The following is a 115343-nucleotide window of genomic DNA, read 5'->3' on the forward strand; positions in this document are numbered from 1 at the left end:
CAGGATTGCTTAAATTAGAAGTGAAGAATGATTTTATGGGGCAGCTTTATGATAGTGAAAAGTGGAGCCTGCTATATCATTTCTGTACTAAATAGGGAGAGCAATAAACATCTTGCATCAGAATCGACTATTAGTAGTGTAGGGGGAAATGGAATGGCAAACAAAGATTTGAATAGGGAGTTAAAAGGCCGTCATATTCAGATGATCGCTTTGGGCGGTACGATTGGTGTTGGTTTATTCATGGGTTCAGCCAGCACGATTCAATGGACAGGTCCTTCTGTAATGTTAGCTTATGCAATCTCAGGGTTATTTATATTTTTAATTATGCGTGCAATGGGGGAAATGTTGTATTTAGAACCAAGTACAGGCTCGTTTGCAACATTTGGCTATAAGTACATTCATCCATTGGCAGGGTATATGACTGCATGGAGTAACTGGTTCCAGTGGGTTATTGTCGGGATGGCTGAAATAATTGCAGTTGGGACATACATGCAGTATTGGTTCCCTGATCTTCCTGCGTGGATACCAGGTTTAATCGCAATGGTGATTCTTGGAGCAGCGAACTTAATTTCAGTTAAATCCTTTGGTGAAATTGAATTTTGGTTTGCACTGATTAAAATCATAACGATTATATTAATGATCGTTGCAGGATTTGGACTTATTTTCTTTGGCATCGGTAACGGAGGAGAAGCATTAGGGTTATCGAATCTTTGGGAACATGGTGGATGGTTTACGGGCGGTTGGAAAGGGTTCTTCTTTGCTCTTTCATTAGTCGTTGCAGCTTATCAAGGTGTAGAACTAATTGGGATTACAGCGGGTGAAGCAAAAAATCCGCAAGAAACGATAACCAAAGCGATTCAAAGTACCATTTGGCGTATCTTAATCTTCTATATCGGTGCGATTTTCATTATTGTAACCGTTTACCCTTGGGATCAATTAAGCGCGATCGGCAGCCCATTTGTTGCGACTTTTGCGAAAGTTGGTATTACAGCAGCAGCTGGAATTATTAATTTTGTCGTAATCACGGCTGCTATGTCTGGCTGCAATAGTGGTATTTACAGTGCAGGCCGTATGCTTTATACATTAGGTATGAATGGACAAGCGCCAAAATTCTTTGCGAAAGTATCTAATAGTGGTGTCCCATTATTCGGTACGTTCGGAGTGATAGTCGGGTTAGCGATTGGCGTTGTTTTGAGTTATATTGCACCAGAAAATTTATTCGTGCATGTATACAGTGCGAGTGTACTTCCTGGTATGATTCCGTGGTTTGTCATTCTGATCAGCCAAATTAAATTCAGAAAAGTAAAAAAAGCCGAGATGGACAATCATCCATTCAAAATGCCATTTGCACCTGTTACAAACTACCTGACCATCGCTTTCTTGATTATGGTGTTAATCGGCATGTGGTTTAATGATGACACACGGATGTCGCTTATGGTAGGAATAGGATTTCTAGGTATCGTTGTAATTAGTTATTTCGCTTTTGGAATAGGTAAACGTGGACAAGCTGATACTCAGACAGATACTCAGACGGAAGATAAAGTGATTAACCTATAATTCACTTTTGATTTTTCTAAGCGAAGTTTGTTTTGTTGCATTGATAAGAAAATCCAAGTAAAAAATGAGGGTTGCTGCGGCAGCCCTTTTCTAATGGATTAATTAGTCCTTAACCCAATTTGATTTTTTAGGTTATTTATCAAACAAACAGATTCGTAGCTTTATTTAGTTATGGTCTTCAGTTTTTTTCCTATTTTGATATTTGTTTTATGACAAAAGGGTACATTCCGATGTAATTGTTGCTGCATGTTTTAACTCCATCAAGCACTTTATAGAAGCAACGGGGGAACTTTTACTATAATAAGAATTAAAGATAGTGAAAGGACAAGAATTTGAAGATATTAAAGGTGGGAAATGACATGGCAAGAAAATACCGATTATATCAAATTGATTCATTTACGAAAGAAAAATTATCAGGTAATCCGGCTGGTGTAATAACAAATGCAGATGGATTATCTTCGGGTGAGATGCAGAGGATTGCAAGAGAGCTTAACAATTCGGAAACGGCATTTATCTTTAAATCAGACAATAGTGAATATGATGTACAGATTCGTTTTTTTACACCTACACATGAGGTTCCCATCTGTGGACATGCGACGATTGCGGCCCACTATGCTCGTGCAGTTGAAAATAGTATAAATACAGTTAAAGTTTATCATAAAACCGGTGCCGGCATTTTACCAGTCGATGTGATTAATGAAGATAATGATTACAAAATTATAATGACGCAGGGTAGTATTAGTTTTGAAACGGTGATTGATGGTGTAGCTTTGGAAAACATATTAACGGCTCTCAATATTAGTGAAAATGATTTATTAGAAGATTGTCCAGTACAAATCGTTTCTACCGGGCATTCCAAGGTGATGATTGGAATTAAGAGTTCGGAACTTCTTCACCAATTAAACCCTAATATGGATCTACTTACAAAAGTCAGTGGATTAATTAATTGCAATGGTTTCTATGTTTTTACGATGAATGCTCCCGACTCGGAAATTTTAATTCATGGAAGAATGTTTGCTCCTGCAATTGGTATTAACGAAGACCCTGTTACGGGTAATGCGAACGGTCCTTTAGGCGCATATTTAATACACCATGGACTTGTCAAACATGATAATTCTTTATTCAGTTTTAAAGCAGTGCAGGGCGAAGCTATAAAACGGGCGGGTATCATTGATGTTCAAGTGAAAATTTGTAATCAGGAGCCAGAGGAAGTAAGAATTGCGGGAAATGCTGTAATCGTGTTTAAGTCCGAGTTATTACTTGATTAGCCATTCAAGGTGCAGTAGCTTAAGTTCGAAGTTGTCGTTAAATGGTTCAGGTTAGCTTTACCTGAACCATTTAAATATTATTGAAGCGTGTTTAGATTTTGTGTCCTTAATAAACTTACAACTACCTCTCCAATTTGTCTGCCTAAACTTAAGCCTTCATTGTTATCTACGTTAAAATGTACGCCAGCGTACAAACGGGATTGAGCACTTTCTTCCATTACTTTTTTTATTTCGGATGACTCTCGAGGGAAAATATAACATAATATTACCTCTGCAGATCCCGCCACAGTAGCATGTGCAGAAGGATAAGCTGGAAAACGAGGGGTAATCAACACAGTAGTAAGATTTCTGTCATATTGATTTGGACGCGCAACATCCCAATGATATTTAAAAAACCAGGTTATAACAAATGTATCATTTAAAGCAGCGTTTAAATATCCTAGCACCCTGGCAACATTCGGTGATCCCAGCTTATACTTTCCAGCTAAACTGAAAAGTATGGTGTTGATTTTCTCGGTTAATTCACCTGTTCCCCAATATTGGGCGATTTGTATTTTCTGAGGAGTCAATGAATTTAATGTCTGCTCTACAATCAATAACTCAGTTTCCCAATCAATACCTTCAGGATTTTTAATTCTCCAATTAATACGTTGATGAAAAGGGTCTAGGAAAACATTATCTCTTCCCCTTGAAATAAAAAACATCGGCCAAAATCCTGCCTCTGGAGAACCTTTAGGTGGGATACTCTCCCCTGTATAAGGATACTCTGTCCATCTTCTGTAATTTATCCGCATAAAGACCACCCCTTAATAAAAGTTCTCCTTGTTCCTTATGATTAAGAGTAATTAAATATGACCATTTATTGCCCTCATATCTATTAGAGGAAAATTTCAAAAACATATATTTATTAAGACAACCAGTTATAGGTCCGTTATTTGAAGATTCTTATGGGATTTTAATTGATACTAAGACAAAAAAGGTTGATGAATAATACGTTGTTACAATTAATTTTCTTCCTTCATTAAGCTTTAAAAAGGAAGGTTGCTTTCTTATGGAGCTAACGGGGCAGAATGGTTCATAAAATCATCTTAAAAAGGATTATTAAGTTCAGGACAATTTTTTATAATTGAAGAGCCGACACCTTCAGGATATTGGTGTCGGCTATAAACTGATGCACTGGTTTACAAGATTTATTGAATTTTTGAATCAGTCGAGATACTGTTTTAATATTTCTAATCCTATTTTTAACTCATCAAATGAGTTTGTAGAAGAAAGTGCAATACGCAAGTACTGATCGGGCGTGGTCTGCCCGCTTAGAAAACGATCAGAATGAAAAACCCGAATGCCGTGCCTTTTCAAATCCGTTTCCAGCTGTAACGCATCGTTAGGCCCTTGAATAGGAAGCCAACGATAAAAACTATGAGGATGTCCAACATTCTTTCTTATAGGAAAATACTCTGAAAAAATATCATTTGCAGTTTGTGCAAGCTGTTTCTTTTGAGAAACAATTTCATGAGCCTTTCCTGATAGGATAAGCTCTGTGATAACCTCAGCATCAAAAGAAGAGGTTTTTACATTGATGTTAAAAATGGCCTGCAAAATTTTCTCGCGTAAGGCATCCCCATAGACCATATAGGCAACTCTTAATCCAGAACATATTGACTTAGAGGTGCCACAAATATAAACGCTTTGTTCCGGAAGCAAATGGAACATCGGCTGCTGGTAATCGGAGATAATACCAGCCGACAAAAATGCGTGAATATCATCCTCAATCAAAATTAAACGATGCTTACGGATGACCGCAGCTAATTCTTGCTTTCTAAAATCTGAAATCATGACTGTGGTTGGATTGTTACAAGAGGGCATCAGAAAAACGCCGTGAATATTTGTTTGGCAACACTGCTTTTCAAGTTCGTCTGCCAGCATCCCAAACTGGTCTCCGGGAATGGGTACTAACTGAATATGTAACATCTTTGCCAACTCGATAAAGTTTGAATAAGTGTATAAGTCGGTTGCAATGCGATTACCAGGCTCAAACAACGCAGTCAAAGCAATTGCCAACGCATTTTGTGCGCCGGAAACAATCGCTATATGTTCTTGGTCTACTTGAATACCGAAAGATTTCATCCAGTTTAGCCCTGCAGTCTTTTGATGTGGAATACCGGTCGGATCATTGTAATTCAGTAGCTGCTCCAAATATTTTTTATCCACAACCTTTTGGATAACCTCTGTTACAATACCATTCGTTTGCTCAAAAGAGGCTACTAAACCAAAATCAATAATGTTTGTGATTTTATCATTGGAAATGGTAATTGAACGAGCAGCGTTAGGAGCGACAAAGGTTCCACTTCCGGTGACTGCATAAATCAGCCCTTTTACCTCGCAGACTTTATAGGCACGGGTAATAGTGGTAAAGTTTAAGTCAAGAAAATCTGCCAATTCTCGTTGCGGAGGTAACTTTGTTCCAGGTGCTAAAAAACCATTTGTTATATCTTGTTCAAGTAATGATGCAAGAGATTTATAAAAAGGACGCTTTAATGCTTTCTTATCAGGTTTCCAAGACATTGGATAATTGTCAAATGAATTTACTGGCATACTGCACCTCTACTATCGTATTCCATACAATAATATCATTATTGTACGGAATTATAATGATAAAATGTATGGTTTGAAATATGTGAATCTAGAAGAGTCCATATTGCATAAAAAAGAAGTAGAACAAATAAAGCCTCCATTTCATCAAAATAGGGGCTTTTATTAATTTGAAGATAATTGTAATCCATACAATTATCTTATTTTTTGTATGGATTTTGTATGGTAAATTTAGTATCAAATCAGTAGTTCAGGATGTGGATCATATGAAAAAAAGAAAACAAATATGGATGGCATTTCGTTCGGCTTTTCCATATACAGTCCCCATTTTTGCAGGGTTTCTATTTTTGGGAATAGCTTATGGAATCTATATGAATTCATTAGGTTTCAGTGCGATTTACCCAATCTTGATGAGTCTAACAATATTTGCAGGATCAATGGAGTTTATTGCAGCCAATTTATTGCTTGTCGCATTCAATCCGATTAACGCCCTTTTTCTAACTTTAATGGTGAATGCACGACATTTGTTTTATGGCATTTCCATGCTTGATAAGTATAGAGGGACCGGGAAGAAAAAGCTGTATCTGATTTATGGGCTTTGCGATGAGTCTTTTTCCATCAATTGTACGGTTGATGTTCCGCAGAATGTAGACAAGGGCTGGTTTATGACATTTGTAACACTGCTTAATCATGTCTATTGGGTCATAGGAGCAGCGATAGGTGGCATCTTTGGATCACTTGTTAAGTTCAACACAGAAGGACTCGATTTTGTTATGACGGCTCTCTTTGTTGTCATTTTCATTGAACAATGGATGAAAGAGAAAAACCATCATAGTGCTCTCGCAGGGCTTGGGCTGTCAGCTGTCTGCCTTATTATTTTTGGTGGAAACAATTTCATCATCCCTGCTATGTTTGCAATTTTAGGGGTACTCACCTTACTTAGAAAGCCATTAGAGAAAGTTGAGGTCAAGGCCATATGACAATGGATTTAACACAGCAAATCATTACAATTGCGATGGTTGTTTTAGGCACAATGCTTACAAGGTTTCTTCCATTCATCGTTTTCCCATCCGGTAAACCCACACCGAAGTATGTTCAGTATCTCGGTAAAATACTGCCATCCGCGGTAATTGGGCTTTTGGTCATTTATTGTTTAAAGGATGTGAGCATACAATCCGGAAGTCACGGCATCCCTGAATTTATTGCGGTGGCTATAGTTGCCCTGCTTCACTTTTGGAAGAAAATGATGCTCCTTTCCATAGCAGGGGGAACGATTGTCTACATGATGTTGGTTCAATTGGTTTTTTGAAAATTATATTGGTACTGACTTGTTCCATCTCGTATTTCCATTTCTTATTTCAATGGTGGGGGAGTAAAATATTCAATCAAAGGGGCAGGTAATAGTGAAAAAGAAAATTGATGAGTATCAAATTTATGAAAAACACTATGAACAAATTCATGAGCAAGTAAAAAACGATCCGTATGCTCAGTCTTTAGGCATTCAGTTAACAAAATTCGAGGCAGGTTCTGCAGAAGCAACATTAGAAGTGCAAAGCCATATGGTAAATGCATATGGAACTGTACACGGGGCAGTTATTTATGCTTTAGCAGATCATGCTTTTTCGGTAGCCTGTAATGCATATGGAAAAACATCCTTAGGACTCTCGACAACAATCCAGTTTATTGAATCAGCTAAACCCGGAGATAAGATAGTAGCCCGTGCAACGGAAGTTAAACGAAACTATCGGACAGGATTTTATCGAATAGACGTTTTGCATGAGCAAAACCTGATAGCAACCATGGAGGCAGTGTCATATCGTAAGGATCATTATTTTATTGAACTTGATGAACAAGATTAAGTAGTCTAATAGTTATTGATCAGAGCTGTCTTTAAGGCAGCTTTTTCTTATGGCACTAAAGGGGCAGGTTAGTGGAATAAGGAATATGGTTAAATGATATCTACGGAGGAAGATATGACTTCAAATAAAAACATTCCAAATTTTCCTATAAATGGTGGTGCACTATAAAAAAAGGAGGGCAGTTCAGATTGGAATTCAAATTCGGGGATGGTGCTATTGTGCTACCCTCTTTACACATTACGATTATCGCAATAATTATTATTTTCTTTTTAGTAAGGTGGAGCAAGCAATTAGAAACACGACGATTTACGATTTTCTTTTACTTTCTGATAAGCACTTACATTACTCCAATTTTTTCTCGCAGTACAAAAGAAGGTGTCTTTCAGCTATGGATTCCGTTGGGTTTTATATTAGTTTTCTTTTACTTGTTTCGCAGTAAAAGAAACCATCCATCTAAAATGAAAGCGTGTATTTTAGGACTTTGCATAGCATTATATCAGTTAATTCTTCAATATGTTAGGTAGTTTTTGGTATTCCACTAACGGGTGCTTACTTCATTTAAGAAGGTTGCTGAGGCAGCCTTTTTCTTATGGCACTAACGGGGCAGGTTAGTTCAAGAAGAAAAAGGGAAGTTACTAATCAATGATGTTGAATCAATTAGACTTCCTCTTTACGTTATAAGGGAATAGAATATAAATAAAAAGGTGATTACAATTAAAAAGGTAAAAAGTATCCTATTTTTTCTTCTTGGATCCATATCTCTTGTGATTGGTATTGCAGGAACTGTGTTACCAGTTCTGCCGGGCGGTCCGTTTTACTTATTTGCTGCTTTTTGTTTTGCTAAAAGTTCCAAGTCGATTGAAAACTGGTTCAAAAGCACCTCATTATATGAAAAATACGTTGAAGCATTCCTGCAAAAAAAAGGTATGACTCGAAAAGAGAAAATCAGAATCAATTTAATTGCCGACTTCTTCATCGTAATTTCTGTATTTTATGTGGACATCCTATTAGTGAAAATCTTATTGGTAGTGCTCGCCCTCTACAAACATTATTATTTCATTAAAAAAATTAAGACAATTGACCGAAAAAGTAAGAAACAAAGCGCTTTTTAAGTAACGGGTCCTTACATCAAGAGAGTTGCTGCGGCAGCTCTTTTTCTATGGTGCTAAAATGGGGCAGGATAGTTGAACAATAAAAATAAAAAGCATTCTATATTGAATGCTTTTTATTTTTATCATAATTTGGTGATGTACTAGAGTGTGTTAATATCCGGTCTAATACTTTTTCAGTAAATGACATAAAGTAATTAAGTATAAGCCCCCCTAAACAAACGGTTAATAAAGTTCCAATGCCAATTGGTCCATTTAAAATCATTGCCATTATCAAGAATACGAGGTAAATGAATGTTCTCGAAAAAAATATATTTGTTCTAGTTAATTCTTGGATGATTAAAGTTAACCGGTCAACTGGAATCGGTGCAAAATTTGTGTGTAAATATGTTGCAGTTCCTAATCCTACAAGAACTAAGCCGATTCCAAAACAAACAACTTTGCTGTACCATAGTTCAGGTGTTATCAAATTGTGCAATAAAAAAAGCCACGTATCAATACTAATACCTGTTATAAATGCTGTTAACAACCCCAAAACTTCTGGTCTTTGTCTTTTTAAAAATGAATTACTACATATCAATATTAATGCTATTATTATTTCCCAACTACCCACAGTAAGCCCCACATTTATGGACAGTCCTACTAAAAGTGCATCAAAAGGGGAAGTTCCAAGGTCTGATTGTATAGTGAAAGAAATACCAAGCGTTAATATTAAAATTCCTAATACATAAAAAACATACTTCACTTTACTCGACCCCTTTATCATTATTTTTTTGTTGCAAACGCAACAAAGTTAAGTTAAATTTAATATATGCCTTTTTTATTGCATTTGCAACAAAAAACGTACTAAGGAGTTAATTATGAAGGAAATTCTTCGTGAAATAGGAATGATTGCAAGGGCATTAGATTCTATAGGTAATATAGAATTTAAAGAGCATGACCTTACAAAAGGGCAGTATTTGTACCTTGTGCGAATATGTGAAAACCCGGGAATCATTCAAGAAAAGTTAGCTGAGATGATAAAAGTAGATCGAACAACAGCAGCTCGTGCAATAAAAAAACTTGAAATTAATGGCTTTATTGAAAAGAAAAAAGATAAACATAACAAAAAAATTAAAAAACTCTCTCCAACAGAGAAAGGGAAAAATGTTTATCCTTTTATAAAAAGAGAAAATGATTATTCCAATATCGTTGCATTAGAGGGATTTTCCGAAAGAGAAGTCGAAACCATTTTCAATCTTCTTCAAAGAGTAAGAAAAAATATAGAAAAAGACTGGGAATTTGTAAAAAAGGGAAACAAGAGAAATTATTGATTATATAAAGGAGTGACATATTTAAATGACTTTAAATATAAAAAAATGTACCCTTGAAGATTCACGCAAACTTCAACTAATTAGTTATGAAACATTTAATGAGACATTTAAGCATCAGAATTCACCCGAAAATATGAATGCCTATTTGGAAAGGGCATTTAACTTAAAACAATTAGAAAATGAATTATCCAATATTTCTTCGCAATTCTATTTTGTTTATTTTAATAATGAAGTCGCTGGATATTTAAAGGTCAATACCGATGATGCTCAGTCTGAAGAAATGGGTGCTGAATCACTTGAAATCGAGAGGGTTTATATAAAGAAAAAATTTCAAAAACATGGGCTTGGTAAATATCTGCTAAATAAAGCTATTGAAATCGCGATGGACCGTAATAAAAAGAAAATCTGGTTAGGTGTATGGGAAAAAAACGAAAATGCTATTGCTTTTTATAAGAAACTGGGGTTTGTTCAAACTGGAGCCCACTCCTTTTATATGGGAGATGAAGAACAAATGGACCTTATAATGACCAAAACACTCACATAACTTTTTTTGAAGGGTGGATTATTATGTATATTCCAAAATATTATAAGGTCAAAAATGTTGATGAAATTTGGGATTTTGTTCAAAAAAACTCTTTTGGCACGATTGTCACAACAGAACAAGGGAAACCGATTGCCACTCATTTGCCTTTGGGGTTAAATAAAAAAGGTGATGATTACTATATTACTGGGCATTTGGCTTATGGAAATCCTCAGTGGAGAACATTTGAAACCTGTGAAGATGTGCTTGTAATGTTTCAGGGATCAAACGCTTACATTTCTTCTTCTTGGTATGGGCATGAAGAGGTTCCAACATGGAATTATCAAGCCGTCCATGTATATGGTAAAGCAAGCATTTTAGGGAAAGATGAATTAATAGAAGAATTAACAATAATGCTGGAAAAATATGAAGAAAATCGTGAAAATCCTGTTTTATGGGATAAACTTTCTCCTCATCTCTTAGAAAGTGAACTGAAAGGCATAGTTGGATTTAAGATTAAGGTGGGAGACATTCAGGCTGCATATAAATTAAGTCAGAACCGAACTGAAACGGATTATATTAACATCATTGATAAGCTACAAAATGAGGAATCCAAATTCGAAACAAATGGCAGAACTGATGGAAAAGAGATTGAAAAATCACATATAAGCCCAATTTTTATTTAACCCTCAGATGCAAGAATTAAAGAACGGAACGGAGCTGTCATATTGGCAACTTCTCTTCATTTATGAAAGATTGTACTTAAAGTAAGAGTGCGTTAGTTCAATTCGTTTGGGGCTGCTTATCGGCAGCTCCTTTTTTGATTGCAGCAGGTGTTGCAAGCTCTAAAGTGAATTTTTTAAATTGGCCAAACTAGTGGTATCGATTGATCCTTCAAAGTTTATTTAAAAAAAGTTGACAAAGTCCACTAATCACACTAAAGTATTAGTGGATAAAGTCCACTAAAAAGGAAGTCTACAATGAATATAAATAAAAATACCATTGCTGATATACGGCAATTCAATAGATTTTATACGAATATACTTGGTGTATTGGATAAGCATATTTTGGATACCGGATATTCTTTCACTGAGGCACGGGTAATTTTAGAAATCGGTTTGATGGAGCAGTGTATAGCAAATAATTTAGTTGATAAACTGGAAATTGATCGCAGCTATATGAGCAGAATAATTAACAAGTTAAGTAAAGATGGACTTGTTATGAAGGAAAACTCGACCTTGGATAACAGAACTAGCCTGATTCAGTTGACTCCTGAAGGGATGACACTTTTTAACCAGCTTAATGAAAAATCCGATGAACAAATAGTGAGGTTATTCCAAGGATTATCACAAAATGATATAAAAGAAATCCATGCTTCTATGATGTTCATTCAGAAGAAATTGGATAGTTTGGGGAGGATATAGGATGATACGTTTTGAAAATGATTATACAGAAGGTGCTCATAAGCGAATTCTTAAACGATTAATAGAAACCAATGAAGAACAAACACCCGGGTATGGAGTGGATGAACACTGTGAAAAAGCGAGAGCTTACATTCGAAAAGAGTGTGATGCTGCGAATGCCGATATACACTTTTTAGTAGGAGGAACACAAACGAATACAACTATCATCGCTTCAATTTTGCGGCCGCATCAAGGGGCAGTGGCTGCAATTACCGGTCATATCGCAGTACATGAAACAGGAGCTATTGAAGCCACTGGTCATAAAATACTTACTTTACCGAGTGATGATGGGAAAATTGAAGCTGAACAGGTGAAAGAATTATATGATGCTCACTGGAATGATGTTACTCATGAGCATATGGTACAGCCAGGCTTGGTTTATATTTCTAACCCTTCAGAAAATGGAACGACTTATAGTAAAGCCGAATTGGAAGCATTAAGTAAAGTTTGCCGCGAATGTGGTTTGCCATTGGTATTGGATGGCGCTAGATTAGGGTATGGTTTGGCTTCAATAGACAGCGATTTAACCTTGGCGGATATTGCAAGGCTTTGTGATGTGTTCTATATAGGAGGGACGAAAATTGGTGCAATGTTTGGTGAAGCGGTAGTCATCATGAATGATGCCCTGAAAAAGGATTTCCGATATTTCATCAAGCAAAAGGGAGGATTACTGGCTAAAGGAAGACTTTTGGGAATCCAGTTTGAAACCTTATTTGAAGATGGCTTATACTATGAAATTTCTAATCATGCCGTGGAAATGTCAATCATGATTCGAGAAGCGTTTGTTGAAAATGGATTTTCATTACGATATGATTCTACATCGAATCAGCAGTTTCCCATTTTACCGGAAGATGTAATTTTGGAATTAGGCAAAAAGTATTCATTCTCCTTCTGGGAAAAAGTCGATGCTACACACAGTGCTGTGAGATTTTGTACTAGTTGGGCTACGAAAAAAGAACATGTTGAAATGCTGGTAGAGGATATCAAAGCAACTAAAGGAGAAAAAAATGGCCTCGATAGAGTTATATTTAGAGAATAGTTATCTAAAAGAATGTTCGGCAAATATTGTTTCCATACATGATCGATTTGTTGTGTTTAATCAAACGATTTTTTATCCAGGTGGCGGTGGGCAGCCTTGTGACCGAGGGTTTATTAAACAAGGTGATGAAACCTATAAAATAGTAACAGTAAAAAAAATAGATGGTGAAATAATTCATGAACTAGAACGTCCATTACAGGAAATTAATCAAACAGTAGAGATGCAAATTGACTGGTCCTGGCGGTTTCAGAATATGAAGTACCACACATTATTGCATGTCATTTCAGGTTATTTATTTCAACATTACAATGCTTTAGCTACAAGCAGTCAAATTGAAAAAGATCATGCGAGATTAGAGCTGTCTTTTTCTCCTGAAATAATGGGTGAAATACCATTTGATTCATTAGAACAATCGATAAAGAAGATACTGGCACACCCCCATAATGTTTACGCGAAAACAATTAGCAGGACTGAAGCAGAGCAAAAAGATGGGTTCATTAAAACGGTCATTAATTTACTTCCAGCCTCTCTTAACCAAATTCGAATCGTTCAAATAAATGATATTGATGAGCAAGCATGTGGCGGAACCCATGTTAACAACACAAATGAAATTAAAGACTTTTCCATTATGAAGATTCAACAAAAAGGTCCCACGAAAAAAAGGATTAAAATTAAACTATTGGATTAAGTTCCACTATCCCTTCTTTTTATCGAAAATTTACTAATATAAACATCTTTAAGCACCGGACAGGGTATTTTCATTAACTGGTGCTCAATCTAATAATGAAGGTTATGCAAAAGTCGTGGCAGAGGTTAGCTGTTTAATTAAAATGAATTGTTTGTTAATATATAAGCTAAATGAAAAAGAGTATACAATTCGTGACGAATGAATTGTGCAATAGAAATTATTCTTAATAGAATTTGGTCTTAAACCGACGAGGGTAAAAGGAAATTGGAGCAGGTTGACGAAAGTATGGCTGGGAAATTTCTTGAGAGAAAAGGAGACATTAATAATGACAATTTCAAAAAAAACTTTAAGGACTTGCGACGAAGGACACAAATACTATAAATCCAGCGACTGTCCGACCTGCCCGGTTTGTGAGCAAGAACGCAAACCTGAAGACGGATTTCTTTCATTACTCTCGGCACCAGCCAGACGAGCATTGGAACACAATGGGGTAACCTCTTTACAACAACTAACAAAATATAGTGAAAAAGAGATATTGAAATTTCATGGTATGGGACCAGCTTCTTTACCAAAACTAAGGGCTGCTTTGGAGACAAATGGGTTATCATTCAAAAATTAAACACAAGAATGAGTAAACTTACAGGAATGCATTTGAGCATATTTCAAGTTCTTCCTCAAGTCACAGGGGCATTACGTCAATAAGGGATTAGGAACATCGATCATTCCTGAATTTTATGGACACCCTCCTTGTTAAAACTCTAAAAAGTGAGGTAATGAAAATCATGAGTTCCTATACTCCCTATTTTGAATTCAATCGAAAAAAGTGGGCATCTTTACGAAACCATACTCCTCTTCCTTTAACTGAAGAAGAATTGGATAACTTAAAAGGAATAAATGAAGAAATATCCATTCAGGAAGTGGAAGAGGTTTATTTGCCCTTGACCCGTTTAATTAATTTATATGTCGAAGCTTCTCAGCAGCTTAACACGGCTACATCTTCCTTTCTGAAAACTAATGCAAAAAAAGTACCGTATATCATTGGAATTGCAGGGAGTGTTGCTGTAGGAAAGAGTACGACAGCAAGGTTACTTCAGACATTATTATCTAGATGGGATAATCATAGAAACGTAGGTCTTGTCACTACAGATGGTTTTTTGTACTCAAATGATTTCTTAGAAGAAAAAGGACTGATGAAACGAAAAGGGTTTCCTGAAAGTTATGATACTCAAAAACTAATTAATGTTATCGGAGATGTAAAAGCAGGAAAAAATAAAGTGGAAGTTCCAATCTACTCACATTTGACGTACGATATTTTGCCAAATGAAATCCAGACCATCTGTAATCCAGATATTTTAATAGTGGAAGGTGTTAATGTTCTTCAAGTTGACAAAGAAAATCAAGTATTCGTCAGTGACCTTTTTGATTTTTCACTCTATGTTGATGCAGACGTACCCGACATTGAACGGTGGTATGTTGAAAGGTTTCTTCTACTTCAAAAGACAGCGTTCCAAAGGCCCGAATCGTACTTTCATCGTTACACTAATTTGTCTAAAGAAGATACCATTAAATTAGCGACTCAAATTTGGGAAGAAATTAATTTGAAAAATTTACATGAAAATATACTTCCGACAAAAGGACGGGCCAATCTAGTTTTAAAAAAAGGATCAGATCATAAGGTTGAAAATATACATTTGCGAAAATGATAATTTTAGTTAATAATCAAGTCGATGCTATATCAATGAATAAGGAAACAGGTATTTGTACCGTAATTATAAATTAAAGAACAAATACGGAATAACTGTGAAGAGTTACTGGAACAAGCTTCTTCTTGACATACTCTATAGTGTTAATTAAATATAGATATAGATTGTGAAGAAATGTACTTAAAGTAAAGAGTGCTTAAGTTGAAGACGGAGTTGCGACGCAGCTCTTTTTTCACGTAAAAGAACAGACATGTTACTATAGTAGAGGAGAGCCTGATTTTATATTATCTGAGGTAAGCATATCTTATTCATCAAAGGAGTTTATTCATCATGCATGTACTACAAAAAACACAAAAAATAGTTCGCTATCAAAATCAACAGGGCAATATACATTACGGTATTGTTGAGGATGAGATAATATTACAACTGTCTAGCAGTTTTGCTGAACTTGTCAACAAGGAAATAAAGTATGACGGGGTAGAGCTGAAATATAGTGACGTGAAAATTTTGGAACCTGTAAAACCTTCTAAAGTGGTTAATTTCGGCTGGACATATGCAGGTCATGCGAAGGAAACAGGGGGAGAGGCAAACCTTGTAGAACCATTTCTATTTTTAAAGCCATTATCTTCGCTTATTTCAGACAAGGAGAATATTATACTTCCTCCAAACGAGCTAACCAATCAAGTGGAGCTTGAAGGGGAAGTGGCCCTGGTCATTGGAAAGCGTGGAAAGAACATTAAAGAAGAAGATGCGCTTGATTATGTGTTTGGTTGCACGATATTTAATGATGTCACAGCAAGAGATCTTACAAAAAAAGATCCACAGTTTACTCGGGGCAAAGGATTTGATACGTTCGGACCTTTAGGGCCGTGCATCGTTACCGGGGTAGATCCTACCAATTTGCGGATTGTGACCACTTTAAACGGCCGCGTTGTCCAAGACGGTAATACCAATGAAATGTCTCTAAGCATTCCGTATTTAATCAGCTGGCTTTCGCAGGTAATGACTCTGGAGCCAGGTGACATTTTGGCCACGGGTTCACCATCTGGCAGCTGCCCGATCAAGTCGGGGGATGAGGTCGTTGTTGAAGTCGAGAATATCGGTCGGTTATGTAATGGTGTCCAGTAGGGCGTGCCTGCATTCTTAATAACCAAAAAAGAAAATAGTCATAAATAGATGAGCCGACTTATGTAAAATATACAGGGGCATCATCTCGCTTTGGTTGTTATTAAGATGACTCTCATGTGCAAAGTCTTATTAAACAATCAGGTGCATTAGCGAAGATCAAAGCTGTCTCTAAGGCAGCTTTTTCTTTATGCAACTATCGGGGCATTTTTGTGGAACAAGGATTTTCAATAAAAATTAAAAATCAAAACATCTTAAATATTTTTCACAACAGGTCTAATCTTCATCATAATAGGATATCTTATTTTTGAATGATTATTAGATAAATATCTTCCTAATGAAGAATATGGGATATGGCCATTTGGATGTTTGTTATTGTTATATTTGATTCATATAACAATTAAAGGATTAAAAAAAGATCAATAACTCTCTTCGATAATTATTTTTAGGATGCGATTCTTTAATTAGGAATCGCCTTTTTTATTGAACTAACAAGGGCAGGTTTGTTGAAGAAGAAGGTTTATTTAGAAGGACGTTGAAGTAGTAATCAAACATAATAAAAAAATATATAGAAGGGAACAAAAACTAATGAAATACGAATGGAGAAAACAAGAGAAGAATTTATATATCCCAAAACAAAAATCTGAACTTGTAACAATTCCAGAACAGAATTTTTTTATGATAAAGGGAAAAGGAAATCCAAATGAACACGACTTCGCTGAAAAGATAGGTGTTCTTTATTCATTGGCTTATGCTGTCAAAATGATGTCGAAGCAAGGATACACTCCAGATGGATATTTTGAATATACTGTATATCCATTAGAAGGAATATGGGATTTAACAGAAGAGGGAAAGAAATTAGATACATTAAATAAAGATGAATTATTATATACTATCATGATTAGACAACCAGATTTTGTAACAAAAGAAATAGTAGAGAGAGCATTTGAAAATGTAGAAAAAAAGAAACCACATCCATTTCTAAATGATGTAAAATTCGGTGCATTACAAGATGGTTTATCTGTCCAGATACTTCATGTAGGCCCGTATGATGATGAACCTCAAAGTTTTAAATTAATGAATGAATTCATAAAAAATAATAATCTTGAAAGAACTTCATTACAACATAGAGAAATATATCTTTCGGATTTTAGAAAAGTTGAACCTGCAAATTTAAAAACTGTTTTGAGATATAAGGTTAGGCCAATAGAATAGCATACTCTCTTAACTCCTAACGTGCATATTAATGTAGCAAAGATTGTGAAGGAGTGTACTTAAAGTAAAGGGTGGGCTTTGCTTCATTATCAGGAGCTGATCAGTAGCTCCTTTTCTTTTGCAACTAAAGGGGCAGGTTAGTGCAACAAGGAATTTCATTGTCAGTAGTGAATTTAATAAAGAGGTAATGTCAGATTATGATTAGAGGTGAAATTTATGAAAGTACATTTGAAATGTGTTACGAGAGAAAATTGGGAAAAGGCACTAGCACTAAAAGTTAAGAAACAGCAAAGTAACTTTGTACCACCAGTAGCCGTTTCACTTGCCAAAGTTTATATTAAACCAGACGGGGATAACATTGTTTATTTGCCCTTTGCCATATATGACAAAGAGATAATGGTCGGTTTTATCATGCATGCTTACGATGAAAATACGACGAATATGTATTGGATTAACGGATTCATAATTGATGAGAGTTATCAGGGTAAAGGATATGGTAGGGCGGCACTGTCAGAGATGGTTCATTGGATAGCAAATAGGTTTACCATTTGTAAAGAAATTCGTCTAACCGTATTTAAAGATAACGAAAATGCTCGTGAATTATATAAACGTTTTGGCTTTCTTCCCACAGGAGATGTCTATGGAGAAGAAGATGTGTGGTTTCTTCCTATAAAATAAATATGTTTCTTAAGGAACTTCCAGGTGCATTGGCATAAAATCAGTGCTGTCTTTAAGGCAGTTTTTTCTTTAGGAACTAAAGGGTCAGGTTATTTGAAGAAGACGTCTGGGAAATGAAGTATAATTTAAATAGTCAAATTAAGGAATGAGTGATGATGAAGTGGATTTGACTGAATTGATGCAAGATAAAGGATATAGTTATTTGGAAAAAATAATAGAATCCAAAGAAAATTCATTACAATTGCTTATTAATAGAAGCACGTTCAACATCGATTTACCTTTGGTGCAATTAGAATTTGAATCATATATTTGATATTCTGTTATCGATGAATGTTTTTCATATTCTATAGATAATTCTGAAATATCAAAGGGAGAGCTATTTCGGTTATATACCAAGTCAAGGTACTTGGATTATATAAAAATAGCCACGAATGAACGAGAAGATATATGTCCCTCTGAAAATTACATTCATTATCAGTTTCTCTGCTTAAATCACACGATTGATGTTATTTCTTGTGAAGAACCAAAAATAACCGTGGTAACAGGTTAAACTAATCTATGAAATCCTTTTCTTGTTGAACTAACAGGTGCATTAATTCAAGAAAATAAAAAAAAGAAGACCACAATAAGAGGTCTTCTTTATTTGTGCAAAAATCAACATTAATGTTTTAAAAAAGTTCTATAAAAAGAAAAAAATAACATAAATTGATTAATTCTGTATAGTTTAAAGTGATTTATTAATTATATAAAGTTATGTATCTAAATGAACTAACAGGTGCTTTACTTCAATAAGGGAGGTTGCTGAAGCAGCCTTTATTGATGAACCAATACACAATAAATGTGGGGTGAATTATACTTGAAGTCATCATTACAAGACGGTCAATGGGCATTCATTAAATAGTTTCATTGTTTGTGCAAAGTGAAAAGTTCCTCATTTGAAGGAATGATTTTTGGTTTTGTATAATTGTGAAGGAATGTACTTCAACTAAGGAGTTCAAGATCCAGAGCTGCCGAATTGGTTGCTTTTTTGCTTACTGAATAAAGGGGCAGGATAATTGAACAAATCTTTTTATATATTATTGCTTTGATTATTGAAAACAAAGTATTAAATTTAGAACCATAGAATAAGTATTAGAAGTGAAAAGGAGCTTGCCTAGTTATTTTTTTCTTCTTGTTTTCGTTTTTATCTCCAACTTTCTTCCTTTTTATTATTAGGGGAAAAGACGTTTTTTCGAAAAAAGGAAATTACAATCTCATGAACTTCTTTTAAAAAGACATCAATTTTCTTTCCTGCTTATAATAATAATCGAAGGTGAGTGAACATGAAAAATAGAATAAAAACAAAAATGATAAAAATACTCAGTGGTAACAGGGAAACTAGATTAACCGTTCACGTTGCAGATACTCATAGAAAAAGAGAAAAGGGCTTAATGTTTGTTAGAAAATTACCCGAAAATGAGGGGATGTTATTTGTGTATTCGGAAAAAATATATGGTGGATTTTGGATGAAAAACACATTCATTCCTTTATCTATTGCTTTTCTTGATTCAGATGGGGAAATTCTAAAAATACTTGATATGGAGCCTTGTAAAGTGGATATATGTCCTACCTATGATCCGGAACTTTCTTATCGTTATGCAATTGAAGTGAATCTTGGATGGTTTGAAAAGAATCAAATCAAAGAAGGGGATTATGTAAAGTTTGATTAAATTCAAATCACCTCACCTCTAGTTCTTAGAGGTGAGGTGATTTTTTTAATGGATATTTATGTTAATATTTCTAGGGAGATTGTGAGATTAACCTTCTTATAAAAGAATCATTCAATTGAATAGTGAAGAGTATGTTTAGACTTTATCTTTTAGTCAGGACATGCTCTTTCTATTTATTCATTTATCAAGGTATTTTTGTATTAATTTTATCAAACGTTGTTTTCAAAGATGCATAACGATTCCTTGTTACTAAAATTTGAAACTATTTACTAAAAAACTATTTTGTGTGATTAAAATTGTAAACTTTTCTTTACCTTATACGTCTAGTTGGCAGGAGGACGATGATGAATGACATAAATAAGAATAACGAGCTTAATTCAGAGCTTAATATCGTATATAGATATTTGCGAAAATTGGGTATTTCACAAGCTGATGCAGAGGATGTTGTTCAGGAAACGGCTTATAAGTATCTGCTTTATTACGATACGATTCAGACTTCTAGGATAAGGAGTTGGCTGATACGTGTATCATTAAATTTTCATTATGATCAGTGCCGGAAGCAACGGCGGTATGACCTCAATTTAAATGAAGGACTTTTAGAGACGGATATGAATGAGCTTCCAGAGGTGATTTTTCTTGAAAAAGAGAGGATTAGAGAGGTTGGGTATGCACTATCAAAGTTAAAGCCGCACTTTCAAGAACTTTTGTTATTGAAGTATCAATCAGGATTATCGTACGAAGAGATATCCAAGTTATTAGAGAAACCTATCAGTTCTATTAAGACGAATTTATTCAGGGCCAGGAAACAGTTAGCGAAGATTTATAAGGAGGCAAACCATGAGCGGTAATCACGAATCTAAAAAAGAGGAAGAAATCGATTTTATCAGCAAACCTTCCTTGCAAAAGGCCCTCAAAAAAACGAAAAGGTGGCAAACATTCAAGTATGTAATCATTGCTGTACTTACAACTACCATCCTGTTGACCACTCTTTTCACAGGCAGTCAATACATTCTCAATAAACGGCTAGAGCATCAGGATAGTATATATGAGATGGTCCATGGGGCAAATATATCTTTTGGGGATAGCAGCTATGATTACAATTTATTTAGTGTAACAAGAGAAACTACATATCGTAAAAGCATTGGTGACCGTTCAATAGTATGGGATAAAAAGATCGAGAAAATCCCATTGTTCGGAAGGATAGACACCATTGAACGTGGAAGTGGAATGGTTGAAGTCAATGTTTTTAACGAAAAGGAGCAACGGACAGTCCGTTATAATGATTTCAATAATGAAAGAAAAATCGATTTTTATTATCCAGGTTTGTCCTATGACTATTTACCGGATGAACTTGATACTGCCGTTGGTTTGGACAAAAATACGTTAATCGAGGTTGCCCTTTCCTTTAAGGAGCCAATGACTTTAGCAGAGATGGGTAAGCAGCTTGGCTATGAAAATGTAAATTGGCTATGGGTCGATACAACAACTGTCGCTCAAATGGACAGAATGACAAAGGAGCTGGATTCTGATAGCTTAAAAACTAAGGGCGGTGGAGGTGCCTTTGGATTTGATGTCAGCCAAGAAGTTCCTTATTCTGGGGAAAGTGGGCAGGGGTTCATTCACACGTTGGAGCAACTGAGTAAAACAGACAGTCATAAAAGCTCTATTAAAGAAGCTCTGAAGGGAATCAAGGAAAATACCCAATCTTCAAAAGGGGAAGTCCGTTTTAACGGGGCCGTCGTGACAGGTACGGCAGAGGAGCTTAGACGTTTCCAAAAACTAGATTTCATTCGCGCATCCGTCATTGGCGCTACGATTGATAAGTATTAAAAGCAGGTAAATACTAAATGAACTTATCGATTTAAAAACCAGGAAAAATATAATGATTGAAGATCAGGTTGCCATTTGGCAGTTTTTTTTTCTTATGTAACGAACAGGTGCTTTACTTTATTGTCAGGAGCTGAACAGCAGCTCTTTTTCTTATGCAATAAACAGTGAATGAACAATTCCAGTTCTGCTGCAGGGAAAGGGATTGATACCTGATATTATTACTGTTTTAATAATAGCCCATTCCTCACTTGATTTTCTCACATAAAATAATCATACGCCTATGGATAGTAAAGGAGGTGATTACTTGGAAGAAAAAACATCTTCTAATAACCATTCTAAATATTTTGAACCATTCATAAGTCCCAACCCAATTACTTCATTTAATCCCGTTCAGCGCTTTCCTAAAATTGATAAAACAGCATTTGTAAGTCAGTTTTCCAGTGTCATAGGTGATGTTACCATTAGGAACAATGTTTATGTAGCTCCTAATGTAAGTATACGTGCGGATGAAGGAACCCCATTTTATATAGGTTTTAATACAAATATCCAGGACGGAGTAATTTTACATGGTTTTAAATAAAAGGATTTCAGTTGGAACAAAAAAGTATTCAATATTCATTGGAAATGAAGTGACCATTACTCATGGTGCCCTTGTTCATGGTCCTTGTTATATCGCAGACAAGGTATTTGTTGGTTTTAATTCCATTGTTTATACGGCAATTGTAGGGAAAGGCGCATTTATTTCTTATAATGCAGTAGTAACAAATGGCGTTCGAATTCCACCTGATAGGTTCGTACCACCTGGAGCTAATATTGATTCTCAAGAAAAAGCGGATGCACTTTCGCCAGTACCAAAGGATGGTAATGAATTTGCAAATGCAGTTCAACGAGTCAATCAGGAATTTCCCGCATCTTATCACCTGTTATTTGGGATAAACCGTTGCTCCTGCGGATTTGCCTATGACCAACTTTAAACGTGAAATGGATGCTGGATCAGATCCTTTTCGCAAAGGACTCTTTATAGAAACCCGAAGCTGTCATCTTGGCAGTTTTTTTTATTGTAATTGGTGCAGTCCGGTTCACTGAATTGTGAGTTTGTGATGATTTGTACTTAAAGTAATGGACGCTTTACTTTAATAAGGAAGGTTGCTGTCTCAGCCTTTTTCTTATAGAATTAACGGGGCAGATAGTTTAATGATTGTACAACTGGTAAACTCCCAGTAATTCCCATACAGGAGAATTAGAAAATAGGCTAAAATAGATTTAGACAAGCCTTAAGAACTGAAATGGAGGTTTTGGTGTTGAAACCACATATTTAGGGAAATGGTTACTTTACCTTTGATTTTGTCGATCTATGTTTATTTCATTACTGATTCCGGATATATTAATATATTTTCACTAACAGTTTCTTACTTCAATAAGGATGGTTGCTGGAGCAACTTATTTGTTATACTACGATTGGGGAAATTAGTTTAAGTTCATTTTTTCACAGAAACTATATTTTAACAAAAAGTAATAGTAGAATACTTTAATCTATAAATAATTATAATAGACTATGATATAGTTATAATGAGACAGAAAAGGTGTGTTCCTAGGTCGCGCCTGGCTTTTTGTGAGACCTAAGCAGGAGCGCCTACATCTTTTTTGCAAATATAGCGGATAAGGAAGGTTATAATGAGCAACATACAGAATAAAACAGACGTTATCTTAATTGGTGGCGGAGTCATGAGCGCGACTTTGGGATCATTACTGAAAGAAATAGCACCGGAATGGGAAATCAAAGTGTTCGAGAAGCTCGCAAACGCAGGAGAAGAAAGCTCTAACGAATGGAATAATGCGGGTACGGGACATTCTGCACTGTGTGAGCTTAACTATACATCCGAAAAATCTGACGGATCTATAGATATTAGCAAAGCTATCAATATTAATGAACAGTTCCAAGTTTCAATGCAGTTTTGGTCTTATCTTGTAAACAGTAAGCTGATTAATAATCCGCAAGACTTTATCATGCCATTGCCTCATATGAGTATGGTACAAGGGGATAAAAATGTAGAGTTTTTAAAGAACCGCTTTAAAGCGCTATCAAACAATCCTCTATTCAAAGGTATGGAGTATTCCGATGACCCAGCCAAACTGATGGAATGGATACCGCTTATCATGCAAGACCGCCTATCGAATGAACCTATTGCGGCCACGAAAATAGACTCTGGTACAGATGTTAACTTTGGTGCTTTAACACGCATGATGTTTGATCACTTAAAGACTAAAAACGTCGATATCAAATACAAACATAGTGTTGATAATCTTAAACGTACTAGTGATGGCTCATGGGAATTAAAAGTGCGTAATGTCGATAACGGTAGCGTAGAACACCATACTGCTAAATTCGTCTTTATTGGAGGCGGGGGCGGAAGCCTGCACTTACTGCAAAAATCCGGTATTCCTGAAGGGAAACACATTGGCGGATTCCCAGTAAGCGGGTTTTTCATGGTGTGTAATAATCCGGACGTCGTTGCACAACATCATGCAAAAGTATACGGAAAAGCTAAAGTTGGTGCTCCACCAATGTCTGTTCCGCATCTTGATACACGATATATCAATAATGAAAAATCGTTGCTATTTGGACCATTTGCCGGATTCTCACCGAAGTTCTTAAAAACAGGTTCAATGTTAGATTTAATAACTTCCGTAAAACCGAATAATGTCTTGACTATGTTGGCGGCAGGCGCAAAAGAGATGTCATTGACAAAATACCTGATCCAGCAAGTCATGTTATCGAAAGAACAGCGCATGGAAGAGCTACGTGAGTTTATCCCGAACGCTAAGACCGAGGAATGGGATTTAGTAGTAGCTGGCCAACGTGTACAAGTAATCAAAGATACTGCTGAAGGCGGCAAAGGTACGCTTCAATTTGGAACGGAAGTTGTAAGTGCCTCTGATGGCTCGATTGCAGCATTACTAGGTGCTTCTCCAGGTGCTTCTACTGCTGTTCACGTTATGCTTGAGGTAATTAATAAATGCTTCCCGCAACGTATGAAAGAGTGGGAACCAAAAATTAAAGAAATGATTCCTTCCTATGGCGAGTCATTAATGGAAAATCCAGAGCTTCTGAAAGAAATTCATTCTTCAACAGCAGAGACGCTTGGTCTAAGTAAAAAAAAAGAGCTAGTTTATAGTTGATTTTGATTTTTACACAGGAACCTTTGATCTATCTATGGATTGAAGGTTCTTTTTTTTGTCATAAAGAGTAATTTCCTAATTCAATTAACCGATGCATTACTTCGATAAGGAAGGTTGCTGTTTGGATCTAGTATGAACGAAATGTAAAACAATGTAAGTGTCTATCGCCTACGAAGTAGTTTGGTTTAATAAGATGCATTCCATCTGTTTAATTGAGTGCCAGCTCATGTTATAATGGATAACCTAAGATAAATACTACTTTTACTTATAATTGAACGGATGCCAAGAAAAGCCTCCGCATAGCGATAAAATATGGAGGTGTAAGAGAATGAATAAACAATGGACAATTGGCAAAATTAAAGAATTTGTTGAGAACAATTCGAAAAGTAAGTTGCTAACGACTGAATATCACGGTTTTTCTCAAAAGTTACTATTTAAATGTGCATGTGGTAGCAACTTTGAAAAAACATTTACGAAATTTAAAAATAAAAACCAACGTAAATGTGACGTGTGCCAACCGCCTAAAGCGTCACGATAACGTATAGCGAATAAACGAAGTGCCCATTTCTATTAAAGAGAAGTTGGCACTATTTTTATTAGTTCATTAAGGAAGTATGAAGCACGGTCAAAGTTACATGCTCAAAGGCACGAAGCAGGGTTAACCCTGAAAAAACTAAAATATTTCTAGTACATAGGTTCGAAATACCTCTGCAGATGGTTGATCACTTCGTTTATCACGTATCGAAAACTCAACTTTAATCATCAATTTTATTGGAAAGATAAGGATAAATCATTCAACTGATCTATCCTTCTTTTTTTTTATCAAAATTCTAGTACTACTTTCTTACCTTTAAGAATTATGATTGTACGATAACAAAAAACCGGATACACATAGTATCCAGTCGCCCTACATACATGTAATGTTAAAGAAAAGTGAAAGTTATAGTTTAACTTTGCGTGCCGTTACAGAGCTCATGGTGTAAAAATCGAGTGCTATTATAAGACCTAACGAGGACAATTAAAAAAAAGCAAAAATAAAAGCCTAACCAAGATTTTTAGTCTCGATTAGGCTTTTATTTTTTGTCTTTTATTTGATTCATTTCTGCCAGAATTTCTTTAGCACGCTGCTCAGCACGTTCATAATTTCTTTCCTCAACTTCGATGAGCTTTCCATCAATTATAAAATTATAATGGTATTTCATTGAACAATTCCTCCTTCTTTGTTGTTCCATAATATAACATATTTTTATATGTTTTTTCCTTTGAAAATGTAAAGATTAGATTTTTAAAGTTCACGGTCAAACCGCGTTTTGGGTCCTGTAGTGTGAACGACACTTCACACGTTATTATAGGTAAAAAAGTGATTTTTTATGAAAGTGGTAGGGCGTACCTTTAAGTCTTTCCTCGAACTCATTTGGATCCCTGCGGATTTGTAACTGAATCTTCTATCAATGGAGGGTAAACATTGTTTACCTTGACCTGCTTGATATGCTTCTCTTCTTGTGCTCTCTATGTTGTATCCATCATCGATTGAACTACCTATCATCATAACGTCATGCTCCTTGCTTACTCATAGCATGATACATCAACCATCATAAGCATAACGAAATAACGCATTAGACATATCATCTATCATTGGTAGGGATACACAACAGACTGCACCTCACAGTCACTGCTGGTTCACTCATTGAAAAGCATACTGATAGAACATATGATTCACCATCACTGTACCTCTAAGCACCACCCAGGACCTCTATACATATCAATAGCTTATCTGTATCAGCTGTATCAGTTAGATATAAGTAGCAACCTACCTTCATTACCTTATATAGGGGGAGCATCAGGAGAATGCTTATTTACAACGATAAGCATTCTGATACAAGTCATATGGACATTATGAACTCTATTTTGTAGGTGATTGGATTGTGTCTAAAAAGGCTCTACACTATTGAGATTGTGAAAAAATGTACTTAAACTAAACCAGCCAATAGTTTGTCAATATTTTTCAATAAAACCTTAAAATATTTCATGCTATACTAAATTTGTGCATACCAAATAACCTTCCAAGTTTCTGTGTTTGGAAAGTTCTGGGTGGTTTAGTTATACTTTCAAACTAGCCTATCTTGGAAAGGTGAGTTGCTTTTTAAAAGTGCATAAATCCAATGTAAGAGTTTATTGGCACATGCTATCACAGCTACTTTAAAGGGCTTTCCTTCTTCACGTTTCTTATCATAAAACTCTCGTAATCGCTTGTTACGAGGGATGATTTCATCTGTCGTTTTCTTCTTGCGACAATCACGAATGGCACATTTAACAGCCATATACAAGGCGTGTCTTAGTCTGCCAGAACCTCTTTTGGTAATCCGATTTACTGTGCCTTTAAATTTACCTGATTCAAAGATACTTGGATCAATTCCGGCAAATGCCACTAGTTTTTTAGGGTGATTAAACCGTTCAATCTCTCCAATTTCAGAAATAATCGTTGCAGCGATTTTTTCACCGATTCCAGGGATGGATTGGATAATCTTATATTCTTCAATTTCTTTTGCCAAAGCATCTATCTCGTCTTCAAATGGATAGGTGCTTTTGGTATTCTAGAAGCATTTTTATATACATTTCAAGGCTTAAAATGTGACTCTGATATAAGGTTCTCTGAAAAGGGTTTCGAGCTGAGGCAGCCGTAAGTTTCTCTGCCTGTGTATTCGCCCACTTTTTAGAACGACTTGGACAAAGTTCATTAATCCTATTTGCTACAGTTTCTTCACCGACTGCTAATATGTCTTCAGAAGTAGGGAATTCTAATAGAGTAAGCAAAGAAACAACCGAATACAAATCTCCAAAAACCCCTCTATATTCAGGAAATACTTGATCAAGAACAGCCTGGAACTGTAGTTTTGTTTGTACATAGATACCTGTTATATTTTCGTGTTGTCTTGAAAGATTACGAAGATTTAAGAGTTGTATCCCTCGTTTTTTATAAGGCTCTAAATCCTCTTTATAGTACAGCTCGCAGAGGTGACGTGCATCGATTATATCTGTCTTTACTTTGCGTAAACTTGAGCTCTTCGCACGATAAGAAATGAGTGGGTTAACGACAATTAATAAGTAGCCTCTCTCCTCAAAATACTGTACAACTGGCGTATGATAATGCCCCGTGGATTCCAATACAATCGGAGGTTTGATTCCTGTTTTATTTTCTATTTTTCTCAGAAACTGAAATAGCGTTTCTAATCCTTCAATGGTATGTGTAACTTTGAAACTGCCTTGATAAGGCTTCTTCTTTTCCAAGAATGCTTGAACCTGACTTTCACCTTTAGCTACATCCAGACCAACCACTGGATTCATTTTTTATCTCCTCCAAAAACATAATATTTGCCGGTAACCCCTAATCCTTCTTGCAGTATCATAGCTTCGCTTGTTATACGAGATCTTGGTCCCAACCAGCCAAATCATGTTTAAGCAAGTAGGGGGCGAACTGTTTAGTTGACGGGATCTTAAGCCCCACGGGCAGGTACGTTCTACCCCGGCTACCGTTATAATAAAACTATATAAAAATTGGTCAACCAGAAATATCTGGCTGACCTAATAATACGAAAGGGGCAGGTTAGTGCAATAAAGGGTCCAAGGCTTATAATTTAGGATGCAATTAAAAAATTAGAAAGTTATTATTTTAGGAAGAGGTTAACAATGAAAAATAGAGAGGAAGCTATCGGTTACTGTTTAGGGATGGGGAATACATATGAAGATTATCCATTTCGCGATAAGAATTGGACGTTAATGCGACATATAGATAACAAGAAAGTGTTTGCGTGGATATTTGAAAAAGATGGCCATATTTGGATTAATGTGAAATGTGAACTCGGTTTTTTGGATTATTGGCGTCAGATTTACAATTCGGTAGTTCCGGCATTTCATCTTAATAAGGACCATTGGAATTCGATAATTCTTGACGGTACTGTTCCAAAGGAAGACATTTACGAAATGATAAAACAAAGCTATTTGTTAACTAAAAAAAGTAATAGTAAAGTTAATTTGAAAAAGTGAAGGCATTGATTCAGCAGGAAGGATTAATGCCTTTTTCTGTGGAACTTACTATGATTGTGAAATAATCTACTTAAAGTAACGGGTGCGTTCGTATTATAAGGTTGACCAGTAAAAATTACTGGTTGACCTTTTTTTAATAGAATCTATTATATCAGTAGCCAGGGTAGGACGTACGGGTGCGTGGGACTTGATCCCGTGAACTTAACTGTTCGCCCCCTACTTGTAGAAACATGTTTGAGGCTGGTTGGGACGTGGATCTCGTATAACAAGCGAAGCTATGACACTACATGGAGGACTAGGGGTACTGGTAAATAAGTGGAGGAGGAAAAAGCAATGAATCCAGTTGTTGGTCTGGATGTAGCAAAAGGAGAGAGCCAAGTTCAGGCATTTTTAGATCAATCTAAACCGTATGGGAAGAGCTTTTCAATGAAGCATATCAAAGAGGAATTAGATCATTTATTAGACTTTTTAAAAGAGATTGAAGTGGTGACAGGGCAGATGCCTATGGTCATTTTAGAATCTACAGGGCATTACCATACTCCTGTTATTCAATACTTGGAGGAACAAGGGATTCTATATATCTTACTAAATCTGATTATTTCTTATCAGGCAAAGAAGACCAGTTTACGAAAGGTAAAAACAGACGCAATCGATGCGTACCAGTTGTGTGTGCTGTATTACAAAGAGGATTTTGAACCTCATAAAAGTAGAGGAATTCAGCTTTTAGACCTTCGGAATTTGTCCAGACAACAGGAAATCGTAACGAATATGTATGTGGAAGCTAAACTTCAGTTTCACACCATTTTAGATCAAGTGTTTCCTGAATACCGGAAGGTTTTTGGGGATCTATATTCGAAGGTTTCTTTATTGATGTTAAAGGAATATCCTACTTCAGAGGCTGTATTAACAGCCGGAGAAAGTAGACTAGCAGAGAGTGTTATAGAGTTCTGTCCTAGCCGATCCGGTCAATGGGCATGGGGAAAAGCAAAAAAAATAATGGACTCCGCAACTCGGAATCCATTTCAAAAAAACGTGTATGAAAGTCACGTAATCAATCTTCGTATGTATATTGAGTTGCTTTTTCATTACCAGGGACACCTTTCTGATTTGGAAGATCGTATAGTGGCCCTGGCAAATGAACTGGAAGAATATAAGATCATCCAATCGATACCCGGTATCGGTGAAAAAATCGCAGCCACGATTATCTCTGAAATTGGTGAAATCGATCGGTTTAATCATCCGAAAAAACTGGTTGCCTTCGCTGGAGTAGATCCAAGTGTTCACTCATCGGGTAAGTTTACAGCAACCATTAATCGTATGACAAAAAGAGGTTCGAGCAGACTACGTCATTCTCTGTATCTTGCCGTACTATGCGGCATAAGAAGTTCAAGGAACAAAAAGCTTAAAGCATTCTATGATAAGAAAAAATCAGAAGGAAAACCTGCCAAAGTGTCAATCGTTGCCTGTATGAATAAGTTGCTTCATTGGATTTATGCTTTATTAAAGAGAAAAGAAACGTTCCTAGATTTAGCCTAATTAACGGTTTTGTGTAACAGAGAAAAATCCTTCCAAAAGGGTTTTGGAGGGGTATTTGGCATGGCCGAAAATAGTATATCATAAGGGAAATGAAATTTTTAGAGAAAGATATTGACATCCTATTAGCTGGTTTAGTTTTCTAAAAGAAAAAAGGAGAGTATATTATACATGGCTAAAATGTACTCTCGTTTATTTATTAAGTTTTTTTATAATTAGGTCTAGATAACTTAAGTCACTAATTTGTCCATCCGTGAGGTAGATAATGTATATTGAAGAATACTTTAAAAATGATAAAATCTTCAGTTTAGTGCATCCCAGTTAATTATTATAGAAGAAACACGTACAGTGGTTTTTTGTATTCATTAACAAGATGGTTCAAGAGGGAAGTGTTAGTACAGATTCTCATTTTACGAATTAAATATTGACACTAAAGAAAAATAGAAGTATGATAATGAAGTCGCCTAATTAACGAGCGATATTAACAAAATATTTTCTTCGTAGAAGTTGACAACTATTCAACGTTATGTTAAGATGAATAAGTTGAAACAAACCAGTAACAATTGCTCTTTGAAAACTGAACAAAACAAAGCGCCAACGTTAAATTTTAAGTGAGCACACACTATCAAAAAAGCAAATGAGCAAGTCAAACATTTCTTCGGAGAGTTTGATCCTGGCTCAGGACGAACGCTGGCGGCGTGCCTAATACATGCAAGTCGAGCGAATCGATGGGAGCTTGCTCCCTGAGATTAGCGGCGGACGGGTGAGTAACACGTGGGCAACCTGCCTATAAGACTGGGATAACTTCGGGAAACCGGAGCTAATACCGGATACGTTCTTTTCTCGCATGAGAGAAGATGGAAAGACGGTTTCGGCTGTCACTTATAGATGGGCCCGCGGCGCATTAGCTAGTTGGTGAGGTAATGGCTCACCAAGGCGACGATGCGTAGCCGACCTGAGAGGGTGATCGGCCACACTGGGACTGAGACACGGCCCAGACTCCTACGGGAGGCAGCAGTAGGGAATCTTCCGCAATGGACGAAAGTCTGACGGAGCAACGCCGCGTGAACGAAGAAGGCCTTCGGGTCGTAAAGTTCTGTTGTTAGGGAAGAACAAGTACCAGAGTAACTGCTGGTACCTTGACGGTACCTAACCAGAAAGCCACGGCTAACTACGTGCCAGCAGCCGCGGTAATACGTAGGTGGCAAGCGTTGTCCGGAATTATTGGGCGTAAAGCGCGCGCAGGTGGTTCTTTAAGTCTGATGTGAAAGCCCACGGCTCAACCGTGGAGGGTCATTGGAAACTGGGGAACTTGAGTGCAGAAGAGGAAAGTGGAATTCCAAGTGTAGCGGTGAAATGCGTAGAGATTTGGAGGAACACCAGTGGCGAAGGCGACTTTCTGGTCTGTAACTGACACTGAGGCGCGAAAGCGTGGGGAGCAAACAGGATTAGATACCCTGGTAGTCCACGCCGTAAACGATGAGTGCTAAGTGTTAGAGGGTTTCCGCCCTTTAGTGCTGCAGCTAACGCATTAAGCACTCCGCCTGGGGAGTACGGCCGCAAGGCTGAAACTCAAAGGAATTGACGGGGGCCCGCACAAGCGGTGGAGCATGTGGTTTAATTCGAAGCAACGCGAAGAACCTTACCAGGTCTTGACATCCTCTGACAACCCTAGAGATAGGGCTTTCCCCTTCGGGGGACAGAGTGACAGGTGGTGCATGGTTGTCGTCAGCTCGTGTCGTGAGATGTTGGGTTAAGTCCCGCAACGAGCGCAACCCTTGATCTTAGTTGCCAGCATTCAGTTGGGCACTCTAAGGTGACTGCCGGTGACAAACCGGAGGAAGGTGGGGATGACGTCAAATCATCATGCCCCTTATGACCTGGGCTACACACGTGCTACAATGGATGGTACAAAGGGCTGCAAACCTGCGAAGGTAAGCGAATCCCATAAAGCCATTCTCAGTTCGGATTGTAGGCTGCAACTCGCCTACATGAAGCCGGAATCGCTAGTAATCGCGGATCAGCATGCCGCGGTGAATACGTTCCCGGGCCTTGTACACACCGCCCGTCACACCACGAGAGTTTGTAACACCCGAAGTCGGTGAGGTAACCTTTATGGAGCCAGCCGCCTAAGGTGGGACAGATGATTGGGGTGAAGTCGTAACAAGGTAGCCGTATCGGAAGGTGCGGCTGGATCACCTCCTTTCTAAGGATAATTACGAGAGCGCTTTTGTTTTGTTCAGTTTTGAATGAGTAATTCATTCAGATAGGGAAGAAAAACATCACGATGTGATGGATTCTTTCTGCTTTGTTCCTTGAAAACTAGATAATAGATAGAAGGCAATTAATTTTTTTCAAAGCATCTGTAAGATCTTTTTAACGGTTAAGTTAGAAAGGGCGCACGGTGGATGCCTTGGCACTAGGAGCCGATGAAGGACGGGACTAACACCGATATGCTTCGGGGAGCTGTAAGTAAGCTTTGATCCGGAGATTTCCGAATGGGGAAACCCACTGTTCGTAATGGAACAGTATCTTTACCTGAATACATAGGGTACTGAAGGCAGACCCGGGGAACTGAAACATCTAAGTACCCGGAGGAAGAGAAAGCAAATGCGATTTCCTGAGTAGCGGCGAGCGAAACGGAATTAGCCCAAACCAAGAGGCTTGCCTCTTGGGGTTGTAGGACACTCAACATGGAGTTACAAAGGAACGGGGTAAATGAAGTGACCTGGAAAGGTCCGTCAAAGAAGGTAAAAACCCTGTAGTTGAAACTTCGTTCCCTCCTGAGTGGATCCTGAGTACGGCGGGACACGAGAAATCCCGTCGGAAGCAGGGAGGACCATCTCCCAAGGCTAAATACTCCCTAGTGACCGATAGTGAACCAGTACCGTGAGGGAAAGGTGAAAAGCACCCCGGAAGGGGAGTGAAATAGATCCTGAAACCGTGTGCCTACAAGTAGTCAAAGCCCGTTAATGGGTAATGGCGTGCCTTTTGTAGAATGAACCGGCGAGTTACGATTTCATGCGAGGTTAAGTTGATAAGACGGAGCCGCAGCGAAAGCGAGTCTGAATAGGGCGAATGAGTATGAGGTCGTAGACCCGAAACCAGGTGATCTACCCATGTCCAGGGTGAAGTTCAGGTAACACTGAATGGAGGCCCGAACCCACGCACGTTGAAAAGTGCGGGGATGAGGTGTGGGTAGCGGAGAAATTCCAATCGAACCTGGAGATAGCTGGTTCTCTCCGAAATAGCTTTAGGGCTAGCCTCAAGATGAGAGTATTGGAGGTAGAGCACTGATTGGACTAGGGGCCCCCAACGGGTTACCGAATTCAGTCAAACTCCGAATGCCAAATACTTATTCTTGGGAGTCAGACTGCGAGTGATAAGATCCGTAGTCGAAAGGGAAACAGCCCAGACCACCAGCTAAGGTCCCAAAGTATACGTTAAGTGGAAAAGGATGTGGAGTTGCTTAGACAACCAGGATGTTGGCTCAGAAGCAGCCACCATTTAAAGAGTGCGTAATAGCTCACTGGTCGAGTGACTCCGCGCCGAAAATGTACCGGGGCTAAACGTATCACCGAAGCTGTGGATTGACACCATTAGGTGTCGATGGTAGGAGAGCGTTCTAAGGGCGTTGAAGTCAGACCGGAAGGACTGGTGGAGCGCTTAGAAGTGAGAATGCCGGTATGAGTAGCGAAAGAAGGGTGAGAATCCCTTCCACCGAATGCCTAAGGTTTCCTGAGGAAGGCTCGTCCGCTCAGGGTTAGTCGGGACCTAAGCCGAGGCCGAAAGGCGTAGGCGATGGACAACAGGTTGATATTCCTGTACCACCTATACATCGTTTGAACGATGGGGGGACGCAGAAGGATAGGGTAAGCGCGCTGTTGGATATGCGCGTCCAAGCAGTTAGGCCGGAAACGAGGCAAATCCCGTTTCCATTAAGGCGGAGCTGTGATGGCGAGGGAAATATAGTACCGAAGTTCCTGATTCCACGCTGCCAAGAAAAGCCTCTAGTGAGATGTAAGGTGCCCGTACCGCAAACCGACACAGGTAGGCGAGGAGAGAATCCTAAGGTGTGCGAGAGAACTCTCGTTAAGGAACTCGGCAAAATGACCCCGTAACTTCGGGAGAAGGGGTGCTTTTTAGGGTGAATAGCCCGGAAAAGCCGCAGTGAATAGGCCCAGGCGACTGTTTAGCAAAAACACAGGTCTCTGCGAAGCCGCAAGGCGAAGTATAGGGGCTGACACCTGCCCGGTGCTGGAAGGTTAAGGGGAGAGGTTAGCGCAAGCGAAGCTTTGAACCGAAGCCCCAGTAAACGGCGGCCGTAACTATAACGGTCCTAAGGTAGCGAAATTCCTTGTCGGGTAAGTTCCGACCCGCACGAAAGGTGTAACGATCTGGGCACTGTCTCAACGAGAGACTCGGTGAAATTATAGTACCTGTGAAGATGCAGGTTACCCGCGACAGGACGGAAAGACCCCGTGGAGCTTTACTGCAGCCTGATATTGAATTTTGGTACAGCTTGTACAGGATAGGTAGGAGCCTGAGAAGCCGGAGCGCTAGCTTCGGTGGAGGCGTTGGTGGGATACTACCCTGGCTGTATTGAAATTCTAACCCGCGCCCCTTATCGGGGTGGGAGACAGTGTCAGGTGGGCAGTTTGACTGGGGCGGTCGCCTCCTAAAGAGTAACGGAGGCGCCCAAAGGTTCCCTCAGAATGGTTGGAAATCATTCGTAGAGTGTAAAGGCACAAGGGAGCTTGACTGCGAGACCTACAAGTCGAGCAGGGACGAAAGTCGGGCTTAGTGATCCGGTGGTTCCGCATGGAAGGGCCATCGCTCAACGGATAAAAGCTACCCCGGGGATAACAGGCTTATCTCCCCCAAGAGTCCACATCGACGGGGAGGTTTGGCACCTCGATGTCGGCTCATCGCATCCTGGGGCTGTAGTCGGTCCCAAGGGTTGGGCTGTTCGCCCATTAAAGCGGTACGCGAGCTGGGTTCAGAACGTCGTGAGACAGTTCGGTCCCTATCCGTCGCGGGCGCAGGAAATTTGAGAGGAGCTGTCCTTAGTACGAGAGGACCGGGATGGACGCACCGCTGGTGTACCAGTTGTCTTGCCAAAGGCATAGCTGGGTAGCTACGTGCGGACGGGATAAGTGCTGAAAGCATCTAAGCATGAAGCCCCCCTCAAGATGAGATTTCCCATGGCGCAAGCTAGTAAGATCCCTGAAAGATGATCAGGTTGATAGGTCAGAGGTGGAAGCGTGGCGACATGTGGAGCTGACTGATACTAATAGATCGAGGACTTAACCAACGCTTTTTAAAAAATGAAATACCTTCTTATTATCTAGTTTTGAAGGAACAACGTTCCTTTATTGTTTGGTGGCGATAGCGAAGAGGTCACACCCGTTCCCATTCCGAACACGGCAGTTAAGCTCTTCAGCGCCGATGGTAGTTGGGGGTTTCCCCCTGTGAGAGTAGGACGCCGCCAAGCAAAGTTTATCACATCAAATAGGATTCATAAACCCGTATAAACAGGTTCAAATCCTATCTTAGCATTCTAAACCTTAGGATTCTCCTAAGGTTTTTTTGTATAAATTCAACTTTTCGTTGGAAAGGCTTATTAATAGCATGATTTTGGTAGGGGGCCTCTCGATGACCAGTAAAGAAGAAAACCTGGACAATAAACAAATTCTTCATTCTTTTGCCGAATGGTTAATAGGTCAAAATAAATCCGATGGTACGATTAAAACCTATGTGGGAGTCATCTCCCAGTTTCTTCAATGGTTTAAAGAAGAAGCGGAAGAGATTGAAAAATCCCACGTGCAAACCTATTTAGACGATATGGAACAGTCAAACAAGAGTGGAGGAACGATTGAAAAACATTATTCAGCCATTACCATGTTTTCTAGGTTCCTTGATAAACCCGAGATCGTCCTCAACATTGATCGTAAAGCAAAGGAAAAGAAAGAAGATCCGCCAAAAACCCTGAACATGCTTGAGCAAGCTGCTCTCCTAAAAGAAATCGAGTCCTCTGGGCATTTCAGGAATATTGCTATAGTCTACACAATGATACATACGGGTATCCGGGTGTCCGAACTTTGTGATTTGAACCATAGCGACATTCAAAAAGAGGGAGAAAGGCAATATATCCTCATCCGGGATTCAAAAGGTGATATAGACAGGAAGATTCCACTGTCCATAACTGCTAGTGAAAAGATCAAGGCATACAAGGAATTTTTAAATATGGAAACGGAAGCCATCTTCATATCCAGTGTGAATCAGCGCATCACGCCAAGGTCCGTGCAATATATGCTGACTAAATATAATGCGACTCCCCATAAGCTGCGGAGTACGTTTTGCCAAAAACTAATCGATAAGGGGATAGACCTTCAAACCGTTTCAAAATTGATGGGGCATAAAGATTTGAACATGACCAAACGTTATATAGGAGAAGGAAAAGAAGAATTGGAATTAGCCATTGAAAATACTTTTGATAATTTATAAGGGCCCTTTGGTAAAATCCTTTTCTTATGGTATTTCCTCCTTAGAGGATAATAAAAAAGACACTGCTCCCAATAAAGATTAAGGGAAACAGTGTCTTTTTTATTGTGTCCAAATAGAAGAAAGAAACAATTTAAGATGTGCCCGCCTTTTTTTAATTGTTCAAATCACTCAAGCCGGGGCTATGTTCATTTGGCATATCCGGCATTTCGGGAACCGGGAATCCTTTTGGCGGCTCGGTAACAGTAAGGTTTCCACCATTTCGGCTCGGTGTCTCCCCTTGGAAAATTTCGCTGATTTGAGTTTGATCCAATCTGAAGTTGAATTGGGCATTATGGTAGCCTAAATCCACATATTTGCGGCATTCGGGATATTTGTTCAAATCATAATTGGGTACAGGGAAGATTTTTCCCCAGTCGACACCAAGCGTTTCCAATGCCTTGGCAAATGCATTTTGGTGCGCATTGTCGCGAACCATTAAAAATGCCAGTGTTTCACGCATTGTTTTATTGGAACTCATTTCATAAATCCTGGACTTTTGCAGGACACCAGTAGATTCAAGCATGACATTGTTCAAAAGGTTAGCTTAGCGTATGGATAGTGCTATCCGTCCTCTTTATTTATTTAGCAATAAAAAAAGAGAACGGGAATCCATCATAGTTCAAGCTCATTACCTATGCAAATTGTATTGTGAATAATTTTGCCTGAGATTAATGGACTTTTCCCTTCAAATGTGTTCCTTAGCCTTACGTATATTCTATTCGATTTCATCATCAAGCAGGCGCAGGATATCTTCTACGACACCCGCATGATCACCTTTTCGAAATTTATCAATAAAGTCTATATAAAGAAGCTCAAACACCTTTTCTAGTGTGTAGCCATGTTCAGGTTGAACTTCCTCCATATCGGCAAGCAACACCTCTCCACGTAAGGCGTATTTCCTTCTCATGCGTAAATTCAAAGTTTTTAATTCTTGGTTCTATTCTTTATGAATTAATTTAAAAGCAGATTCACCATACTTTTCAAGTCTTGAATCTTTACCAGCATACTGATCCAATGAGGTAAGCAATTTAATATGATAGCAAGTAATTTTGGACCACAGTTACTCGTTGAAGGGTTTGGCCTATCATTAACACAAGCTACAAGATATGGGAAGTTAGAGGATTATCTTTTAGAAGAACAAATAAGATCAGAACGTGATTTTATTATGGAAAATGGGACTTAACTGTTTTTAATTAAGAGGTGATCTAGTTAATGGGAAAATAACCCTGAGTAGGTCGTTTATATTCTATTTTTTTATAATGTAGGATTTTTTCTTATTTAGCAATCGGGCCATTTAATGGAATAAGGCTCTAAATAAAAAATGAATATTTATGTTAATCACGTTATAAGATTGTGAAGAAATGTACTTAAACTAAAGGGGCAGGATAGTTCAACAAGGAGTTATAATATATTAGATTCAGAAGCTTGTAAAAGTGGTTGTGAAAAATACATATAAAGTAACGAGATCCACCTAAAATAGGAGAGGAAAATTAAATTGAACATAGATATAGGGTTTCTCTTCCTTGTTCTTTTATCACTAACAGGATTAATATTGTCCATTCGATATACTAAAGAGCAAGATAAAGAACAGAGTGAAGTAGTAAGTGGAGCAGGAATCTTCGGTAATTGTGTTTATCTTTTGCTAACTTCACTACCATTTAGGGTAAGAAAGGCGATATATATTATAGTGTGCCTTCTTATGGTCCTTTTGTTTTCTATTGGTTTATGGGAAGTATAAAAGGTTTAGTTATGCAACTAACAGGAGCTTTAATTTAATGAGAATGGTTGCTGAAGCCCTCTTTTTTTAAAGGTGGATTACTTTAATAAAAAGTATAAAACGTGTAGTAGAGGAGTCTGAAAATAATATGGAATGTTTTTGTGAACAAAAGGAAACGTATGTGTTAAAAGTTGAAGGAGATGTTGGGGCGGACCCTATATGGTGCAATAAATGTGGTTGTAACTTTGATATAGAGGACATTCCGATTTCAAATGAGTTAAAACGAGAATTGATTGAATGGGTGAATATGTATGGTGAATGGATTGATTGGGATAAAGATAAATTGCTTTCCAATGGGATTGAACTTGAAGAGGAACACAATAAACAGGGGGTGAATTTAACAAGAAAAATAAAGAATGAACTTGAAGGGAAATATAGCATTAAATTTTCACCTTCAACAATGGCGAGAATGTATGGAAATAAAAATCATTAATGTTTATTCCACTAAAGGGTGCTTACTTTATTGTCAGGAGCTGATCAGCAGCTCTTTTTCCTTGCAACAAACGGGGCGGGTTATTCAATAAAGAAATTGCCTCAAATTGTTGTCAAATTTTCTTGGAAATAACTCCAAGCTGCTATAGTCGAAATTACTTCACCAACAAATGATAGCAGTCCGAAGACAAATTCCATAGTTATCAACTCATTCAAAATTATTATCATATGTTTTTCTAATCCATAAATTCCTATTAACATCCAGGTAGTTGGTGTTGCGCCATGGAGTAACCAACAAACAGGTTTAACAACAATGCTTATAATGAAGCAGTAGCTTTCAAACGTGGAGTGACAGTAGAGGGCATTGGATCAGATTACAGCAAAATGATACCACTTGGACGACCTGGTGAATTGGATATTTAAGCTGTCTTTAAGACAGCTTTTTCTTTATGGCACTAAAGGGACAGTTTAGTTGAAGTAGTGATAAAATAAAGGGGAAATTAGATAATATGAAAGAAGTGAAGGTTTTGATTAAATATAAATGCCTCCATCATGTAAGTCTTACTGTGACAGATTTGGAAAGAGCAAAAGAATTTTATGGTAAAACTCTATGTTTAAAAGAAATACAGCGTCCTGATTTTGATTTTCCAGGTGCCTGGTATGAAATAGAGGGACATCAACTGCACTTGATAGTCGATCCCTCTTCACAGACGATTCGTAAGGATAAAAGCTTATCCAGCAGAGAAGGTCACTTTGCCCTTAGAGTCGATAACTACTATGACACTCTTAAATGGTTAAAGCAGAATGAAGTTGAAATCCTTGAAAAACCATACGGAAAAAGTGGATTCGCACAAATTTTCTGTGCTGACCCAGACGGTAATTTGATTGAACTAAATGTTAATCAAAACAATCTATGAGTAATCTAAGATAAAGGCTGCCATTACTGGGTCTTTTCTTATTGAAGAAACGGGGCAGGATAGTGGAACAAAATGCCTTTTTTGAGGATGGAGGATAATGGGAACCAATAATGTAGAATCCATAAAAATTAGATCTATAATGATAGAGGATTAAAATTTTTTAAAAATAGACTTTGCCTTATTAAAGATAATAATAATAATAATAATAATAATGAAAGGAGGAACTAAATTGGGAGGAACTGAATTTGAATATGTTTTAGATCACGTTGGAATTGCTGTTAGAAGTATTGATGATGCTCTTCCCTTTTATCTTAATGTATTAAATGGAGTATTAGAGGACCGTTATACAAGCGATACACCTGGTGTTGAAGTACACGTTGCTGTTGTCAGAACTAATGATAAAGTAATTGAATTATTGGCACCAACCAACAAGAACTCTCCAATGGCTCGGTTTATAAAGCAACGAGGAAAAGGGGTACATCATATTGCATATCGAGTTGACGATTTGGACAAAGCAATACTCGAGGCAAGTACAAATGGAGTTCGTTTTCTAGAGGACACACTACGTACAAACACACGTGGAAGAAGGCTCATTTATGTTAATCCCGCATCAACTGATGGAACTTTGATTGAACTTTGTAGCTATCCAAATAATTAAAGAAAATTTTTTATCTTAATTGGTAGAGGAAATTCAAAGCAACAATTGGGGAATTAACGTGAACTTTAAATAATCTTTTACGCTGTTCAACTAACAGGTACGTTAACTTAAGATCAGAACTGTCTATAAGGCAGCTTTTTCATAGTCTACTATTAGGGCAGGATGGTTCCTTAAGAATGAAAAAACCTAAAATCACCATAACGAAGACTTATTTTTAGGGGGAAAAACATGAGCCTTAATCATGGTTTTATCTTATTTCCAAGACACCTGAAATAAAAGATTTTTGGATGTAGAGAGAAAGAAAAAACAGTGTCATCGGCAGTGTTGTGATACATGATGATTTGATTCAATACATTATTGACTCATTAAAATGGATTCTAAGTAAAAAAACATCATTGCGATGGACTCCAAGTGGCTGAGGTATTAACTATCATGGAGTAACCCTTAAACGAATAGCAAAACCAGTTGAAATGGATGAAAGCATACCTTTTCTTTCATCCAATGTTTCGAATTACATATTGGGCGAAATCATCAATGTTAGTGGCGGAAGATGGCTTCTGATAATTGGGAGTTTTTCCGAATGTGTTATTATGCAAGCTGTAAAAAAGAGACCAAAATAAAGTGGTCTCTTTTATTTGTTCAAATATCATTAAAAAAGGTCTGTCCGGAAAAGTCGAATTCAGCCGAAATTGGGCCAGTCCTTTCGATCTTAATGCAGTGTTTTCACTTCTTCATATCCAGTTGTGAAAAGTACGAGAGCAGGTGATGAATTGCTATCTGCATCTTTTCTACCTATTGCATCGATTATAAGTTGTGTAAGCTTCCAATAATCCTATCGGTCCTTGGACCCACCCTATGGGGTGTGTCCTATTAGGGATACCTGAATGTCCCTTTTGATAGCAGCTCGGCATTTTTATAGAAAAGGATCAAATACGCAGTTTCATACTTATTTTATATTTACCATCACTTAAACAATATTAGGAAAAACATCCATAAATATTATTCAAAGAAAATAATATTTATTCTAAAAATTCATATTATAATACTTTATTCTTATGCTATATTATAGGGAGAATTATTTATTATCACGTATAATCTAAGAAGTGGAGTGATTTGAATGAAGAAACTTAGTTTACTTAGTATGTTTTTGATTTTATCTATCTTTATCTCGGCTTGTGGAACCAGTGATGAAAAAAATGCAGGTGAGGAAAAGAAACCTGAAAAGGTATATAAAGTTGGTGTTGATACAACTTATCCTCCTTTTGAATTTAAAGAGGGGAACGACTATAAAGGTATTGATATTGAGTTAATCAATGCAATAGCGAAAGACCAGGATTTTAAAATCAAATTGTCTCCTATGGATTTCGGTGGAATCATTCCAGCGATGCAAGCCAATCAGCTTGATGTGGCCATTGCGGGAATGAGTATTACGGAGGAAAGAAAAAAGGTAGTAGATTTCTCAACACCGTATTTTGATGCAGGATTAACAATAGTTGTTAAAAAAGATAATACAAGTACTAAAACGGTTAAGGATCTTAAAGGAAAGACCATAGCAGTGAAAAAAGGGACAACAGGTGCTAAATATGCACAGGATAATGCTACGAAACTAGGAATTAAAGTTGTTCAATTTAATGATAGTCCAGCAATGTTCCAGGAAGTGGCCAACGGTAATGCGGATGCTCTTATAGAAGATTACCCGGTTATCTCCTATGCAATCGCCCAAAAAGATCTTGGGTTGAAGATCGTAGGTGACCGTTTGAATGGTGATCAGTATGGGATTGCTGTATTGAAGGGGCAAAACAAGGATTTATTGAAGAAAATAAATGATGGTCTTGCCAATATTAAAAAAGACGGCACGTATGATGAGATTATAAAAACGTATCTTGGTGAATAAATTCATGATCAATAGGCGCGCATAAAGCGCGCTTTCTTTTTCAAAGGGGTGAAAGGAATGGATATAATTGTTGCGGCATTGCCTATTTTATTAAAAGGACTTCAGGTGACACTTTATATCTTTGTGATTGCCATTATCCTAGGTTTTTTGATTGGTTTAGTGGTGGCCTTGCTGCGACTTGCCCCGATCAAGATCTTGAACTGGATTGCAAAGGTTTATGTGGATGCTATACGGGGGACACCGTTCATTGTGCAGTTGTTTTTTATCTATTTTGGTGTAAATTCTTTAAATTTGATTTCTTTGAACAGTACAACAGCAGGAATTATTACCGTTGCAATCAATGCAGGGGCATATTTTGCTGAAATAATAAGGGCAGGAATACAATCCATCGATAAAGGACAAACGGAAGCGGCAAGATCCATCGGGTTCACGGGTACTCAAACAATGAGATATGTCGTGCTGCCGCAAGCCTTTAGAAGGATGCTCCCTACCATTACGAACCAATCGATCATCAGCTTGAAAGATACTTCTCTATTATCCGTCATTGGTATAGCGGATTTAACTCAGCAAGGTCAGATTCAAGCTTCGGCAACCTTTGAAGCATTCAAGGTTTGGCTGGCTGTAGGTGTGATTTACTTTATCATCATCTATTTGTTAACCCTTATTGCTAATTTCATTGAAAGGAGGGTACAAGTTCGATGAGCATCATTACTGTAAAAAACCTGAGAAAATCATTTGGAACTGTCGAGGTTTTAAAAGATATTAATGCAGAAGTGCAAGAAAAGGAAGTAATTTGCGTAATAGGCCCTTCCGGATCTGGAAAGAGTACATTCCTGCGTTGCCTGAATCTCCTTGAGGAGGTTACGGGCGGTGAGGTGGTCATTAACGGACATGATATAACCGATCCTAAACGGAAAATCAATATTAACAAGGTCCGGCAAGAAGTTGGAATGGTTTTTCAACATTTCAATCTATTTCCTCATAAAACGGTGATGGAAAACATAACGTTGGGCCCTATTAAAATTCGTGCCACCGATAAAGCGGAAGCGGGAAGATTAGCGCTTGAGTTATTGGATAAGGTTGGTCTCAAGGAAAAGGCAAATAGCTATCCAGGGGAACTTTCCGGTGGACAAAAGCAACGGGTTGCCATCGCAAGGGCATTAGCGATGAATCCGAAAATCATGCTATTTGACGAACCGACTTCGGCACTTGACCCTGAAATGGTCGGGGATGTTTTAGAGGTAATGAAACAACTTGCTAAAGAAGGCATGACAATGGTCGTGGTTACGCATGAAATGGGCTTTGCCCGCGAAGTCGGGGACCGGGTCATATTCATGGATGGAGGGTATATTGTCGAAGAAAATGAACCGAATCAACTATTCGGTAACCCTCAGCACGAGAGAACAAAGGCATTCTTGAGTAAAGTGCTTTAACGGAATGCGAGTGTGGGATTGCCTGTAATAAATTAGTATAAGTATTGCCGGCATTGAAGTGGATTATGAAAGAAGTTGTGCATAAAGTGTGGACAAAGAAATGCGGGAAAACCCAAACGCATAAGCCTTTCCCTTATCTTTGTGCATAACTTTTTTTAGAGTAAAATAAGAAAAGAAACCTATGCAATCAACACCTGCATAGGTTTCTTTTTTATTTACTTGGAACCGTAACTAATCAGGTTCGTCATGATTCGATATCCGCCTGGAACCTGACCTTGAATTTGCCTGTATAGGACCAGGTTAGTGTAGAGGTAGGTGCCTTTACCGTATTTAGCCATGAGGATTCCGCCATCAAATGGTTCTTCATTCGGATCAGCCATGGAAATGAATGTTTCAAACCGTTCGTCCCGTTTCATTGGGAAGTACAATCCTCTTTCTTGAACCCAATTGTTCCAATCGTCCGTTGTTATTTTGTTTGGATAGTTAAAAAGCGCTGATTCTGGTTTAGACACGTTGACCGTGGCATTTTCATCGGTTACCCGCCAGCGAATGGAAGGATTCCCGAGGGTAAGTGGATATGGGGCAGTTTTCTGGGCATCCCATCCATCACCCGGTTTATGGTACTGAACGACGAGATGACCGCCGTTTTCCACATATTCAAGTAAGCGCGCGTTATTTGCCTTTAGATCTTCCCTGGATAGATAGGCACGTATGCCTGTAACGATCGTGTCGTATTGGCTTAAATCACCTTCAGCTAAATCAGCTGCAGTTAACTTTGTGATGTTAAGGCCAGCGTTGCTTAAGTAATCTGCCACTTTATCAAATCCACTCTCAATGTAACCCACTTTTAATGAAGCTGGCATCAAAAGCTCAAATGCAACGGTATTGATTGCAGCTGGATATCGGTAATAGAAGGTTCCGATATGGTCATAGGAAATCTCCTGAATGGTTGAATCAAAGGTTTTTCCATTGACCGTGGCAACTGCCTTAACCTGAAATTCACCATTTTGAATTGCCTTCGGTGGTGTTAGAGTGAACTTCACTTGTTTTTCTTCTGATTTTTCATTAAATGATACGGTGGTTTTTTTGGGATGAACTTCCCAATTTTCAGGAATTTTTAAAGCGACCTTTGCTGCTGTTTTTCCTTTTGTATAATTTTTCAAGGTTACGGTCACTGGTATTTTTTCTTTTACATCTGATGTATTTACCACGATATCTTCAGGGGATAGGTTAAGACCAACGTCAGGAAGGACAGCAATCGTTCCATCCAATTCTTCCATGATGGCGGTTTTGGTGCTGCCGTATTTATAAGAAATGCTGGTTGTAATTGTTGATTCATCATAAGCATGATAATAGGCTGCATCTTCAGGGACTTCGACCTGGTAGGTTATTGTCGTTGATTTATTTGGTGCTAGATTGACTTCTTTAGCTTTTGTTTTAGCCTTCCATCCTTTAGGTACGTTCAATGCAGCAGCGACTTTTTTCAATGTTTGTTTCCCGTTATTCCTCACCGTTATGGTTACGTTCGTATTCTGGCCTTTTGTAAGGATCATTGACGCTGCTTTAGCTTGAACATCCAGTCCTGAAGAGACATAACTGACATTTTGTAATTGCTCTTCTTTTAATGAGAGCTTATGAAGTAAGTCGTTTTTCATGGCAGGGCTTAGCTTTGCCTTTTTGATTTGCGCAGTAATTGAACGAACATTGGCGAGAGCCGTTTGGGAAGTTGAAAAAACCCGTTTATCATTTGGATAAGCTTCAATAACAGCATCTAAATTCCGTTGTAGATATTTAAATTCACCTTTTAATTTTGATGCTGAGCGAGGGAGTTTTTCAGCCCATTCAGTAAAATCATAAGGTATGCCTGCAAACAGGTCCGACTGGCTTTTTGTATCAACGGCGCTTTGCTTCAAATCCAGATGGACCTGGCGCGGTGCTGCAGGGATATCAGAGCCCATGCCTTGGCTTTTATGCAGATACCGGGATTGTTCTCCAAGCTGTGGGTAAGTAATACCGTATATTGGATCATATTTACCGATTTCAATCGAAGTGGTTGCTTGATCTGCGGAGGAAACAGGTAAATATAACTTTTTCACTTGCCATACCGATAGACCTTGTTTCAATTGTTTTGGAAAAACAGTAGGATCAGCGGCATCCTTAAAGGCACGTTCGCTTAAGATTGTCATTGTTCGATGATGTCCATGCTGGGTATCATCATTTTGGAAGGATGGCATCAATATATCAGGCTGATACGTCCGAATAAAGCGGATAAGCCGTTCATACGTGAGTTCCTCGCCCCATTTTCCCAATGTTTCCTCTGGTGTTTTAGAGAATCCGAAATCATAGATGGGATCAGAGGTTGTTTCACTTAGATGATAGGCCTTAACTCCGGTGATTTTTGCAGCTTCTATCATTTCCCTTGAACGGATGATTCCAAGAGCATTGTCCAGTTCATCCCCAATTTCATTTTGTCCTCCTTCACCCCGGTTTGCAATCAGGCTGGATGTCTTCACCCCTAACCCTCTCGATAGATAAGCGAGAAAGTCACTGCGCTCATCATCAGGATGGGCACCGCTGTTTAAGAATGTCACGGTCGTCTCGAGTGGCTTGACCGCATTCCATAACTCAACTTTGGCTTCCTCCGGATTTGCAGCGGAACCTCCAAACGGCAATAATGCAAGAACTAGCAAAAGGGAAAGCAACGATAAAAAAGCTTTTTTCATTTTCTTTTAACCCCCTTCAACCTTAATAAAATACCCAAGCTTTTGTGAAGAAAAAAATGTAGGTTAGTAATATTTTCTAACTAACCAGATGAAAAACTTATCTAATAAATAGCACTAATGGTTATAAATGTAAATAATTCGAAGTAACTATTAAAAGGTGAGTATTTAAAATATTCAGAATTATAACTTGTGCGCAGATTGTGTTTAAGTTATATTTTTACTTAATTAGGAAGATTTACTAACTAAATGATGTAAGGCCGTGATGTGATGAGTTTTAAAAGAACACCCAGTCATCAAAAATACGTTAATAAAAAAAGAATCATTCAATGCATCCAAGAATGTTCACCCATATCGAGAGCTGAAATCGCCGTTAAGCTTAAGCTAAGTAAACCGACCGTTTCCCTGGCCGTGGATGAACTTATACAGGAGAAATGGGTATTTGAGAAAGGGATAGGAGAATCCTCTTCTCAAGGTGGAAGGAGGCCTATCCAGCTCTTTTTCAATGAGAAGGCTGCCTATATCATAGGGGTCGATATAGGCGGGACGAAAGTGAAAATCGTTTTATGTGATTTAATTGGCAACATCCTTGCCGAAGCTAGTTTTTCAACAAGCACTTATTTACATTCAGGTCTTCTTAAACAAATGGCGATTGAAACGGAACGGTTAATTGCAAAGAAGCAGATTGGAAAGGACAGGATATTAGGGATGGGAGTCGGGATTCCTGGTATAACGCAAACGGCAAGCGGATTAGTCATAGAGGCACCGAGTTTAGGGTGGGTACAGTATCCGTTTATAGCCGAAGCGAAAAGGTATTTTGATTTCCCCATTTTTCTCGACAATGATGTAAACGCGGCTGCGCTTGGAGAACAATGGCTGGGTAATGCACAAAATAAGCGGAATTTACTGTTCATTGCGGTTGGCACGGGGATAGGAAGCGGCATTATCTTGAATAATCAGTTATACAGAGGGGCATCCAGTGCAGCTGGGGAAATGGGATATATGGTAACTGATAAAGAGGATATGAAGCGTGAATTCAAGCCGGTTTTCCATAGGTACGGCTATTTGGAAAGTGTCGCAGGTGGAAAATCGATTGGCGGTCAATTTACCAGAGCTGTTCTTAAGGATCCTCATCATTTTTTATTCGAACGGGCCCAATCTTCCGAACTATCGGGGGAAGATGCTTTTTTGTCCGCAAAAAAAGGAGACACGACAGCGATGGCCGTCATTAATGAAGCCATCGAACATTTAGCCTGCGGAATTGTCAATGCGGCTAGTTTGCTAAATCCAGAGGTGATTATTTTAGGAGGTGGTGTATTAAATTCATCTGAATACATTTTACCTAGAATTCGGGAGATCGTTGATCGATATCTTCCAAGTTTAGTAGAAATGAAAACTTCTCAATTGGGAGAAAACGCAGGAGTATTAGGGGCGGTTTCCCTATTCTTAAGGGAACATGATGGCATTTTGAATTTTCGTGATGAGGGGGATTATTTATGAAATGTAGGAAAAAGTCGCTTGTTTCAGTTCTGGTCTTATCGGCAGCTCTATTGATTTCAGGATGTAACGGTTCAAATACGAAAACGAATTCGGAGTCTGGCGGTTCCAAGGGAGAAAAAGGTGAGTTGGAAGATAAAATCGTCGTTTATTCTCCGCATGGCAAAGATATTTTATCAAAGTTCGAAAAGCAGTTCGAAGATAAATATGGTATTGATGTTGAGTGGCTTGATATGGGGTCCCAGGAAATCCTTGACCGTGTTCGATCAGAGAAAAATAATCCGCAGGCAGACGTTTGGTGGGGAGCACCTTCTACGAACTTCAATCAAGCAAAGGATGATGGACTGCTTTCTGCTTATAAGCCTACCTATTCCGATAGTCTCGAAGAAGGGTTCCACGATCCGGAATGGTATTGGACGGGAACGAGCCAGACACCGGAAGTCATCATGTATAACAGCAAAGAACTGTCAAAAGACGAAGTGCCGAAAGATTGGGATGAGCTGCTTGATCCGAAATGGAAAGATGAAATCATCATCCGCTATCCGTTGGCCTCCGGAACGATGAGGACAATTTTTTCTGCGATGATCTATCGTACGTATAAGGATACGAATGATCCCCAAGAAGGATATGACTGGTTAAAGAAGCTTGACCAAAACACGAAGGAATATTCAGCGAACCCGGAAATGATGTATAACAAGGTAGCTAAAGGTGAGGGCTCCCTTTCCGTATGGGCAATGCCGGATGTTGTCATGCTGAAAGAAAATAAAAATTATCCGTTTGAGTTCGTCATTCCAGAAAGCGGAACTCCCGTATTGACAGAAGGTATCGCCATCGTTGAAGGTGCCAAGCATCCAAAAGCGGCTGAAGCCTTTTATGAGTTTGTCAATTCACCAGAAGCCGCAAAAACTTTGGCAGAAGAATTTTACAGGATTCCGACCAGAAGTGATGTGAAGGATTTACCGGAATGGATCACGGAAACCGAAATTAAAGCGATGGATATCGATTGGAATGCATTCCAAAAAAATGGTGATGAGTGGATGAAATATTGGGACGAAAATATAAAAAGTGGAGATAAAGAAATTAAAGAATAAGGAAGTGTCGTTGGATGGCGTCAATAAAAATGGAGAATGTCCAAAAAGCCTTCGGGAAAACGATAGCTGTTGACCATTTAAATCTGGAAATCAAAGAAGGAGAGTTTTTTACCTTTCTTGGTCCAAGTGGCTGCGGTAAAACGACAACGCTTCGAATGATTGCCGGTTTTTATTATCCAACAAAAGGTGTCGTTCGATTTGGCGACAAAGATATGACGCGTGTACCTCCGGAGAAAAGAAATACAGGCATGGTATTTCAAAACTATGCCCTCTTTCCCCACATGACTGTTTTTGATAATGTTGCATTTGGTTTGCGTGTGAGAAAAGTTTCTTCAGCTGACTTAAAGAGGAGAGTGCTGGATGCCCTCCAAAAGGTCAGGCTGGAGAGCTACTCGAATCGTCAAGTGAGCCAGTTGAGCGGAGGACAGCAGCAGCGTGTTGCCCTTGCAAGAGCACTGGTCATTGAACCGGAAATATTGTTGTTGGATGAGCCATTAAGTAATCTGGATGCCAAGCTTCGTGATGAAATGAGGGTAGAAATCTTAAGACTGCAGCGTGATTATAAGATTACCACCATTTATGTCACACATGATCAGGCTGAAGCATTATCCATGAGTGATCGGATCGCTGTGTTCAATTATGGTGTATGTCACCAGGTCGGGACGCCGGCAGAAATTTATAATCAGCCGGCCAATGACTTTGTGGCGAGTTTCATAGGTGAGATTAATCTATTGCCCGTTAATGTGGAAAACGTTCAACAAGAGAATATAGCGGTTACCCTTAAAAACAGTGAACAACCGTTTAAATTCAATGTACAAAATCCAGATAGGGAAGGAAATTCAATTCTGCAGACCGATAATGACCTTGCTGTTTCGATTCGTCCTGAAGCAATCAGAATTCTGGATGTGGCCGAAGAGGGAATGAATATCTTTAAAGGTAAAATCCATTCTGTCCAATTCTTTGGATCTGTTGTAAATGTCATGGTGGATGTTCAAAACGTGTTATTAAGGGTGGACGTATTTAATACTCATGAATTTGGATACTTTTATCAAGGGAAGGAAGTGCATGTCCAACTTCCTGAGAAAAAGCTACGCCTTCTCCCTGTCATTAGCGGTGATGCACCATGATTAAAAACCGTGACACCAGATTGACGATTTGGCTCCTTATTCCAGTTGTATTGGTGCTCGTAGCTTATGTACTCTACCCATCATTGAGAACCTTTATAGAAAGTTTGCAAAAAGACGGATCGATATCCCTCGGAAATTATCAGGACTTCTTCGTACAGGAATCGAAAACGAACTTAGAGGCTCTATGGAATTCCGTTTATATATCCGTATTGAGTGTATTGGTCAGTGCCTTGATTGGCATTCCTCTCGCAATCATTTTTAACCGTTATGATTTTCCAGGGAGAAGCTTCTTTTCATCAGCAGCGATATTGCCGATTGTCCTTCCGTCGTTGGTGGGGGTTATGGCCTTTATGTTTTTATATGGAGAATCGGGATTAATCCCAAATGCCATTAAGGATCTGTTCGGTCTCGATAAAGTTCCATTTAAAATTGGCGGGGTATCGGGAATACTGATCGTGCATGCCTATACGATGTATGTATATTTTTATATGACCGTATCGGCTGCAATCAATAAAATTGATCCGTCCCTAGAAGAAGCTGCTTATAACTTAGGCGCAAATAAATTCAAGGTATTTTGGAAGGTGACATTTCCATTATTGACACCTGCTATCGTGGCCGCCTCTTTACTTGTTTTCATGATATCGATGGCTTCATTCAGCGCCCCGTTTTTATTGGCTGGGGGGTACAGGGTATTAAGCTTGCAAATTTATTTTTCGAAGATTAATGGAGATATGGAAATTGCCGCCACTCAATCCGTCATTCTATCCATTGTTTCGATTTCATTTCTATTATTCATGCGTTGGTATCAGAATAGGAAAGATTACCGCATGGCTTCCAAAGGAATTGGGGCACACAGGAATGAAGTGGAAAATCCGTTTATGAAATGGGTGATGGTCGTAACGGGTATCATCGGCGTAATTATTCTGCTTTTACCGCACTTCACGATTCTATTGCTTTCACTTGTGCCGGATGGAACTTGGACATTCCAAACGTACCCAACAGTATTTAATGTGGAAAATTACCGGCTATTGTTTGAAGATCCCAATATCTTTAAACCGTTACGGAATAGTTTACTGATGGCCGTAATTGCCACACTGGCAAATCTGGTGTTTGGGGTCATCGCGTCCTATGTTCTTGTCAAACGGAAATTCGTAGGGAAAAGCTTTGTTGATATTCTAGTCATGATTCCTTGGGCGTTGCCTGCAACGGTCATAGGGATGAACTTGATATTCGCATTCAATGAACCTAGCGTTTTTTCTTTCGGTCAAATATTGGTAGGAACTTTTTGGATTTTGCCACTTGCCTATTTCATCAGACATATTCCACTCGTTGTCCGCTCGACTAACGCCGTTCTGGAGCAGCTCGATGACTCGGTTGAGGAAGCGGCCAGAAACTTGGGGGCAAAGTGGTTTTATACCTTCAGAAAGGTCATTTTACCGATTATTCTGCCTGGTGTTTTATCAGGGACATTATTGGCATTCATCGAGTCTGTAGGAGAATTTCCAACCTCAGTCTTGTTGTATACGATTTCAAACAGACCCATATCCATTGAAATCATGAATCAGCTTCGGATGTTCAATATGGGGCAGGCAGCTGCCTATGGGATGATTCAAATCACGCTTATTGTTATCGTTCTCTTTATTTCGAACAAGTTTTTTGGAATCAAAGCGGAAAAAGCTTTATAAATCGGAGGTTTAAAGATGAGTAAGCTTGAAGAATTTATCAAAAATGAAGGTAGTGTTTTTCCCGGTAAAACATATGCGGAAGAGCTTCTAATGCCAGTTTTTAATGATCAAAGAGATTACTTATTTCATGTGATGTTCGATATTCATCGAGCACATGTCATTATGCTTTCGGAACAAAAGATCATTAAAGAAGAAGAGGCGAAAACCATGCTGGATGGGATTCGGAAAGTGGCCCAAACAGATCTCACCAAGCTGACCTATCAGCCTCAATTCGAAGACTTATTTTTCATGATGGAGGCAAAGGTCGGTGAGGAAATTGGTCATGAGCTTGCAGGGAAAATTCATATCGGGCGTAGCCGTAATGATATGGGAGTTGCGATGTACCGGCTAGTTTTGAGAGGTCATCTGCTCCAATTGATTGGTTATGCAAACCAATTGAGTGAGGCATTCTTGGTGCAGGCAGAAAAACATACAGAAACATATATTACTGGTTACACACATACCCAACCGGCTCAGCCGACTACATTAGGCCATTACTTTTTAGCCATTTATGATGTTCTCCAAAGGGATATTGGCAGGTTATGGGCAGCCTTTGAAACGGTGAACCAATCCCCTCTGGGCGCGGCTGCGTTAACGACTACTGGTTTTCCAATCAGCCGGAACCGTACTGCAGAACTGCTTGGGTTCGATTCGGTTATTGAAAATTCCTATGACTCGATAGGTGGGGCCGATTATTTATTGGAAACCGCAACTGCCATCATGACGTGCATGGTCAACACTGGAAGGTGGATTCAAGATTTCCTGCAGCATGTGACAAGGGAGTTTGGTACATTTCATGTGGCAGATCCTTATGTTCAAGTGAGCAGCATCATGCCGCAAAAAAGAAACCCAGTATCAATTGAACATTCCCGTTCGATTGCAAGCAGTGCGTATGGTGACGCACTTGCTGCCATGAACATGATCCACAACACACCATTTGGTGATATCGTCGATACGGAAGATGATTTACAGCCGCATTTATATCGAGCCTTTTCGAATGCGGGCCGTGTCATGAAACTGATGTATGCCGTCATATCAACTTTGAAAGTGAATGAAGAACATACAAAGAAAATGGCAGCAAAATCTAGTATAACGGTTACTGAATTAGCGGATACCCTATCAAGAGATTACGAGATATCATTTAGAAAAGCCCATTCCATAGCCAGCCATATTGCAAAACGGTCGATAAGTGAAGGGAAAGAGTTATATGATTGGGACACACAAGACATAAACAAGATGATAAATGAATTCGTTTCAGTGAATATAGCAGAAGATGAATGGAAAAAAATAATCTCTCCCGAATACTTTGTGGAGATTAGAAGCATTCAAGGCGGGCCCAGCCCGAAAGAGGTTTCGAGGATGATTGTATATAGAAAACAAAAACTGGAACAAGAGTTACAGGAATATAAGGAAATGGTCAAAGCATTGAATGATGGAAGGAAGGCTTTAGTGGATTACTGAAGTTATCAGGTAAAAAGGAAGGGAGTTTTATTAACGGGCATGGAACTCACGAGTATTTGCTCCGAATTCACGAGTAAAAGCGTAAAACTCACGAGTATTTGCTCCAAATTCACGAGTAAAAGCGTGAAACTCACGAGTATTTGCTCCAAATTCACGAGTAAAAGCGTAAAACTCACGAGTATTTGCTCCAAATTCACGAGTAAATGCGTGAAACTCACGAGTATTTGCTCCAAATCACGAGTAAATGCATGGAACTCACGAGTATTTGCTCCAAATTCACGAGTAAAAGCGTAAAACTCACGAGTAAAAGCCAGAATCTCCTGAAAAGAGTATTTTTTTGTTGTCTTGGAAGCAATACGAAGCATTTTATCTGCTAACTGCGAACCTAATATAAGGCGGAATGTTAATGTCAAATAGATTTCAGTTCGGTTTCATCCTGATTTTAATAGCTTTCGTAATATCGATTACTTTTAGCTTTAACCCTAAATTATTAATACCTAAAGGATATGATTTAGCTACTGATGGTCTGGTAGTAGCCAGAACCTTGATGATTATTTTTTCGTTGTATTTATTAGTTAAAATAGGGGATTTGATTATAAACAAAAAAGAGTAGTAGTCTAAAATGAGACTTCCTATAATCAATCTTGAGAAAAAGGACATTATGCTTTGGATATCGATTATAAAGGAAGGCTCAGTCTTTTGACTGAGCCTTCCGATGCTCTTCTAATGTTTCTTTATCCAAAATAAACAGCCAATGAGCGCTTCATATATCGTTAACGGATTTAGGTTCCAACTGAACCGCGTGCTTCCTGTAAGCAAGACTTACTGTTATCATCACAAGGAAATTGATTGCCAAGGCAATGATTCCGACATTCAAATCTTTTGCTGCTTGTGGCAAGGATGGAAACAAGGTCCCTATTGTTGAATGACTGAGTGTAATGCAGATTACGATGGCTAATCCGGTGACGATGCCGGCGATTGCGCCATATTTATTGATTGGATTATTCTTCTTCAGACTAAAGAGAAGGGAAGGGAATAGCTGTGTAATGAGACTGTATCCCATGAGAATTAATGCTGACATCGTTTCGCCGCCGTTTAAGGTGAAGTAGACGGCTATAAGGGCAATGATGGGAACAAGGAACTTTGCCAATCTTACAACGTGCCGATCGGATACTGTAGGTGCGAATTCCTTATAGACATTTTTCGCGAGCAGTGTAGTGACGCTCATCAAAAGCATGGATCCAGGCACCAATGCGGTCAGCAATCCAGCTCCGCCGATTATGCCTATGAACCATGGATCAAAGGTCTCGATCGAAAGGCGCAGCAATGAGAGGTCTGCATCTGCCCCAACGAGTCCAGGCACTTTCAATATAGCTGTAAACCCTACAAAAAAGACGAATAACAGCATGAGTGTATATAAAGGGCTGATGATGGCATTTTTTCGAAATACCTTCCCGCTGCGCGCTGAATAAACAGCGCTGAAAACTTGGGGCCACATATAGAAACCGAATACGAGCAATATTACCGTGGAGATAAACCATGAAACGCTAAGTCCCTGCTCAGGGAACTTTAGAAAACCGGGTTTTGCCGCATCAATCGCTTCAAACATCGGCTGAAATCCACCAAAGTAATGAATGGGCAGATAAATCCCTAAGAATCCTATAATGGCAATCATCATGATATCTTTAATGACTGCTGTCCAAACTGAACCGTGTATACCGGATATCATCACATAAATGGTAAGGCTGATCGCCCCCATCCAAACCGCCGCAGACATTGAGATGGCACCATAAGAAGCTTCTGAGACAATGATCCCCAAACCTTTCAGCTGCACGACGATCACTGGAATCATCGACACCACACCGACAAGCGCAGCCAAAATTCCTAAACTAGGACTCTTATATTTGCTTACAAAGAAATCGGATTGAGACATCAGTTTATTTTCTTTGGCATATTTCCATATTTCCGGAAGGAGCCAATAGGATAATACGTAAGACAAAGTAATGTAAATAAGAACATATAGAGCGGGTGCGCCCTTGCCATAAGCCCAGCCGCTGCCGCCAAGGAAGGAGAAGGTCGTATAGATTTCCCCAGCCATCAGCAGAAAGACGAATATTGCACCAAAACCACGTCCGCCCACCGTCCATTGTTCCAAGTCCATATCTTTTCCTTTTGAAGAGCGAATGCCTAAAAATATCGACAGAAGTAAAAATGCTAAAATGATTAAGAGAGCAATATTCATTCCTGGTCACCTTCCCGATTCCTGGGATCCAGCTTATACATGATGCCCAAGATACCAGAGGTAAGGACCACCCACATAGCCATCCAGAACATATTGAAAGGCATCCCTAATACATAAGGTTCTATTCTATTAACAAAAGGTAGAAATCCTAGTATGCCTATGAAAGGAACTAGAGTAAGGATATATATAATCTTCATTAAACAAACCCCTCCGTATTAAATAAAGTGAAACGTCCACCAATGGGGTTTTTCTTCAATGCCACTGATGGATGGGTGAACCAAACGGGGAAGGGAAATTCATACATGATTGATTTCCCTTCTTTTACAAGTTCCGATGATATATATTAGCTTACACTATTTCGATATAAAATTTAATGTGGTTGCTTGATATATTTTTAGCAACCGAGTCCACTGATGGAAAGTTGAAGTGTTTGTTGAAATGGATAAAGCCTTGAATTCATATTGAGTTCAAGGCTTTATCCGTTTTCTATCTTTTTTTCTGGTAGTTATATAGTATCACCAAGAGTATGAACCAGATTGGCGTCATGAGCAGTGATAGCCGTGTAGCTTCAGCGAATAGCATAACGATAAGGATGAACAGGAATAATCCTAAAATGACGTAATTGATAAAGGGTGTAAAAGGAGCCTTGAAAGTTGATGCGGCTCTTAGGTCAGGCCTTGTTTTCGAATATTTGATATGGGAGATCAAGATTATGCTCCATACCCATATGAAACAGATGGCACTGATGGTCGTCACAACGGTAAATGCCTGTTCCGGTATCAGTTTGCTTAATAATGCCCCAAGTGATACAACGATTGTTGATGTAAACAAGGCATTGCTTGGAACAGCCTGTTTATTTAATTTTTTCAGTTTAGCAGGGGCTTCGCCACTCCTGCTTAACGTATAGAGTATTCGGCTTGTTGAAAATAAACCGCTGTTGCATGCAGAAGCAGCAGATGTCAAAACGACGAAGTTGATGATCCCTGCAGCTACAGGAATGCCGATTAACGCAAAGACCTCTACAAATGGGCTGCTCGTGGAATCCAGTTGAGTCCATGGGTTGACGCAGAGAATGACGAATATGGCACCCACATAGAAAAGTAAAATCCGGACAGGGATTTTATTGATGGCAGACGGAATGTTCTTTCTCGGGTTCGCCGTTTCTGCGGCGGAAACCCCGACCAATTCGACACCTACAAAGGAGAAGACGACCAACTGTAAAGATAACAGGAATCCGGAAATGCCATTGGGGAACATGCCTCCATGATTCCATAGGTTCGTTAGGGAAACCGTTCCGGTATTGGTATTGAAGCCGATGATCAATAAGATGATACCTACGATGATCAAGGCGATGATCGTGATTACTTTAATGATGGCAAACCAGAATTCCAATTCGCCAAATAACTTAACGGTCAATAGGTTCAATCCTAACAGGATGACCAGGCATATTAGAGCCGGAATCCATTGAGGGATATCGAACCAGTATTGTATATAGACACCGACAGCTATGATATCGGCCATTGCGGTCATGATCCAACAGAACCAATAGGTCCAACCGGTCACGAAGCCAGCCCATGGACCGACATATTCGGTTGCGAATTCAGTGAATGACGTATACCCTGCATTGGATAAGAGCAATTCGCCTAGGGCCCTCATCACAAAAAACAAAGCAATCCCTATTATCAGATAGGAGAAGATGATGGATGGACCTGCCAATTGTATGGCTTTTCCGGATCCTAAAAATAAACCGGTACCAATTGTTCCTCCTATTGCAATTAGTTGTACATGACGATTTTTTAAATCTCTTTTTAATTCCTGTTTAGCCAATTCGTACGCCCCCGTCTTTTATGGTCTTGATAGTGAATGATTTCAAACCTGCTTGGTCTTGGAGAGAGGGACGTGATTTTTCGCCCAGCTTGCATTTCCCAATGGTTTTTTTCACGAGTGTTGTTTCCGTCCAATCACAAAGTGGACAATAAAAAAAGAGATTGGATAATACCAATCTCTTAAAGGGTTCAGAATAACAATTTATCATTCGTTACTCTTCTGTCCTTTTGCCTGAGATTGTGAATCCTTCGGCGCTGCATCTTGTACAGTCTCTCCAGAAGCTGCTCCTGCTATAGTGTCATCCATAGCCTTCATCGCTTGCTTGTATGCGGTTGTGTGAAAATGTCAGTCAGTGATAATCTTCCACTGCTAAATCATTCATTAAACTTATAAAATAATATTGGAATTCTATCATTTATTTTTTCGGAGGTCAACAAATTTTTGCATTTACAACACTTCTTGAAATTTTATAAACATTCACTTGCGAAGGTTTGAATGGGCTCCAATCAGAAGTGATTGTTTCCTGCTCTTTTTGTACTATCACTATTATAAAATACTGATCATCACTTTTTTAAAATGATAATTTTTGATTGGGAATATCAACAAGATATTTTTGGCAACTGTTTATTTGAAAAATACATTTGTATTTTTACAGAATATTTACTATTATAAGATAAGAAAACAAAATTAAAGTGTTATGCAAATGATTAGGATAAAGCATTTTTAACCGCAATAATAATAGAGAGTCGATTGGTGGAAAGGATATTAATATCATTGCCGCTAATATTGCATCTGGGGGAGTTAAACATGTCAAATAAGGAATTAAAGAGAGGGCTGGAGGCACGTCATATTCAAATGATAGCCTTGGGCGGAACCATCGGGGTTGGGTTATTCATGGGATCGGCGAGCACGATCAAATGGACTGGGCCCTCTGTAATGCTCGCTTATGCCATCGCAGGTATATTTATATTTTTCATCATGCGCTCTATGGGGGAGATGCTATATTTAGAACCGACTACAGGTTCTTTTGCAACCTTTGCGAGCAGCTATATACATCCTTTGGCTGGTTATATGACTGCTTGGAGCAATTGGTTTCAATGGGTAATCGTCGGAATGTCCGAAATCATCGCCGTTGGAATGTATATGCAGTATTGGTTCCCGGAGTTACCAGCTTGGATACCAGGTGTGGTCGCCATGATCATCTTGGGGGCGGCAAACCTCATTTCCGTAAAATCTTTCGGGGAATTTGAGTTTTGGTTTGCGCTTATAAAAATAATTACGATTGTATTGATGATCATTGCTGGTTTTGGCCTTATTTTCTTTGGCATAGGGAATGGGGGGGATGCGATTGGATTATCGAATCTTTGGGCAAATGGCGGCTTCTTTACGGGAGGTTGGACAGGATTCTTCTTTGCGCTTTCCCTTGTCGTGGCTTCCTATCAAGGCGTTGAGCTTATCGGCATCACAGCCGGAGAAGCGAAAGATCCAACAAAGACCGTAACAAAAGCGATCCAATCAATCATATGGCGCATTCTAATTTTCTATATTGGCGCTATCTTCGTCATCGTGACGGTTTATCCTTGGGATAAACTGGATGACATCGGAAGTCCATTCGTTTCAACCTTTGCTAAAATCGGTATCACTGCAGCGGCAGGCATCATTAACTTTGTCGTAATCACTGCCGCAATGTCTGGATGCAACAGTGGGATTTTCAGTGCAGGGCGTATGCTTTACACTCTAGCATTGAATGGCCAAGCTCCTAAAATCTTTGCAAAAGTATCTAAAAATGGAGTGCCGGCATATTGTACGATCGCTGTATTATTAGGATTGGGCATCGGGGTTATCCTGAATTACCTTGCACCGCCGCAATTATTCCTTTATGTGTACAGTGCGAGTGTTTTACCCGGGATGATTCCATGGTTTGTCTTACTTATCAGTGAGCTTAAATTCAGAAAGGTAAATGCTGTTGAAATGGAAAAACATCCGTTCAAAATGCCGTTGGCCCCTTACAGTAACTATGCGACAATTGCCTTTTTACTGATGGTGCTGGTTGGTATGTGGGTCAATCCGAGTACCCGGATTTCCTTGATTGTCGGGATCGTTTTCCTAGTCTTGGTCGCAGCGAGTTATTACCTGCTGAAAATGGATAAACGAACTCCATTGGATGTTAAATCCGATGATGAGATTTCTGGATAAGGTACGAAAGCATAAAGCGTTAAAATACTTTTTAAAAAGCCCTTCTCTTGATCGAGAGGGGCTTTTTTTTTGCCTTTGTGGATCAATTGTTGGAAATCACGAGTAAAGCTGAAGAATTCACGAGTGAACCTGCGATGAAGAATTTTCTGGAAAATACTCCAAATGAAAATGCAGCAATTTGGCACCAATCCATAGGGGTCGCTGGTCGTTCGGACCCAAATGAAACGGCTTTTTATTATCGGGATGCCATCATCGCCCGGGAGTATCTGGCTACATGGACCAATCCAGAAGAAGAGCGGGAAAACATCCAGTGGATCAAGGAACTTAAATGCGCTTTGGCTTCATATACTACCGGTGACTACGTGAATTGGCCGGATACTCTCATCAAAAATTGGCCAACTGCGTACTATGGAGAAAAATTCAAACGGCTTCGAGAAGTGAAAACGAGGTATGTAAGATCCATACAATACGTTTAAGTTCCCTCAAAGCATACCCCCATTAAATAGTGGTGTTGAAAAGGCTTGGTTGGACCAAAAACATCCGTTATAAAAAGGCCTATTCCTAAATTTGGATATAGGCCTCTTTCATCTTGTTTTGAATCAATTAATCGAGATAATACCCAAAATCACTCTGCTTGCGGAGCTTGTACTGTACTGTAAACCTGATTTACGGAAGATTGGGCTTGTGCGATTTCTTGAGCAGCTTGTTTAATGGCTTCTTGTGCCAAAGTTGGATCAGAGGAAGATTTTTCTATTGCTTGTGAAAGTAAGGTTTGCGTAAGGGTAACGTTTGCTTTTGCTTGATTTAATTGATTGATATCAATTTGTTGTTGAGGCATGTAGTTTCTCTCCTTATGTCATAATTTGAATTACTCCATTAGGATGACCTTTCTTTTCTTTTTTATAAGGAGAAAAAATATATAACGTAGACAGGAAGGACTGAAACTGCCAAGTCCATTGGGATAAACAAGTTAAATAAACTATGCAAAATTTATCGCGCAATCCGGAAAAAAGATACACCCTTAGGATTGAAAAACGGGAAGAAAGAGAATGAAATTATTAGTTTTATTTACTTAGAATCCTTAAATTTTCATCTGTATAAATAGTATTATGTTCCTTGAATATCATATTGTATGAAATCGCAATAAATATATCGTGACTGTTGGTTGTTCAGTTAATTAAATTACACTTTACTTATTGGTTTTATAAGATTAAAATCGGAGAAAGAATTATTATAAAAGATGAGCTGATTGGACAACCAAAAGCTCCTGAACGCGATAAGCGAACAGGAGCTTTTTGCGTTCATTTTGGAAAAAGGAGTTGGGGAGATGAATATTGATCATATTGAAGCTTTTATGTATGTTGTTCATTTTAATAGTTTTCATAAAGCAGCAGAGGCACTGTTTTTATCACAGCCGACGGTTTCGGCAAGAATTAAGACGCTTGAGAGTGAACTCGATTCAGAACTATTTGAGAGGCAAGGGAGAGGGATTATTTTAACGGAAAAAGGGAAAGCGTTCATTCCATTTGCGGAACAAATTATTCGTACCTTTCAACAGGGGAAAAAACAGTTGAAAACAGGAAGCGATCTGGAGGAAATAACGATAGGGGCTAATATCATTACATCGCAATACTTTATTCCATTTGCTCTTCCTCTTTGGAAAAAGGAAAACCCTAATTTACGCTTTAAATTTATTTCAGCAACAAATGATGCATTAATTGATAAATTGCTTCAGAAAAAGGTTGATATAGCATTTATGAAGGATGTTACACATAGTGGTCTGCAAAATCACAAGACCCTTGATAATTCGATACGTTTAGTAGTGTATCCAGGACATCCATTTCAAGTTGAAACAGAGCTAACGGTGCAAGTATTAGCAATGGAGCCGTTGGTATTTTTTGAGTGTGGTGCGTTTGACTGGAACCACGTTCATAAAATTTTTGAAGTGTCTAATGTAGAGCCGCGTATTGAATTTCAGGTTGATCACTTGGAAGTGGCGAAATCGCTAATTCTTAGCAGAAGCTGTATCGGATTTTTACCGTATTTATGTATTAAAAAAGAGTTAGAACAGGGAACTTTGGTTGAAGTTGATGTGTCACATTTAATCAAGATAAAGCAGCACATCTATCTGACTCATTTAAATCACGGGATGGAAGCACCCTTACTATGGAATGACATTCTTTTATCAATACGGAAATTTGAACAAGACCATCATCAATCACTGACACAATCTAATTGATAGATATTTTCTATCAATACAATATTTTTTCCTATTAGTTAAACCATTGCCATTAACATGCTTTAGGTGTTAGGATAAATCAAAATTATTAAATTGTTATTATTCATATAAGTATACTTTGAATTAAAGCGGAGGAGAGAATATGAGTTATAAGCTTGGCATTTTAGACCAGAGCCCGATATTTCCAGGAACTTCAGCCTTTGATGCACTACAGCAAACCATTAAGCTGGCGAGACATGCAGAAGAGTGGGGATATACCCGTTTCTGGGTATCAGAACATCATCATGCCGAAAAGCTAGCGGGATCTTCCCCGGAAGTATTGGTATCATATTTATTAGCCCAAACAAAATCTATTCGGGTAGGGTCCGGAGGTGTTATGCTTCAGCATTATAGTCCATATAAAGTGGCGGAAAATTTTCACGTGTTATCAAATCTTTCGCCTGGCAGAGTTGACCTTGGCATTGGAAAGGCACCGGGTGGTCTCCCCTTATCAACGAAGGCGCTACAATTTGGTACTGTTAATGATGGAAAAGATTTCGAAGAGCGGTTATCTTTTTTACAAAAAATAATTGAAAATTCGATTAATAATAATCACCCGCTTTCAGGTATTCAAGCGACGCCACTCCCTTCAAAAAAGCCAAAAATGTTTCTGCTTGGTGCAAGTGCTGACAGTGCCAGGCTAGCAGCCAATCTGGGTATAGCTTATGTATTTGCTCGATTTATCAACAGTAATGAGACTGTATTCGAAGATGCTGTACGCATTTACCGAAGTATCTATCCAACTGGGAGCTTTAAGGTATCAGTTTCAGTGATTGCTGCTCCTTCACAACAAGAAGCAGAACAGCTAGCAGGTGACCAAAAGATAGTGAAAGTTCATCTCCAAAGCGGTCGTTCTGTTACGGTCCAAACCTTAGTGCAAGGAGAATTATTCGGGAAGCAGTCTGGGGAGTCTTACGAAATAGAAGAACAAGATTCCAATATTATTGCTGGAACTCCCTCTTACGTAAAGGAAGTCCTAACAAATTTACATGAAAAATATGGGGTAGATGAGTTTATCCTACATACACCGGTAGTAAAAGAAGCAGAAAGATTCCGATCTTTTCAATTGTTGAGTCCGCTTCAATTAGCCTTACCTGGAGAAAAGAACTTTGTGAGCCAAAATTAAGAAGTCAGCAAGCTAAAAACCGATTAATTAAAGGAGGAGTATTGATGTCTGAGCAGAGAAAGTTGAAATTTGGAGCGCTTATTCATGGAGTTGGAGGGAGTATATCTGGTTGGAGGCATCCTGACATTCAAACCGATGCCAGTGTTAGTCTTGAATTTTATAAGGAGCAGGCCCAGAAGGCAGAAGAGGGAAAGTTCGATTTACTTTTCATTGCTGACGGTTTATTCATCAATGAGAAATCCATTCCGCATTTTTTAAATCGATTTGAGCCACTTACCATTTTATCCGCACTTGCTGCTTTCACATCACGAATAGGGCTTGTCGGAACTGTTTCCACCTCATACAGTGAACCATTTACCGTAGCTCGGCAATTTGCTTCACTTGATCACATTAGTCATGGTCGTGGCGGATGGAACCTTGTTACTACACCTCTTGAGAGTACCGCCTTGAACTATAACAAAACGATCGAAGAACACCCTGATCATGCCAAACGCTATCGGATAGCATCAGAATATATACATGTTACCAAAGGGCTTTGGGATTCATGGGAGGATGACGCGTTTACTCGGGATAAAGAGTCCGGTGAGTTTTTTGATCCTTCTAAAATACATCAATTAAATCATATAGGAGAATTTTTCTCCGTGCAAGGACCACTCAACATTGCTAGATCTAAACAGGGGCGGCCTGTCATTTTTCAAGCAGGTTCATCAGAAGCTGGAAAAAATCTGGCGGCTAAAGAAGCGGATGCAATCTTTACAGGTCAACCAACATTGGAAGATGCCAAGAATTTTTATCAAGATGTAAAAAACAGGGCTATTGCATTCGGGAGAAATCCTGATGAAATTGTTATTCTGCCAGGTATAGCGCCAATCATTGGTGCAACTGAGGAAGAGGCAGAGCACAAATATCAAGAACTCGCTAACCTAGTATCTATAGATAAGGCGCTTGACTATTTGGGACGATACTTCGATCATCATGATTTTTCTCAATATGAACTGGATGCACCTTTCCCAGTCCTCGGAGACATCGGAAAAAACAGTTTCCGAAGTACGACTGATCGGATTAAAGAGGAAGCCAAGGAGAAACAGTTAACGCTCCGTCAAGTAGCACTTAAGGAGACTACACCTCGGACTTCTTTTATTGGAACTCCAGAGAAAGTAGCGGATTTGATTCAGCGATGGTTCGAAGAGAAGGGTGCGGACGGGTTTATCTTTACTTCAAGTGTTCCAAATGCTTTAAGTGATTTTGTATCTTATGTGATTCCTATACTTCAGAAAAGGGGAATATATCGTACTGAATATGAAGCAGAAACATTAAGAGGCAACTTGGGGCTTCCATTCCCGGAAAATCGTTATGCGAAAGAAAAGATTAATCAATAATTGAAGAATCGTTTAAAAAATAAGGAGGAATACGAAATGGAAGAAGCGTTATCTGTCGTCGTTTGGTCAAAACAAGGATGTCACTATTGCGAAGAAGTTAAACAATACTTAAAAGAAAAGGAGATCGCTTATCAAACGGTGGATGTTACCAATCATGATGAACGGCGAGATATTTTAGAAATCAAATATGGTGTTCGGTATGTGCCTATTATTGAAATTGGGCGAGGTAACGTATATGAGAGTGTTACGGAAATTGGCATACCTTATCTTGAAAAAGTACTCGAACGATTACAATAAAAAAAGACGCGTGTTAATCCGAGTATATAAGTATAAATAGCTGATTTAAAAAGTTGAATTTTCAACCATGACAGTTTTTATGACTTATTCTTCAATCCTGAGAACTGGAGGATGTTAGTAAAGTAGGAATAAATGAAAAATTGCTGATTTAAATCCGACTATTCTTGTGTAAATAATATGTTATAGAAATGGGGAGTTAATCATGACACAGATAATCCGTCTTGCTACTGTAAAGGATGCTCCAGAAGTGCTAAACGTCACACTTCGGGCTTATGAACCAATTAGAGAATTGAATATTAACTTTCTGGCTGCGACAGCTGATTTGCAGCTAGTGACGAATAATATTAGGCGGAATCTCACTTATGTTTTAGAACAGGAGGGTCAAATTGTTTCCACTGTGACAGTTCGTCATCCATGGAATGATCCTGATCATTTCAGTCCGTACCCATTCATTTGGTGGTTTGCAGTCGACCCCCTATACAAACAAAAAGGTATAGGCTCAACTTTGTTAACCTGGGTGGAAGAAAATGTACTTCGGAAACAGGTGAAAGCGCCGGCCGTCTATTTGGCGACAGCTGATCGTCATCCTTGGCTTGTTTCCATTTATGAAAGAAGAGGCTATGAGATTTTTGCTGAACGAGATCACGATGGAGAAAAAATTGTGTATCTTCGTAAAATTCTAGATGAAACGCTGTATCGCATTATTGAAAATAAAGAACCAATTGTTAGTAATTAAAAACGTCGGGGGAATTTGAGATGAAAAAAACATTATTTATTGTTATGGCACTGCTACTTACTTTTTTGGGAGCTTGCTCTTCGAAAGAAACAACAAGTACTGCTAAATCAAGTTCTGGAGATTCAAAAAATAACAAAGTTCAGAAAATCATTGTCGGAACAGGGACGCAATTCCCGAATATTTGCTTTTTGGATAAGAATGGTAATCTGACAGGTTATGATGTCGAGTTGGTTCGTCAAATCGATGAAAAGCTGCCAGAATATGAATTTGAATTTAAAACGATGGAATTTTCTAATCTATTATTAAGTTTAGAAACGAACAAAATAGATTTTGTTGCTCACCAAATGGAGGTGAATGATGAACGAAAAGAAAAATTTCTATTTAATAAAGAACCATATAATGTCTTTCCCCTTCAAGTTACAGTTCATCAGGACAACAATGATATTCACTCCATTAAAGATCTAAAAGGAAAAAAAGCGATCGTGAGTGCAACGAGCAATTCTGCTGTTTTTCTTGAAAAGTATAATAAGGAAAACAATGCCGGGATCGAAATTGTCTATTCTGGCCAGGGCGTAGATGATACGAAGAATCAAATCAAAACTGGTCGGGCGGATGCTACCATTACTACACCATTTGCAGTCGACTTCTTAAATAAACAAGCAGATGCACAGCAAAAGGTTGTGGGTGAGCCACTTCTTAATTCAAAAGTATACTTTTTGCTAAGAAAAGACGAAACGCCTTTACAGAAGAGAATTGATGAAGCACTTGTGGAGCTGAAAAAAGATGGGGTAGTTAGCGAACTAAGTAAAAAGTGGCTGGGCGCAGACTATTCAGTAGGATTTTAATTAGATAGTAGTAAGCGCGGAGGTGCTAAAGCATGGGGAAAGCATTTGATCCTTCATTAATCGTCGATTTCATTCCGACGTTAATATATTATCTTGGAGTAACATTGAAAATTCTGGCAGCATCCGTTTTATTAGGAATGGTCATCGGGATAGCGGCAGCCATCCTGAGATTATTTCGTATCCCTGTTTTGAATCAATTTGTCATTTTGTATATTTCATTCATTCGGGGAACGCCTATTTTAATACAATTATTTCTAGTTTTTTATGGACTGCCTGCAATCCTTTTATTCATTAATATTGATATTTCAAGAATGGATGCTCTATATTTTGTCATTATTACTTATGCATTAAGTAATGGGGCGCATTTCGCAGAAATATTCCGAGGAGCGATTAAGGCTGTCGATTATGGGCAAACGGAAGCAGCCTATTCTGTTGGTATGAATAATAGTCAAAGTTTTTTTCGGATTGTGCTTCCTCAGGCAATACGGATTGCTTTTCCGAATATCGCAAACTCTATTATCGGATCCTTGAAGGATACCTCACTTGCCTTTACCATCGGCGTAATGGATATGATGGGTAGGGGAGAGACATTAATTGCTGCAACTGCACATGCTCTCGAAGTCTATCTCTCATTAGCTGTTATCTATTATGCAGTCGTGCTATTGTTTGAGAAAATATTCAGACTTTATGAAAACCGCATTAATCGGCATCAAACTGTTGATGTGTCTGTTACTGGATAACAAAGGGAGGAGGGAAGGACTTGACGATTGATATTCTATTTATTTGGACTGCTTTTAAGGAGATTATTAAAGCACTTCCGATCACACTTATCTTAACGATGCTTCCTCTTCTTGCAGGTTTTATTATCGGTCTCGCTGTTGCCTTGATTAGGATATATAAAGTGAAATTTCTATGTAGAGTTGCAAATGGTTATGTTTCCTTCTTTAGAGGAACACCGATTATCATGCACATAATGCTTATTTATTTCGGTTTTCCATTATTAATCGATCAAATTTCTAAGAAATTTGATTTGGGTATACAATCTAATTCCATTCCGATTATTTTATTTGTCTTAACCGCCTTATCGTTGAGTGCGGGTGCTTATTTATCAGAAATATTCAGATCGGGAATTATCAGTGTCTCCAATGGCCAAATGGAGGCAGCCTATTCCGTGGGTATGAATTCGTTTCAAGCCATGACGCGAATTATTTTGCCACAGGCCATTGCTCAGTCCATCCCGAATTTCACGAATATTTTCATTGGATTTCTGCATACGTCATCCATTGCTTTCATTGTATCGCAAAAAGAAATGACAGGAGCAGCTAATATTGTTGCATCCACCAATTTGAAATTTTTGGAGTCTTTTATCGCTGCTGGTTTAATTTATTGGGGTCTCACAATCATTGCAGAAGGTCTTTCGTTTTTAATTGAGAAAAAGGCCACTGCCTATAATCGAGGAGGAGTACAATGATTTATTTAAAAGATATAAAAAAATCATTTAACCAGCAGCCCGTTTTAAAAGGTATTAATTTGAAAATAGCTAAGGGAGAAGTAGTTACCATTCTTGGGCCAAGTGGTTCTGGGAAAACAACCTTGCTTAGATGCTTGAATTTTCTGGAGAAACCAGATGAGGGAATGGTTCAAGTAGGAGATATACAGGTGAAGTCTAAGAAGGCGACAAAAAGGGAAATCTTGTCCCTTAGAAGACAATCGGCGATGGTTTTTCAGCATTATAACCTATTTGCTCATAAAACTGTTTTGGAAAATGTAATGGAAGGCTTAATTGTTACAAGAAAATATAAGAAAGCTCAAGCGAAACGGGAAAGTGAGCTGTTGTTGGAAAAAGTAGGTTTAGGAGATAAGCATAACCATTTCCCTTCACAATTGTCAGGAGGGCAACAGCAACGTGTTGGAATTGCTAGGGCACTTGCTTTAAATCCGGAAGTCATTCTTTTTGACGAGCCAACGTCGGCACTCGACCCTGAGTTGGTTGGGGAGGTGCTTTCTGTCATAAAAGCAATTGCACAGGAAGGCATCACGATGGTAATTGTAACCCATGAAATGAGTTTTGCTAAAGAGGTATCGGATCGTGTTCTATTCATGGATGGCGGGGTCATTGTAGAAGAAGGGTCACCATTGGAGATTTTCAATGCTCCAAAGAAAGATCGAACACGACAATTTTTAAACCGGATATCAAGAGATTTTTCCTTATCGTTTTTAGAAGAAAAGGTCAATTAAAGGAAGGGGCCAAAGGAGAACGTATGATTAATACAATCGTAGTCGATGAATTGATTGAAGAAGATAAAGAGACGGTGCGCCGCTTATTGGTAGAAAGTTATCAACAATATGAACATGAATATTCGAACCCGGAAGCTTGGGAAGGATATTTAAATAATATTGAATCCTCGGTGGATAATCCACATGTTGATAAGGTGTTGGTTGCAAAGTGCAATCAGGATATCCTTGGTACATTACAGCTTTTTCAGTCATCTGAAAAAGCATATGAAAAGCCGGAACTTGAGATTTTTTCACCAATCATTCGGTTGTTGGCCGTTCATCCCGAATCAAGGGGACGCGGTATCGCACAGGAATTATTAAAAGCTAGTGTAAATTATGCAAAATCGCAAGGTGCGTCCAGTTTGTATCTACATTCCACTGATAAGATGCATAAAGCCATTAAACTATATGAATGGTTTGGCTTTAAGCGGGATCGAACGAAAGAATTTCAAAATCATGATATTTTGGTAAAATGCTATCGCTTAGATTTTTAGAAGGAGGCGACTGTATGAGTCGAGAGCTGGAAAAGCGCTTAATATCGATACGGCGCCATTTACATCAATATCCGGAGTTATCAAATGAAGAATTCGAAACGACAAAATCGATTCAAAAGTGGCTCGGGGAAGAGGGTATTGAGATCCGTAATACAGGATTGAAAACAGGTGTATTTGCAGATATAAAGGGTGGTAAACCCGGACTTACCGTAGCCATAAGAGCGGATATCGATGCTCTTCCGATTGAGGAACAAACTGGGCTTCCATTTGCTTCGAAAGTAAAAGGAGTAATGCATGCGTGCGGCCATGATTTCCATACCGCAGCCGTTATTGGCGCTGCTTACCTTTTAAAAGAATTTCAATCAGAGCTGAACGGTACCGTGCGATTGATTTTTCAACCTGCAGAAGAATCAGGTGGGGGTGCGGCGCATGTGATAAAAGATGGTCAAATTGGCGATGTAGCGGCCATAATTGGGCTGCACAATAAACCGAATTTACCTGTTGGGACTATAGGGATAAAAGAAGGTCCGTTAATGGCGGCGGTGGACCGTTTTCAAATTGTTCTTCAAGGTAAGGGGAGTCACGCGGCCATCCCTCATAGTGGAAAGGATCCAATAGCAGCGGCGGCCCAGCTTATTACGGCTCTTCAAACTATCGTCAGCCGGAATGTATCCCCACTAGAAAGTGCTGTGGTGAGTGTAACGAGAATAACAGGGGGAAACACTTGGAATGTGATTCCCGGTAACGTCACACTAGAAGGAACGATACGAACCTTTGAATCTACAATCCGCGAAGAAATAAAGGATAAGTTTTATTCGATTGTGAATCATATCGCCGCTGCTTTTTCACAGGAAGCTACGATTGATTGGTTTCCTGGGCCCCCCGCGCTACATAATCATCCAGCTGTCACAGAGATGGCAAGCAGGTCTGCTTTGGGGCAATCATTACATGTAATCAATCCAGAACCTTCAATGGGTGGTGAAGATTTCGCTTATTACCTTCAACATATCCCCGGTACCTTTGCCTTTTTTGGTACAAACGGAAACGAAGATTGGCATCATCCAGCTTTTACTGTTGATGAAAATTCCATTATTAAAGCCGCTCATTTTTTATTTGAAAGTGCCAAGGATTTATTATATAACCATGGTAAGTGGTGAATATACATGACAAAGGTGCCAGACACGATTTCGTGCCTAGTACCATTGTTGTTGTAATTCCAAAGGTTTCGTTCCAACTTGATTTCAAGCATAGTCATGATGCGAACGTTCCCCCCATTTTACCTTCCATACATAGCCACTCTTCATTCTTTCATTCCAGCTTTTCATAGACTCCTCTCTCCTTTTCTCTTCCTCTCAATGATGAATCTTATTTTGATAGCGGTAAGAAGAATAGATCTCAAACCATGATAGGCGAGAGCATGGTTAATTATTAGACAAAGGCATTCCAAATTCATAAGCAATTGATAGAATTTTTTTATCAATTAAATAAATTTTTCTATCAAATAAGGTGTTGTCAAGTGCTTGTTTACAATGTTAGGATGAATTTCAATTACATTAAAACAACTAATTCGATTTGTTAACTAGGTATTAATGATTGGAGAGATGTCATATGAGTTTTAAGCTTGGAATATTAGATCAAAGCCCCATTTTTCCTGGGAATTCGGCAGTTGATGCACTTAAGCAAACCGTAAACCTAGCTCAAAAAGCTGAAGAATGGGGATATACCCGTTTTTGGGTATCGGAACATCATCATATGGAACAAGTTGCTGGATCTTCACCGGAAGTATTAATTTCTTATTTATTATCGAAAACCACATCCATTCGTGTAGGTTCGGGAGGTGTCATGCTTCAGCACTACAGTCCTTATAAAGTCGCTGAAAATTTTCATGTTTTATCCACTCTTGCCCCGGGCAGGGTAGATCTTGGCATTGGTAAAGCACCAGGTGGATTTCCTTTATCAACAAAGGCCTTACAATTTGGAACTGTAAATGATGGAAAAGATTTTGGGGAACGTGCATCCTTATTGCAAAAGTTTATTGAAAATTCGATTAATGATGATCACTTGCTCTCTGGTATTCAAGCAACACCGATACCGCCTGAAAAGCCAGAAACCTTTCTGCTTGGTGCAAGTTCAGACAGCGCTCAACTAGCCGCTAACCTCGGAATGGATTTTGTATTCGCCAGATTTATTAATAGTGATGATACCATGCTGTATGAAGCGTCCTCTGCTTACCGAAGCAAGTACCCAGAAGGTCGTTTTATCGTATCAGTAGCGGTTGTGGCAGCTCCTACCCAACAAAAAGCAGAGGAGCTGGCAAGCGAACAAAAACTATTTAAAGTTCATCTTCAAAGTGGCCGGACGCTGACAGTTCAATCACGTGAGCAGGCTGAGTCATTTGAGAAGCAGGCGGGTGAAGCTTACGAAATAGAAGAGCAGAGCGCAAGTGTTATTGCTGGGACTCCAGGATATGTTTACGGGGTTTTAAAGGAACTTCAGAAAGTTTTTCAAGTGGATGAATTTATTTTGCATACACCGCTTCGAACAGAAGCAGAACGGATTCAGTCTTTTCAGTTGTTGAGTCCGGTTCTCTTAGGGGAAGAGACTGTCATATAGAAGGAAAAGAAAAGATTCCAGCGGGCATGAAGCAGCTGATAAATATTTGTTATTCCAATATAAAAGGATAAAAAGAGGAGCGAGAAACATTGAAGAATATTAAATGGCTGTCCGTAACGGTTTTAACAGTAGTATTGCTGATATTGGGAGCTTGTGGAAGTAATGAGCAAACATCATCGGAGAGTAAAGGAGACAAGGATGAGGAAGTGACTTTGAAAATTAGTGCAGCCTCAATACCACATGCAGAAATTTTAGAGTTTGTCGCACCGGATATAGAAAAACAAGGCGTGAAACTGGATGTAGTGATTTCTACGGATGGCATTCAAACGAATCAACAAACAGCAGACAAAGAATTGGATGCAAACTTCTTTCAACATACCCCGTACTTAGAGCAAGTAAATAAAGATAGTGGTCTGAATTTGGTTAATGTGAAGGGTGTACATATTGAACCATTTGGTGTCTATTCCAAAAAAATTAAGTCTATAGGTGAATTGTCAGACGGAGCGAAAGTAGCCGTACCGAAAGATCCAGTAAACTTTTCGCGATCGTTACAGCTTTTTGCGGCAAATAATATCATTGAGTTGGATGCTTCTAAGTCAGGGGATTATACGATTGAGGACATTACAAAAAATGCTAAAAAAATAGAATTCATTCCAGTCGATTCCCCCCTTTTAGTTCACTCGCTAGATGATGTGGAAGCATCGGCCATTAACACAAACTATGCTCTGGAAGGAGGGTTAAAACCTCTCGATGATGCACTGATAATTGAAGGGAAGGATTCACCATATGTTAACATTTTAGTTGCTCGTCCAGACAATAAGGACGATAAAGCGATCCAAAAGCTTGCGAATGCATTAACGACGGAAAAGGTCAAAGAATTTATTTTAGATCAATATGAAGGAGCCGTCGTGCCCGCGTTTTAAGGGTGGCTTCTATACCAAGCTAATTAAAAAGAGGAGATGGCCACTTTGATAGAATTTCGTCGGGTTTCAAAAGTTTTTGATGACGGGGAGAAGAAAATTGAAGCGTTAAAGGAGATTAATATAACCGTTGAAAAAGGGGATATATTCGGGGTTATCGGTTTTAGTGGAGCCGGAAAAAGTACACTCATCCGAACTGTGAATCTACTGGAATATCCTACTTCAGGTGAAGTGATTGTAGAAGGAAAAAATCTTGCCAAGATGTCTGAAAAAGATTTGCGTGAAGCTAAGAAAAATATTGGCATGATTTTTCAGCATTTTAATTTACTTAATTCAAAAACAGTCTTTGATAATGTGGCGATGCCATTATTGTTAAGTAAAAAAAAGAAAAAAGAGATTGAAGAACGAGTTAATGAGATTCTCCGCTTTGTTGGTCTAGAAGACAAAGCAATGAACTATCCAAATCAACTTTCAGGTGGACAAAAGCAGCGTGTCGGGATTGCCCGTGCTTTGGCTACAAACCCTTCGATTCTATTATGTGATGAAGCAACATCGGCATTGGATCCACAAACAACAAAATCAATCCTGAATCTGTTGAAACGGATAAATGAAGAATATAAAATTACCATTCTAATTATCACGCACGAAATGGAAGTGATTAAAGAAATTTGTAATCGGGTTGCAGTGATGGAGGATGGGAGCGTGATTGAATCAGGAAATGTGATCGATATTTTTGCCCGTCCGCGAACAGAAACAACACGTAACTTCATTCGATCGGTTGTTCGCGATGAAGTGCCATCAAGTGTTTATGGATTGCTCAATGAGGATGCCTATTTCAGCCGAATTTTTAAAATTGATTTTTTGGGATTGAGCTCTGGGCAGCCTATCGTTTCAAAAACAGCGAAGAGGTTTAACGTGGAAATAAACGTTCTGTTCGGCAATATTACTGAGTTACAAGGCATCCCATTTGGTAATTTAATTGTTGAAATAATAGGAAATGAAGATGAAATTGATCGGGCATTACAGTTTATAAAGAATCAAAATGTCAAAGTGAAGGAGGTTACGAAGGATGGAAGTAAGCAAAGAACTCATTTTAAACGCCTTGTGGGAAACGCTGTACATGGTTAGTATTTCACTTTTTTTTGGAAGCATCATTGGAATATTCTTAGGCATTTTATTGGTTGTAACAAGAAAAGGTCATATTTATGAAAATAGATTTATTTTTTCTATAGTGAATCCGATTGTAAATATTTTCCGATCGATTCCGTTTATTATCTTGCTTGTGGCGATTATTCCATTTACAAGACTAATTGTTGGTACGTCGATTGGTACGACAGCGGCAATTGTGCCACTCGTGCTTCATATTGGCCCATATATCTCAAGACTTGTGGAGAATTCGCTATTGGAAGTGGATGAAGGCATTATTGAAGCCGCGAAAGCCATGGGAGCAACGCCGTTACAAATTATTTTCAGGTTTTTAATGCCTGAGGCTTTTGCGTCATTAATTCTAAGTATAACAACTGCAACAATTGGTTTAGTGGGCGCTACAGCCATGGCAGGAGCTATAGGTGGCGGTGGACTTGGAGATGTAGCGATAACATATGGCTATCAACGCTTTAGCACTATTACGATATTCGTCACCGTTGTAATTCTAGTAATTGTTGTTCAGGGAGTACAAAGTTTAGGAAATATATTCGAACGGAAAATTAGAAGAGTGTAGTGGCGGTAGTTTACAGAGGGGGAGTGGAATGAATGATGAAAAAATGTATTTTACCTATACTGCTTATCTTGGGGGTGTTATTGGCAGGTTGCTCAAGTGATTCAACGAATGCAGGAGGGAAACAAACGAAAGTGAAGGTAGGGATTAGAAATTCTGAACTTCGAACATGGGAATTTTTAAAGGAACAGGCTGAAAAAGAAGGGGTGGAAATTGAAATTGTTAATTTCTCATCGGCTTATGATCCGAACGAAGCGCTGGCAGAAGGGGATATTGATATCAACGCCTTTCAACATGTTGCCTATTTAGATTCATTTAATGCGAAAAATAATACAGACATCGTTCCAATTGGGACTACAATTATTGCTCCTCTCGGTTTGTATTCAAGCAAATATAAATCGGTGGAAGAGATCCCAAATGGTGCACAAATTGCTGTGCCCAATGATCAAGCTAACTGGGGAAGATCTTTATTGCTATTACAAGAAGCAAAACTCTTAAAGGTTGTGGATGACTTTGACGGGAATGGTGGACAGGACAAAATAAAGGAAAATCCGAAGAAAATCAAAATTATTCCTGTCGATGGTGCCAGTGCCCCACGTGTGATGGAAGATACAGCTGGTTCGGTGATTAATAATGGAGTTGCGGTAGAAGCGGGACTAAATTTAGAAGATGCTCTTATTTATGAAAGTAGTACTGCAAAGCCTTATATTAATATCATAGCGGCTAGGAGTGAAGATCAAGACAATGAAATTTACCGAAAATTAGTTGATCTCTATCAATCAGAGAAAACGGCTAAATTTATTGAAGAAACTTACAATGGAAACTATATTCCAACATTCATTACCTTGAAAGAATTGAGCAGTTATAAGGAGATATATTCTAATAAATAAGGAAGGAGAGATTAGAATGGCTCAAGACAGAAAGATGAAGTTAGCTGCTTATCTGATTGGAACAGGTATGCATGTTGCGTCGTGGCGGCATCCGGCATCAAATCCGAATGCAAGTATTGATGTGAAAGCTTTGCAAAGACTCTCAAAAATTGCGGAAAAAGGGAAATTTGACCTTGCCTTTGTGGCAGATAGTTTGGCCATTAATCAAGAATCGCATCCTCAAATACTTAATCGATTTGATCCGATTATACTAATTACAGCATTAGCTGCAGCTACAGAAAAAATCGGCATTGGGGCGACAGCTTCTACAACGTACAGTGAACCATATGTACTCGCTCGCCAATTTGCTTCTGTTGACCATATAAGCGGCGGACGGGTGGGATGGAATGTTGTTACTACAGCTGATGCGACCGGAGAGACTGCCTTGAATTTCAGTCGTGATAAACATTGGGCACACGATCATCGTTATGAACGAGCGGAGGAGTTCATCGACGTTGTCCAAGGATTATGGGATTCGTGGGAAGATGATGCGTTTGTGCATAACAAAGAAACGGGACAATTTTTTAATCCTGATAAAGTGCATGAGCTTCGTTATAAAGGCAACTATTTTTCGGTAAAAGGTCCGTTGAATATTGCACGTTCGGCGCAGGGGCAGCCGGTTATCATTCAAGCGGGTGCGTCTATACAAGGGCAGCGATTAGCCGCTCGAACAGCCGAAGTCGTTTTCACACATTGGGATAACATTGAAGAATCCAAACGATATTACCAAGAATTAAAATCGTCTTTAATGGATTTTGGAAGAAGCGTGGAAGAGCTCCACATCCTTCACGGCATTTCCCCTATTATCGGAGAAACCGAGGAAATAGCCATTCAAAAATACAATAAACTCCAAAGTCTCGTCGACCCTTATCAGAGTTTGAAATTCGTTTCTGGTTATATGGGTAACGTAGATTTTTCAAAATATTCTTTAGATACACCAGCGAAGGATGTTGAATTTCCATCAGTAAATAGCATACAAAGTAACTTTAATGAAATGAAGAAAATTATTGGTGAAGAAGACATAAAAGTTGGTGAATTATATGCGAGATTTTTCAGTCCTGCCAGACGAGATAGATTTGTCGGTACACCAAGTCAAGTAGCTGATGAAATGGAGGTATGGTTTACTGAAAAAGCTGCAGATGGCTTTATGATTCAATTTCCACTGTTACCAGGCGACTTAGAGGATTTCGTCGAGAAGGTTGTTCCAATTTTACAGGAGAGGGGTTTGTTCCGTTTGGACTATGAAGGAGACACTCTCCGTGATCACCTTGGATTAAAGAATCCAAAAAATCGGTTTGTTTATGAAGAAAATAGGTAATTAACGGGAATAGGGGATTAGATTAGTCGTATTTTCATCATTAGAATCCATCAAATAAAGACATATATAAGGGGATGACAAAGGAATGAGGGACATAGGAGAAATCCTAGTCCCTCAAATTCTTTTCTCCTATCCATATAGCTAAGTTAAGATCAGCCTTTTCCTGCTTGGAATCCTGGATATTTGGTCATTCCGCCGTCAGCATATAAGGTCATGCCCGTTACGTAGCTTGATTCAGCGGAAGCTAACCAAGCAGCACAAGCGGCAATTTGTTCCGGTTTTCCGATATATCCCATCGGTATCAGGTCGATGACTTCTTGTTTAGCTTTTGGGTCATTGAACTTTTCGGCATTGATTGGTGTGTCGATTGCGCCAGGAGAAATATTATTAATGCGAATCCCTTTAGGAGCATATTCAAGTGCAAGGGTTTCTGTCATCATCTTCACTCCGCCCTTACTTGCTGCATAGTGGACAAAATGAGGCCAAGGAATCCGGTCATGAACGGAAGACATGTTAATGATATTCCCCTTAATACCATGATCAAGCATATAACTGATGGCTTCCCTGCTAGCCAGGAACATACCCGTTAGATTTACATCGATGACTTTCTGCCAATCTTCAAGTGTCAATTTTTCACTTGGCACTTCATTTTCAATACCGGCATTGTTGATCATGATGTCGATTGTACCAAAGGTGTCCACAGCGAATGAAAGCAATTTCTTCACATCCGCTTCCTTTGAAACGTCTCCTTGAATGGCTGCGGCTTTCCCGCCGGCAGCTTCAATCGTCTTGATGATTTCCTTATGGTCGCCATTTTCAGTGTGATAATTCAATACTACATGTGCTTTTTCTTTACCGAACCTTTCGGCCATGGCTTTTCCTAACCCTTTTGCCGCCCCAGTGATCACGACTACTTTTTTCTCTAAATCTTCATACATCAATTATCTCTCCTTTGACTATTCTTTTGTAAAGCCGATCATGATTCCGCCAGTAATTACGAGTACACATCCGATGATGACGAAGGCCATTTGCTTTTTGGACTTTTTCTCTCCTAAAAGAAAGATGCCGCCTAAAGTCGAAATGACGATTCCCATTTGGGAAAATGAGAAAGCGATGGCAACGCCCACTTTTGGATTAGCGAGCAGGAGACCGATATTGCCGATTGCCCACATGATTCCGGTTAGAATATTTCGTCCGGCATACTTATTAAACGGTTTATGTTTGATGGAAAGGAGCAGGGCAGCTAGGAACATGCCAATTGCTTGAGGCAGGATCGCCGACCATCCGTCAACTTCATTCCATCTGACTACAATGACATATGTAACATAACCCACTGTTGAAATGGCAAGATAAAAAATCCCTTTTTTCATGCTACCTGCTTTTTTGTTATCACCATCGCCGTAGCTCGTCAGCAAGACACCTGTAATCAAACAGATTATTGCAACAATGCCGATGATGACTGTAATCCTGTCATTCCATTCCCTGAAAATGATAACGGCAAAGAATGTATTTCCTAGAATTTGCAGTCCTGTTGAGATTGGAACGGTTTTCGATACCCCGATTTCCTTGACGCTATTGAATTGAAATAACTGCCCGAATGCCCAGCCTATCCCGGAAATGATGCCGACAATCCATACTGCACTGCTCCATTCCGGCGGATTAATGAAAGACATCACGATGGCGAACAGTAATGAACCGACTGTAATGCCAAGTGTTTGATTATAAGAGTTGCCTCCGAGTTTTTCGGCAACAAGCACTAAGCTGCCCCATGTCAATGCAGGGAGTAGCGCAAAGAGAAAACCTTCCACAAAATTTCATCTCCTAAACTAAAAAACAATGTTTTAATAAATATAAAATAGGTAGTTACCAAGCTATTGAATGTATTTAGAGTTTTCCCTCTACACGGGAAAGAAAACATGGTTTTAATTTACCAATTTGTCATTTTATTTTTCAGTGTGTAAACAATGAAATAATAATTGGTTTATGGTACTTTTAATGTAAAAATAGTTAGGAGAAATAGTATGACGACACTGAATGAATGGTTTGAAAAGGGGATTCCTGCTAAAGAATTTGTATCTTCGATGAAAGTTCATAAAGAAAACGTACAATCGATTCAGGAGGGCTTTTCCATTTCTGCAGAGGACCAAGGGTTCTTTGATGCATTAAAGACGAAGGAACTTAGAGCCATTGTCATTACTGAAGACTGGTGCGGAGACGCGATGATGAATATTCCTATATTGCTGAATATATCTGAAGCGGCAAATATTGAAACTCGCATGGTTTTACGAGATCAAAATCTTGAACTGATGGATCAATACTTAACGAATGGAACAGCGCGTTCGATCCCCATTTTTATATTCATTGATAAGAATGGGGAAGAAAAAGCTGTTTGGGGACCTCGTGCACCAAAGGTACAAGAGTACGTAATGGAGTTAAGGTCTGACCTGCCGGCCAAGGATGATGAACGTTTCGAGGCAGAGCAAAAGGCAGTTATTAAAAAGATAACTGCAGCTTTTGCTGAAGAAAAGCACCTGTGGGACGAAGTATACAGCAGCATCAAGGAAGCATTGGGGAGCTGCTGACAGCGGGGTATAGCACTTTTTGACCTGCCCAAAAAAAAGGGTGGTAAGCCCATTTTAGAGTTTCTTCCATAATGAATGGCTGTTTCAAAACGGAGACTGCAACCTGATTGGTTGAATATATAGATACTATTCTCACCGTTCTTGAGTCCATGGTTTTGGAACAGCTTTTTCATTTTTTATGATTCTGGAATAATTGTAACGCCGATTGTTCGAATAGGAGAGTCTTGTTTAGCACTTTGATTCGTAGCTTTGTAGTATTTTAACATTAAATCGTTCAATTCATTTTGGAAGTTAATAAAGCTTTCATCATCAAGCTTTAGTTCTAAAAGGGAAAAGGTTGAACCATCCTCTGCGCAGTCTCTTTCTTCTAATTTATTAAGATAGTTTTGATATTGAGTCATAAGGGATAATTGATAATAAGAAAAATAATTCACCTTTTTCTCATTAGAAGATTTTTTCCATTCTTCCCCGCTAAGTCGCGCTTCTTCTTCATTTAAAACATAGTATTTTTCGGAAACGGATCTCACCTTTTTCTCTTTTACAATGCGAATGACCCCTGAATCCAACAGAACCTGTATATGTCTATATAATGTTGCTTGGGGTACATCTTTAATGACTTTTAACATTTCCAATGGTGTTAAGCCATTTTCCCTGTTTCTCATTAAAGCTTGGGTAATCTTTATTCTTACAGGATGCATTAAAATTTCAGCTTTATTAATCATCTTATTCTCCTCACATTGGAAATTATAACTGGATAAGTTTCAATCAATTTTAATGTTGACCATGAATAATAAGTTTAATTCATCATATATTGTAATGTTTGAATCATTTTCATTTATAAAAATGACACGGTTTGAAAAATAATAGTACAGAAATATTTTTTCGAAGTAAATAATAAGCCTTTTCAAATAAGTGTAAAAAAATAATGTCTTCATGAAAAAAATTTAATAAATAACACTATATTTTTATTATTATTCATTGTGATAATATTATCATTATAAATAACAATAAAAACTAAAACAATATTTTATTAAAGAAAAAAATAGGTGCAAAATTCCATTTTTCATGTTATCATTATCGATAATGATAATAATATTTCGTTTTCAAAGGAGTGGTATATATGGAATTGCATTATGGATGGAACGAATTGAAAGATATTGATTTCATGTCTATTCTGCCGATTATTTTACCGGTAATTGCTATTGGAATGATTTTAGTGCTTATAGCATTAATTGATTTATACAGAAATCGAAAGACGAGGAAAAATGTTTTATTGTGGACACTCATCATTATTTTTGCAAATACTATCGGTCCAATTCTGTACTTCGTTATTGGTAGAAAGGACAGTGAAAGAATATGAAATTAGAGATTAAAAATGTTACAAAAAAATTCAAAGAAAAAACAGCGGTCAATAATTTTTCAATGGAACTGCAATCAGGGGAATGTGTTGGATTGATAGGGCCAAATGGGGCTGGTAAATCGACACTAATAAAAGTGATTTCAGATATTATAGATCCAAGTATGGGAGAAGTATTGCTTGATGGTAAGAAAATTTCAAAAATGAAAAAGGAAATAGGCTATTTACCACAATACCCAAACTTCTTTCAATGGATGACTGCCAAAGAAACCCTCACTTTCATGGGGCAGCTCTCAGGTATCAAGAGGGAAGAATTATTAAGCGGCATTCCAGAGATATTGTCGAAAGTGGGGTTGAGCGGGGAAGAGAATTCCAAGGTGCGGACTTTTTCTGGCGGAATGAAACAAAGGCTTGGAATTGCACAGGCGCTGTTACATAAACCAGCATTGATTGTCATGGATGAACCGGTTTCTGCATTGGATCCAATCGGCCGGAGAGAAGTGTTAAACATCATAAAAGAGATAAAGAAAGATACGACAATTTTATTATCGACGCATATATTAAGCGATGCAGAAGAAATATGTGAGAGGTTTGTCATTATAAAAAGTGGTAAAAAAATTGAGGACACAACAATGTCGGAATTAATAAACAGGAATAGCGGAAATAAAATCAATGTCGACATAACCTCTAAAAGTCAAAAATGGATTGAAAACGTTAAAAGCTTGAACTTTGTCAAAGGTGTAGAGGTAATGGGAAATAAATTGAAAATAGAAGTGGAAAATATTGAGTCAAACAAGAATATGTTACTGGCGAATGCTTTGGAGCATAATGTTGATCTTGTAAGGTTCGAAATAGATAACGATACACTGGAAGAGATATTCTTAAAATTGGTGGTGGAAAAATGAATAATTTTGCCGTTTTAGCTAAAAAGGAATTTGTTCAGATGTTACGTGAATATAAAGTGATTTGGCTGCCGCTTGTATTTATATTTTTAGGAATAACTCAACCCGTCGTAAGCTATTATTTACCTTCAATATTAGAGGCACTGGGCGGGGGCCAAGGGATCACCATTGATCCAAGCATGGCTGCCCAAAAAGGCGGCGAAGTTCTTGCTAGTACCTTAGGGTCTCAATTCGATCAGCTAGGGGTCATGATCATCATCGTTTCCATGATGGGAGTCGTACAATCCGATAAAGCAAATGGAATGCTGGCTTTCATTCTTACAAGGCCAGTGACGGTTGGATCTTATATAAGCGGGAAAATCATTTCCAATTATCTGTTTGTTGCATGCAGTGTAGCATTGGGATATTTGGTTTCATATCTGTATGTAGTTTTTTTGTTTACGAGTGTTGATTTTGGGAATTTAGTAGTGGCTTTGCTGTTCTATCTGCTGTGGATCCTATTTATCGTTTCATTCACGACGATGATCAGTACCATTTTTAATAGTCAGGGTATTATTGCATTAATTTCGATAGTATTTCTCCTCGGCTGTAGAATCATAGTTGGATTAAGTCCGGTTATAGACAATGTGAATCCGGCAAGCATGAGTAAACATGCCATGGAAGTACTGATTTTAGGCACAGTCAATTCACAGGCGATTTGGGGTGCAATAGCGGCACTTGCGTTAACGGCAGTAACGATATTGGTAACGAACATATGGATTTTAAAAAAGAAGTTCAATAACGAGTAAGTTGGGGATGGAAATGTGTTAATCATGAAGTGATGGGAGGATGATAACTTTGTTAAGCATCACAGATTTAGAGAAAAGCTACTCGGCCAAGAAGATTTTGAATGGCGTAAATCTAGAAATCAAAAAAGGGGAAATCTTAGGTTTTATTGGGGCAAATGGTGCAGGGAAAACCACGACGCTGAACATTATTACGGGGATTTTAGATTCTGAAAATGGAAGGGTTGAAATAAATGGCCTGACCAAAGAAGACGGCAAAGAATATAAAAAACAATTTTTCTTCATCCCTGATACTATCAATGTTTTTAACAATGTTTCGGGATTTGATTGGATTCGTTTCTTGATGAACCTATATGGAAATGATGACAAAGAACGTTTGGGGAAATATATCAATCGGTTTGGGATGCAGGAGTCCATTAAAAAGCCAATGGGAAGTTATTCCTATGGAATGATGCATAAGGTATCCCTGATAGCGGCTTTTACCATTAATCCCCCGATCATCATTATGGATGAACCGTTAAATGGATTAGATCCAAACGCCGTTTTAGTTTTTAAGGGGTTAATCAAACAATATGTTGAAACGGGCGGTACAGTGTTTTTCTCGACGCATCTGCTGGATGTGGCAGAGAAAATTTGTAATACAGTGGCTATTTTAAAAGAGGGGAAAATCATCCTGCATGATGAAATACAAAATATAATAGGTGAAAGTTCATTAGAATCTACCTTTATGGAGGCTCAGGTATATGAAGGAAAAACTTCAGTTAACTAGATTTTTCATTTCTTCCTTCTATAAAATGCCCAAGCAGACAATGTTGCAGGCTGTACTGATAATAGCCGTTTTTTATATGTTTTTGCAGTTGACTGTCGTAAACGCCTTTGTTTATTTCCTTGGAGATACCGAGGTCTTCCTGTTTTATAATGTAACGACTTCTAGCATTCTCGTCTTTGCATTGGTTTGCTATTTGTCAACATCACAAATATTTGCGTATTATGAATTTAAAGTATTGGCGCCTCTGCCACTCACCTATAAAGAAATATCAAGGGCTAAGGTGTTAAGTAGCTTATGGGTCCCCACCATCTTATCAATGGTAATCCAGGTGCCAACAATAGGCTTCTTGATAGTCGATCTAAAGTTTATGGAAGCGTTTAAATTATTCATATTTTTACCGATTGTCAATGGTTTAACGGCTTTGCTCCTGCTTTTTATCTTATCGTGCATTAATAGGTATTATTATAGATTCAAAAATAAAGTAGCATACTTACTGGTGAACATTGCTGTCATTCTCATGCTTGCGATTATTTCCATTGTATATTTTACTGGAAAATCATCGATTGCCATATCAAAGGTCATCTCGGAAATAGATTTGAATTCTATTGAAGGTCTAAAAAACTCGTTGGAATTCATAATGAGACATATGTTTGAAACCGCAAATATGATTCCAGTGATTAAGTGGATACTGGATGCTTTTGTATCAAATGAAATAACAGTTCAATTTATTATGATTTATATTTCGATACTAGTAATTGGTTTCCTATTGTATTCATTTATTATAGAAAACATTTCCGTTAATTATTTCAAAAACGGGTTATTGGGAAATAACAAAGCGAATATGAAAAACTCAAAGGTTAATATATCAAAAAATCAATGGAGTAACTATTTACAAAGAGAGATATGGATCATTAAGTCTGAAGCATATTTTAAGATGCAAATCGCTTTAGGTCTTTTATTGCCGCCGGTCTTTTCACTTGTCATGTTATTGCTGATTCAGAATGAAGTGTTCCCGAATTATTTGAATATAACGAAAGAGGGAGTCTTTGATAAGTACTTTTCATATTCGGTCCTTTTCTTGTGTTGTATTAATAATATAAGTGGAACCCCATATTCAAGAGAAGGGAAATATCATTATTTACTGAAAAGTGCCCCTTTTGATGAAAAATATGTTTATTTTTCTAAAGTGATATTTTCATCAATAATAGGAATTATAGCCGTATTGATCAGCTTTATGATATTTGCACTTTTTGGCTATTGGGAAATGGAAAATGCAGTCATGTTATTAATAACTTCTTGTTTAGTGGTTTGCTATAATCTTCTAACACCATTATATGATATGAAAAATCCAAGTATAGAATGGGAGAATCCATCTGCTGCCATTAAATCAAACCCCAATGTATTAATAAGCCTGCTTTATGGATTGCCATTATTAATCATGGTTACAGCCATTCATTTTGGCTTGGTTTGGTTCAGTGTCCAACCCCTGATGGGAGCCCTCATAATATTAATGATCGTAATAGCGATCAATTCCGTTTTGATTAATAGGTTGAAATATAATATATGAAAGTCGTTATATTAGAAAAGTATATAAAGAAAGTACAGAAAATCGGCACTAAATAAATTTAATAAAGGAGTGTCTTATTATGGGGAAGCACCATGATAGAGATTTTAAAATTTATGCTGCTCGATTAGTATTGGAAGAAGGCAGAAAACCTAGGGAATTGGCCGAAGAACTTAATATCTCGACACCTACATTAAGAAATTGGGTCAATATCTATAAAGAAACAAATGAAGAGGGACAGGCGGACTCCAGTATTGGTTTTTCAGGTCTCAGTCTAAAAGAAGAAAAGGATAAAATAATTAAAGATTTACAGGAAGAGAATGAGATATTAAAAAAGGCAATGCACATTTTCACGAAACAACCAAAATGATCGAACAGTATGAAAACCATATTTTATTTTTCACAAATTATAGTGAAAAATAAAATATGGTTTTTTTAATTAGAAAATTTATTCATTTCATACACACTTTTTAAAGTGTTTCATACTAAATTCCCTATGAAAATACTACTAAGAAGGAAAAGTAATAAAAATTGGTAAAGTTATTATGTAATGTAGATAATTTACAAATTTTTAATGGACTCGGCAAAATTGTTGTGATAAAGTGTTATCGATAATGATAATAGGTAATAATTAACCTAATAAATGAAATAATTGTTTAAAAAAAGAAATTTTTGAGGAAAAAAATGGAGAAAAAATGCGGAATTCCAAAAAAAAGAGGGGAGGGAAATTATAATTGATTGAATATTTTATGAATAAGAAAAAAATTTATAAATCTTACATCAAGTTTTATGAAGCGGATTCAGTCAATTTGGACTATATTGATGATATTTTCAACGAAAAGGAATGGAATTATCTTAATTTGCAAAATGGCAAAAGAACCATCGAAGCAAAGAAAAGTTTGTACTTTGGAAAAAAAGCAATTATGGAGTTTTTAGATATAGGTTTGGATGAAATAAAGAATGTATCACTGTTGAAAGGAGTCTTTGGACAGCCGATTATTGTTAATAACTTGTTCTTATTAATGAACATGAACATAGGTATATCCATCACTCATACGGATAAAACATTCGGAATATTGATTTTTGATCAACTGCATCCAATGGGAATCGATATTGAAACTAAAACGAAAACTGATTCTGAATTTTTAGAGACCTATTTAACGGAATCTGAGAAAAAAATGATTAAGGAAAGTGAAGGTCTTTTAAGTAAGGAAATTTTCTTTAGTGCAAAAGAAAGTCTATCAAAAATACTAAAAACAGGATTGACCTCTCCACTTGAAATCTATGAGGTTTCCAAGGTTGAAATGAATCATGATAGCATCTCACTTTTCTATAGAAATTTTCCCCAGTACAAATCAACGGTTGTACTCGTGAATGATGAAATAAGAAGCGTTACCTTTCCAATAAATTCTACGAAAATAATTGAGGGGGAATACCAATGGAATTAAAAATGGAAGCAAATGCTGAATTTAAAAACAATAATAAATTAGTACAATATCTTTTTAAAAAAGAGGATAGAGTTCATAAGTTAATATTTTCGTTATTACTACTCAGTTTAATCGCAGGTATAGAAACGACGCTTTTGTTATATTCTGCGGATCAAAAAGGAATGAATGTATTAAATGGCATGTCCATTTCAGAAATCGGAGCCATGAGTTTTGCCATTAACACAATTATAATGGGGGCTCTAGGGTTATTGGTTACTTTCATCATTCAAATATTAATTGTGTGCCTATTATTCTTAGTTTTAAAAGAAAGACCGGTAAATATTAAAGGAATTTGCCAAGCTGTCATAAATGCTGGGATATGCATCGTAATTGGATCTGGTGTTAATGCCATAATTGCATTATTGGTTAAGAGCAAGGAAACGACATTTACTAGTTTATCCTTACTGGTGCATGATAAAAGTTCCATCCTTCACACCTTCATGGCCGAGTTTGAATTATTTTACATTGTCAGTTTAATACTATTCAGTTTTAGTTTGGAAAAGTTGGCGCTCGTCAAGAGAAGAAATGCAATAATCATAACGATTGTAATAGCTTTAATTTCTTTAGTTTTTCATATGCTGACAGTTGCATCAGGCACATATTTAAAATAATGGGGGAAAATGATGAAGATGAATTCTTTAGCGAATCTATTTGAAGAAAGTGTTAGGGAATATGGAGACAATATTGCAGTAAGAAATAAGGATATGCAATTTACATATAAAGAAACGAATATCTTGGCAAATAAAATGGCGCTGTACATAAAGGACAAAGGGATAAATAAAGGAGATAATGTCGGAATCTATATTGAAAAGTCGGAGCATGTTTTATTTTTAATCATAGCACTCCTTAAATTGGGGGCTACCTATGTACCTATCGACCCTAAAAGTCCTGATGAAAGAGTAAAGCATATAATAAAGAATTCAGAATTGAAGTTATTGATTGGGGATAAAGGCCGGATTAGCGGCATTGATTGCAATTATGTAACCCTCGATGAAGTGATAGAGAATTCAAATGATATGACAGGTGAGAATTTCCATACCTTAATTGATCCAGAGGATCCAGCCTATATTATTTTCACATCGGGCTCTACAGGAAAGCCTAAAGGAGTTTGCGTTTCACATGAAAATGTCATGAACTTGTTTTTAGGCTGCGACGGTTTGTTCGAGTTTAATAATAAAGATATATGGACATTTTTCCATTCCTACGCATTTGATTTCTCCGTCTGGGAGATGTGGGGGGCTTGGATATATGGCGGAGAAGTTGTAGTGGTTTCATTTGAGGAAAGCAGAAATCCAATATCCTTTGTTGATTTATTAATAAATACACAAACAACCGTTTTCAATTGTACACCAAGCGCTTTCTTCGAGGTGATTGGTGAACTCATAAACCGACAAAATGAATTAAGTTTAAGATACATCATTTTTGGAGGGGAAGCATTAAACTTCAAGAAATTGACGCAGTGGTTTTCGCCCGAAAATGGCAGGCTGCCAAAGCTAATAAATATGTACGGAATAACTGAAACCACCGTTCATGTAACATACAAAGAAATCGCTAAGAGTGATGTGGAAAAAGGAATTACGAATATCGGAAAAGTCTTGCCTCATCTTGGGTTCAAGGTGATGAATCAACATGGAGAAGAAGTAACTGGAGATGAAGAGGGCGAGTTATACGTTTCAGGAAAAGGTGTTTCGCTAGGCTACTATAAAAATACCATGATGAATAAGGTGAAATTTACGGATATTGATAATGTTCGCTACTATAAGTCAGGGGATGTAGTGAAAGTTTTGGATGATGGTGATCTGCAATATATCGCCAGGAATGATGAGCAAGTGCAGTTAAGAGGTTTCAGGATTGAATTAGGGGAAATAGAGAGCTCGTATAATGATTTGAAAAACATCAAGAATGCAGTCGTTACGATGGATAAAGGGTTTAATGATGATATGCATTTATTTTTATACTATGTTGCTGATGAAGAATTAGCTGCTGATTATTTGAGGGAAAGTGTAAAAAGCTCATTGCCAGCTTATATGATACCAAGCTTTTTTATCAAGGTGGACAACATCCCCCTAACGGTAAATGGCAAACTGGATAAATCCCTATTACCTAAATTCGTCATAAAAGACTGTGAAGCTCCATCGAATATCGAGAGTCCAGTGGATGAAACAATTAGTGAAAAAGTAAGAGAATTGGTTGTTAGCATCATAGGCAATGGGGTTATAAAAAATAATCAGTCCCTACTTGAATGTGGAATGAACTCATTATCGATAATGAGATTAATTGTCACTATTAAAAAGCAATTTCAAATTGAAATTGCTCCTTCAGTTTTATTGGAGAACGATACGATTATGAAATTATCCCGAGTCATAGAAACTCGTCAAAAAGAAGAGGTAAAGCAAGATTATACACCGATCAATATTAATGGCAGAAATACATACCCTTTAACATATGAACAAGAAAATTTGTGGTTCATTCACCAAACCAATGTAGACAAATCGTTATATAACATAGTTTTTTCGTATGAAATATCAGGTGAAGTGAATGAAGGAAATCTGGAACTATCTTTAGATAAGCTAAGCAATAAACATCAAATTTTAAAAAGTGTCATTAGAGAAGAAGCTGGAATGGGCATCTTGGCTTTCGATGAGTCGATTCATCATTATATTAACTATTTCGATGTTTCGGATATTCCTTTAGACTTGCAGGAAGAAAAAATAAATCACTTGGTGAAGGAAGAAACGGAACGGCAATTTGATTTAGGAAATGGTCCCCTCTTATCGATGGCGCTAGTGAAGACAAATGAATGTGAATATCAATTATTATGTAACATCAACCATATTATTTTTGATGGTTGGTCGATTCCATTAATGATCAATGATTGGTTTTCCATTTATGAGGAAATCGAGAATGGCGAACGAAATGATAGAGATAACCAATCAATCCAATATGGAGATTATGCTTTATGGCAAAAAAACTCGCCAAATTATGTAAGTGGTAAGGATAATGAGTTCTGGAGTAATGAAATAACTGCATTACGGCAAAAGTCCTTTTTACAATATGATCATCAAAAAACCGGAGAAGGGAAAAGCCCATCCGATATTATCAGCTTTTTGTTACCTAAAGAAATTCAAAACAACCTGGAAAGTCTTCAAAAAAAAACGAAATCTACTTTGTTCATGAGTTTGCTTACCGCCTATCAAACCTTTTTATCGGTGTACTTTGATGAAGAGGAAGTTGTCGTCGGAAGTCCTTTGGCAAAGAGAAACCATGTGGATACTGAACAATTGATAGGATATTTCGTCAACACATTGCCCTTTAAATTAAATGTATCCCAGGAAGATTCATTTGAAGGAATTTTGCGGAAAAATATAAAAAATATTGCAGGTGTTTTTGACCATCAAAATTTACCTACTAAGGAAATATTGAAATATTTATCGGCAGAAAGAACCATGGAAAATACGCCATTGTTCGATACAGTATTTGTCCTGCAAAATAACCAAAAAGAAAAGCTGGCATATAGAAATTTCACGTTAAAGCCGAAAAAAATAAATACCTTTAAAGCTAAATTTGATTTAGTTGTTCAGGCAGAAGAAATGGATGGGGATGAATTATTCATTTCGTTTGAATTCAACAAATCATTATTTAATAAAGCGACGATTCAAAGAATGGCTAGTAACTTTCAGTATTGGCTGCAAGAGATTACAACCGAGGAAAGCAAGAAGATAAAGGACATCACCTACTTAGAGCCTGCACAGTTACGATCAATAATCGAAATGGGTACAGGCAATGTAAATCAAGAAGTGGAAGATCAGCGTTTTGAAGATGTAATAACTAGGTTTGAGAATAAAGTAAGTACAAATTTCAGTGATGTTGCCATTGTTCATGGTGATGACCAAGTGACGTATAGCGAGTTAAATGCCCAGGCAAATCAGGTGGCGCACCGATTATTCCGAAACCATGTAAATGTAGAAGATAGAATTGGGGTTTTTATGGATCGATCGATCAATATGGTTACGGCCATTTTAGCCATTATGAAAGTTGGGGCGGCATATGTGCCTTTGGACCCGTCACAACCAGAGTCACGGCTGAAACATATGATTGAGGATTCTCAAATCACATATTGTTTAAGTAATGAAGAAGGACTTTCAATGTATCCCGGTGATGAAGGAAAACTAATATGTATCGAAGACATACTAAAAGAACGAGAAATTGAATGCGAAGAATTCGTTTCAAGAAAGATATCGGAAAGTGATCTGGCCTATATCATCTACACTTCAGGAACAACGGGAAAACCTAAAGGGGTCATGATTGAACATGGAGGGTTGGCTAACCTCTGTAATTGGCATATCCATTATTATTCTGTCGATGGAAAAGATGCTGCTTTACTAGTTTCGAATACATCTTTTGACGCTTCTGTTTGGGAGATATTCCCTTATCTGACAAATGGGAATAAACTCGTGATATTGGATTACTATGATTTATTGGATGTAGACATCCTTTCGGAGAAGTTAGAAAAGGAGAAAGTCACACTCGCGTTTTTTTCAACGGGACTGCTCGAGCAATTATTTATCAACGATATGAAATTTCCAGAATCAATCAGAGCCATCTTGACAGGGGGAGATCGTTTAAAAACGATACCCAATCATTTGAATTTTGATTTATATAATAATTACGGGCCAACTGAGGGCACTGTCGTTTCGACAGCATATAAGGTACTTCCAAGTGATGATACAGTGATCCCGATTGGAAAGCCAATCTTAAATGCAGAAGCGTATGTGTTCAATTCCAGGATGAAGCCCACTCCTAAGGGTCAAATAGGCGAGCTGTATATCGGCGGAAAAGGCATTGCAAGAGGGTATATAAATAATCCGGAGAAAAACGTTGATAGTTTCATTCCAAATCCGTTCAATCCTTCAAAGAAACTATATAAAACTGGAGATTTAGTTAAGTATACCGAGGATGGAAATTTACTATTTGCAGGCAGAGCGGATGACCAAGTGAAAATCAGGGGATATCGTATCGAACTTGGCGAGATAAGTGCCGTTCTAAATAAATGCACAGGTATAAAGGATTGCTTTATAGCGATAAAAGATGAATCTAAGGCAAAGAAATTCATCATTGCTTATTATATCTCCGACAATGACCTGGAAGAAAATTATATCCGGGATAATATGAAGAATCATCTTCCCCAATATATGATTCCTTCTTATTTCATTAAAATGGAGTCATTTCCGCTAACCGTTAACGGCAAAGTCGACATGAAGAGCCTGCCGGATACAAAAACGAACACGGAAGGAACCAAAAATAAAAGTGTCATTAATGGAACGGAACAAAAATTGTTAAAGATATGGAAAGAGGTGCTGAATAATCAGGAAATAACCATCTTTGATAACTTTTTCGAATGTGGAGGAGACTCCATCCTAAGCATTCAAATTTGTTCACTTGCCAAGAAAGAGAATCTTTTCATTACTTCAAAAAACATCTTTGAAAAACAAAGTATCGAAGAGCTGGCAAAGGTTGTGGAATTGACGGGCGATTTAACGATAAATCAGTCTGAGGTTATTGGAAAGGCGCCATTTACACCTATTCAAAGTTGGTTTTTCACTCAACAAATAAATAATTATAATCATTGGAATCAATCTGTAACTTTAAAGGGATACCCGAAATTGAATGAGAAGCGACTGCAAAAGATCATGGCTCATATCGTTAGACATCATGATGGGCTGAGATCAAGGTTCAATAAAGATGAAGCATTCTCGAAAGTGGAAGAGCATATCGACCCGACTGAAAATTGGACTATGAATTATGTAAATATATCAAACATGAGTAAGGACAAACAGGAACGGGAAATAGCTAGACTCGGGAACGGTGCACAGCAGGGCATAAACATTTCAAACGGACCACTGATGAAAATTGAATGCATCAATACTGGCCAAAATGAGCATGTAATCATTTGGATCATTCATCATTTACTTGTTGATGGGGTTTCCTGGAGAATCTTGATCGAAGATTTTGACCGGCTATATATTCAGGATATCAACGATCAAGAATTAAAACTTGATAAAAAAACGACAGCATATAAGGAATGGGCGCATAATCTAAACCAATACAAAAAAAGCATTCCCTTAGGCATTAAAGAGTACTGGCTGAATGAACATGAGGCAGTAAACGAAAACGCCCTAGTCAAAACAGGGAATGTTTACGATGGAAAATCATTTGAATTGAAGCTGAATAAAGAGATTACAAACAAAATCTATAATGAAATGACAAAAGCGTATAAAGCATCTATCGATGAAATATATTTATCAATTTTCGCAACGCTAATCGGGAAGTATTTTAATAAAAAGGATATTCATTTCACTTTGGAGGGACATGGTCGTGAAGAATTATTTGCAGGTGTCGATTTGTCCAGGACAGTAGGATGGTTTACGACCATGTGCCCGGTTTATATAGAAGATAAAGAAACCATTACGAACACGATTCAAGGTACAAAGAAAAAGTTAAGGACATTGCCTAATAAAGGGATTGAGTATGGAATCCTGACAGAGTTATGTGGCGGGACACATATGAAACGAAATAGGCCGATCATCAGTTTTAATAATTTAGGTAGATTTCACCAAAGCAATGAATTGGCTGCAAAAGAGGTCATCTTTTTTAGTGAACAAGATATTCAACATAATTCCTATACCGAGCATGAAGTCGATATTGAATTGCTTGTAATGAACGAAGAGCAAACTATAAAAATAAACTATAACAGACATTTCGTAAGAGAAGATTTTGAGAAATATATTCAACGCAATTTGCCGGAATTGTTACGGACATTGGAAGAAGAAACAAAATCGGTAAAACAGATGTACCGTTCGGAAGACTTTCCATTGTTGGATATGCCTAAAGAGGAACTTAACCAACTACTGCGCAAAGAAACAGGAATTGTTGATATTTATGAATTGACTGCTTTGCAAAAAGGGATGTTGTACCATAGCTTGTTTGATAGTGAGAGCAGCCAGTATAAAGTGCAACTCATATTTGATATTAAAGGTTTTCTGGACGTCGAAAAATTAAAGAATGCCATTGTGACAACGGCAGGGAAACATGACATTTTAAAAACGAAATTATATTCAAGTAAAAAAGGGTTATTCTTCCAACTGTTAATGGATTCCATGGATACCGAGATTGAATATGAAGAAATAATGGATCAGCAAGTAAAGCTGGAAAAGTTGTTAGCAGATCAATATAAGATCATAGATATCGAGAACAATAGGTTGTATCGCTTCATGATCGTTAAGCTTACGGACAATGAATACCATTTAATATGGACATTCCATCATATCATTATGGATGGCTGGAGTTATTCGATGGTTATTAATGACATCCTTAATTCTTATCATTCAATAGCACCATCATCATCCGGTAGTGCTTCATTTAAAGAGTATGTTGAATATATGAAAGATTATACGAGTAATAAGGAGCTGCGGGAATATTGGGCAGGGAAATTGGAAGGTGCCCGAAATTCTGGATCTAGTATAACGGGAGTGTTGGAAGGCGAGGGATACATTGAAAATGGTTACTTGAAAGTACTGGATGAGGAATTGAGTGATACGATTCAACGATTCTGTCAGGAATACAAGATTACCATCAATACTTTCTTTCTAACTATATGGCTAGCCACTTTAAAAGAAGTAAAAGGTACGGAAAATGTATGCTGCGGCGTAGTGACATCCGGCAGGAATATCCCAGTCCGGAATATTGAGGCCATGGTTGGTCCATTTATCAATACTGTGCCATTTATAAAGCATATCAGCCAAGAAAAGACTTGCATTGAACTGCTCGATGAAGTTCAAAAGGAGTTTTTGGAACTAAGTGCCTATGAGAATACACCATTATCAGAGATTTATGAGTGGGCTAATTTGGAGAATCATTTGTTTGATTCATTATATGCTTTTGAAAACTATCCCATGCTACTAGCTAATAATGATGAAATCAATGTGAGTTTGAAAGAAGGACGGGAAACGACCCATTATCCAATCGTCATTATCATCACCCCTGGTTCAAGTGTTCAAATAAAGTTTAATGAGGCAGCGGTCAATCCAAAGTTAAGGTCATCAGTCATTTCTATATTTAATCGAATCTTAAGCGAAATGTTAGAAAAAATGAAAGTTAAGTGAGGGGGATATATATGGAAACAACTATTGCTGTGAAGGAAAGGTTAATTGAGGAAAAGCTTATAGGATTTTGGAAAGAGATTTTAGAACAAGAAACAATAGGTACAGATTCCAACTTCTTTGACTTAGGCGGGAATTCCCTTTTAGCCATGCAATTTATTCAAATGGTGAAGAATAACATGGGAGTGAGATTACCAATCAAAGTGATGTTCGAACAATCAACCATCAAGGAACTATCCGTACTCATCAAACAATTGGATGATATTAATAAGTTAGGTTGAATGGAAAAGAATTGAGGTGGTGTTTTTCTATGAACAGGATAATCAGTGAAACGGAAGATAGGCTATTAAACTTGATTTCAATTGTTATCGAACCTTTTAAAATATCACTAATGGAGGACATGAATGAACCACTAAGCACAAATGAAAAAAAAGATGAGTTTTTGTCTTCGATAAAGCGGGAGTTTGGTATTCAATTAACACCGGAAATCATTTCAAGTCAATGGAATATAGAAAAGCTGGCAAGTTTTCTGGACATGCTTATCAGCATGAGGGAAGTCGAGGTAAATAAGCCTTATAAACGTGGGAAAAGTGAAGGGATGCTTTCTCATAATCAAGATCGAATGTATCTGTTTGACAGCCTGAATGAAAGGAAAATGCTCTATAATATGCCATTTAAATTCATTTTAAATGGCGTAGTGGACATTGATGACCTGCAACAGGCAATAGATTTCATGATTGAACGCCATGAAACTTTGCGAACCAATTTCAAGGGTGAAGAACATCAAATCCTTCAATTCTTATCAAAAAAAAGCAGAAACATAATTGCCTATGAAGACTGTCGGGAAGTAGATCCCGAAGTCAGTAATATAATGGTCACCTCCCATCTTACTGAAGAAATGGAAAGGTGTTTCGACCTGGAAAATGATCATTTATTTAATATGAAACTATTTCGAATTGACGAAGAAAAGCATTATTTAGTATGCAATTTTCACCATATCATTTTTGATGGAGTATCGTTTGTCACGTTTTTCGAAGAGTTAATGGAGATTTATGAAAGAATTCAAACGGGCAGGGTTGGGGATATTCCTCCTTTGGACATGCAATATTTAGATTATGCTGTCTGGCATAAGGAGTGGGTCAAGAATAGTACGCCAAGCCAAAGGAGGTTTTGGGACAGTTATTTAGATCAAGAGGAAGAAGCATTGGAACTTCCATTTGACTTTCAACGTCCAAAATCACCTTCATACTCAGGTGGAAGACTGGAAATGGCGATAACGGATGAACTTCGTGTATGGATAGACAGGATTTTAAAGGAGAATGGCACGACTTTATATGCTTTTATGATGACCGCCTATCAAGTGTTTTTAAGTCAGTATACCGGGAAGAATCAAATCATTGTCGGGAGTACCGTGGCAAACCGCGGCCAGGTAGAATTTGCCCGGACAGTTGGATGCTTTGTCAATACGCTGCCATTGAAGCTGACCGTGGATGCCACAGAATCATTTCATGAAATATTGAACCGAAATCGTAAAGTGATTTTGGATGTATTGGAACATCAGGCCTTTCCATTTGAAAAAATCGTTGAAATCATTAATCCGGACAGGGATCTCAGCCATTCCCCATTGTTCCAAACAGCATTGGCAATGGAAGAAAGCTTTGATGGGAACTTTAGCAATTCATTCTTCACTCTTGAACAAGACAAATTCGAAATTCCTTATTCAAATTATGACCTGACCATAAAAGTAAAAGGTTCCCATAACCTAATCCTAGAGTTTGAGTATTCCGATGAACTTTTTAGACGGGAAACAATTGAAAGACTCATGTTGAGTTTTGAAAAATGGTTATTCCAAATTTGTAAAAATGCAAATAAACCTATACGTCATTTGGAGCATTTAGATGACAAGCAAATGAATCAATTGTTATTTGAGTGGCAAGGTGAGGTTTCGGATGCACATCAAAATGAGACGATCACCTCCATATTCGAAAGAATCGTTAAGAAGCATTCAAACAAATTAGCCGTTGCTGATAATGGTAAGTCCATTACCTATTCGGAATTAGATCAACGATCAAATGTGATTGCTAAATTGCTTAGAAATAATATCGAAAATGGCTCCAATAAGGTGGGCCTGCATATAGACAGATCAATTGATATGGTGATAGGCATGTTGGGAATCATTAAAGCCGGATGTGCATATGTTCCGCTTGATCCTATGCTGCCAGCTGAAAGATTGGAATATATCATCAATGATTCGAAAATGGATATATGCATTACGAATCAAGTTGAGGTTCCTGCCATAAAACAAATAGCTAAAGTGATTAATCTTGAAACCGTCCATTACGTGGATACCGAGTGCTGTAACGAATCAATTGCACCTTCCGATCTGGCTTACATAATTTATACTTCGGGAACAACAGGAAAACCTAAAGGTGTCATGATATCCCATAGAGGAGTAGTAAATTTAATAATAAGTCAAAACATGTACTTACAACTTGATGAGACCTCTAAGGTATTACAATTTGCCACTTTTAATTTTGACGCTTCAATCTATGAGATTTTTGGAAGCTTATTAAATGGTGCAGAGCTGCACATCGGGAATAATAAGGAGGAAATGTTTGATTTATTCGCTCTGGAAAATCAAATCAAAAGTGAAAAGTTAACCCACCTAGTATTGCCGCCTGCAGTTTTGCAAGAGCTTAATATTGAGGGATCCGATGTGAAATTCGTTGGTTCAGCCGGATCTGAATGTCCAATAGCTTTGCTGGATCGCTATCGAAATATAAACTTTTATAATGCCTACGGTCCAACGGAATATTCAGTTTGGACAACGATTGAAATGTTTAAAGCATTCGAAAACAATGAGACTGCTAATAATAAAGTATCGATAGGCAAACCTATCCTGAATACTGACGTCTATTTACTAAGTCCGGAGCAAAGACTTGTCCCGATAGGTGCCGCAGGGGAAATATATATTGGTGGTGAAGGGTTAGCTGTTGGCTATGTGAATAATGATGATTTAACAAAAGAAAAGTTCATTGAACATCCCTTTAAAGCTGGAAAGCGTTTATATCGCAGCGGCGACCTTGCAAAATTCACGAGCGATGGTGAGTTGATTTTTCTGGGGCGTAAAGATAATCAAGTGAAAATAAGAGGTTTCCGAGTGGAAGTTGATGAGATTTCGGTTAATCTCAATGCGTATCCGCAAGTAAGTGACTCATTCATTAAGGTTCAGGATCAGCCAAACTTAAATAAACAAATAATCGCTTATTTCACATCCAAACAACAAGTTGATCATGACCACTTAAAAGCATTTTTAAAAGAGAGATTACCAAGTTACATGATTCCTTCATTCTTTATGCAAGTGGACAAATTTCCGTTAAATGCAAATGGGAAAATTGATTCAGCGCTTCTTCCGGTACCCGTAACTAGAAGCAATACATTGGAAGAACCTGAGACGGTCAATGACAAAGTTCTTCTTCAGATTTTTAAGACTGTCTTAGGGTTGGATGACATAAGTATCCGAGATAACTTTTTTGAACTTGGCGGCGATTCCATTCAGAGCATTCAAATATGTTCACTAGCAAGGCAGGAAAATATAATCATCAGTCCAAAATCTATTTTTGAAAATCAAACGGTAGCAGAGCTGGCAGCTATCGCGAAAACCGAAAATAATGTCATGATTCAACCTATAGCCACTAGGGGGAATGTGGAACTGACCCCGATCCAAGAATGGTTCTTTGCAGAACACACGACTTCCATCAATCATTGGAACCAGTCCATTGTTTTTAGTAAAGATTACTGTGCTCAAATGGAGGACATTGGAAAAATTCTATCTCATATCGTGGAACATCATGATGGATTGTTAACCCTATTTAAAAAACATGGCAATAAATATATCGGAAATATAGACTCAGAACACAAAACATGGGAGTTAGTCTATAAGGATATACATCATTTAGATGAGGAAACGCGAATAAGAATGAGAGATGAATGGGAAAGTAAGGCTCAACGTTCATTGGACATAAGTAATGGACCGATCATGAAAATGCTTGTTTTAAAAGAACAATCAAACAAGTATCGCTTCTTTTGGGTAATCCATCATTTATTGATTGATGCAGTTTCCTGGAGAATTTTACTTGAGGATTTCAATACTCTCCATGATCAAGCATTAAACAATCAAAAAGGGAAGCTTGCTTATAAAACTTCATCATTCAAAGACTGGTCAAACTTCTTGAAAAAATACAATGAATCGTTGATGGCCCCTGAAACACTCCGTTATTGGGAACAAAAAACAAAAAGTGAAATAACGGATTTTAAGATAGCGGAAGACTTTATAGCTAAAGAAGAAAGAACGATGGAGAAATCATTCAGTGAAGAAGAAACTGAATTATTGATCCAGGAATTATCAAGGCAATCAAAAGCGACTGTGGAAGAAGTATTGTTGTCATTAATTGCAACGAGTTTGAAAAAATCTTTTGAAGTGAAGAACTTCTGGATGGAAGTAGAAGGGCATGGCAGGGAAATGGCGGATGAAACAATGGATGTTACTCGGACCGTTGGCTGGTTTACTGCGATGTATCCGATATTGCTGCATTCAGGAGAGACGTTTGATGACACTTTAAAAAACACGAAGAATGCTATAAGGGAAATTCCAAATAAAGGTTTTGATTATGGCGTTATTAAATATTTACGCCCTGGGGTCATTAAGGAGCAGGATATCCACGTTACTTTTAATTATTTAGGAAGATTGGACTCCCAATTTGAATCATCCAATAGCAGGGACTTTGGTGAGTTTGAAAATAAACCAAAACTCCATTTCCTTGCATTGATCCAGGACGGAAAACTATTCATAAAAATAATCTCAAAATTAGCTGAAGAAAAGATGAACTTAATAATAGAAGCTATTGGTAATGTCTTCATGGAAATCAGGGGAACTGAATTTGACCAAGCTTCTTTAATAGAAAGTGATTTTCCAGATGCGATGCTTACTGAGGAAGATTTGTTTCATATATTGAATTCCAATAAATGAGGTGATTAAGGGTTTAAAAGAATGATTTCAGTCGGCAGGTATGGATGACACGAAGATAATGGAATCGGGAGGCGCAAAATTGGAGAAATCTATTCAGAATATCTACTCATTAACTCCGCTTCAAGAAGGAATCCTTTATGAACTGGAAATGAACAATACAGCAGAGAACCTTTACATTTCTCAAATGCGAATCAGGATAACGGGCGCTCTTGAAGTAAATGGATTATTCCAGGCGTGGAGTCAGGTTGTAGAACGTCATGAAGCATTAAGAATGAAGGTCATCTCAAAAAATATCGAAAACAATGTTCAGGTTGTATTCAATGCAATGGACTATCAACCAGAAATAATCGATATGACAGAGTTGAGTAAACATGATCAATTAAATGAAATTCAGAGAGTGACATCCAAATCCCAGGAGATGGATGTGAATAACTCCAATTTGATGAAACTCCAGTTAGTGAAAATTGAAGAAAATCAGTATATCTTGATTTGGACTCATCACCATATAATTTTGGATGGCTGGAGTACCAGCATAGTCATCGATGAACTCTTTGTTATTTACAGCCGAATTGTAGGAAAAGACTCCAAACGCCTTATTGAAAAGCCAAAGCAATATGGAGATTTTATCCGGTATATGAATAAAATCGATGCGGAAGAGCTAAACCGTTTTTGGAAAGAGCTAGCAAAGGATATTGAGCAGCCGACAATCACATTCCCCGTTCTGAAGCATGTGAAGGAAAACCAGGAGGAAAATGATCTGTTTTGGGAGCTTGATAAAAAACAGAGTGAGCTTTTAAGAGAATTTGCCGCTAAAAACCATGTTACGATTAATGTATTATTGCAGTTAATTTGGTCGATCGTCCTAAAGGAAATGTCCAATCAAAATCAAATAGTCTTTGGAATTGTAAGCTCTGGCAGGTCGAATAACTTATTCAAATCCGAAGAAATTGTTGGGCTACTCATTAATACGATTCCGATGATAGCTGAAATGAACGATACAGATAGCATTACTGATTTACTGAAACGGTTCCAGGAAACATTAAACAATATGTTGGATTACTCTCAAATTTCTTTAGTGGATATCAAAAGGCATACAAAATTAAAGAAGGAAGATCCAATTTTCGAAACTTTATTTGTTTATGAAAATTATCCGGAAGCGAAAAATGAGAGGTTTGACATTAACTGGGAAATTGAAGGCGGAAAAGAGACACATAGCTTTCCATTATCATTACAAGCCCAGGATAATAAAGAAACGATTAAATGCAAATTGTATTTTAATCGCTGTTTCATAGAGCGTTCATTAGTAAATGATATCCAATCAGCCTTCATGCAGATTGCCCATCAAATTACAAAAGCTCAGCAAATTGACGAAATATATGTCGATATTGATTTTTCAAAACTAAAAAATAATGTGAGTAAGAACCATCAAACAACAAGTAACCATGCGGTCATATCTACATCTGTTAATCAAGAACTTAAAGAAATATGGCAAGAGTTTTTCTTGAACAGTGAGATTAATGAGGATTCTGATTTCTTTCAATTGGGCGGGCATTCGATAACAGCCATGAAATTGGTGTCTAAAATAAATAAAAGACTTGATGCGAATATGAAATTAGCCGATTTGTTTGAAAATCCTACATTGAAATTGCTAAGTCATAAGATCTTTCCAGAAGTGAATATGCCTCCGAAAGATAAAACGGAAGTAGTTTCATCTTTCGTGGAAAAGACATTTTTGGAAGTCTTATCAACAAGTCAAATCGATAAAGATGCCGATTTTTTTGAAGTGGGCGGACACTCGATATTAGCCATGAAGTTATTGACGAAATTAAACAAAGAATACAATCAAATTTTAACTTTGAAAAATATTTTTCAAAATTCAACAGTCGAATCGTTGACGGCCTTCATCATTAATGAAATTTCAGATCATGACATAGAGCACAGTGAAGCACAACAAAAAGATCATGTTTTATCCAGTAACCAAGAGGCTTTGTGGTTCAACGAAAAACTCAATGGTAAGACAGCCAATTATAATATCCCTCAGAAATATAAAATTACTGGTGCAGTAGAAACTTCAATATTGGAGAAAGCCGTCAATCATGTCGTTAATAGACATGAGATTTTAAGGACCACCGTGCGTGAAAATGCCGGGAAAGGCTATCAGGAAATCAAGGGAGATTTGTACATTAAAATAGGTGAAATTGACCTCTCTGCGTTAAATCCAGAACAGCAAACGACTCGTATGCTGCAAATCGAAGAAGATGTCCAATCGGAAATCTTTGAAATTGAAAAAGGTCCTCTCATGACAGTGAAACTGGTTAAATTGAGTGAAAAAGAGTCTGTTTTATTTGTGAATCTCCACCATTTCATTTTTGACGGATGGTCAGTGAGTATATTTTTAGACGAATGGTTATCTTTTTATGACAGTGAAGTGAATGAAAAGGAACTTATCCTTGAAAACGACTTTAAACAATATAAGGAATTTGCCTTTGAGCAGAAAAGCTGGTTAGAACATAACATTAAAGAAGAATCGCTATTTTGGAAAACAAACTTATCTGGGGAATTACCTAAATTGGAGCTTCCTTTAGATACGATACGTACAAAAGAAAACCGCACCGATGGCAGTAGTTTCATAGTGGAACTAACAAGTGAAGAGCTCCAGGGTTTAAAGCGGATGTCCCTTGAACAAAACTCGACATTATTCATGACACTGCTAACGATGTACCAGTCTTTTCTAGCAAAATATACAGGTCAAAACGATATCATCGTTGGAAGTCCTTTGGCGAATAGAATGATTGAAGGAACAGAAAAATCGATAGGTTATTTTGTCAATACACTGCCCTTTAGATTAAAGCTGGGACTTGAGGAAACATTCGAAGAGATTCTTCAAAGAAATACAAACCATATCATCGACATCTATGATCATCAGCAAATGACATTGGAGAAAATTGTTGAAGTCATTAACCCTGAAAGAAATTTAGCAAGCACTTCATTATTTCAAACCGTCTTTATTTTACAAAATAATGCCAAAGCTTCATTAGAAAGTGAATACATAAAGATAACGCCTGAAGTAATAAAATCAAAGGCAGCAAAATTCGATTTGAGTTTAGCTGCAGAAGAATATGAGGATAAGCTTTTATTCGCTTTTGAGTATAATTCAGGGATCTTCAATGAACAAACGATTCAAATATTAGCTGAGAATTTCTTAGAGTGGATTAGGAAAATTACCTATCACCCTGAACGATCGATTGACAAGGTATCCGTCGTGAGTAAGAGGCAGGAAAAAGTATTACTGGAAGAATGGCAGGGAGAAACCATTCGTTTTGAGGGGATCAATGACACAATCCCAGAAGCCTTCCATAAAGTTGTTGAGCGGTTTCCTGATAAGATAGCCATTGTTGATGGTCCGAGAACCATTACATATCGCGAATTGAATGATAAGAGCAATCGACTCTCACACTATTTACTAAGCAAAGGGATTTCTAAAGAAGAAAGAATCGGAATTTATATGAATCGATCAATTGATATGGTGACAGGGATGTTGGCAGTAATTAAAGCTGGTGCTGCGTATGTTCCACTGGATCCTCATTATCCTGATGAACGGTTAAGCTACATGGTTGAAGATTCGTCCCTTTCCTATTGCTTGAGTCACAAAGAACTCGGAAAGAATGGTTTGATTGACTCATCCAAAATAATATATTTTGAAGATATTGAAAAAGAAACGGATTTGTTAATGGAAACGAATCTTCACATTGCGGATCAGAGAGACTTAGCATATGTCATTTATACCTCGGGAACGACAGGCAGGCCAAAAGGAGTCATGTTAGAACATAGAGGAATCATTAACTTAGTTTATAACCAAAATGAAATGATGTGTTTGGATACATCAGCTAAAGTGCTGCAATTCGCTACGTTTAATTTTGATTCATCCGTCATAGAGATTTTCAGCACACTATTATTCGGTGCCGAGCTGCATATAAGTGTAGATAAAGAAAATCAATTTGACATGAGTAAGCTTGTTGAACAAATTAAGCGTGAAGGAATTTCTCATATCATTTTACCGCCTGCTGTATTGAAAGAACTGCCAATCATAGAATTGAGCACTATTAAAGTGTTGGGATCTGCAGGTTCTGAATGTCCAGTTGAGCTCGTTTCAAAGTTTAAACATATATCGTTTTTCAATGGCTACGGGCCTACGGAATATTCGGTATGTACAAGTTTTAAAATGTTTCCCCCGAATGAGGATGTTACAGATGAATTCGTCGTATCGATCGGGAAGCCTTTGACTAACACGGTTGTACTTGTGTTGGACGAGAACCGGAAACTAGTGCCGGCAGGGTCAGTTGGTGAACTTTACGTTGGAGGAATTGGGTTAGCAAGGGGATATTTGAATAATGAGAGCCTGACAAATGAAAGATTCATATCCAATCCATTCAACCCTGCCGAAAAAGTATACAGAACTGGGGATTTAGTTAAACATAACAAAGCTGGAGAATTAGTTTATATAGGCAGGGCGGACGATCAAGTGAAAATAAGAGGATACCGTGTTGAACTATCGGAGGTTAATGTTTCATTACGAAAAATAGCAGAAATCAAGGATAGTTATGTAACGGTAATGGAAGATGGATTTGAGAATAAAAGGCTAATTGCTTATTATACGGTGAATGATGAGGTTTCTATAGATTCAATCAGAAGACGATTGAAAGAAACACTGCCTGCTTTCATGATTCCTGCTCATTTTATGCAACAGGATAAATTTCCTTTGACGCCGAATGGAAAAGTTGATCGGAAATCCCTGCCGAAATGGACGGAACAGTTTGATGAGAGGAAGGAAAAAGTGCTGGACGTGCAAGAATTGTCCAAAACTGAAACAGAGCTTCTGACAATCTGGAGAAATGTTTTAAACGATCCGACTATAGGACCGGAGGATAACTTTTTTGACTGTGGCGGTGATTCAATCATCAGTATTCAAATATGCTCTGCCGCAAAAGAAAAAGACTTATTTATAACTCCTAAAGATCTATTTGAATGCCAAACGGTCCGTGAGCTAGGGAATATTGTAAATGAGCTGGAGCAAAAACAAGTGGTTCAAGAAACAGTATCAGGTTATGTCCCGTTGACGCCTATTCAATCTTGGTTTTTTAATGAAAATCATGAGAATATCCATCATTGGAATCAGTCAGTCGTTTTGATGAAGGATAATACGTTGACGACTGAACAATATAAAAAAATCATCATGAAATTAATTGATCAGCACGACGTTTTAAGGACATTATTTGAAAAACATAATGATTCATATATTGGCAATATTTCAAATGCTGATACAGCTTGCAGTTTTCATGAGTATCATGTTTCAAGTTTTAAAGATGAAAAAAGCTTGAAGGAAATTAATGAGCTAGAAGAAAACGCCCAACAAAGTTTAAATATACACAATGGCCCTTTGATGAAGTTCCTTCTATTCAGGAATCAAAGGGAGGTAAGGGTTTTTTGGGTGATTCATCACCTTGTGGTTGATGGTGTTTCGTGGAGGATACTCCTTGAACATTTCGAAAGGTGCTATCAACAGATAAAGAATGAACAAGAACCATCACTGCCTTTAAAAACGACTTCTTATAAACAATGGTCCGAGAAACTAAACGAATTCAAGAACACTGACCTGTCGGAAGAGGCCGTTCAATATTGGGAAAAGGAAATGAATGTTCCAGTTTCTCCGCTGACGGAAGACTTAGGAGAAACGTGTGATTTTGAAAACATGTTTAAAATACAAGTGGATGAGGCCCAAACACAAAACCTCATTAAAAACACTTTAAGAAAACATAAAACGACGATTGATGAAGTTTTATTATCCGTTATCGCACATGCACTTTCCAATCGAATGGGAGTCAATGAATTTTGGCTCGATTTAGAAGGACATGGCAGAGAGGATATTGAGGATGATATTGATTTATCAAGGACGGTAGGGTGGTTCACCTCGATTTATCCAGTAAGGATGAAAGGAATGGCGACTTTAGGCTCAACCTTGAGAAATACAAAAAGCATATTAAGAAATGTGCCAAACAAAGGGTTTGACTTTGGAATCCTAAAGTATATTTCCAATCGGAATCATAACTATCCAGATAGCCTCGTGAGTTACAACTATCTAGGTCAGTTTAATAACACTGGTGATATGGAACAAACCAATAGCAGCAATATCGATTTGAACTATAAATTTCCATATAAACTCAATTTTGTCGCCAGCATCGTAAACAATAGACTCATGCTGAATATTATTGGCGATAGCAGCAATGAAAACTTCCGAATGATATGTAAAGAAGTTGAAGTACACTTAAACAAAATTTTAAGTGGAAGTGCAGATTTGAATGACTCTATTGTCGAAACGGATTTTGAAACTGAGAAAATAGTCGATGGAAGCACGATCACCCATTTCATTAATAAGTTCAATAACATTGAAGAGATTTACCCAGTGACATCACTTCAAGAAGGAATGTTATTCCATAGCGAAGTAACCCAAAGTCCTGAATATATTTCACAGCTATCCATTGATTTAGTAGGTGATCTGGACTTGGTTAAATTAGAAGAAGCCTGGAATGAAACCTGCAGAAAATACGACGTTCTAAGATCCGTTTTCAGGCGCAATCAATTGGGGGACCGTTATCAAATCATACTTAATGACATTTATTATGTGTTTAATCATGTGGATCTAACGATGTTTAGTGAAGTCGAGTCAGAATCCAAGATAGAAAATCTTTTAGAGCATAGCAAAAACAGACAAACGGATTTAGAGAATGGCCCGCTCATGAACATCACTTTGATTCAGCTATCGAATCATCGCTATAAATTCATATGGACACATCATCATGCTTTAATAGATGGCTGGAGCCTGCAAATTGTCATTAATCATTTTTTGGATAATTACCGAAACCCATCCAATACGACAAATGACAGTGATGAACATAAGAATGCTTATAAACACGTCATGAATCATGTCAGGAATATTAATAAACAGGAAGAAGCAGCTTTTTGGAAGAAAGAATTGAGGGATTTCGAACAAGTAAAAGCACTTGTGAGTAATAAAACGGATAAGGAAGCTTCTACATCGGATAAAGTTATTGAATATAGCTTACCTGAAGAGATTAGCGAAAGATTAATAGAATTATCCAAGCGGCATAGAAAGACAATTAATACCGTTGTTCAAGGAGTTTGGAGCATGGTTCTATCCTACCTGAGTGAAAGCGACTCAGTATGCTATGGGGTAACAAGCTCAGGAAGGAACCTCAGCATTCCGCATATTGAATCAGCTGTAGGCTTATTGATCAATACCCTGCCATTCTCTTTGAAAATCGATTGGGATGATGATTTACAATCCTATCTAACTGCTATTCAAAAAAAGCAATTACAAATGAGAGAGTTTGAGTTCAGTTCACTTACGGATATAAAGAGATACGCTGAAACTCCATGGGATAAGGAATTATTCCAACATATATTTGTATTCGAAAATTATCCGAGCACAGAACTGGCAGAGGATTCGCAAATCATGATCGAAAATTCAGTTGGAAGTGAATCGACCAATTTTGATCTTACGTTCTCTGCGGCTGTAGTGCAATCCAAGCTGCATTATAAAATCATTTATAAAGAAAGTAAATTCGATGAAAATGAAATTTTGCGTTTTATGGATTCCATGCAGGAAATATTCTTAAAACTAACAGAAGATGAAAAACTACTATCTATTGGTAAATTAATAAATCACTTGAAAGTTGGGGCCCGATGATAAGCAAATCGATGACGACGAATAAATTGATGTCAATAACTGAAGCTTTTATAAAAATCGTGGAAGATAATCAGTCGAAAGCGGCTCTTTGTGAAAATGACAGGCAAATTACTTATAAAGAATTAGATATTCTTTCAGATAATCTTGCCAAAAGGATCATTGATTTGGGGTTTCAAGAAGAAACAATGATCGGGATTCCAAGCAAAAGGTCCATTGAACTGATCATCGGAATGCTTGCCATAATAAAGTCAGGCTGTTGCTATGTTCCGATAGACGAAAAGTACCCATTAAAAAGATTGGAATATATGCTTGCAGATACGGATATGAAGTTCTTCTTATCGTTTAATGGCCAAGAAGGGAAGCTCCGTGAATTGGATATTGAACCAATTCCATTTGAGATTAATGAACTAAGCAGGGAAGGGCACATTCCCGTTAATCGTTCTTCGGAGAATGGTCTCGCATATGTTATCTATACATCAGGAACGACTGGAAAGCCAAAAGGTGTGATGATAGAGCATAAGAGTGTAGTCAATTTAGTATTGAACTCTGAAATACTTGAAATAAACGAAAATAATAGAGTGGCTCAATTTTCCAACCCATGCTTTGACGCCGCAACTTTTGAGATATGGGGAGCTTTATTGAATGGCGCAACTTTATTCTTGATGTCGAATGAGTTCACTTCTTTTGATGATTGGAAAGAAGCGATATCCATTGGAAAGGTGGATGTAGCTTTTTTTACGACAGGTCTTTTCAATGCAATGGTTGATGAGGATCCATTAATTTTTGAAGGATTAAAGAAAATTGTGGTTGGCGGAGATAAAATCTCGGTTTCCCATGTGAAAAGATTGAAGCAAACAATCGGTCATTTTGCCTTGATTAATGGGTATGGACCAACTGAATGCACGACTTTTGCCATTTGCCATGAGGTCGAAGACAAAGATGCAGATGTTATTCCCATTGGAAAGCCGTTAAGCAATGTAGAAATCAAGATTCTATCTGAAGAACAAGTAGAGGTAGAGGATGGGGAAATAGGCGAGATCTACATTGGCGGTCAAGGGGTCATGAGGGGCTATCTAAATCAGCCGCAATTAACGGAACAAGCTTTGCTCATGGATGATTTGAATCAGGCGAAGTGGTACAAAACAGGTGATCATGGCGTCCGGTTACACAATGGTGAAATCCTGTACAAAGGCCGAAAAGACAGTCAAGTGAAAATTCGCGGCTTTAGAATTGAACTGAATGAAATTCAGGAAAAGCTTGATAAATACATGAGGATTGAAAGTTCAGTAGTTGCTGTTAAAAACATCAATGGTGAGAATTATGTTATCGCTTATTACAAACATAAAGATGAAAAAGCGGAAAACGCTGAAAAGGATATTAAAGATTATCTTAGCAATGAATTGCCGAATTATATGATTCCCCATTTTTTTGTCAGAGTGGATGATTTCCTGCTTAATGCCAACGGTAAAGTGGATAAAGACAAATTATTGGAAATGGATATCATGCAAAGTAAAACTTCCTTAGCCAATCAAGAAACTGGAAAGAAAAAAGAAGTATTGGAGATTTGGAGAAATGTATTAGGAAATCCAAGTCTAGGATTGGACGACAACTTCTTTGAAAATGGAGGCCATTCCATTTTAGCTACAAAACTGGTCTATGTAATGAAGGAAACCGTACTTCCTGAGGCCACTTTACAAGTATTAATGGAAAATAACACAGTCAATAAATTTGTTGAGGCACTTGAAGTCGATTCAGCTGGCAGCATGGAAGCAGTGATGGAGAAGGATTCCATGCTCGCTCCAGCGTTGATGGGGAAAATAAGGGAAATATCCACTAAACCAGTTGAGATTGAAAAAAATATGATGATTACAGGTGGAACAGGGTTTTTAGGGGCACATCTATTAAATAAATTGTTACTGGAATTGGAAGATGTCAAAATCTATTGTTTGGTTAGATTTCCTTCAAGAAATAGATTGAAAGATACTTTAATGAAATATGGTCTTTGGCAGGATGATTTCGTAAGTAGAATCGTTGTAATTGAAGGTGATCTTAGTAAGCATCAATTTGGTTTGGATGATATGACATATGAGAAATTAAGCAATGATGTTTCACATGTGTATCATGTCGGTGCCGAAACGAATTTCTTCGAGCCATATAGCAAATCCAAGATTTCGAATGTGGATGGTGTAGTGGAGATTATTAAGTTTGCTTCATCATACACTCGGAAAAACATTTATTATGCCTCAACGCTTTCTGTCTTGACCGGCGAAAGGAAATGGGACGAGGAAGACGAATTGGTTTACTCCCCTGATTTAATGATCGGGTACAGCCAGTCCAAATGGGTTGCCGAGAAATTGCTTCTTCAAGCAAGGGAACATGGACTGACAATCGATATTTTCCGATTAGGCAGGATTTCATCTAATTCAAACGGGGTTTGGAACGAGAAGGATATGTTGTACAAGGTTTTTGAATCATTTATTGAACAAAGGATATTGCCATTTAAAGAGGAAATTCATTTTGAATTGATGCCAGTCGACTTTGTAAGTGAGTTCATTTACAAAATATCAAGATTGAATGCGAATCAGAAGCTCGGGATCTATCATATGTTCAATGATCAGAGGGTTTCAAGTGAATTCGTGACCTCCTTCTTCGAAAAAAAAGAAATACCTTACTCCAACATGGATTTGGAAGAATGGTTACAATCATTAAAAGAAAAGACACAATCTAACGAGATTCATTCATTAAGTGCTTTGTCACAGTTAATTGATGAATCAACAAAATTAAAAGAGTCGGAAATCCTGCAATTGAAAACCAAGAAGGAAATGGAATTACTATCAATGAAAATGCCGGAAATCAATTCAAGGTATGTTGAAAGCTTTATGAAGTTCATGCTGAAATAATTGATCATGGAGAAGGGGGATGGAAGGGCTGAAGAAAACACTTTTTTGTTTCCCTTATGCCGGGGGAAGTGCATCTTTTTATAGAGAATGGAAATTTGATGATGTGATAGAGGTAATCCCGCTGGAATACCCAGGACATGGCAGTAAATATAGTGAACCATTGTGTGACCATATGGCGGATTTAACGGATATATTAATGAAAGAAATGGAAACGAAACATCAAATGGATTCACTGGAAAGCATCTCTTTGTTTGGACATAGCATGGGTGCGATCGTAGCCTATGAAATTGCGGCAAAATTAGAGCAGAGATATGCTAAAAAAGTAGAGCATATATTCATTTCAAGTAAATCGTCTCCAAATTATAAAGTAGATCAAATCGATTGCTCTAATGCAAAACATTTAAAGCAATCGCTTGAAAAAATCGGGGGAACGAACAAGGAACTCCTAGAAACCGAAGATTTCATGAATATATTCCTTCCGATAATCCAGTCGGATTTGAATGTTTTAGCCAACTATCACCATGAAAAAAAGCGCAATAAAAAGGTGGGAAATAAGGGCGTTTTGCTTTTGGGCTCGGATGATACTGTGACGAAGGAAAGTATCGAAAGCTGGAATGAATACATTGAACATATTGAAGGGTTGCATATATTAAAGGGTGATCATTTCTATATAAAGCAAAACCAGGATCTTGTTTTAAAAATCATTCAAGAGTATTTACTCAATAGTCGTTGTGAAGTTCTGATTTAAGGTTGCTGACTGTCTTGTGCCAACCGAGATTTGTTCCGCCAATTAGTTTCAGAAGTCAAAATAATTTAATATAATGTGAGTTTGGAATTATCCGCTTGGATATGCATGAAACCCGATCTACAATGTGAAAGGACTGATTTATTCAGTCCTTTCACATTGTAGACAAATTAAAAAAGTTCCAGTTGATTTCAGAAATCCACTCCCTTTCCACCGACTGTCTGCCAAGCCTCATCAAAGTAAACGTCTCAGGGGCTCGGCTAGCCAGTTATTCGGCAGGAGTGTCGTAAATTTCTTCAATCACTCCAAATAAAAAAGAAAAAAAACATGAAGGATAACCAAGTCATTTTCAGGTTAGGGGTGAGACTAACCGAACCTCCTTATAAATATGGGAATGGAAATAGAGAGGCCGTTCCGTGCTTTAGAGCCTATAAACATCGATGTAGACAATTAAATGAGAAACATCGCGACTATCGTAGTAACTGCCAAACCAATGGTTACCGGAAGCAGATTCCGGCGGGCAAGTTCAAAGGGACTGACGTTACATATGGCGGCGGCAGGTATCAATGCCCATGGAATCAGGGTACCTCCGCCAACCCAAACCGCGGTTATTTGCCCGAGTGCAGTCAAGGTGGCGGTTCCGCTTCCGATTGCCGTTCCAAATAGTTTGGCGACCGATCCCGCTAAAGAAATGCCTGAGAATCCCGAACCATCCAACCCAGTGATCGCACCGATTCCCGTTAATGTGACAGCGGCTATTTCTTTCGTTAAAGGAACGGAGGCCGCTAATGCGGCACCGAGGTCATTGACGATGCCGAGGGATGTTTTTGGTAAATAGTCCCCGACGATCTGATTGAATCCAGAATCACCTAAATAGAAGAAAGCAGCGATTGGTATGACTGGTCCGAATACTTTGAAGCCAAATTGAAAACCCTGAATTAAATAGGCCGTTGATTTTTCAAGTCCTTGTTGTTTATGTGTGACAAGGGATAAAATCAGCAAAATGAAAACGGCTGTACCGCCAACCAACGCCGTTGCATCTCCGCCCTGGAGCTTCAAAATCGACAATGCCACAACATCCAACAGAAAGGCGATCGGAATGAAAACGGCAAAAAACTTCTTTTGTCCCAGTGTGAGCAGATCTTCACTGATTGTTTGATCTTGGACGATTCCCTCATTATCCGCCGCCTTGATTCTTCCAAGTTTCATATCCCGCTTTAAAAGGAGAAAGGCGGAAAGGGTGGTAACGACCCCCATTGTAATGACAAGGGGAATACTCGCGGCGATGACATCACCGACTGGTATTGAAGCGGCATCCGCAGTTAGTTTAGGTGCAGCTTGAATGATGAAGTCCCCTGATAATGCTATTCCGTGACCAAAAAGGTTCATCGCCATCGCTACGCCTAACGCAGGTAAACCAGCCCGTAATGCAACAGGGAGCAAAACAGCCCCGAGTAAGGCAACGGCCGGTGATGGCCAGAAAAACCAGGATATGATCATCATGACGATCCCGATTACCCAAAAGGCAAGTGTAGGATTTTTAATGAATTTAGCAAACGGTGCAATCATGACATCATTAATGCCGGACTTCGTTAAAACCGTGCTCATGGCAACTATGATGGAAATGATTAATATCGTGGACATTAATTCCGTGATTGCGAAAATGAAGCTGTTGAATATCCCGCTTATGGAGGATGCTAAACTGCCTGTAGCCACTAAAGCCAAAAGGAAAATACCAATTATGCAGATGAGGGTAGTATCACGACGTTTTACCATAAACCCGATTATCAATGCAATGAATACAACATAAATCCAATGGAGTGCCGTTAATTCCATCTCCATGATCCGTCCCCCTCATATATATGCCTAGTTACAGATTATGAAGGAGGTACGGGGTGGTGAGTTGTTTCATAAATTTAAAGGCTTATCTTATTTTCAACTTTTGATGAAAATATCGAGTTTAGGATGAGATTACTTGGTCAGAGTATTATTTCATTTGGTATATTGTGTATGGTAATCAACTTAGCCGAAATAGAAAAATGATGCAATAGAATCCGCATAGAACGAAGTTGGACAAGATTGATCTAAATAGGATTGATTTTAAAGCGAGTGACCTAAGTTGGACTGCATTATGAGAAAGATACTATTATAAATCACTCCTATAATACCCCCATTTAATTACTTCAGCAAAAAAAAATCGACCCTAAACATTTAGGAATCGACTTTTTATTAATATAGTCTAATAAGTGTAGGATCTACTTTAGAAAGGACTTTACTCGTTACTATTTTTTCTTTAAGTCAATATTTAGGAAGCTATCTTTCGTTAGCAAAGCGGAATTGTATTTTCATTTGCTTTTTGCGGTAATGGCCACAATTAATCTAAGTAGCCTAAATTTGAAAGGGCTTCTAAATAATCATGAAAATCTCTATTTTTCAGGTTGCAATCTTCTTTTTCGATTCCCATTAAGACGACTAATCTATGAAATAATCTCTCGCTATTCCCAATTGTTTTGAAATCTTTAATGTAACCATCACTGTCAACTCCTAAAAATATCACCAAATATTCTCCTTCTTGAATAAGAGTATATTCGATTTCTGCTTTTGTAGTTTCAGAAGGATCAAGTGTATATTGTTTGTTTAATTCTTTTAAACTTAGAAAATCACTTTTTTCTTGATCTGTAAATAAGTTGTGTAGAATTTCAACATTATCAATGATGTAACACTTATTATAATAATCCAATTCTTTTGGATCAACTAGAAAAGCCATCTCTTTTTTATCTAGTGATTTAGCAAGATATTCATTTATTAGAACATCTTCTACATCAGATAATAAAAATTTATTTGGTATCGAACGGTTAAGATATTTCTTGTATAGTTCTTCAATTTTTACATCCATAATTTATATCATCCTTTTAATAATAAAATGAATGGCCACCAGTACGATTATATAAGTGGAAGTGGTGATAATAACCTTCTGCAGAAGATTTACCTTTGTCTCTTTCAGGACCAATTGGTGTTTTGTTTTTCCCAGCCTCCCGTGCTATGGTTGCGGCATCAGTATACGAAACAGACCAAACATTGTTATTTTTTTTATCTGAAGATTTTAGTCGAGAAACTGCTTGTGTTTTTGAAAATGAATTTCCAATATATAAATCGCCCTTAGTTAGCATAGCCATATAGTGTTTATGTTTTTGCTTTTTAAGTTTGCTTGATACCTCTTTTACAGCGGTATAAGTTACACCAGCAATAACTACAGCCAATCCAGCAGAAATCAGGTGAGCAATTAAGGCTTCCCCTAATACTACACCTAGAGGAATAAACCACACAAGTGAGGCTTCAAATTCATTTGAATTAACATTATATTCCTCTCCATTCTCAGTATCAATAAATGTTGCTATGAATTCTTTATCTGTAGCTTCTTCAACTATGACATTATACGTTTTTTTTACAATCTCTCCAGTTTCATTTGGTTCACTTGAAACAATAGTAAATTCGTTACTTTCTTTATCAAGCGTAGCTTTAACAACAGTATCCTCTTCTTCGACTGTTGTTTGCACTGTAATTTCTTTATCTGAATTTTCGACAGTTTCTACCGCTGAGTCATTTGTAAGATTTGAACTATCCCCTTCTGCAAATGACACATTGATAAATGGAATCGAACTAAAAACTAAAGTTAACACTAGCAATATAGAAACTAATTTGCTTAATTTCATAATTTTTCCTCCCTATAGTTGAATTAAACCATGACCATAAATATTTTCGTCTCCTAATTCCAAAGACTTTTTCTTTAATACTTTATATACTTTATCGTGGTATGTAGGATCATATCGATCAGGTATATTAAATTTATTTTTATGTGTAAGTAAATTGGCTATTGAACCAGTTACATATGCTGCTGCAATAGAAGTCCCTTCTACATGTCCATAATTGTTGTTTGAAGTTGTTGTTATTATATCTACACCTGGTCCTACAAAATCAATTTTTCCTTTTGCAGAAAAACTTGCAATTTTCAAATCTGCAGTTACTGCATTTACTGAAATAACATTATCATAGCTAGCTGGATAATCACTCTTTAAACCATATTTATTTCCTGCAGAAGCTACTATAATTATTCCTGCTTCAACTGCTTTATTAATTACCTTTTTCAACTCAGGTTTATCATAAGGCATTCCAAAACTAATATTTATTAAATCCACATTGTTTTTTATTGCCCAGTCAATGCCTTTGGATAATGCTTCTATGTTACCTTTACCGTTATCAGACAATACTTTGATAGAATAAATATCAATGTTTGGCACAATCCCCTTAATCCCTAGGGTATTATTATTGGCAGCTATTATTCCGGCAACCGCAGTACCATGACCATATATATCTTCTACTTTTTCTTGAGGATTTATTGCGTT

At 37.9% G+C, this 115343-nt stretch carries 90 protein-coding genes, 3 rRNA genes, 5 pseudogenes and 1 riboswitch (1 of these 99 cut by a window edge); of the genes and pseudogenes, 78 read left to right on the forward strand and 20 right to left on the reverse strand.

The genetic code is table 11. The annotated features are described in order from the left end of the window. Window positions 1-153 precede the first annotated feature (153 nt). Together ACDZ29_RS13685 and ACDZ29_RS13690 are read left to right on the forward strand one after the other, a co-directional pair. Window positions 154-1557, forward strand: coding sequence for an amino acid permease (locus ACDZ29_RS13685; protein WP_289323626.1), 1404 nt, complete (start codon window positions 154-156; stop codon window positions 1555-1557). A gap of 359 nt (window positions 1558-1916) precedes the next feature. Next, window positions 1917-2825, forward strand: a complete 909-nt coding sequence (locus ACDZ29_RS13690) for a PhzF family isomerase (protein WP_289323627.1) — start codon at window positions 1917-1919, stop codon at window positions 2823-2825. Window positions 2826-2902: 77 nt separating this feature from the next. On the opposite strand, the gene ACDZ29_RS13695 is transcribed toward ACDZ29_RS13690, so the two are convergent. Together ACDZ29_RS13695 and ACDZ29_RS13700 are read right to left on the reverse strand one after the other, a co-directional pair. After that, complete coding sequence (locus ACDZ29_RS13695; protein ID WP_289323628.1) at window positions 2903-3619, reverse strand: vanadium-dependent haloperoxidase; 717 nt, start codon at window positions 3617-3619, stop codon at window positions 2903-2905. Window positions 3620-4031: 412 nt separating this feature from the next. Then, a complete protein-coding gene (locus tag ACDZ29_RS13700) occupies window positions 4032-5420 on the reverse strand; it encodes a PLP-dependent aminotransferase family protein (protein WP_289323629.1) in 1389 nt (462 codons plus the stop codon). Window positions 5421-5683: 263 nt separating this feature from the next. Here ACDZ29_RS13700 and azlC point away from each other — a divergent pair, with 263 nt between their 5' ends. From azlC to ACDZ29_RS13720, 4 genes are all read left to right on the forward strand, one after another. Next, on the forward strand, window positions 5684-6397 hold the full coding sequence (gene azlC / locus ACDZ29_RS13705) for an azaleucine resistance protein AzlC (RefSeq protein ID WP_289323630.1): 714 nt from the start codon (window positions 5684-5686) through the stop codon (window positions 6395-6397). Next, window positions 6394-6726: a branched-chain amino acid transporter permease gene (locus ACDZ29_RS13710; RefSeq protein ID WP_289323631.1), complete on the forward strand. Its 333-nt coding sequence runs from the start codon at window positions 6394-6396 to the stop codon at window positions 6724-6726. The genes azlC and ACDZ29_RS13710 overlap by 4 nt, the downstream gene beginning before the upstream one ends. 94 nt (window positions 6727-6820) lie before the next feature. Next, a complete protein-coding gene (locus ACDZ29_RS13715) occupies window positions 6821-7276 on the forward strand; it encodes a PaaI family thioesterase (protein WP_289323632.1) in 456 nt (151 codons plus the stop codon). A 704-nt stretch (window positions 7277-7980) separates the two neighbouring features. Continuing rightward, window positions 7981-8388 carry a YbaN family protein gene (locus ACDZ29_RS13720; RefSeq protein WP_289323634.1) on the forward strand — a complete coding sequence of 136 codons (408 nt, stop codon included), beginning with the start codon at window positions 7981-7983 and terminating at the stop codon, window positions 8386-8388. A 97-nt stretch (window positions 8389-8485) separates the two neighbouring features. Here the strand turns inward: ACDZ29_RS13720 and ACDZ29_RS13725 are convergent, their stop codons facing one another. Further along, window positions 8486-9130 carry a YitT family protein gene (locus ACDZ29_RS13725; RefSeq protein ID WP_375091035.1) on the reverse strand — a complete coding sequence of 215 codons (645 nt, stop codon included), beginning with the start codon at window positions 9128-9130 and terminating at the stop codon, window positions 8486-8488. Between the two features lie 115 nt (window positions 9131-9245). On the opposite strand from ACDZ29_RS13725, the gene ACDZ29_RS13730 reads away from it, so the two are divergent. From ACDZ29_RS13730 to ACDZ29_RS13815, 18 genes and pseudogenes are all read left to right on the forward strand, one after another. Beyond that, window positions 9246-9698 carry a MarR family winged helix-turn-helix transcriptional regulator gene (locus ACDZ29_RS13730; protein ID WP_375091036.1) on the forward strand — a complete coding sequence of 151 codons (453 nt, stop codon included), beginning with the start codon at window positions 9246-9248 and terminating at the stop codon, window positions 9696-9698. Window positions 9699-9723: 25 nt separating this feature from the next. Continuing rightward, on the forward strand, window positions 9724-10242 hold the full coding sequence (locus ACDZ29_RS13735) for a GNAT family N-acetyltransferase (protein ID WP_289323638.1): 519 nt from the start codon (window positions 9724-9726) through the stop codon (window positions 10240-10242). 23 nt (window positions 10243-10265) lie between these two features. Then, a pseudogene (locus ACDZ29_RS13740) lies at window positions 10266-10887 on the forward strand (FMN-binding negative transcriptional regulator). Window positions 10888-11198: 311 nt separating this feature from the next. Next, window positions 11199-11642 carry a MarR family winged helix-turn-helix transcriptional regulator gene (locus tag ACDZ29_RS13745; protein ID WP_289323640.1) on the forward strand — a complete coding sequence of 148 codons (444 nt, stop codon included), beginning with the start codon at window positions 11199-11201 and terminating at the stop codon, window positions 11640-11642. 1 nt (window position 11643) lies between these two features. Then, window positions 11644-12720: a threonine aldolase family protein gene (locus ACDZ29_RS13750; protein ID WP_375091037.1), complete on the forward strand. Its 1077-nt coding sequence runs from the start codon at window positions 11644-11646 to the stop codon at window positions 12718-12720. Then, window positions 12689-13408 (forward strand): alanyl-tRNA editing protein, encoded by a 720-nt coding sequence (locus ACDZ29_RS13755; protein ID WP_375091038.1) that lies wholly within the window; start codon window positions 12689-12691, stop codon window positions 13406-13408. Before ACDZ29_RS13750 ends, ACDZ29_RS13755 begins: the two co-directional genes overlap by 32 nt. A 325-nt stretch (window positions 13409-13733) precedes the next feature. Beyond that, window positions 13734-14027, forward strand: coding sequence for an RNA polymerase alpha subunit C-terminal domain-containing protein (locus ACDZ29_RS13760; RefSeq protein WP_289318047.1), 294 nt, complete (start codon window positions 13734-13736; stop codon window positions 14025-14027). Window positions 14028-14190: 163 nt separating this feature from the next. Then, entirely contained in the window at window positions 14191-15111 is a 921-nt protein-coding gene (gene coaA / locus ACDZ29_RS13765; RefSeq protein WP_289333527.1) for a type I pantothenate kinase, read from the forward strand. Window positions 15112-15441: 330 nt separating this feature from the next. Beyond that, the gene (locus tag ACDZ29_RS13770) at window positions 15442-16239 is read left to right on the forward strand and encodes a fumarylacetoacetate hydrolase family protein (protein WP_289323645.1); all 798 of its coding nucleotides are present in this window, start codon (window positions 15442-15444) and stop codon (window positions 16237-16239) included. 585 nt (window positions 16240-16824) lie between these two features. After that, window positions 16825-17451 carry a GyrI-like domain-containing protein gene (locus tag ACDZ29_RS13775; RefSeq protein ID WP_375091039.1) on the forward strand — a complete coding sequence of 209 codons (627 nt, stop codon included), beginning with the start codon at window positions 16825-16827 and terminating at the stop codon, window positions 17449-17451. Between the two features lie 216 nt (window positions 17452-17667). Continuing rightward, window positions 17668-18129: a GNAT family N-acetyltransferase gene (locus tag ACDZ29_RS13780; protein WP_289323647.1), complete on the forward strand. Its 462-nt coding sequence runs from the start codon at window positions 17668-17670 to the stop codon at window positions 18127-18129. 145 nt (window positions 18130-18274) lie between these two features. After that, on the forward strand, window positions 18275-18442 hold the full coding sequence (locus ACDZ29_RS13785) for a hypothetical protein (RefSeq protein ID WP_289323648.1): 168 nt from the start codon (window positions 18275-18277) through the stop codon (window positions 18440-18442). A 1009-nt stretch (window positions 18443-19451) separates the two neighbouring features. Then, window positions 19452-19838 carry a DUF192 domain-containing protein gene (locus tag ACDZ29_RS13790; RefSeq protein ID WP_375091040.1) on the forward strand — a complete coding sequence of 129 codons (387 nt, stop codon included), beginning with the start codon at window positions 19452-19454 and terminating at the stop codon, window positions 19836-19838. Window positions 19839-20182: 344 nt separating this feature from the next. Continuing rightward, a complete protein-coding gene (locus ACDZ29_RS13795) occupies window positions 20183-20686 on the forward strand; it encodes an RNA polymerase sigma factor (protein WP_289323652.1) in 504 nt (167 codons plus the stop codon). Next, window positions 20676-21668, forward strand: coding sequence for an anti sigma factor C-terminal domain-containing protein (locus ACDZ29_RS13800; protein ID WP_375091041.1), 993 nt, complete (start codon window positions 20676-20678; stop codon window positions 21666-21668). The genes ACDZ29_RS13795 and ACDZ29_RS13800 overlap by 11 nt, the downstream gene beginning before the upstream one ends. Window positions 21669-21948: 280 nt before the next feature. Beyond that, a pseudogene (locus ACDZ29_RS13805) lies at window positions 21949-22642 on the forward strand (carbonate dehydratase). 700 nt (window positions 22643-23342) lie between these two features. Beyond that, window positions 23343-24848, forward strand: a complete 1506-nt coding sequence (locus ACDZ29_RS13810) for a malate:quinone oxidoreductase (protein ID WP_289323654.1) — start codon at window positions 23343-23345, stop codon at window positions 24846-24848. A gap of 328 nt (window positions 24849-25176) precedes the next feature. Then, the gene (locus ACDZ29_RS13815; RefSeq protein WP_375091042.1) at window positions 25177-25386 is read left to right on the forward strand and encodes a hypothetical protein; all 210 of its coding nucleotides are present in this window, start codon (window positions 25177-25179) and stop codon (window positions 25384-25386) included. Window positions 25387-25921: 535 nt separating this feature from the next. Here the strand turns inward: ACDZ29_RS13815 and ACDZ29_RS13820 are convergent. Both ACDZ29_RS13820 and ACDZ29_RS13825 read right to left on the reverse strand, forming a co-directional pair. After that, a complete protein-coding gene (locus ACDZ29_RS13820; protein ID WP_375091043.1) occupies window positions 25922-26050 on the reverse strand; it encodes a hypothetical protein in 129 nt (42 codons plus the stop codon). Window positions 26051-26956: 906 nt separating this feature from the next. Beyond that, window positions 26957-28193 (reverse strand): annotated as a pseudogene (locus ACDZ29_RS13825) (IS110 family transposase). Between the two features lie 342 nt (window positions 28194-28535). On the opposite strand from ACDZ29_RS13825, the gene ACDZ29_RS13830 reads away from it, so the two are divergent. The 6 genes from ACDZ29_RS13830 (at window position 28536) to ACDZ29_RS13855 (ending at window position 36932) form a co-directional block, all read left to right on the forward strand. Further along, a complete protein-coding gene (locus ACDZ29_RS13830; RefSeq protein ID WP_370016494.1) occupies window positions 28536-28892 on the forward strand; it encodes an MmcQ/YjbR family DNA-binding protein in 357 nt (118 codons plus the stop codon). 333 nt (window positions 28893-29225) lie between these two features. Beyond that, complete coding sequence (locus ACDZ29_RS13835; RefSeq protein ID WP_375091044.1) at window positions 29226-30428, forward strand: IS110 family transposase; 1203 nt, start codon at window positions 29226-29228, stop codon at window positions 30426-30428. Window positions 30429-31080: 652 nt separating this feature from the next. Further along, a 16S ribosomal RNA gene (locus ACDZ29_RS13840) occupies window positions 31081-32631 on the forward strand. 175 nt (window positions 32632-32806) lie between these two features. Beyond that, a 23S ribosomal RNA gene (locus ACDZ29_RS13845) occupies window positions 32807-35739 on the forward strand. Between the two features lie 64 nt (window positions 35740-35803). Beyond that, window positions 35804-35919: ribosomal RNA gene (gene rrf / locus ACDZ29_RS13850) — 5S ribosomal RNA — on the forward strand. Together the 16S, 23S and 5S rRNA genes form the textbook arrangement of a ribosomal RNA operon. Before the next feature lie 161 nt (window positions 35920-36080). Next, a complete protein-coding gene (locus tag ACDZ29_RS13855; protein WP_375091045.1) occupies window positions 36081-36932 on the forward strand; it encodes a tyrosine-type recombinase/integrase in 852 nt (283 codons plus the stop codon). 151 nt (window positions 36933-37083) lie between these two features. Here the strand turns inward: ACDZ29_RS13855 and ACDZ29_RS13860 are convergent. After that, window positions 37084-37515 (reverse strand): annotated as a pseudogene (locus ACDZ29_RS13860) (manganese catalase family protein); the annotation flags it as partial. Between the two features lie 171 nt (window positions 37516-37686). Continuing rightward, a complete protein-coding gene (locus ACDZ29_RS13865; protein WP_370013820.1) occupies window positions 37687-37890 on the reverse strand; it encodes a hypothetical protein in 204 nt (67 codons plus the stop codon). 114 nt (window positions 37891-38004) lie between these two features. Between ACDZ29_RS13865 and ACDZ29_RS13870 the strand changes: the two genes are divergently transcribed. The 7 genes from ACDZ29_RS13870 (at window position 38005) to ACDZ29_RS13900 (ending at window position 44082) form a co-directional block, all read left to right on the forward strand. Continuing rightward, the gene (locus ACDZ29_RS13870; RefSeq protein ID WP_375091046.1) at window positions 38005-38154 is read left to right on the forward strand and encodes a hypothetical protein; all 150 of its coding nucleotides are present in this window, start codon (window positions 38005-38007) and stop codon (window positions 38152-38154) included. A 682-nt stretch (window positions 38155-38836) separates the two neighbouring features. Further along, complete coding sequence (locus tag ACDZ29_RS13875) at window positions 38837-39181, forward strand: hypothetical protein (RefSeq protein WP_375091047.1); 345 nt, start codon at window positions 38837-38839, stop codon at window positions 39179-39181. 526 nt (window positions 39182-39707) lie between these two features. Then, complete coding sequence (locus tag ACDZ29_RS13880) at window positions 39708-40097, forward strand: VOC family protein (RefSeq protein ID WP_370016969.1); 390 nt, start codon at window positions 39708-39710, stop codon at window positions 40095-40097. A 229-nt stretch (window positions 40098-40326) separates the two neighbouring features. Beyond that, window positions 40327-40755, forward strand: coding sequence for a VOC family protein (locus tag ACDZ29_RS13885; protein WP_289323671.1), 429 nt, complete (start codon window positions 40327-40329; stop codon window positions 40753-40755). 1117 nt (window positions 40756-41872) lie between these two features. Further along, window positions 41873-42649 (forward strand): transporter substrate-binding domain-containing protein, encoded by a 777-nt coding sequence (locus tag ACDZ29_RS13890; protein WP_375091048.1) that lies wholly within the window; start codon window positions 41873-41875, stop codon window positions 42647-42649. A gap of 57 nt (window positions 42650-42706) precedes the next feature. After that, window positions 42707-43351 carry an amino acid ABC transporter permease gene (locus ACDZ29_RS13895; RefSeq protein WP_289323673.1) on the forward strand — a complete coding sequence of 215 codons (645 nt, stop codon included), beginning with the start codon at window positions 42707-42709 and terminating at the stop codon, window positions 43349-43351. Continuing rightward, window positions 43348-44082 (forward strand): amino acid ABC transporter ATP-binding protein, encoded by a 735-nt coding sequence (locus ACDZ29_RS13900; protein WP_289318015.1) that lies wholly within the window; start codon window positions 43348-43350, stop codon window positions 44080-44082. Before ACDZ29_RS13895 ends, ACDZ29_RS13900 begins: the two co-directional genes overlap by 4 nt. A gap of 215 nt (window positions 44083-44297) precedes the next feature. Here the strand turns inward: ACDZ29_RS13900 and ACDZ29_RS13905 are convergent, their stop codons facing one another. After that, the gene (locus ACDZ29_RS13905; RefSeq protein WP_375091049.1) at window positions 44298-46805 is read right to left on the reverse strand and encodes an NEW3 domain-containing protein; all 2508 of its coding nucleotides are present in this window, start codon (window positions 46803-46805) and stop codon (window positions 44298-44300) included. A 267-nt stretch (window positions 46806-47072) separates the two neighbouring features. Between ACDZ29_RS13905 and ACDZ29_RS13910 the strand changes: the two genes are divergently transcribed. Genes ACDZ29_RS13910 through argH form a run of 5 tightly spaced genes read left to right on the forward strand, consistent with a single transcriptional unit; the run spans window position 47073 to window position 53702 of the window. Beyond that, window positions 47073-48302, forward strand: coding sequence for an ROK family transcriptional regulator (locus ACDZ29_RS13910; RefSeq protein ID WP_370013828.1), 1230 nt, complete (start codon window positions 47073-47075; stop codon window positions 48300-48302). After that, the gene (locus tag ACDZ29_RS13915) at window positions 48299-49390 is read left to right on the forward strand and encodes an extracellular solute-binding protein (protein WP_375091050.1); all 1092 of its coding nucleotides are present in this window, start codon (window positions 48299-48301) and stop codon (window positions 49388-49390) included. Before ACDZ29_RS13910 ends, ACDZ29_RS13915 begins: the two co-directional genes overlap by 4 nt. A 14-nt stretch (window positions 49391-49404) precedes the next feature. Next, complete coding sequence (locus ACDZ29_RS13920) at window positions 49405-50517, forward strand: ABC transporter ATP-binding protein (RefSeq protein WP_375091051.1); 1113 nt, start codon at window positions 49405-49407, stop codon at window positions 50515-50517. After that, window positions 50514-52202: an ABC transporter permease gene (locus tag ACDZ29_RS13925; RefSeq protein ID WP_375091052.1), complete on the forward strand. Its 1689-nt coding sequence runs from the start codon at window positions 50514-50516 to the stop codon at window positions 52200-52202. The genes ACDZ29_RS13920 and ACDZ29_RS13925 overlap by 4 nt, the downstream gene beginning before the upstream one ends. 15 nt (window positions 52203-52217) lie before the next feature. Continuing rightward, on the forward strand, window positions 52218-53702 hold the full coding sequence (gene argH, locus ACDZ29_RS13930) for an argininosuccinate lyase (protein ID WP_289323679.1): 1485 nt from the start codon (window positions 52218-52220) through the stop codon (window positions 53700-53702). Between the two features lie 5 nt (window positions 53703-53707). Here argH and ACDZ29_RS13935 read toward each other — a convergent pair whose 3' ends face one another. Then, window positions 53708-54115 carry a hypothetical protein gene (locus tag ACDZ29_RS13935; protein WP_375091053.1) on the reverse strand — a complete coding sequence of 136 codons (408 nt, stop codon included), beginning with the start codon at window positions 54113-54115 and terminating at the stop codon, window positions 53708-53710. Between ACDZ29_RS13935 and ACDZ29_RS13940 the strand changes: the two genes are divergently transcribed. Next, a complete protein-coding gene (locus ACDZ29_RS13940; protein ID WP_370013834.1) occupies window positions 54109-54315 on the forward strand; it encodes a hypothetical protein in 207 nt (68 codons plus the stop codon). The two genes, ACDZ29_RS13935 and ACDZ29_RS13940, sit on opposite strands and share 7 nt — an antisense overlap. 150 nt (window positions 54316-54465) lie before the next feature. Here the strand turns inward: ACDZ29_RS13940 and ACDZ29_RS13945 are convergent, their stop codons facing one another. From ACDZ29_RS13945 to ACDZ29_RS13955, 3 genes are all read right to left on the reverse strand, one after another. After that, a complete protein-coding gene (locus ACDZ29_RS13945) occupies window positions 54466-55944 on the reverse strand; it encodes a sodium:solute symporter (RefSeq protein WP_375091054.1) in 1479 nt (492 codons plus the stop codon). Next, window positions 55941-56141 carry a DUF3311 domain-containing protein gene (locus ACDZ29_RS13950; RefSeq protein WP_289323683.1) on the reverse strand — a complete coding sequence of 67 codons (201 nt, stop codon included), beginning with the start codon at window positions 56139-56141 and terminating at the stop codon, window positions 55941-55943. The genes ACDZ29_RS13945 and ACDZ29_RS13950 overlap by 4 nt, the downstream gene beginning before the upstream one ends. Before the next feature lie 289 nt (window positions 56142-56430). Continuing rightward, window positions 56431-57771, reverse strand: coding sequence for an amino acid permease (locus ACDZ29_RS13955; RefSeq protein ID WP_375091055.1), 1341 nt, complete (start codon window positions 57769-57771; stop codon window positions 56431-56433). Window positions 57772-57980: 209 nt separating this feature from the next. Beyond that, window positions 57981-58059, reverse strand: a riboswitch (glycine riboswitch). 519 nt (window positions 58060-58578) lie between these two features. Between ACDZ29_RS13955 and ACDZ29_RS13960 the strand changes: the two genes are divergently transcribed. Beyond that, window positions 58579-59967 carry an amino acid permease gene (locus tag ACDZ29_RS13960; protein WP_370013839.1) on the forward strand — a complete coding sequence of 463 codons (1389 nt, stop codon included), beginning with the start codon at window positions 58579-58581 and terminating at the stop codon, window positions 59965-59967. Between the two features lie 134 nt (window positions 59968-60101). Further along, window positions 60102-60516 (forward strand): annotated as a pseudogene (locus tag ACDZ29_RS13965) (BBE domain-containing protein); the annotation flags it as partial. A gap of 76 nt (window positions 60517-60592) precedes the next feature. On the opposite strand, the gene ACDZ29_RS13970 reads toward ACDZ29_RS13965, so the two are convergent. Then, a complete protein-coding gene (locus ACDZ29_RS13970) occupies window positions 60593-60805 on the reverse strand; it encodes a hypothetical protein (RefSeq protein WP_289323686.1) in 213 nt (70 codons plus the stop codon). A gap of 323 nt (window positions 60806-61128) precedes the next feature. On the opposite strand from ACDZ29_RS13970, the gene ACDZ29_RS13975 reads away from it, so the two are divergent. From ACDZ29_RS13975 to ACDZ29_RS14060, 18 genes are all read left to right on the forward strand, one after another. Then, on the forward strand, window positions 61129-61305 hold the full coding sequence (locus tag ACDZ29_RS13975; protein WP_289323687.1) for a hypothetical protein: 177 nt from the start codon (window positions 61129-61131) through the stop codon (window positions 61303-61305). Further along, a complete protein-coding gene (locus ACDZ29_RS13980; RefSeq protein ID WP_375091056.1) occupies window positions 61295-62206 on the forward strand; it encodes a LysR family transcriptional regulator in 912 nt (303 codons plus the stop codon). The genes ACDZ29_RS13975 and ACDZ29_RS13980 overlap by 11 nt, the downstream gene beginning before the upstream one ends. 142 nt (window positions 62207-62348) lie before the next feature. Next, window positions 62349-63371, forward strand: coding sequence for an LLM class flavin-dependent oxidoreductase (locus ACDZ29_RS13985; protein ID WP_375091057.1), 1023 nt, complete (start codon window positions 62349-62351; stop codon window positions 63369-63371). Between the two features lie 44 nt (window positions 63372-63415). Next, the gene (locus ACDZ29_RS13990; protein ID WP_375091058.1) at window positions 63416-64750 is read left to right on the forward strand and encodes an LLM class flavin-dependent oxidoreductase; all 1335 of its coding nucleotides are present in this window, start codon (window positions 63416-63418) and stop codon (window positions 64748-64750) included. A 36-nt stretch (window positions 64751-64786) separates the two neighbouring features. After that, complete coding sequence (locus ACDZ29_RS13995; RefSeq protein WP_289323691.1) at window positions 64787-65047, forward strand: glutaredoxin; 261 nt, start codon at window positions 64787-64789, stop codon at window positions 65045-65047. 202 nt (window positions 65048-65249) lie between these two features. Beyond that, window positions 65250-65783, forward strand: coding sequence for a GNAT family N-acetyltransferase (locus ACDZ29_RS14000; RefSeq protein ID WP_289323692.1), 534 nt, complete (start codon window positions 65250-65252; stop codon window positions 65781-65783). Window positions 65784-65803: 20 nt separating this feature from the next. Then, window positions 65804-66628 (forward strand): amino acid ABC transporter substrate-binding protein, encoded by an 825-nt coding sequence (locus tag ACDZ29_RS14005; protein ID WP_375091059.1) that lies wholly within the window; start codon window positions 65804-65806, stop codon window positions 66626-66628. Window positions 66629-66660: 32 nt separating this feature from the next. Beyond that, window positions 66661-67368 carry an amino acid ABC transporter permease gene (locus ACDZ29_RS14010; RefSeq protein ID WP_328113680.1) on the forward strand — a complete coding sequence of 236 codons (708 nt, stop codon included), beginning with the start codon at window positions 66661-66663 and terminating at the stop codon, window positions 67366-67368. 20 nt (window positions 67369-67388) lie between these two features. Then, window positions 67389-68099: an amino acid ABC transporter permease gene (locus tag ACDZ29_RS14015; RefSeq protein WP_375091060.1), complete on the forward strand. Its 711-nt coding sequence runs from the start codon at window positions 67389-67391 to the stop codon at window positions 68097-68099. Then, entirely contained in the window at window positions 68096-68866 is a 771-nt protein-coding gene (locus ACDZ29_RS14020) for an amino acid ABC transporter ATP-binding protein (protein ID WP_370013851.1), read from the forward strand. Before ACDZ29_RS14015 ends, ACDZ29_RS14020 begins: the two co-directional genes overlap by 4 nt. A gap of 23 nt (window positions 68867-68889) precedes the next feature. Then, window positions 68890-69399 carry a GNAT family N-acetyltransferase gene (locus ACDZ29_RS14025; RefSeq protein WP_370013852.1) on the forward strand — a complete coding sequence of 170 codons (510 nt, stop codon included), beginning with the start codon at window positions 68890-68892 and terminating at the stop codon, window positions 69397-69399. Window positions 69400-69413: 14 nt separating this feature from the next. Next, window positions 69414-70556, forward strand: a complete 1143-nt coding sequence (locus tag ACDZ29_RS14030; RefSeq protein WP_375091061.1) for an amidohydrolase — start codon at window positions 69414-69416, stop codon at window positions 70554-70556. Window positions 70557-71007: 451 nt separating this feature from the next. After that, complete coding sequence (locus ACDZ29_RS14035) at window positions 71008-72012, forward strand: LLM class flavin-dependent oxidoreductase (protein WP_370013855.1); 1005 nt, start codon at window positions 71008-71010, stop codon at window positions 72010-72012. Between the two features lie 89 nt (window positions 72013-72101). Continuing rightward, the gene (locus ACDZ29_RS14040) at window positions 72102-72935 is read left to right on the forward strand and encodes a MetQ/NlpA family ABC transporter substrate-binding protein (protein WP_375091062.1); all 834 of its coding nucleotides are present in this window, start codon (window positions 72102-72104) and stop codon (window positions 72933-72935) included. A gap of 45 nt (window positions 72936-72980) precedes the next feature. After that, a complete protein-coding gene (locus ACDZ29_RS14045; protein ID WP_375091063.1) occupies window positions 72981-74060 on the forward strand; it encodes a methionine ABC transporter ATP-binding protein in 1080 nt (359 codons plus the stop codon). Next, window positions 74002-74652, forward strand: a complete 651-nt coding sequence (locus ACDZ29_RS14050) for a methionine ABC transporter permease (protein WP_375091064.1) — start codon at window positions 74002-74004, stop codon at window positions 74650-74652. Before ACDZ29_RS14045 ends, ACDZ29_RS14050 begins: the two co-directional genes overlap by 59 nt. Window positions 74653-74687: 35 nt before the next feature. After that, on the forward strand, window positions 74688-75539 hold the full coding sequence (locus ACDZ29_RS14055) for a MetQ/NlpA family ABC transporter substrate-binding protein (protein WP_375091065.1): 852 nt from the start codon (window positions 74688-74690) through the stop codon (window positions 75537-75539). A 16-nt stretch (window positions 75540-75555) separates the two neighbouring features. Then, a complete protein-coding gene (locus tag ACDZ29_RS14060) occupies window positions 75556-76896 on the forward strand; it encodes an LLM class flavin-dependent oxidoreductase (RefSeq protein WP_375091066.1) in 1341 nt (446 codons plus the stop codon). A 152-nt stretch (window positions 76897-77048) separates the two neighbouring features. Here ACDZ29_RS14060 and ACDZ29_RS14065 read toward each other — a convergent pair whose 3' ends face one another. Both ACDZ29_RS14065 and ACDZ29_RS14070 read right to left on the reverse strand, forming a co-directional pair. Further along, a complete protein-coding gene (locus tag ACDZ29_RS14065) occupies window positions 77049-77834 on the reverse strand; it encodes a glucose-1-dehydrogenase (protein WP_289323703.1) in 786 nt (261 codons plus the stop codon). An 18-nt stretch (window positions 77835-77852) separates the two neighbouring features. Then, window positions 77853-78704 carry a GRP family sugar transporter gene (locus tag ACDZ29_RS14070; protein WP_375091067.1) on the reverse strand — a complete coding sequence of 284 codons (852 nt, stop codon included), beginning with the start codon at window positions 78702-78704 and terminating at the stop codon, window positions 77853-77855. Between the two features lie 213 nt (window positions 78705-78917). Here ACDZ29_RS14070 and ACDZ29_RS14075 point away from each other — a divergent pair, with 213 nt between their 5' ends. Next, window positions 78918-79478: a thioredoxin family protein gene (locus ACDZ29_RS14075; protein WP_375091068.1), complete on the forward strand. Its 561-nt coding sequence runs from the start codon at window positions 78918-78920 to the stop codon at window positions 79476-79478. Between the two features lie 176 nt (window positions 79479-79654). On the opposite strand, the gene ACDZ29_RS14080 is transcribed toward ACDZ29_RS14075, so the two are convergent. Continuing rightward, complete coding sequence (locus ACDZ29_RS14080) at window positions 79655-80200, reverse strand: helix-turn-helix domain-containing protein (RefSeq protein WP_289323706.1); 546 nt, start codon at window positions 80198-80200, stop codon at window positions 79655-79657. Window positions 80201-80598: 398 nt separating this feature from the next. Here ACDZ29_RS14080 and ACDZ29_RS14085 point away from each other — a divergent pair, with 398 nt between their 5' ends. From ACDZ29_RS14085 to ACDZ29_RS14150, 14 genes are all read left to right on the forward strand, one after another. Continuing rightward, complete coding sequence (locus ACDZ29_RS14085; RefSeq protein WP_034305547.1) at window positions 80599-80838, forward strand: PLD nuclease N-terminal domain-containing protein; 240 nt, start codon at window positions 80599-80601, stop codon at window positions 80836-80838. After that, window positions 80835-81740, forward strand: a complete 906-nt coding sequence (locus tag ACDZ29_RS14090; protein ID WP_375091069.1) for an ATP-binding cassette domain-containing protein — start codon at window positions 80835-80837, stop codon at window positions 81738-81740. The genes ACDZ29_RS14085 and ACDZ29_RS14090 overlap by 4 nt, the downstream gene beginning before the upstream one ends. Next, a complete protein-coding gene (locus ACDZ29_RS14095) occupies window positions 81737-82525 on the forward strand; it encodes an ABC transporter permease (protein WP_375091070.1) in 789 nt (262 codons plus the stop codon). The genes ACDZ29_RS14090 and ACDZ29_RS14095 overlap by 4 nt, the downstream gene beginning before the upstream one ends. Window positions 82526-82574: 49 nt before the next feature. Further along, window positions 82575-83291, forward strand: a complete 717-nt coding sequence (locus tag ACDZ29_RS14100) for an ABC transporter ATP-binding protein (protein WP_375091071.1) — start codon at window positions 82575-82577, stop codon at window positions 83289-83291. Beyond that, window positions 83266-84858 (forward strand): hypothetical protein, encoded by a 1593-nt coding sequence (locus ACDZ29_RS14105; RefSeq protein ID WP_375091072.1) that lies wholly within the window; start codon window positions 83266-83268, stop codon window positions 84856-84858. The genes ACDZ29_RS14100 and ACDZ29_RS14105 overlap by 26 nt, the downstream gene beginning before the upstream one ends. 79 nt (window positions 84859-84937) lie before the next feature. Then, on the forward strand, window positions 84938-85225 hold the full coding sequence (locus ACDZ29_RS14110; RefSeq protein WP_230300411.1) for a transposase: 288 nt from the start codon (window positions 84938-84940) through the stop codon (window positions 85223-85225). Between the two features lie 379 nt (window positions 85226-85604). Further along, window positions 85605-86303, forward strand: coding sequence for a 4'-phosphopantetheinyl transferase family protein (locus tag ACDZ29_RS14115; RefSeq protein WP_375091073.1), 699 nt, complete (start codon window positions 85605-85607; stop codon window positions 86301-86303). Beyond that, on the forward strand, window positions 86294-86953 hold the full coding sequence (locus ACDZ29_RS14120) for a hypothetical protein (protein ID WP_375091074.1): 660 nt from the start codon (window positions 86294-86296) through the stop codon (window positions 86951-86953). Before ACDZ29_RS14115 ends, ACDZ29_RS14120 begins: the two co-directional genes overlap by 10 nt. Window positions 86954-86965: 12 nt before the next feature. Beyond that, window positions 86966-94504 (forward strand): amino acid adenylation domain-containing protein, encoded by a 7539-nt coding sequence (locus ACDZ29_RS14125; RefSeq protein ID WP_375091075.1) that lies wholly within the window; start codon window positions 86966-86968, stop codon window positions 94502-94504. Between the two features lie 11 nt (window positions 94505-94515). Continuing rightward, the gene (locus ACDZ29_RS14130; protein ID WP_375087974.1) at window positions 94516-94782 is read left to right on the forward strand and encodes a phosphopantetheine-binding protein; all 267 of its coding nucleotides are present in this window, start codon (window positions 94516-94518) and stop codon (window positions 94780-94782) included. 29 nt (window positions 94783-94811) lie between these two features. Beyond that, a complete protein-coding gene (locus tag ACDZ29_RS14135) occupies window positions 94812-99530 on the forward strand; it encodes an amino acid adenylation domain-containing protein (protein ID WP_375087975.1) in 4719 nt (1572 codons plus the stop codon). Window positions 99531-99609: 79 nt separating this feature from the next. Then, entirely contained in the window at window positions 99610-107295 is a 7686-nt protein-coding gene (locus ACDZ29_RS14140; RefSeq protein WP_375087976.1) for an amino acid adenylation domain-containing protein, read from the forward strand. 11 nt (window positions 107296-107306) lie between these two features. After that, window positions 107307-110195, forward strand: coding sequence for an amino acid adenylation domain-containing protein (locus ACDZ29_RS14145; protein ID WP_375087977.1), 2889 nt, complete (start codon window positions 107307-107309; stop codon window positions 110193-110195). 19 nt (window positions 110196-110214) lie between these two features. Then, window positions 110215-110943 (forward strand): thioesterase II family protein, encoded by a 729-nt coding sequence (locus ACDZ29_RS14150; protein ID WP_375087979.1) that lies wholly within the window; start codon window positions 110215-110217, stop codon window positions 110941-110943. Window positions 110944-111390: 447 nt separating this feature from the next. On the opposite strand, the gene ACDZ29_RS14155 is transcribed toward ACDZ29_RS14150, so the two are convergent. The 4 genes from ACDZ29_RS14155 to ACDZ29_RS14170 all read right to left on the reverse strand — a co-directional run. Continuing rightward, on the reverse strand, window positions 111391-112782 hold the full coding sequence (locus ACDZ29_RS14155) for a hypothetical protein (protein WP_375087980.1): 1392 nt from the start codon (window positions 112780-112782) through the stop codon (window positions 111391-111393). 532 nt (window positions 112783-113314) lie between these two features. Continuing rightward, a complete protein-coding gene (locus tag ACDZ29_RS14160; RefSeq protein WP_375087981.1) occupies window positions 113315-113836 on the reverse strand; it encodes a hypothetical protein in 522 nt (173 codons plus the stop codon). Window positions 113837-113852: 16 nt separating this feature from the next. Continuing rightward, window positions 113853-114653, reverse strand: coding sequence for an SAR2788 family putative toxin (locus tag ACDZ29_RS14165; RefSeq protein ID WP_375087982.1), 801 nt, complete (start codon window positions 114651-114653; stop codon window positions 113853-113855). A 12-nt stretch (window positions 114654-114665) separates the two neighbouring features. Beyond that, on the reverse strand, window positions 114666-115343 hold the 3' portion of the coding sequence (locus ACDZ29_RS14170; RefSeq protein WP_375087983.1) for a S8 family serine peptidase. 291 nt of this gene lie beyond the right edge of the window; 678 of the gene's 969 nt are visible here — the last part of the coding sequence; its start codon lies beyond the right edge, outside the window — the gene reads right to left on this strand; the stop codon is at window positions 114666-114668.

Origin of the sequence: Peribacillus sp. RS7 (assembly GCF_041956845.1) — a bacterium.
In the GTDB taxonomy this organism is placed as follows: Bacteria; Bacillota; Bacilli; order Bacillales; family DSM-1321; genus Peribacillus.

Coding starts and splice junctions, on each gene's coding strand:
- ACDZ29_RS14160 (WP_375087981.1), bottom strand. CDS start 113,836: ATGGATGTAAAAATTGAAGAACTATACAAGAAATATCTTAACCGTTCG.
- ACDZ29_RS13995 (WP_289323691.1), top strand. CDS start 64,787: ATGGAAGAAGCGTTATCTGTCGTCGTTTGGTCAAAACAAGGATGTCAC.
- ACDZ29_RS13925 (WP_375091052.1), top strand. CDS start 50,514: ATGATTAAAAACCGTGACACCAGATTGACGATTTGGCTCCTTATTCCA.
- ACDZ29_RS13990 (WP_375091058.1), top strand. CDS start 63,416: ATGTCTGAGCAGAGAAAGTTGAAATTTGGAGCGCTTATTCATGGAGTT.
- ACDZ29_RS13895 (WP_289323673.1), top strand. CDS start 42,707: ATGGATATAATTGTTGCGGCATTGCCTATTTTATTAAAAGGACTTCAG.
- azlC (WP_289323630.1), top strand. CDS start 5,684: ATGAAAAAAAGAAAACAAATATGGATGGCATTTCGTTCGGCTTTTCCA.
- argH (WP_289323679.1), top strand. CDS start 52,218: ATGAGTAAGCTTGAAGAATTTATCAAAAATGAAGGTAGTGTTTTTCCC.
- ACDZ29_RS14010 (WP_328113680.1), top strand. CDS start 66,661: ATGGGGAAAGCATTTGATCCTTCATTAATCGTCGATTTCATTCCGACG.
- ACDZ29_RS13770 (WP_289323645.1), top strand. CDS start 15,442: ATGCATGTACTACAAAAAACACAAAAAATAGTTCGCTATCAAAATCAA.
- ACDZ29_RS14125 (WP_375091075.1), top strand. CDS start 86,966: ATGAAGATGAATTCTTTAGCGAATCTATTTGAAGAAAGTGTTAGGGAA.
- ACDZ29_RS13815 (WP_375091042.1), top strand. CDS start 25,177: ATGAATAAACAATGGACAATTGGCAAAATTAAAGAATTTGTTGAGAAC.
- ACDZ29_RS13760 (WP_289318047.1), top strand. CDS start 13,734: ATGACAATTTCAAAAAAAACTTTAAGGACTTGCGACGAAGGACACAAA.
- ACDZ29_RS14165 (WP_375087982.1), bottom strand. CDS start 114,653: ATGAAATTAAGCAAATTAGTTTCTATATTGCTAGTGTTAACTTTAGTT.
- coaA (WP_289333527.1), top strand. CDS start 14,191: ATGAGTTCCTATACTCCCTATTTTGAATTCAATCGAAAAAAGTGGGCA.
- ACDZ29_RS13900 (WP_289318015.1), top strand. CDS start 43,348: ATGAGCATCATTACTGTAAAAAACCTGAGAAAATCATTTGGAACTGTC.
- ACDZ29_RS13940 (WP_370013834.1), top strand. CDS start 54,109: ATGTCAAATAGATTTCAGTTCGGTTTCATCCTGATTTTAATAGCTTTC.
- ACDZ29_RS13700 (WP_289323629.1), bottom strand. CDS start 5,420: ATGCCAGTAAATTCATTTGACAATTATCCAATGTCTTGGAAACCTGAT.
- ACDZ29_RS13730 (WP_375091036.1), top strand. CDS start 9,246: ATGAAGGAAATTCTTCGTGAAATAGGAATGATTGCAAGGGCATTAGAT.
- ACDZ29_RS13945 (WP_375091054.1), bottom strand. CDS start 55,944: ATGAATATTGCTCTCTTAATCATTTTAGCATTTTTACTTCTGTCGATA.
- ACDZ29_RS14065 (WP_289323703.1), bottom strand. CDS start 77,834: ATGTATGAAGATTTAGAGAAAAAAGTAGTCGTGATCACTGGGGCGGCA.
- ACDZ29_RS14155 (WP_375087980.1), bottom strand. CDS start 112,782: ATGGAGATGGAATTAACGGCACTCCATTGGATTTATGTTGTATTCATT.
- ACDZ29_RS13745 (WP_289323640.1), top strand. CDS start 11,199: ATGAATATAAATAAAAATACCATTGCTGATATACGGCAATTCAATAGA.
- ACDZ29_RS14145 (WP_375087977.1), top strand. CDS start 107,307: ATGACGACGAATAAATTGATGTCAATAACTGAAGCTTTTATAAAAATC.
- ACDZ29_RS13710 (WP_289323631.1), top strand. CDS start 6,394: ATGACAATGGATTTAACACAGCAAATCATTACAATTGCGATGGTTGTT.
- ACDZ29_RS13960 (WP_370013839.1), top strand. CDS start 58,579: ATGTCAAATAAGGAATTAAAGAGAGGGCTGGAGGCACGTCATATTCAA.
- ACDZ29_RS13810 (WP_289323654.1), top strand. CDS start 23,343: ATGAGCAACATACAGAATAAAACAGACGTTATCTTAATTGGTGGCGGA.
- ACDZ29_RS13800 (WP_375091041.1), top strand. CDS start 20,676: ATGAGCGGTAATCACGAATCTAAAAAAGAGGAAGAAATCGATTTTATC.
- ACDZ29_RS13920 (WP_375091051.1), top strand. CDS start 49,405: ATGGCGTCAATAAAAATGGAGAATGTCCAAAAAGCCTTCGGGAAAACG.
- ACDZ29_RS14020 (WP_370013851.1), top strand. CDS start 68,096: ATGATTTATTTAAAAGATATAAAAAAATCATTTAACCAGCAGCCCGTT.
- ACDZ29_RS14030 (WP_375091061.1), top strand. CDS start 69,414: ATGAGTCGAGAGCTGGAAAAGCGCTTAATATCGATACGGCGCCATTTA.
- ACDZ29_RS13835 (WP_375091044.1), top strand. CDS start 29,226: ATGAATCCAGTTGTTGGTCTGGATGTAGCAAAAGGAGAGAGCCAAGTT.
- ACDZ29_RS14150 (WP_375087979.1), top strand. CDS start 110,215: ATGGAAGGGCTGAAGAAAACACTTTTTTGTTTCCCTTATGCCGGGGGA.
- ACDZ29_RS13855 (WP_375091045.1), top strand. CDS start 36,081: ATGACCAGTAAAGAAGAAAACCTGGACAATAAACAAATTCTTCATTCT.
- ACDZ29_RS13985 (WP_375091057.1), top strand. CDS start 62,349: ATGAGTTATAAGCTTGGCATTTTAGACCAGAGCCCGATATTTCCAGGA.
- ACDZ29_RS14120 (WP_375091074.1), top strand. CDS start 86,294: ATGGAATTAAAAATGGAAGCAAATGCTGAATTTAAAAACAATAATAAA.
- ACDZ29_RS13875 (WP_375091047.1), top strand. CDS start 38,837: ATGGAATGTTTTTGTGAACAAAAGGAAACGTATGTGTTAAAAGTTGAA.
- ACDZ29_RS14055 (WP_375091065.1), top strand. CDS start 74,688: ATGAAAAAATGTATTTTACCTATACTGCTTATCTTGGGGGTGTTATTG.
- ACDZ29_RS13790 (WP_375091040.1), top strand. CDS start 19,452: ATGAAAAATAGAATAAAAACAAAAATGATAAAAATACTCAGTGGTAAC.
- ACDZ29_RS14095 (WP_375091070.1), top strand. CDS start 81,737: ATGAATAATTTTGCCGTTTTAGCTAAAAAGGAATTTGTTCAGATGTTA.
- ACDZ29_RS13735 (WP_289323638.1), top strand. CDS start 9,724: ATGACTTTAAATATAAAAAAATGTACCCTTGAAGATTCACGCAAACTT.
- ACDZ29_RS14000 (WP_289323692.1), top strand. CDS start 65,250: ATGACACAGATAATCCGTCTTGCTACTGTAAAGGATGCTCCAGAAGTG.
- ACDZ29_RS13915 (WP_375091050.1), top strand. CDS start 48,299: ATGAAATGTAGGAAAAAGTCGCTTGTTTCAGTTCTGGTCTTATCGGCA.
- ACDZ29_RS14130 (WP_375087974.1), top strand. CDS start 94,516: ATGGAAACAACTATTGCTGTGAAGGAAAGGTTAATTGAGGAAAAGCTT.
- ACDZ29_RS14110 (WP_230300411.1), top strand. CDS start 84,938: ATGGGGAAGCACCATGATAGAGATTTTAAAATTTATGCTGCTCGATTA.
- ACDZ29_RS13830 (WP_370016494.1), top strand. CDS start 28,536: ATGAAAAATAGAGAGGAAGCTATCGGTTACTGTTTAGGGATGGGGAAT.
- ACDZ29_RS13890 (WP_375091048.1), top strand. CDS start 41,873: ATGAAGAAACTTAGTTTACTTAGTATGTTTTTGATTTTATCTATCTTT.
- ACDZ29_RS13750 (WP_375091037.1), top strand. CDS start 11,644: ATGATACGTTTTGAAAATGATTATACAGAAGGTGCTCATAAGCGAATT.
- ACDZ29_RS14035 (WP_370013855.1), top strand. CDS start 71,008: ATGAGTTTTAAGCTTGGAATATTAGATCAAAGCCCCATTTTTCCTGGG.
- ACDZ29_RS13905 (WP_375091049.1), bottom strand. CDS start 46,805: ATGAAAAAAGCTTTTTTATCGTTGCTTTCCCTTTTGCTAGTTCTTGCA.
- ACDZ29_RS14050 (WP_375091064.1), top strand. CDS start 74,002: ATGGAAGTAAGCAAAGAACTCATTTTAAACGCCTTGTGGGAAACGCTG.
- ACDZ29_RS14075 (WP_375091068.1), top strand. CDS start 78,918: ATGACGACACTGAATGAATGGTTTGAAAAGGGGATTCCTGCTAAAGAA.
- ACDZ29_RS13820 (WP_375091043.1), bottom strand. CDS start 26,050: ATGAAATACCATTATAATTTTATAATTGATGGAAAGCTCATCGAAGTT.
- ACDZ29_RS14115 (WP_375091073.1), top strand. CDS start 85,605: ATGAATAAGAAAAAAATTTATAAATCTTACATCAAGTTTTATGAAGCG.
- ACDZ29_RS14105 (WP_375091072.1), top strand. CDS start 83,266: ATGAAGGAAAAACTTCAGTTAACTAGATTTTTCATTTCTTCCTTCTAT.
- ACDZ29_RS13870 (WP_375091046.1), top strand. CDS start 38,005: ATGATAGCAAGTAATTTTGGACCACAGTTACTCGTTGAAGGGTTTGGC.
- ACDZ29_RS14080 (WP_289323706.1), bottom strand. CDS start 80,200: ATGATTAATAAAGCTGAAATTTTAATGCATCCTGTAAGAATAAAGATT.
- ACDZ29_RS14135 (WP_375087975.1), top strand. CDS start 94,812: ATGAACAGGATAATCAGTGAAACGGAAGATAGGCTATTAAACTTGATT.
- ACDZ29_RS13780 (WP_289323647.1), top strand. CDS start 17,668: ATGAAAGTACATTTGAAATGTGTTACGAGAGAAAATTGGGAAAAGGCA.
- ACDZ29_RS13910 (WP_370013828.1), top strand. CDS start 47,073: ATGAGTTTTAAAAGAACACCCAGTCATCAAAAATACGTTAATAAAAAA.
- ACDZ29_RS14025 (WP_370013852.1), top strand. CDS start 68,890: ATGATTAATACAATCGTAGTCGATGAATTGATTGAAGAAGATAAAGAG.
- ACDZ29_RS13775 (WP_375091039.1), top strand. CDS start 16,825: ATGAAATACGAATGGAGAAAACAAGAGAAGAATTTATATATCCCAAAA.
- ACDZ29_RS13785 (WP_289323648.1), top strand. CDS start 18,275: ATGAGTGATGATGAAGTGGATTTGACTGAATTGATGCAAGATAAAGGA.
- ACDZ29_RS14090 (WP_375091069.1), top strand. CDS start 80,835: ATGAAATTAGAGATTAAAAATGTTACAAAAAAATTCAAAGAAAAAACA.
- ACDZ29_RS13795 (WP_289323652.1), top strand. CDS start 20,183: ATGAATGACATAAATAAGAATAACGAGCTTAATTCAGAGCTTAATATC.
- ACDZ29_RS14085 (WP_034305547.1), top strand. CDS start 80,599: ATGGAATTGCATTATGGATGGAACGAATTGAAAGATATTGATTTCATG.
- ACDZ29_RS14060 (WP_375091066.1), top strand. CDS start 75,556: ATGGCTCAAGACAGAAAGATGAAGTTAGCTGCTTATCTGATTGGAACA.
- ACDZ29_RS13970 (WP_289323686.1), bottom strand. CDS start 60,805: ATGCCTCAACAACAAATTGATATCAATCAATTAAATCAAGCAAAAGCA.
- ACDZ29_RS13980 (WP_375091056.1), top strand. CDS start 61,295: ATGAATATTGATCATATTGAAGCTTTTATGTATGTTGTTCATTTTAAT.
- ACDZ29_RS14005 (WP_375091059.1), top strand. CDS start 65,804: ATGAAAAAAACATTATTTATTGTTATGGCACTGCTACTTACTTTTTTG.
- ACDZ29_RS13685 (WP_289323626.1), top strand. CDS start 154: ATGGCAAACAAAGATTTGAATAGGGAGTTAAAAGGCCGTCATATTCAG.
- ACDZ29_RS13695 (WP_289323628.1), bottom strand. CDS start 3,619: ATGCGGATAAATTACAGAAGATGGACAGAGTATCCTTATACAGGGGAG.
- ACDZ29_RS13755 (WP_375091038.1), top strand. CDS start 12,689: ATGGCCTCGATAGAGTTATATTTAGAGAATAGTTATCTAAAAGAATGT.
- ACDZ29_RS13950 (WP_289323683.1), bottom strand. CDS start 56,141: ATGAAGATTATATATATCCTTACTCTAGTTCCTTTCATAGGCATACTA.
- ACDZ29_RS13690 (WP_289323627.1), top strand. CDS start 1,917: ATGGCAAGAAAATACCGATTATATCAAATTGATTCATTTACGAAAGAA.